The 115,343-nt window shown below is 46.2% G+C and carries 100 protein-coding genes and 1 pseudogene (1 of these 101 running past the window's edge); 55 read left to right on the plus strand and 46 right to left on the minus strand.

Annotation, left to right across the window (positions count from 1 at the left end; genetic code table 11):
* Positions 1–76: 76 nt before the first annotated feature.
* Complete coding sequence (locus VCHENC03_RS11295) at positions 77–730, plus strand: LuxR C-terminal-related transcriptional regulator (protein ID WP_009706345.1); 654 nt, start codon at positions 77–79, stop codon at positions 728–730.
* A gap of 76 nt (positions 731–806) precedes the next feature.
* Here VCHENC03_RS11295 and VCHENC03_RS11290 read toward each other — a convergent pair whose 3' ends face one another.
* Positions 807–3,215, minus strand: coding sequence for a beta-mannosidase (locus VCHENC03_RS11290; protein ID WP_009706346.1), 2,409 nt, complete (start codon positions 3,213–3,215; stop codon positions 807–809).
* A 292-nt stretch (positions 3,216–3,507) separates the two neighbouring features.
* Between VCHENC03_RS11290 and VCHENC03_RS11285 the strand changes: the two genes are divergently transcribed.
* The gene (locus VCHENC03_RS11285; protein ID WP_009706347.1) at positions 3,508–5,091 is read left to right on the plus strand and encodes a BCCT family transporter; all 1,584 of its coding nucleotides are present in this window, start codon (positions 3,508–3,510) and stop codon (positions 5,089–5,091) included.
* Between the two features lie 111 nt (positions 5,092–5,202).
* On the opposite strand, the gene tnaA is transcribed toward VCHENC03_RS11285, so the two are convergent.
* Both tnaA and VCHENC03_RS11275 read right to left on the minus strand, forming a co-directional pair.
* A complete protein-coding gene (gene tnaA, locus VCHENC03_RS11280) occupies positions 5,203–6,624 on the minus strand; it encodes a tryptophanase (protein WP_009706348.1) in 1,422 nt (473 codons plus the stop codon).
* Positions 6,625–7,278: 654 nt separating this feature from the next.
* Positions 7,279–8,880 carry a long-chain fatty acid--CoA ligase gene (locus VCHENC03_RS11275; RefSeq protein WP_009706349.1) on the minus strand — a complete coding sequence of 534 codons (1,602 nt, stop codon included), beginning with the start codon at positions 8,878–8,880 and terminating at the stop codon, positions 7,279–7,281.
* A 344-nt stretch (positions 8,881–9,224) separates the two neighbouring features.
* On the opposite strand from VCHENC03_RS11275, the gene VCHENC03_RS11270 reads away from it, so the two are divergent.
* The 4 genes from VCHENC03_RS11270 (at position 9,225) to VCHENC03_RS11255 (ending at position 15,132) form a co-directional block, all read left to right on the plus strand.
* The gene (locus tag VCHENC03_RS11270) at positions 9,225–9,884 is read left to right on the plus strand and encodes an HAD family hydrolase (protein ID WP_009706350.1); all 660 of its coding nucleotides are present in this window, start codon (positions 9,225–9,227) and stop codon (positions 9,882–9,884) included.
* A gap of 178 nt (positions 9,885–10,062) precedes the next feature.
* Entirely contained in the window at positions 10,063–10,719 is a 657-nt protein-coding gene (locus tag VCHENC03_RS11265; protein ID WP_032802793.1) for a TetR/AcrR family transcriptional regulator, read from the plus strand.
* Positions 10,706–12,034: an efflux RND transporter periplasmic adaptor subunit gene (locus VCHENC03_RS11260; protein ID WP_009706352.1), complete on the plus strand. Its 1,329-nt coding sequence runs from the start codon at positions 10,706–10,708 to the stop codon at positions 12,032–12,034. The genes VCHENC03_RS11265 and VCHENC03_RS11260 overlap by 14 nt, the downstream gene beginning before the upstream one ends.
* Positions 12,031–15,132 carry an efflux RND transporter permease subunit gene (locus VCHENC03_RS11255; protein WP_009706353.1) on the plus strand — a complete coding sequence of 1,034 codons (3,102 nt, stop codon included), beginning with the start codon at positions 12,031–12,033 and terminating at the stop codon, positions 15,130–15,132. Before VCHENC03_RS11260 ends, VCHENC03_RS11255 begins: the two co-directional genes overlap by 4 nt.
* Positions 15,133–15,820: 688 nt before the next feature.
* Here the strand turns inward: VCHENC03_RS11255 and VCHENC03_RS11250 are convergent.
* The 3 genes from VCHENC03_RS11250 to VCHENC03_RS11240 all read right to left on the minus strand — a co-directional run bounded on the left by VCHENC03_RS11250 (position 15,821) and on the right by VCHENC03_RS11240 (position 20,697).
* Positions 15,821–16,087, minus strand: a complete 267-nt coding sequence (locus tag VCHENC03_RS11250; RefSeq protein ID WP_005429553.1) for a hypothetical protein — start codon at positions 16,085–16,087, stop codon at positions 15,821–15,823.
* A 280-nt stretch (positions 16,088–16,367) separates the two neighbouring features.
* A complete protein-coding gene (locus VCHENC03_RS11245; protein WP_009706354.1) occupies positions 16,368–19,526 on the minus strand; it encodes an efflux RND transporter permease subunit in 3,159 nt (1,052 codons plus the stop codon).
* Between the two features lie 13 nt (positions 19,527–19,539).
* Complete coding sequence (locus VCHENC03_RS11240; protein ID WP_009706355.1) at positions 19,540–20,697, minus strand: efflux RND transporter periplasmic adaptor subunit; 1,158 nt, start codon at positions 20,695–20,697, stop codon at positions 19,540–19,542.
* 589 nt (positions 20,698–21,286) lie between these two features.
* Between VCHENC03_RS11240 and VCHENC03_RS11235 the strand changes: the two genes are divergently transcribed.
* The 3 genes from VCHENC03_RS11235 (at position 21,287) to VCHENC03_RS11225 (ending at position 24,080) form a co-directional block, all read left to right on the plus strand.
* A complete protein-coding gene (locus VCHENC03_RS11235) occupies positions 21,287–22,804 on the plus strand; it encodes a phospholipase D family protein (RefSeq protein WP_009706356.1) in 1,518 nt (505 codons plus the stop codon).
* Positions 22,805–22,893: 89 nt separating this feature from the next.
* A complete protein-coding gene (locus VCHENC03_RS11230; RefSeq protein WP_009706357.1) occupies positions 22,894–23,481 on the plus strand; it encodes a class I SAM-dependent methyltransferase in 588 nt (195 codons plus the stop codon).
* 35 nt (positions 23,482–23,516) lie between these two features.
* Positions 23,517–24,080 carry a GNAT family N-acetyltransferase gene (locus VCHENC03_RS11225; protein WP_009706358.1) on the plus strand — a complete coding sequence of 188 codons (564 nt, stop codon included), beginning with the start codon at positions 23,517–23,519 and terminating at the stop codon, positions 24,078–24,080.
* A gap of 53 nt (positions 24,081–24,133) precedes the next feature.
* Here VCHENC03_RS11225 and VCHENC03_RS11220 read toward each other — a convergent pair whose 3' ends face one another.
* Entirely contained in the window at positions 24,134–24,607 is a 474-nt protein-coding gene (locus VCHENC03_RS11220; RefSeq protein ID WP_009706359.1) for an ASCH domain-containing protein, read from the minus strand.
* Between the two features lie 195 nt (positions 24,608–24,802).
* On the opposite strand from VCHENC03_RS11220, the gene VCHENC03_RS11215 reads away from it, so the two are divergent.
* Complete coding sequence (locus VCHENC03_RS11215) at positions 24,803–25,660, plus strand: tetratricopeptide repeat protein (protein WP_009706360.1); 858 nt, start codon at positions 24,803–24,805, stop codon at positions 25,658–25,660.
* Positions 25,657–26,052 (plus strand): DUF2391 family protein, encoded by a 396-nt coding sequence (locus VCHENC03_RS11210; RefSeq protein WP_005441475.1) that lies wholly within the window; start codon positions 25,657–25,659, stop codon positions 26,050–26,052. Before VCHENC03_RS11215 ends, VCHENC03_RS11210 begins: the two co-directional genes overlap by 4 nt.
* 15 nt (positions 26,053–26,067) lie before the next feature.
* Here the strand turns inward: VCHENC03_RS11210 and soxR are convergent, their stop codons facing one another.
* Positions 26,068–26,508, minus strand: a complete 441-nt coding sequence (gene soxR / locus VCHENC03_RS11205; RefSeq protein ID WP_009706361.1) for a redox-sensitive transcriptional activator SoxR — start codon at positions 26,506–26,508, stop codon at positions 26,068–26,070.
* 91 nt (positions 26,509–26,599) lie between these two features.
* On the opposite strand from soxR, the gene VCHENC03_RS11200 reads away from it, so the two are divergent.
* A complete protein-coding gene (locus VCHENC03_RS11200; protein ID WP_009706362.1) occupies positions 26,600–27,799 on the plus strand; it encodes an MFS transporter in 1,200 nt (399 codons plus the stop codon).
* A 46-nt stretch (positions 27,800–27,845) separates the two neighbouring features.
* On the opposite strand, the gene VCHENC03_RS11195 is transcribed toward VCHENC03_RS11200, so the two are convergent.
* The 4 genes from VCHENC03_RS11195 to VCHENC03_RS11180 all read right to left on the minus strand — a co-directional run bounded on the left by VCHENC03_RS11195 (position 27,846) and on the right by VCHENC03_RS11180 (position 33,181).
* A complete protein-coding gene (locus VCHENC03_RS11195) occupies positions 27,846–28,964 on the minus strand; it encodes a carbohydrate porin (RefSeq protein ID WP_009706363.1) in 1,119 nt (372 codons plus the stop codon).
* 410 nt (positions 28,965–29,374) lie between these two features.
* Positions 29,375–30,802, minus strand: coding sequence for a sucrose-6-phosphate hydrolase (locus tag VCHENC03_RS11190; protein WP_009706364.1), 1,428 nt, complete (start codon positions 30,800–30,802; stop codon positions 29,375–29,377).
* A 52-nt stretch (positions 30,803–30,854) separates the two neighbouring features.
* A complete protein-coding gene (locus VCHENC03_RS11185; protein WP_009706365.1) occupies positions 30,855–32,219 on the minus strand; it encodes a PTS transporter subunit EIIC in 1,365 nt (454 codons plus the stop codon).
* Positions 32,220–32,452: 233 nt separating this feature from the next.
* Entirely contained in the window at positions 32,453–33,181 is a 729-nt protein-coding gene (locus VCHENC03_RS11180; protein WP_009706366.1) for a GntR family transcriptional regulator, read from the minus strand.
* Positions 33,182–33,309: 128 nt separating this feature from the next.
* Here VCHENC03_RS11180 and VCHENC03_RS11175 point away from each other — a divergent pair, with 128 nt between their 5' ends.
* The 4 genes from VCHENC03_RS11175 (at position 33,310) to fusA (ending at position 38,653) form a co-directional block, all read left to right on the plus strand.
* Positions 33,310–34,194 (plus strand): LysR family transcriptional regulator, encoded by an 885-nt coding sequence (locus tag VCHENC03_RS11175; RefSeq protein WP_009706367.1) that lies wholly within the window; start codon positions 33,310–33,312, stop codon positions 34,192–34,194.
* Positions 34,195–34,313: 119 nt separating this feature from the next.
* Positions 34,314–35,318 (plus strand): N-acetyltransferase DgcN, encoded by a 1,005-nt coding sequence (gene dgcN, locus VCHENC03_RS11170; RefSeq protein ID WP_009706368.1) that lies wholly within the window; start codon positions 34,314–34,316, stop codon positions 35,316–35,318.
* A gap of 14 nt (positions 35,319–35,332) precedes the next feature.
* The gene (gene dgcA, locus VCHENC03_RS11165; RefSeq protein WP_009706369.1) at positions 35,333–36,319 is read left to right on the plus strand and encodes an N-acetyl-D-Glu racemase DgcA; all 987 of its coding nucleotides are present in this window, start codon (positions 35,333–35,335) and stop codon (positions 36,317–36,319) included.
* Positions 36,320–36,628: 309 nt separating this feature from the next.
* Entirely contained in the window at positions 36,629–38,653 is a 2,025-nt protein-coding gene (fusA, locus tag VCHENC03_RS11160; RefSeq protein WP_009706370.1) for an elongation factor G, read from the plus strand.
* A 74-nt stretch (positions 38,654–38,727) separates the two neighbouring features.
* Here fusA and VCHENC03_RS11155 read toward each other — a convergent pair whose 3' ends face one another.
* Complete coding sequence (locus VCHENC03_RS11155; protein WP_009697894.1) at positions 38,728–38,922, minus strand: hypothetical protein; 195 nt, start codon at positions 38,920–38,922, stop codon at positions 38,728–38,730.
* A gap of 336 nt (positions 38,923–39,258) precedes the next feature.
* Here VCHENC03_RS11155 and VCHENC03_RS11150 point away from each other — a divergent pair, with 336 nt between their 5' ends.
* The gene (locus VCHENC03_RS11150; protein ID WP_083481844.1) at positions 39,259–42,273 is read left to right on the plus strand and encodes an EAL domain-containing protein; all 3,015 of its coding nucleotides are present in this window, start codon (positions 39,259–39,261) and stop codon (positions 42,271–42,273) included.
* Between the two features lie 84 nt (positions 42,274–42,357).
* Here VCHENC03_RS11150 and VCHENC03_RS11145 read toward each other — a convergent pair whose 3' ends face one another.
* Positions 42,358–42,972, minus strand: a complete 615-nt coding sequence (locus VCHENC03_RS11145) for a sugar O-acetyltransferase (protein WP_009706372.1) — start codon at positions 42,970–42,972, stop codon at positions 42,358–42,360.
* 175 nt (positions 42,973–43,147) lie between these two features.
* On the opposite strand from VCHENC03_RS11145, the gene VCHENC03_RS11140 reads away from it, so the two are divergent.
* A complete protein-coding gene (locus tag VCHENC03_RS11140; RefSeq protein ID WP_009706373.1) occupies positions 43,148–43,954 on the plus strand; it encodes a phosphotransferase in 807 nt (268 codons plus the stop codon).
* Here VCHENC03_RS11140 and nqrM read toward each other — a convergent pair.
* From nqrM to VCHENC03_RS0125960, 3 genes are read right to left on the minus strand one after another with little or no spacing between them, the layout of a single operon-like run.
* Complete coding sequence (gene nqrM, locus VCHENC03_RS11135) at positions 43,951–44,154, minus strand: (Na+)-NQR maturation NqrM (protein WP_009706374.1); 204 nt, start codon at positions 44,152–44,154, stop codon at positions 43,951–43,953. The two genes, VCHENC03_RS11140 and nqrM, sit on opposite strands and share 4 nt — an antisense overlap.
* Complete coding sequence (locus tag VCHENC03_RS11130) at positions 44,154–44,651, minus strand: NifB/NifX family molybdenum-iron cluster-binding protein (protein ID WP_009706375.1); 498 nt, start codon at positions 44,649–44,651, stop codon at positions 44,154–44,156. The genes nqrM and VCHENC03_RS11130 overlap by 1 nt, the downstream gene beginning before the upstream one ends.
* Entirely contained in the window at positions 44,648–44,938 is a 291-nt protein-coding gene (locus VCHENC03_RS0125960; protein WP_005452940.1) for a DUF134 domain-containing protein, read from the minus strand. The genes VCHENC03_RS11130 and VCHENC03_RS0125960 overlap by 4 nt, the downstream gene beginning before the upstream one ends.
* A gap of 341 nt (positions 44,939–45,279) precedes the next feature.
* Between VCHENC03_RS0125960 and VCHENC03_RS11125 the strand changes: the two genes are divergently transcribed.
* The 3 genes from VCHENC03_RS11125 to VCHENC03_RS11115 all read left to right on the plus strand — a co-directional run bounded on the left by VCHENC03_RS11125 (position 45,280) and on the right by VCHENC03_RS11115 (position 48,494).
* Complete coding sequence (locus tag VCHENC03_RS11125) at positions 45,280–46,272, plus strand: ABC transporter substrate-binding protein (RefSeq protein ID WP_005452943.1); 993 nt, start codon at positions 45,280–45,282, stop codon at positions 46,270–46,272.
* Positions 46,273–46,360: 88 nt separating this feature from the next.
* Positions 46,361–47,260 carry an ABC transporter permease gene (locus tag VCHENC03_RS11120; RefSeq protein ID WP_009706377.1) on the plus strand — a complete coding sequence of 300 codons (900 nt, stop codon included), beginning with the start codon at positions 46,361–46,363 and terminating at the stop codon, positions 47,258–47,260.
* Positions 47,253–48,494, plus strand: a complete 1,242-nt coding sequence (locus VCHENC03_RS11115; RefSeq protein ID WP_009706378.1) for a quaternary amine ABC transporter ATP-binding protein — start codon at positions 47,253–47,255, stop codon at positions 48,492–48,494. Before VCHENC03_RS11120 ends, VCHENC03_RS11115 begins: the two co-directional genes overlap by 8 nt.
* A 76-nt stretch (positions 48,495–48,570) precedes the next feature.
* Here the strand turns inward: VCHENC03_RS11115 and VCHENC03_RS0125965 are convergent, their stop codons facing one another.
* The gene (locus VCHENC03_RS0125965; RefSeq protein ID WP_032802794.1) at positions 48,571–48,801 is read right to left on the minus strand and encodes a hypothetical protein; all 231 of its coding nucleotides are present in this window, start codon (positions 48,799–48,801) and stop codon (positions 48,571–48,573) included.
* A 198-nt stretch (positions 48,802–48,999) separates the two neighbouring features.
* On the opposite strand from VCHENC03_RS0125965, the gene VCHENC03_RS11110 reads away from it, so the two are divergent.
* Together VCHENC03_RS11110 and VCHENC03_RS11105 are read left to right on the plus strand one after the other, a co-directional pair.
* Positions 49,000–49,509 (plus strand): copper resistance protein NlpE, encoded by a 510-nt coding sequence (locus VCHENC03_RS11110; RefSeq protein WP_009706379.1) that lies wholly within the window; start codon positions 49,000–49,002, stop codon positions 49,507–49,509.
* 193 nt (positions 49,510–49,702) lie between these two features.
* Positions 49,703–50,515 (plus strand): 5'-methylthioadenosine/S-adenosylhomocysteine nucleosidase, encoded by an 813-nt coding sequence (locus VCHENC03_RS11105; RefSeq protein WP_009706380.1) that lies wholly within the window; start codon positions 49,703–49,705, stop codon positions 50,513–50,515.
* A gap of 47 nt (positions 50,516–50,562) precedes the next feature.
* Here VCHENC03_RS11105 and VCHENC03_RS11100 read toward each other — a convergent pair whose 3' ends face one another.
* Positions 50,563–51,447, minus strand: a complete 885-nt coding sequence (locus VCHENC03_RS11100; RefSeq protein ID WP_009706381.1) for a LysR substrate-binding domain-containing protein — start codon at positions 51,445–51,447, stop codon at positions 50,563–50,565.
* A gap of 94 nt (positions 51,448–51,541) precedes the next feature.
* On the opposite strand from VCHENC03_RS11100, the gene VCHENC03_RS11095 reads away from it, so the two are divergent.
* The gene (locus VCHENC03_RS11095; protein ID WP_009706382.1) at positions 51,542–52,450 is read left to right on the plus strand and encodes a DMT family transporter; all 909 of its coding nucleotides are present in this window, start codon (positions 51,542–51,544) and stop codon (positions 52,448–52,450) included.
* Positions 52,451–52,537: 87 nt separating this feature from the next.
* On the opposite strand, the gene VCHENC03_RS11090 is transcribed toward VCHENC03_RS11095, so the two are convergent.
* Complete coding sequence (locus VCHENC03_RS11090; RefSeq protein WP_009706383.1) at positions 52,538–54,217, minus strand: hypothetical protein; 1,680 nt, start codon at positions 54,215–54,217, stop codon at positions 52,538–52,540.
* A gap of 329 nt (positions 54,218–54,546) precedes the next feature.
* Here VCHENC03_RS11090 and VCHENC03_RS11085 point away from each other — a divergent pair, with 329 nt between their 5' ends.
* Complete coding sequence (locus tag VCHENC03_RS11085; protein WP_009706384.1) at positions 54,547–55,638, plus strand: transporter substrate-binding domain-containing protein; 1,092 nt, start codon at positions 54,547–54,549, stop codon at positions 55,636–55,638.
* A gap of 81 nt (positions 55,639–55,719) precedes the next feature.
* Here the strand turns inward: VCHENC03_RS11085 and VCHENC03_RS11080 are convergent, their stop codons facing one another.
* The 3 genes from VCHENC03_RS11080 to VCHENC03_RS11070 form a co-directional block, all read right to left on the minus strand.
* Positions 55,720–56,238 (minus strand): glycine zipper 2TM domain-containing protein, encoded by a 519-nt coding sequence (locus tag VCHENC03_RS11080; protein WP_009706385.1) that lies wholly within the window; start codon positions 56,236–56,238, stop codon positions 55,720–55,722.
* Between the two features lie 220 nt (positions 56,239–56,458).
* On the minus strand, positions 56,459–56,806 hold the full coding sequence (locus VCHENC03_RS11075) for a GlpM family protein (protein WP_009706386.1): 348 nt from the start codon (positions 56,804–56,806) through the stop codon (positions 56,459–56,461).
* An 18-nt stretch (positions 56,807–56,824) separates the two neighbouring features.
* Positions 56,825–57,184 (minus strand): hypothetical protein, encoded by a 360-nt coding sequence (locus VCHENC03_RS11070; protein WP_005436373.1) that lies wholly within the window; start codon positions 57,182–57,184, stop codon positions 56,825–56,827.
* 227 nt (positions 57,185–57,411) lie between these two features.
* Here VCHENC03_RS11070 and VCHENC03_RS0125970 point away from each other — a divergent pair, with 227 nt between their 5' ends.
* Positions 57,412–57,594 carry a hypothetical protein gene (locus tag VCHENC03_RS0125970; RefSeq protein WP_032802795.1) on the plus strand — a complete coding sequence of 61 codons (183 nt, stop codon included), beginning with the start codon at positions 57,412–57,414 and terminating at the stop codon, positions 57,592–57,594.
* Positions 57,595–57,636: 42 nt separating this feature from the next.
* Here VCHENC03_RS0125970 and pncB read toward each other — a convergent pair whose 3' ends face one another.
* Positions 57,637–58,947: a nicotinate phosphoribosyltransferase gene (gene pncB / locus VCHENC03_RS11065; protein ID WP_009706387.1), complete on the minus strand. Its 1,311-nt coding sequence runs from the start codon at positions 58,945–58,947 to the stop codon at positions 57,637–57,639.
* A gap of 390 nt (positions 58,948–59,337) precedes the next feature.
* Here pncB and VCHENC03_RS11060 point away from each other — a divergent pair, with 390 nt between their 5' ends.
* Both VCHENC03_RS11060 and VCHENC03_RS11055 read left to right on the plus strand, forming a co-directional pair.
* On the plus strand, positions 59,338–60,063 hold the full coding sequence (locus VCHENC03_RS11060; RefSeq protein WP_005436370.1) for an NUDIX domain-containing protein: 726 nt from the start codon (positions 59,338–59,340) through the stop codon (positions 60,061–60,063).
* Positions 60,064–60,095: 32 nt separating this feature from the next.
* Positions 60,096–60,749 carry a nicotinamidase gene (locus VCHENC03_RS11055; RefSeq protein WP_009706388.1) on the plus strand — a complete coding sequence of 218 codons (654 nt, stop codon included), beginning with the start codon at positions 60,096–60,098 and terminating at the stop codon, positions 60,747–60,749.
* Positions 60,750–60,847: 98 nt separating this feature from the next.
* On the opposite strand, the gene sodC is transcribed toward VCHENC03_RS11055, so the two are convergent.
* The 3 genes from sodC to VCHENC03_RS11040 form a co-directional block, all read right to left on the minus strand.
* A complete protein-coding gene (gene sodC / locus VCHENC03_RS11050; RefSeq protein ID WP_009706389.1) occupies positions 60,848–61,360 on the minus strand; it encodes a superoxide dismutase family protein in 513 nt (170 codons plus the stop codon).
* A 24-nt stretch (positions 61,361–61,384) separates the two neighbouring features.
* Complete coding sequence (locus tag VCHENC03_RS11045; protein ID WP_009706390.1) at positions 61,385–61,852, minus strand: ankyrin repeat domain-containing protein; 468 nt, start codon at positions 61,850–61,852, stop codon at positions 61,385–61,387.
* A gap of 100 nt (positions 61,853–61,952) precedes the next feature.
* The gene (locus tag VCHENC03_RS11040) at positions 61,953–63,467 is read right to left on the minus strand and encodes a catalase (RefSeq protein WP_009706391.1); all 1,515 of its coding nucleotides are present in this window, start codon (positions 63,465–63,467) and stop codon (positions 61,953–61,955) included.
* Positions 63,468–63,726: 259 nt separating this feature from the next.
* On the opposite strand from VCHENC03_RS11040, the pseudogene VCHENC03_RS0125975 reads away from it, so the two are divergent.
* From VCHENC03_RS0125975 to VCHENC03_RS11030, 3 genes and pseudogenes are all read left to right on the plus strand, one after another.
* Positions 63,727–64,083: pseudogene (locus VCHENC03_RS0125975) on the plus strand (VOC family protein).
* 187 nt (positions 64,084–64,270) lie between these two features.
* Positions 64,271–65,080 carry an alpha/beta hydrolase gene (locus tag VCHENC03_RS11035; protein WP_009706393.1) on the plus strand — a complete coding sequence of 270 codons (810 nt, stop codon included), beginning with the start codon at positions 64,271–64,273 and terminating at the stop codon, positions 65,078–65,080.
* 134 nt (positions 65,081–65,214) lie between these two features.
* A complete protein-coding gene (locus VCHENC03_RS11030) occupies positions 65,215–66,108 on the plus strand; it encodes a DMT family transporter (protein WP_009706394.1) in 894 nt (297 codons plus the stop codon).
* Positions 66,109–66,179: 71 nt separating this feature from the next.
* On the opposite strand, the gene manA is transcribed toward VCHENC03_RS11030, so the two are convergent.
* The 3 genes from manA to malX all read right to left on the minus strand — a co-directional run bounded on the left by manA (position 66,180) and on the right by malX (position 70,231).
* Complete coding sequence (gene manA, locus VCHENC03_RS11025) at positions 66,180–67,367, minus strand: mannose-6-phosphate isomerase, class I (protein WP_009706395.1); 1,188 nt, start codon at positions 67,365–67,367, stop codon at positions 66,180–66,182.
* Between the two features lie 21 nt (positions 67,368–67,388).
* On the minus strand, positions 67,389–68,567 hold the full coding sequence (locus tag VCHENC03_RS11020) for a MalY/PatB family protein (protein WP_009706396.1): 1,179 nt from the start codon (positions 68,565–68,567) through the stop codon (positions 67,389–67,391).
* 92 nt (positions 68,568–68,659) lie between these two features.
* Entirely contained in the window at positions 68,660–70,231 is a 1,572-nt protein-coding gene (gene malX, locus VCHENC03_RS11015) for a maltose/glucose-specific PTS transporter subunit IIBC (protein WP_009706397.1), read from the minus strand.
* Positions 70,232–70,467: 236 nt separating this feature from the next.
* Here malX and malI point away from each other — a divergent pair, with 236 nt between their 5' ends.
* Positions 70,468–71,490 carry a Mal regulon transcriptional regulator MalI gene (gene malI, locus VCHENC03_RS11010; protein ID WP_005453001.1) on the plus strand — a complete coding sequence of 341 codons (1,023 nt, stop codon included), beginning with the start codon at positions 70,468–70,470 and terminating at the stop codon, positions 71,488–71,490.
* On the opposite strand, the gene VCHENC03_RS11005 is transcribed toward malI, so the two are convergent.
* Together VCHENC03_RS11005 and VCHENC03_RS11000 are read right to left on the minus strand one after the other, a co-directional pair.
* Positions 71,487–72,227 carry a DeoR/GlpR family DNA-binding transcription regulator gene (locus VCHENC03_RS11005; protein WP_005436345.1) on the minus strand — a complete coding sequence of 247 codons (741 nt, stop codon included), beginning with the start codon at positions 72,225–72,227 and terminating at the stop codon, positions 71,487–71,489. The genes malI and VCHENC03_RS11005 overlap by 4 nt on opposite strands.
* Positions 72,228–72,318: 91 nt before the next feature.
* A complete protein-coding gene (locus tag VCHENC03_RS11000; RefSeq protein ID WP_009706398.1) occupies positions 72,319–72,708 on the minus strand; it encodes a VOC family protein in 390 nt (129 codons plus the stop codon).
* 159 nt (positions 72,709–72,867) lie between these two features.
* Between VCHENC03_RS11000 and VCHENC03_RS10995 the strand changes: the two genes are divergently transcribed.
* The 12 genes from VCHENC03_RS10995 to VCHENC03_RS0125980 all read left to right on the plus strand — a co-directional run bounded on the left by VCHENC03_RS10995 (position 72,868) and on the right by VCHENC03_RS0125980 (position 93,175).
* On the plus strand, positions 72,868–73,347 hold the full coding sequence (locus tag VCHENC03_RS10995) for a peptide-methionine (S)-S-oxide reductase (RefSeq protein ID WP_009706399.1): 480 nt from the start codon (positions 72,868–72,870) through the stop codon (positions 73,345–73,347).
* A gap of 454 nt (positions 73,348–73,801) precedes the next feature.
* Positions 73,802–74,242: a PTS sugar transporter subunit IIA gene (locus tag VCHENC03_RS10990; RefSeq protein WP_009706400.1), complete on the plus strand. Its 441-nt coding sequence runs from the start codon at positions 73,802–73,804 to the stop codon at positions 74,240–74,242.
* Between the two features lie 11 nt (positions 74,243–74,253).
* Positions 74,254–75,654, plus strand: coding sequence for a fructose-specific PTS transporter subunit EIIC (locus VCHENC03_RS10985; RefSeq protein WP_005453038.1), 1,401 nt, complete (start codon positions 74,254–74,256; stop codon positions 75,652–75,654).
* 121 nt (positions 75,655–75,775) lie between these two features.
* Entirely contained in the window at positions 75,776–78,607 is a 2,832-nt protein-coding gene (locus VCHENC03_RS10980) for a GH92 family glycosyl hydrolase (protein ID WP_009706401.1), read from the plus strand.
* A 133-nt stretch (positions 78,608–78,740) separates the two neighbouring features.
* Positions 78,741–81,161 carry a GH92 family glycosyl hydrolase gene (locus VCHENC03_RS10975; protein ID WP_009706402.1) on the plus strand — a complete coding sequence of 807 codons (2,421 nt, stop codon included), beginning with the start codon at positions 78,741–78,743 and terminating at the stop codon, positions 81,159–81,161.
* Positions 81,162–81,208: 47 nt separating this feature from the next.
* Entirely contained in the window at positions 81,209–83,914 is a 2,706-nt protein-coding gene (locus VCHENC03_RS10970; protein ID WP_009706403.1) for a GH92 family glycosyl hydrolase, read from the plus strand.
* Positions 83,915–83,986: 72 nt separating this feature from the next.
* The gene (locus tag VCHENC03_RS10965) at positions 83,987–86,443 is read left to right on the plus strand and encodes a GH92 family glycosyl hydrolase (protein WP_009706404.1); all 2,457 of its coding nucleotides are present in this window, start codon (positions 83,987–83,989) and stop codon (positions 86,441–86,443) included.
* Positions 86,444–86,532: 89 nt separating this feature from the next.
* Positions 86,533–89,013 carry a GH92 family glycosyl hydrolase gene (locus tag VCHENC03_RS10960; protein ID WP_009706405.1) on the plus strand — a complete coding sequence of 827 codons (2,481 nt, stop codon included), beginning with the start codon at positions 86,533–86,535 and terminating at the stop codon, positions 89,011–89,013.
* A 216-nt stretch (positions 89,014–89,229) separates the two neighbouring features.
* A complete protein-coding gene (locus VCHENC03_RS10955; protein WP_009706406.1) occupies positions 89,230–90,792 on the plus strand; it encodes a bifunctional metallophosphatase/5'-nucleotidase in 1,563 nt (520 codons plus the stop codon).
* Between the two features lie 34 nt (positions 90,793–90,826).
* Complete coding sequence (locus VCHENC03_RS10950; RefSeq protein WP_009706407.1) at positions 90,827–92,248, plus strand: hypothetical protein; 1,422 nt, start codon at positions 90,827–90,829, stop codon at positions 92,246–92,248.
* A gap of 135 nt (positions 92,249–92,383) precedes the next feature.
* Positions 92,384–92,563 carry a hypothetical protein gene (locus VCHENC03_RS10945; protein ID WP_009706408.1) on the plus strand — a complete coding sequence of 60 codons (180 nt, stop codon included), beginning with the start codon at positions 92,384–92,386 and terminating at the stop codon, positions 92,561–92,563.
* Positions 92,564–92,671: 108 nt separating this feature from the next.
* On the plus strand, positions 92,672–93,175 hold the full coding sequence (locus tag VCHENC03_RS0125980; RefSeq protein ID WP_009706409.1) for an ankyrin repeat domain-containing protein: 504 nt from the start codon (positions 92,672–92,674) through the stop codon (positions 93,173–93,175).
* Between the two features lie 56 nt (positions 93,176–93,231).
* Here VCHENC03_RS0125980 and VCHENC03_RS10940 read toward each other — a convergent pair whose 3' ends face one another.
* Together VCHENC03_RS10940 and VCHENC03_RS10935 are read right to left on the minus strand one after the other, a co-directional pair.
* Positions 93,232–93,597, minus strand: coding sequence for a VOC family protein (locus VCHENC03_RS10940; RefSeq protein WP_009706410.1), 366 nt, complete (start codon positions 93,595–93,597; stop codon positions 93,232–93,234).
* 81 nt (positions 93,598–93,678) lie between these two features.
* Positions 93,679–94,545, minus strand: coding sequence for a LysR family transcriptional regulator (locus VCHENC03_RS10935; RefSeq protein ID WP_009706411.1), 867 nt, complete (start codon positions 94,543–94,545; stop codon positions 93,679–93,681).
* Positions 94,546–94,648: 103 nt separating this feature from the next.
* Between VCHENC03_RS10935 and VCHENC03_RS10930 the strand changes: the two genes are divergently transcribed.
* Both VCHENC03_RS10930 and VCHENC03_RS10925 read left to right on the plus strand, forming a co-directional pair.
* Positions 94,649–95,260 carry a LysE family translocator gene (locus tag VCHENC03_RS10930; RefSeq protein ID WP_009706412.1) on the plus strand — a complete coding sequence of 204 codons (612 nt, stop codon included), beginning with the start codon at positions 94,649–94,651 and terminating at the stop codon, positions 95,258–95,260.
* 108 nt (positions 95,261–95,368) lie between these two features.
* Complete coding sequence (locus VCHENC03_RS10925) at positions 95,369–95,719, plus strand: rhodanese-like domain-containing protein (protein WP_009706413.1); 351 nt, start codon at positions 95,369–95,371, stop codon at positions 95,717–95,719.
* Between the two features lie 72 nt (positions 95,720–95,791).
* On the opposite strand, the gene VCHENC03_RS10920 is transcribed toward VCHENC03_RS10925, so the two are convergent.
* Both VCHENC03_RS10920 and VCHENC03_RS10915 read right to left on the minus strand, forming a co-directional pair.
* Complete coding sequence (locus VCHENC03_RS10920) at positions 95,792–96,661, minus strand: SDR family oxidoreductase (protein WP_009706414.1); 870 nt, start codon at positions 96,659–96,661, stop codon at positions 95,792–95,794.
* 11 nt (positions 96,662–96,672) lie between these two features.
* Positions 96,673–97,266 carry a hypothetical protein gene (locus VCHENC03_RS10915; RefSeq protein ID WP_009706415.1) on the minus strand — a complete coding sequence of 198 codons (594 nt, stop codon included), beginning with the start codon at positions 97,264–97,266 and terminating at the stop codon, positions 96,673–96,675.
* A gap of 146 nt (positions 97,267–97,412) precedes the next feature.
* Between VCHENC03_RS10915 and VCHENC03_RS10910 the strand changes: the two genes are divergently transcribed.
* From VCHENC03_RS10910 to VCHENC03_RS10900, 3 genes are all read left to right on the plus strand, one after another.
* On the plus strand, positions 97,413–97,958 hold the full coding sequence (locus VCHENC03_RS10910) for a TetR/AcrR family transcriptional regulator (RefSeq protein ID WP_009706416.1): 546 nt from the start codon (positions 97,413–97,415) through the stop codon (positions 97,956–97,958).
* 92 nt (positions 97,959–98,050) lie between these two features.
* Positions 98,051–98,953: a LysR family transcriptional regulator gene (locus VCHENC03_RS10905; RefSeq protein ID WP_009706417.1), complete on the plus strand. Its 903-nt coding sequence runs from the start codon at positions 98,051–98,053 to the stop codon at positions 98,951–98,953.
* Positions 98,954–99,031: 78 nt separating this feature from the next.
* Entirely contained in the window at positions 99,032–100,027 is a 996-nt protein-coding gene (locus VCHENC03_RS10900; protein WP_009706418.1) for a linear amide C-N hydrolase, read from the plus strand.
* An 85-nt stretch (positions 100,028–100,112) separates the two neighbouring features.
* Here VCHENC03_RS10900 and VCHENC03_RS10895 read toward each other — a convergent pair whose 3' ends face one another.
* The gene (locus tag VCHENC03_RS10895; RefSeq protein ID WP_009706419.1) at positions 100,113–101,063 is read right to left on the minus strand and encodes a LysR family transcriptional regulator; all 951 of its coding nucleotides are present in this window, start codon (positions 101,061–101,063) and stop codon (positions 100,113–100,115) included.
* Between the two features lie 187 nt (positions 101,064–101,250).
* On the opposite strand from VCHENC03_RS10895, the gene VCHENC03_RS10890 reads away from it, so the two are divergent.
* The 3 genes from VCHENC03_RS10890 (at position 101,251) to VCHENC03_RS10880 (ending at position 104,787) form a co-directional block, all read left to right on the plus strand.
* Entirely contained in the window at positions 101,251–102,066 is an 816-nt protein-coding gene (locus tag VCHENC03_RS10890) for an enoyl-CoA hydratase/isomerase family protein (protein ID WP_009706420.1), read from the plus strand.
* 215 nt (positions 102,067–102,281) lie between these two features.
* Positions 102,282–102,713 carry a DUF2000 domain-containing protein gene (locus VCHENC03_RS10885; protein WP_009706421.1) on the plus strand — a complete coding sequence of 144 codons (432 nt, stop codon included), beginning with the start codon at positions 102,282–102,284 and terminating at the stop codon, positions 102,711–102,713.
* Positions 102,714–103,053: 340 nt separating this feature from the next.
* Positions 103,054–104,787 (plus strand): ABC-F family ATP-binding cassette domain-containing protein, encoded by a 1,734-nt coding sequence (locus tag VCHENC03_RS10880; protein ID WP_009706422.1) that lies wholly within the window; start codon positions 103,054–103,056, stop codon positions 104,785–104,787.
* Positions 104,788–104,846: 59 nt separating this feature from the next.
* On the opposite strand, the gene VCHENC03_RS27825 is transcribed toward VCHENC03_RS10880, so the two are convergent.
* Entirely contained in the window at positions 104,847–105,017 is a 171-nt protein-coding gene (locus VCHENC03_RS27825; RefSeq protein WP_009706423.1) for a hypothetical protein, read from the minus strand.
* A 98-nt stretch (positions 105,018–105,115) separates the two neighbouring features.
* Between VCHENC03_RS27825 and VCHENC03_RS10875 the strand changes: the two genes are divergently transcribed.
* The gene (locus VCHENC03_RS10875) at positions 105,116–106,000 is read left to right on the plus strand and encodes a LysR family transcriptional regulator (protein WP_009706424.1); all 885 of its coding nucleotides are present in this window, start codon (positions 105,116–105,118) and stop codon (positions 105,998–106,000) included.
* A 73-nt stretch (positions 106,001–106,073) separates the two neighbouring features.
* Here VCHENC03_RS10875 and VCHENC03_RS10870 read toward each other — a convergent pair whose 3' ends face one another.
* On the minus strand, positions 106,074–106,859 hold the full coding sequence (locus VCHENC03_RS10870; RefSeq protein WP_009706425.1) for a hypothetical protein: 786 nt from the start codon (positions 106,857–106,859) through the stop codon (positions 106,074–106,076).
* A 180-nt stretch (positions 106,860–107,039) separates the two neighbouring features.
* Entirely contained in the window at positions 107,040–107,582 is a 543-nt protein-coding gene (locus VCHENC03_RS10865) for an NADPH-dependent FMN reductase (RefSeq protein WP_009706426.1), read from the minus strand.
* Between the two features lie 148 nt (positions 107,583–107,730).
* Between VCHENC03_RS10865 and VCHENC03_RS10860 the strand changes: the two genes are divergently transcribed.
* Positions 107,731–108,681 carry a LysR family transcriptional regulator gene (locus tag VCHENC03_RS10860; protein ID WP_009706427.1) on the plus strand — a complete coding sequence of 317 codons (951 nt, stop codon included), beginning with the start codon at positions 107,731–107,733 and terminating at the stop codon, positions 108,679–108,681.
* A gap of 116 nt (positions 108,682–108,797) precedes the next feature.
* Here VCHENC03_RS10860 and VCHENC03_RS10855 read toward each other — a convergent pair whose 3' ends face one another.
* The 6 genes from VCHENC03_RS10855 to VCHENC03_RS10830 form a co-directional block, all read right to left on the minus strand.
* Entirely contained in the window at positions 108,798–109,229 is a 432-nt protein-coding gene (locus VCHENC03_RS10855) for a VF530 family DNA-binding protein (RefSeq protein ID WP_005436283.1), read from the minus strand.
* A gap of 164 nt (positions 109,230–109,393) precedes the next feature.
* Positions 109,394–110,998 (minus strand): ABC-F family ATPase, encoded by a 1,605-nt coding sequence (locus VCHENC03_RS10850; protein WP_078609968.1) that lies wholly within the window; start codon positions 110,996–110,998, stop codon positions 109,394–109,396.
* Positions 110,999–111,204: 206 nt separating this feature from the next.
* Positions 111,205–111,663, minus strand: coding sequence for a hypothetical protein (locus VCHENC03_RS10845; protein ID WP_009702257.1), 459 nt, complete (start codon positions 111,661–111,663; stop codon positions 111,205–111,207).
* A gap of 13 nt (positions 111,664–111,676) precedes the next feature.
* Complete coding sequence (locus tag VCHENC03_RS10840) at positions 111,677–113,350, minus strand: LruC domain-containing protein (RefSeq protein ID WP_009706428.1); 1,674 nt, start codon at positions 113,348–113,350, stop codon at positions 111,677–111,679.
* Between the two features lie 236 nt (positions 113,351–113,586).
* Positions 113,587–114,006, minus strand: a complete 420-nt coding sequence (locus tag VCHENC03_RS10835) for a VOC family protein (protein ID WP_009706429.1) — start codon at positions 114,004–114,006, stop codon at positions 113,587–113,589.
* Between the two features lie 4 nt (positions 114,007–114,010).
* Complete coding sequence (locus tag VCHENC03_RS10830) at positions 114,011–114,811, minus strand: PhzF family phenazine biosynthesis protein (protein ID WP_009706430.1); 801 nt, start codon at positions 114,809–114,811, stop codon at positions 114,011–114,013.
* A 346-nt stretch (positions 114,812–115,157) separates the two neighbouring features.
* Here VCHENC03_RS10830 and VCHENC03_RS10825 point away from each other — a divergent pair, with 346 nt between their 5' ends.
* Positions 115,158–115,343, plus strand: partial view of an MBL fold metallo-hydrolase gene (locus VCHENC03_RS10825; protein ID WP_005429413.1) — the beginning only. Its footprint extends 771 nt past the window's final position; the window shows 186 of its 957 coding nt (coding positions 1–186); it begins with the start codon at positions 115,158–115,160; its stop codon lies beyond the right edge, outside the window.

Genomic DNA, 115,343 nt, shown 5'->3' on the forward strand with positions numbered 1-115,343 from the left:
GACTCTTAGATCTGGTGCTCTATCGCTTCCATCAAGTAGGAAATGAATTTATGCAGTCTCGACAGGAGGCCCACTAATGATAAATAACAACGCAACCAACAGTACCATCTTATTGTTTACCTTCAATAATATACAAGGTCGAGGCTTACAAACGGCCATTGAGCAGCAACTCGGACAGCCAGTGCTATTAGCAAAAGGGGCTGAAGTAGAATTACCCCACTATCGAGATGAGCACTACATGGCGATCGTCGACAGCTCCCTGCCCGATCTCTCGGAGGTCAAAATGACGCTCAGTGAATTAGAACATGTCGATGCAACGGTATTGGTGAACGCTGAACCCAACTTGGGCGTGGAGAGCCTGCTCACTTGGTCAAACCTCAAAGGCTTGTTCTATTTTGAAGATGATTTCGACAAGGTAATCAGAGGTTTGAAAGGTATTCTGAGTGGGGAGAACTGGCTGTCTCGAGACATTCTCAATCGACTGCTTGGTTATCTGGTAAATTTAAACCACACGGTTACTGAGCTGGATACGAAACTCGAAATTGAACTCACTCGTCGAGAAATGCAAGTACTGACCGCCTTGTGCCAAGGCGGCTCCAACCTTGATATTGCAGACTCGTTGTTTGTCAGTGAACACACAGTGAAATCGCACCTATATAGCATTTTCCGCAAACTGGAAGTGAAGAATCGAATGCAAGCGGTCGCTTGGGCAAAACGTAACTTGTTCTAGTCCCCCGCCCAAAAACAAAGGGAGCACGGAGGCCCCCTTTAATGCATTTGCCGTGCGTCGGCTCGCTTAAGCTTTCTTATTGCATCAAATGATAGACGCGCAGCGATTCTGCCATCGTTGCTAAATCTTCACCTAAGAATTCAACCGTGACAGGTTTGTTCGCCAGTAGCGTGATGCTTGAGTCGTCAAAGCGTCCTGCAGTATCGCATTCCAAATGAACAAAAAACGCTGGTTTATCTGCAACGAGTATGACTTTGTTAGCTTCAATCGTTACGTCAATCTTGGCGCTTTCCATTGGCAATGTTTTTAGCTCGTGAGTACTAAACCAAGTGTTGGTGATCCTCTCTTGACCTACTTGCCCTTCTACGTAGAAGAAACCTGATTTCAATTCAGACGAATCAAATGCCTCATCCAACTGCCAAACGACGGTATTGCTGTCGCTAGAAACCGTGTGCTCTAGAGACCAAGTTTGCTTCACTTCACCTTGCCAGTTCACCCAATGTAATTGCGCACTCACATCAACTGATTCTTTGGCATCGTTGAGCAAATGTAGGCTCAGCTTGCCCGTGTGTTCTGAGAACACCAAATACTGCGGCGCAAAGAAGCGTTTCGCGTGGTAATGCAATTGCTTCCAACGGCCACTGTACTCCAGACTAGACCAAGAACTCACTGGCCAGTTGTCATTGAGCTGCCAATACAACATGCCACGACATATCGGAGAGATAGCACGCCAATGGTCACAAGCGGTTTTGATTGCCATCGCCTGCTGCACTTGGCTGAGGTACAACATTTGCTCGAAGCCGGAAGGGAAACGGAAATAGCGAGTAAACATCTCCGTGATGATGCTGTTACCGCGAGGGTTCTTTTGGTGCTGCTCAAACGTTGGTGAGGTGACGTTCCAGTCTTGCTCTGGAACGAACTGTTTTGCTTCGGCAAACGAAGGCCAAGATTGGAAACCAAACTCGGAACAAAAACGCGGGTTGATGTTTAGATAAGCATTAAACGATTTGCCTGAGTGCCAAACGTCCCAGAAATGCATGTCGCCTTTGCTGTCATCATGCCATGCATCGCCAAAATCCAACTCACCGTTACAAGGAGAGCTTGGCCAAAAACGGCGTGAATCATCTTGCTGGCCAATCACCTGCTCTATCATTCGATTCAGACGATCATAATTCACCGTGTATTTGACTTTGTTGTGCTTGGATTCGTCGTACCAACCAATCGCCCCAATCACTTCGTTATCACCACACCACAGTGCAATCGACGGGTGCTCTTTCAAACGTGGGATTTGGAATCGCAACTCTTGTTCCACATCTTTCAAGAAATCATCATCAGACGGATACAGTGAGCAAGCGAACATCATGTCTTGCCAAACCAACAGACCTAATTCATCACACAGGTTGTAGAAAGTTTCGCTTTCATATTGGCCGCCACCCCAGACACGAATCATGTTCATATTGGCATCGACCGCGCTTTGCAAAAGTGCACGATAGCGGCTTTCACACTCACGCCCCGGCATGGCATCCACAGGAATCCAGTTTGCACCCTTCGCATTGATTGGCACGCCATTGACGACAAACTCCATCGCCGAGCCATGTTCATCAGCTTGGTTGTTTAGACTCAGCTCTCGCAAACCAATCGTGCGTGACAGTGATTGCTCACCACAAATGACTGTTATCGGATATAGATGTGCTTCGCCATAACCCGCAGGCCACCAGCGTTTTGGCTCGGAAATATGGAACTGGCAGTGATAGTGACCACTTCCTTCGGTTTGCATCGATTGGCGCTGACCATCAAATTCAATCATGATTTCATGAGGTTGAGTATCAGTTTCTACTTCAACTAATGCATCAACCAGCACACTACCATCAGCTTGCCATTGTTGCTCTGTAGAGAATCCTTTGAGCCACACATCGTTTATGACATCAATTTGAATCGGGTCATAGATGCCAGACACCATCAAACAAATACCCCAGTCCCACCCCGAGTGACACTGTGTTTTGCGAATCAAGTTCATGTGGGGGATCTGATTGTTCCCCATTGCCGAAGGGATTGGAAATGGCAATTTCTCTGCGCGCTCTAGCCCTTCTAAATCCACACGGGCAAATTCAACTCGAATCGTGTTAGTGCCTTGTTTTAAGTAAGGTTTGATATCAATACGTTGCTGGGCAAACATGTTGCTGCTAGTTAGTGCTTGCTCACCATTGATATAAAAGGTCGCTAAGGTGTCTACACGGGTGAGCGTCATCCACACTTGTTCGGCAGAGAGCACAGAGCCATCGACATCAAACTCGCGTGAAATGTGCCAATCGCAAGTTTCAATCCAACGAACTTTCGCTTCATTATCAGCAAAATAGGGATTCGGGATGAGCTCTGCTTGTAACAATGCGGAGACATTGTCACCGGGCAAAGTCATAGGAATATCGATATCCGGACGCTGTGGCGAAGTAAGTTGCCACGTTCCGTTAAGTTCAAAATGAGCCATAGGGTAAGACCTTTAATTTTTATTAGAACAGGTTGGCTCAATGTAATCTTGCGGTGTCCCTACAAGAATAAGGGGAATGTCATTTCCGTATGAAATGCGGCGCACTTCACGTAAAAATACTCTAACCAGAAATCAGTAATTTGGCTAGGAAAACGACATTTAATCCGGTTTCACGGTTATATTGAGCATCTCAACGTGCTAGTATCAGCGGCTTTTTGATCATCCTCACACTTTTCGAGCCATTTGTGTGAGGGAAATGCACGGCTTCCGAGCCCTAAAAAGCGAAGTAATTATGTCAAATATGACGAACGCCGCCTCTCATGCTCCTATTCAGGAGGCAGACTATTCTGCGATTCATCCTCCTTCCCTTCTTAAGCGTCTTGAACTCACCAACCCAGTATTCTGGCTAAGTGGTAGCTTCCTCACCGTGTTTGTATTGCTTGCTCTGACGAATACAGACTCTCTGACCGCAATGGTTAACGCAGGCTTCGGGTTTGCGACTCAATACTTCGGTGCCTTCTGGCAAGTATTACTCCTACTGAATTTCCTTATTGGTTTGGCTATCGCGCTAGGTCGTACGGGTTACGTGCGCTTGGGTGGTTTAGCGAGACCAGATATCGATACCTTTAAATGGTTGTCGATCGTACTTTGTACCCTACTCGCGGGTGGCGGTGTTTTCTGGGCCGCAGCTGAGCCTATCGCGCACTTTGTCTCTGCGCCGCCTCTGTACGGTGAAGCATCACCAAAAGCATCTGCAATCAATGCACTTTCTCAGTCTTTCATGCACTGGGGCTTCCTTGCTTGGGCAATCTTAGGTTGTCTTTCTTCTGTGGTGTTGATGCACCTTCATTACGACAAAGGCTTACCACTAAAACCGCGTACTCTGCTTTACCCTGTCTTTGGCGACAAAGCGATCAACGGTTGGATTGGTGACGTGGCTGACGCCTGCAGCATTATCGCCGTAGCCGCTGGTACTATTGGTCCAATTGGCTTCTTAGGTCTGCAGATCAGTTACGCGTTGAACTCGCTATTCGGCTTGCCAGACACTTTCATCACTCAAAGCATGGTGATTGTGGCTGCAATTCTAATGTACACCTTGTCAGCGCTAAGCGGCGTGAGCAAAGGCATCCAGCTTGTGAGCCGTTACAACATCATTTTGTCTGTGGCTCTAATTGGTTACATCCTGTTCTTCGGCCCAACCAGCTTTATTGTCGATGGTTACGTGCAAGGCATTGGACGTATGGTGGATAACTTCTTCCCGATGGCGCTTTACCGTGGCGACACAGAGTGGCTAAGTTGGTGGACAGTATTCTTCTGGGGCTGGTTTATTGGTTACGGCCCAATGATGGCAATCTTCATCGCGCGTATCTCACGCGGCCGTACTATTCGTCAGTTGATCCTTTCTATCAGCATCGCTGCACCTCTGATTACCTGCTTCTGGTTCAGCATTGTTGGCGGCAGTGGTCTGGCATTCGAGCTAGAAAACCCAGGTTTGATTTCATCTGCATTTGAAGGCTTTAACCTACCAGCGGTTCTGCTTGCGATTACCTCTGAACTGCCATTCCCAATGGTGATTTCGGTATTGTTCTTGATCCTGACCACGACGTTTATCGTGACCACAGGTGACTCAATGACTTACACCATCAGTGTGGTAATGACAGGTTCAGCAGAGCCAAATGCTGTGATCCGCTCGTTCTGGGGCTTAATGATGGGTGTGGTGGCTATCGCGCTTATCTCAATGGGCTCTGGTGGCATCTCTGCTCTGCAATCTTTCATCGTGATTACTGCCGTGCCCGTGTCTTTCATTTTGCTACCAAGCATCTGGAAAGCACCAAGCATCGCCAGCCACATGGCAAAAGAGCAAGGTTTGGTTTAATCACTTGGTTTAATCAAATAAGCTTTACGACAAACATAAAACAAGCGCCGATTTAAGGCGCTTGTTTCTTATTGAGCTATTGTAATAACAGCTTCATTACCCAATGATAAGTTACGACCCGATCTCTTTGAGTCGAGCAGTAAAATGACGCAGGACCGGCGGTTCATAAGTGAACTCCAAACCTTTGACATTATGTACATTCTCTTTCACTTTTTGGAATGCTTCGATGACGTAATCCATGTGCGTTTGAGTGTAAGTCGCCCTTGGCAAAGTCAGGCGTAGAAACTCCGCAGGACAAGGCAGTTGCTTGCCTGTTTCAGGGTCTCGTCCGAGCAATAGTGAGCCAATCTCCGGCGCTCGAATACCGGCAACTTTATACAACTCACACGCCAGAGCATGAGCAGGAAATTGATCACCCGGAATATGCGGTAGAAGTTTCCCTGCATCAACAAACGCCGCATGGCCACCCGCTTGCTGGCAGACAATGCCTATCGCCTCTAGCCCTGAGACTAAGTATTGAATCTGAGCGATACGGTACTCCAACCATTCCTGTCGCATTCCGTCATAAAGACCTACCGCAAGGCGCTCCATCGCCCCTCCCTCTAAACCGCCGTAAGTAGGAAAGCCTTCTTGGACAACACACAGAGTTCGGCATTCGTTGTAAACATCGATAAAGCTGTCATCCCTGAAACACAACAATCCCCCCATCTGAACCATTGCATCTTTCTTTGCGGACATGGCTAATGCATCGGCATATTTGTAGCTCTCGAATGTGATCTCTTCAATCGACCAATCTTGGTAGCCCGGCTCACGTTGCTGAATAAAGTAAGCATTTTCAGCATATCGAGCTGAGTCCATGATGACAGGAATATCGTATTTCTGACCAATGGCATACACCGCTTTTAAGTTCGCGATAGAAACAGGTTGGCCACCGGCAGAGTTACACGTAATGGTACTGACGATATAAGGAACGTTTTTCGGGTCGGCATCAAGAATCGCTTGCTCAAGCTTATCGATATCAAAATTGCCTTTGAAATCAGCATTGACTGAAGTATCAAACGCTTCTTCCGTATAGACATTTTTAGCCACACAACAATTGATTTGCGTATGCCCCTGAGTGGTATCAAAAAAGTGATTCGACAATGCGACCATTTTGGTGCGGTCGAGCCCTTTCTCTTTTTCACGTTTGGCGATCAAGACCGGAATGTAAATCTGTTCTGCACCACGGCCTTGGTGAGTAGGAATCGTCAGCTCGTAGCCAAAAATGTCTTTCACTGCATTCGCCAGCGCATGATAACTACGGCTGCCACTGTATGCCTCATCGCCTCTAAACATGGCGGCCTGCATATCTTGAGTGATCGACCCAGTGCCACTGTCTGTGAGCAAATCAATAAACACATCGTCGCTTTCAAGCAGAAATGGATTCATTCCTGACTCTAAAATAGCTTGTTCACGATACGCTCTCGTTGTTCTTTTTACGGGTTCAACGACTCGAATACGAAACGGTTCTGGCAAATGTTTAAAGTTTTCCATCAAAAATACCTTACTTCCAGATAGCCGCACACGCCTCTTCCATAAACGAAAAGTACAAATGTGCGCACTAATTTAATAGCAATTAATTGTTCTAAAGAGAGATAACTTTTGAACAGCAAACTCAGCGAAGGGTTCGCTTAGTCAGCGCTACAACGACCGTATTACACAGTTCAACGATCAGTTAAAACGGGCTCTGCTGTTAAAGTCGGATTGCATTAAGAAAGGTAAATTTTAGAAAGATAGGCACGTTGCGGATCACGCGTGTACCAAGCAATAGAGCTTGAGCACTGCTTGTGTCGCATCATTAAAGGCATACGCATCTTACATCCTTTTCAAGCAGTCAATAAATGAAAACACATGAGTTGTGTTTCCCCCAAAACCAAGCTTAATCATGAATTAGCATTGGTTGATTTCTAGTCTATTTCGTCGTTATTACTAACACTAAACTTTAACCGCCACAATCGCTGCACGCTAGTGCCATCAAGGATATGAGAATAGAATCACAAAAAAACAGCCTAGTTATGCAATGGCTCGCAGTCACATTTACGCAGAAAAAATAGCGTAATTTAAATCGCTTGCTTACAAAAAACGGCCCCGACACATAACCTGTATTGGGGCCGAATATTATGGGTTGGATTCGAAAAGCTTCACTGTTTACAGATGAAGTTTACGCAGCTCTTTCTTATCCACTTTACCGACGCTGGTCTTGGCGATCTCGTCCACCAGCTTCACTTTGAGTAGTAGCGCTTCTCTGGCAAGAATGCCTTTGCTGATAAAATCTTTCGCAAAACCTAACAGCTCTTTCTCAGTCATCTCTGCATCGTCTTTTAACGTCACCAACGCTAGCGGCACCTCGCCCCATTTATTGTGTGGCATGCCAATTACAGCGACTTCAGACACGGCCTGATGCTGGTGCAGAATGTCTTCCAACTCTAAAGAGCTTACCCACTCACCAGAAATCTTAATCATGTCTTTTACGCGGTCAGTGATCTTGATAAAGCCTTCATTGTCGATATGCGCAACATCGCCAGTGTGTAGGTAACCACCACGCCACAAGGCTTTAGAGTTCTTGTTGTCTTTGTAGTAGCTTGGCGTTAACCAAGGCGCACGAACAACAATCTCACCTGCACTCTCTCCATCGTGTGGAAGCCTGTTCATCTCATCATCGACAATATGAGCTTCCACCAGCGCGACTTTCTTACCAGTCTTAGAGCGGTATTCCGCTTGCTGATCTAGGTCGAGTTCAAGCTGCTCTGGAGTCAGTTGAACAATAGACAAAATAGGTCCTGTCTCGCTCATGCCGTAACCCGCAAACACATCAATATCGCGCTCAAGAGCTGATTTACACAATGCTTTCGGTAGCGCTGCACCACCAATCACAACTTTCCAACCAGAGAAGTCAATTGACTTGGATTTTGGTGAGCTCAATAGCAGATGCAGGATGGTTGGCACACAGTGTGAGAAGGTTACCTTCTCTTGTTCAATCAAGTTAAGCAGAACATCTGGGACATATTTGCCCGGGTAGACTTGTTTCACGCCAAGCATGGTCGCCATGTACGGAAGCCCCCATGCGTGGACGTGGAACATTGGCGTAATCGGCATGTAGATATCACCTTGATGCAATCGGCCTTGCGACGCATTGGTGCCGATGGTGCTCAATATGCCCATGGTGTGCAGAACCAGTTGGCGGTGAGTAAAGAACACCCCTTTAGGGAAGCCCGTCGTACCCGTGGTGTAGAAGGTGGTCGCGATGGTGTTTTCATCGAAATCAGGGAAGTTGTATTCGGTGCTTTCTTGCTCCAGAAGGCGCTCGTATTCACATTCGTCGTTATCACGTAAAACCACGTAACGCGTCACCGTATCAATACGACCTTTGATCTGATCCAGAATTGGCAAAAACTCTTCGTTGATCAGGATAATGTCATCTTCCGCATGGTCGATGGTGTAAAGGATCTGTTCTGGTGACAAGCGCACGTTGATCATGTGCAGCTTTGCGCCAATCATCGGGATGGCAAAGTAGCATTCAAGATAACGGTGTGAGTCATAATCCATTACCGCTACCGTATCACCTTTCTTTACGCCCATTCTGGTTAGTGCGTTTGCAAACTGTCTCACGCGGTCATGAAACGTTTTGTAGCTGTGACGACGGTGGTTCGCGTAGACGATTTCTTGCTCGGGGTTGAAAGCAACTGGGGAAAACAGCAAGTTTTTAATTAACAACTGATAATTGGATGGATCATTTACATACTGGTTCATATCGGGGATTCTTTTTGTATTTTTCTTAACGTTCGCTTTGCGCGAGTGGCGCTATTATCACTCAAAGACAAGACTGTATTCAGTACACAATATTGAGATCAGGTTCGAAAGACGCCATATATCTATAGTACGCGGTTTCTATAAGTACCCCTGTATTGTAGCCTTCTATCACCAACTCAGAAATGCTTCATCCCACGACTTAGTCATTAAGTTTTGTCATGGTCAGAAAAAGTGCAACGAAACCGTCACAGTTTGTCGTTAGCATACGTCCTACGCTCGTAAACCTCGCTCTATACTGAACAACACGTTACATCAACCTCAATCCAAACTGTGAGAAGCCAACTATGTCCAAGCCTTTGTATGTTTTTGATCTGGATGAAACCTTAATCAACGCAGACTGCGCAATGATTTGGAACGAATTTATGGTTGAGAAAGGCATCGCCACTGCGCCTAACTTTATTGAGGAAGATAAGCGTCTAATGGGCTTGTATGCAGAAGGCAAAATGGACATGGAAGATTACCTCACGTTCTCCATGAAGCCGCTAGAAAACATGCCTATTGAACAGGTAGACGCCTTAGTAAAAGAGTGCGTTGAAAACCATATTCTGGCTAAGCAATTCCCTCAAGCCAAAACACTGATTAAACAACTGTCTCGTGATGAGATTGATATGGTCATCATCTCTGCCAGCGTCACTTTTTTGGTTGAAGCGGTTGGTCGACGCATCGGCATCCCTAACGCGCTCGGAATTGATTTAGTCGAGCAAGGCAACTGCTACACCGCAGAAATAGAAGGCATCCCGAGTTATCGCGAAGGCAAGGTTACACGCTTGAAACAGTGGTTAGAGGCTCAACCTGAGACCTATTCAGACATCCATTTCTATACGGATTCGATCAACGACTTACCACTGTGTGAATACGCGGATTACGCCTATCTGGTCAATCCATGCCCTCGCCTAAAAGAGCTCACCGATAGACCGAATTGGACTGTGTTGAGTTGGGGGTAAATCAACTCAACAGCACTTACCCCTTCACTAGATATAAAAGAGCAGACCTTACTGCTCTTTTTTGTGCCTCTCCTTCACAAATTAATCACTTGATTAAATACTGATTAATTTTTCGCATGTCGTATAAGAAATCAGCGTCTTATAATTAATCAAATGTTTAATATCTTGAGAGACGATTGTGACGGAAGCTCATCGAAGGGCGGGAAGACCCACAGACAAAATCGACGCACGGGAGAAGCTGATTTTCCATGCGCGCGAACTCTTCACCATTATGGCTTACGACAAGGTGTCAACTCGCCTTGTCGCGCAGAAAGCAGGCGTGAACGTGGCGATGATTCGCTACTACTTTGGCAACAAAGAGGGCTTGTTTGAGACCATGTTGCGCGAAACGCTGTCACCGATGCAAAAGCAGATGCAGGCATTGATGTCAGACAGTAACGAGAAAAACTTCCTCGACTTAATGCGTACCTACTACCGCGAGATGATCAAAGCGCCACAGTTCCCTCGTTTGATTGCTCAAGTCATGCATATGCCTCCTTCAGAGACCCAACGCAAGCTGCTCGAAAAAGTTATCGCGGATATCAGCAAGCCAATGCAAGACGTGATCTTTGATAAGTTGATCGACAGCGGCGTTTTAAGAAAAGACGCCGACCCTCAACTTTGTCGCGTCTCTTACATCAGCTTAATGGTGTTTCCTTTTATGGCACCACCTTCGTTGCTCGCCCTTCATGGTATCGAGCTATCAGAAGCCTTCTTGAACCGATTATTCGAACACAACATACAACTGATGAAACATGGATTTTTAGACTCGGGCGACCAATATGAAAATGAATAAAAAGCTGCTGTTCTTTCCTGCCCTTGCTGTTGGGGTCGTCATTCTATTTTTGGCGATTAGCCTCAAGCCAGATTTGCCCGTAAAGCCTGCGGGTGATCGTGCAAGATTGGTCGAGACGATTCCTCTTGAGCTGAAAGCTATCGCGCCTGTTGCTATTGGCTTTGGCAAAATCGCTCCGAAAGTTGAGTGGAAAGCGATAGCCGAAGTGACCGGTAAGGTGGTTTACCGTCATCCGCAACTGGAAAAAGGACAAGTGCTGCAAGCAGGAACGGAAATCTTGCGCATCGACCCACTCGATTACGAGTTGAAACTGGTTCAAGCCCAAGCCGATCTCAAATCTGCTCAAACCTCTCTGGCTAAGCTGAATCAAGAAGAAGCGAATCTTAAAAGCACACTCAAGATAGAAGCCAACCGTCTGGTTATCGCCAACAAAGAGTTAGACCGTAAACAAAACCTGCGTAAGAAAGGTCTAACGTCTCAATCTGACGTAGATCAGCAAGAGCAAAGCGCGCTCTCTCAACGTAAGTTGGTGCTGGATATCGAAAACCAAATCGGTTTGATGCCGGATGAAAAGCGTGTCGCAGAAGCCCTAGTTAAGGTCAATGCATCAAAGGTGGATGAAGCGAAACGTTCACTTGATAAAACCATCATCACCCTTCCTTACGATTTGCGCATTGCAGAAGTCGAGATTGAGCAAAACCAAGTGGTTAATCTACAACAAACCATGATGACAGGACATGGTATTGATGTCATGGAAGTGGAAGCCCAGCTTTCCATTCACGACATGCAAACTTTGGCGGCGAGCATCGGTGAGTTTGTTCGTGATGAATCTGGTATTCCACAACCTGATATGAATGCAATTCATGCCAACATTGAACTCAGCAGCGGTAACCTCTCTGCAAGCTGGCCTGCGAAAGTTGCACGCATCAGTGAAACGGTTGATCCAAGCCAAGCAACTGCCGGTGTGATTCTGGAAATTGAACAAGACTACCGTGCATTAAACCCAACCTCTGCTCCGCCACTGGTGAACGGCATGTTTGTGCGTGCCTTGATTGAGGGACAAGATAACCCGAGTTGGGTCATCCCAGAGCGTGCGCTTCATGGCGATAAGATTTACCTGATGGGCGATGACAATCGTCTGCAAGTCGTGACGGTTGAAGTGCTATATCGCCGCAATAACCAAGTGGTGATCGATGGCGAATTGGAGCAAGGTCAGAAACTGATCATCAACGATTTGCTGCCTGCGATTAACGGCATGCTATTGAAAGAGTCACCTGAACAGTCAGAAACGGCTATTGAGGAGTCTGATTCATGATCCGATTCTTCGCCAAGCACCCAACAGCAGCCAACTTGCTGATGCTAACGCTGCTGATATTGGGAATTTCTTCACTTTCCACGATTAAGCGGGAAACCTTTCCTGAGTTTGATCCGCCCTACATCCTAGCTGGTGTGGTTTACCCTGGCGCTTCCCCGCAAGAAGTCGAAGAGAGTATCTGTGTCCGAATGGAAGATGCTGTTGATGGTCTTGCTAACATTGAAGAAACGCAATGTGAAGCGATTGAAGGCTCTGCGCGTCTTATCTTAAAACTGAATGAAGAAGCCGACATCGGGCGCATGCTGGTCGACGTTCAAACTCAGATCAACTCGATTAATGACTTCCCACAAGAAATTGAATCTCCCGTTGTACAAGAGCTAGATTGGAATGAGCCAGTTGTGGATGTCGCGATCACCGCAGACACCACATGGCCTGAGTTAAAAGCTTACGCAGAACAACTTAAGCGCACGTTAAAGCTCGATTACGATGTGTCTTTGGTTGAAGTTGCAGGCTTCTCTGACCACCAATACCGAGTAGAGTTAGATACTCAAGCCATTCGACAACTTGGCTTGAGTGTTGTTGATATTGCTGAGCAGATTGGTCGTCAAAACGTCAAGTTGCCAAGTGGTAATGTCGAAACGCCAGATAAGAACTTTCTGATCCGCTTTGACGAACGACGCGTGACGCCAGAAGAGCTTGAGACTATTGTCGTGGGCTCTGGTCCAAATGGATCAATTATCCGTCTAAGAGATATTGCGACGATTACCGACCGATTTGAATTGGACGAACAGAAAGTCCTATTTGATGGTCACCCTTCTGCCCTACTAAAAGTCAGCAAAAACAAAGAAGACGATGCACTGCGCATTAAAGAACGTGTTGCTCAATTTGTCGAAGAACAACAAGCCATTGCGCCAGACGGTGTGATGCTACAAATGACCAATGACCTTTCATCCGTGCTTTGGGATCGCCTGACCATGATGGTCAAAAACGGTTGGCAAGGTATCATTCTGGTCTTCGCCACCATGTGGTTGTTCTTTAGTTTTCGCTATTCCTTTTGGGTCGCGGCTGGTTTACCCGTTGCCTTCTTAGGTGGGTTATTTTTGATGGCGCAACTTGGCCTGTCCATCAACATCATGTCTTTGGTTGGGTTACTCATGGCCATCGGTATCATGATGGATGACGCCATCGTTATTGCTGAATCGATTGCCGCTCACCTCGACCGAGGAGAAGAGATCGATGATGCCGTAATTAAAGGCGTGAAAAAGGTACTGCCGGGGGTTATCTCTTCCTTTTTAACTACGGTGTGTATTTTCGGTAGCTTGTTATTCCTGCAAGGTGAAATGGGTGCTGTACTTAAAGCAGTTCCTCAAGTTCTGATCCTCGTACTGAGTTTAAGTTTGGTGGAAGCCTTCTTGATCCTACCTAACCACCTTTCTCATTCACTGCATAAACAAAAACAAGAGCGAAAGACACCGAAGTTCAAACAAAAGCTGCTGGCTTCTTTTGAAAACTTCCGCAACACCACCTTGGTCAACGCAGTGGATAAAGTGGTCGAGTATCGCTATGCCTTTATGGGTGGCGTGGTCGCCTTGCTTCTTATCTCCGCAGCCACGTTAGTAGGTGGTTTACTCAAGTTCCAACCCTTCCCTGAACTGGATGGCGACATTGCAGAAGCGCGCATTATTCTTCCTCCGGGTTCTTCTCTGTCTCAAACGGAAGCCGTCGTCGATAAGATCGTCGCTTCCGCTCAAAAGCTAGATAAAGAATGGACAGAAAAAGTGGAAGACGGCAATCCATTGGTTCTGCACATCACCAGTCAATTCAACGCCAATGCCGACGCGAATGAGTCTGGCCCTCACATAGCCACGGTGCGTCTGGATTTGCTGGGCGCAGAGAGTCGTAACACACTCATCGATGAATTTATCGATGCATGGCGCGAAGACATTGGTGAACTTGCCGATCCTATCTCGCTGGTATTTAAACAACCGACCATGGGGCCGGGTGGACGAGCGATTGAAATTCGAGCGAAACATGATGATCTGGATGCGCTCAAAGCGGCCTCTATCGACATTCAGCAATACTTGAATGAGTTTGACGGTGTCCATGGCGTGTTGGATGACATGCGTATGGGTAAAGAAGAAGTCTTGGTTAAACTGCGTCCGGGGGCAGAAGCTTATGGGATTAACGGCCAACTCATCGCCAATCAATTGCGCGCGGCTTTCTTTGGCCAAACCGCAGACGAAATCCAAGTTGGGGTTGAAAACATTTCCATCGAAGTTCGCCTTGATAAAGCGCAAGCTGGTGACTTACAGCAATTGGCAAACTTCCCAATTATCTTGTCCGATGGCAGTCAAATTCCACTCGCGACCATTGCGACTTTGGATTTCCAACGTAATTACGTAAGAATCCAGCGCATCGATGGCTTGCGCACTGTGAGCGTATTTGGCGATATCGATAATACGAAAGCCAACTCAACCGCCATTATTCGTCAGTTCCAACAAGATGAAGCGCCAAAGCTTATGCAAAAGTATCCTGGTCTTCGCTTTGATTTTGAAGGCGAAGCCAAAGATACCGCTGAAACTGGGGCATCAATGGGTAAAGGCTTCTTGCTTGGTTTGTTTGGCGTGTTTGCGATTCTGAGTTACCAATTCCGCAGTTATTTGGAACCATTCGTGGTCATGCTTGCGATTCCCCTCGCCTTTATTGGCGTGGTATGGGGACACATCCTACTCGGTCACTCATTAAGTATGCCAAGTATGATGGGCTTCGTCTCATTAGCAGGGATTGTGGTGAATGACTCGATTCTGTTAGTTCAGTACATACGCCATCATGTCGATGAAGGGGATAATGTGCACGACTCGGTAGTCAAAGCCAGTCGGGAACGCTTTAGAGCAGTATTCCTGACATCAATGACCACTGCAGCAGGTTTGCTTCCGTTACTGACTGAAACCAGCCTGCAAGCACAGGTTATCCAACCGCTGGTGATCTCCATCGTGTTTGGTATTTTTGCATCCACTCTGCTGGTGCTGTTTATGATCCCTGCCGCGTATGCCATTTTAGCTGACTTCGGCCTAGTCCATAAACACGAAGAAATCTAAAACGGACTGATAAGTAAACTTATCAAAATGAACAAGAGCGACTTAGGTCGCTCTTTTTGTTTTCAGTGAAAAGCGTTAAAAACAACACAAACACTTAACAAATGCAGGGTTATTATGTGGCGTTAAGTGCAAATATGAACAATTGAGAATGCGGTATGTCGAGTTTTATATAACCAACTCAAATGATCACCGTAGGATTTATGATAAGTTTTATTATCAAAAACGACATTTAGCACAGTATAAACACACACAGACAACACATTCACAATTTGAACTAACGATAATGAAATCATTGATTGAAGAATTAACATTTTAACAATGATTACAACAATGTTAACTTTAGCCTCGTTGGTCGCACTGGTGGTAAGCCTCTCACCAAGCCTATTGTCAGTATGATATGGACGTTCGACCATCTCCAAAATGAATAGACACCCAATTTGGTGCCCTTTTTTCGCCCGTGAAGGTATTCTTCGCGGGCTTTTTTCTATCTGCCGTATTTCTCCTACTCAATTCCCAGTTTTGGCGCACCCTCCTTAATCAACAGGCATAAAAAAGCCAACCCATTAATAGGTTGGCAAATAGAGCAACAAGGTTGACGCTGACTGCTCACTAACGTCGTGCTTGTATCGGATGCACTCTGGTTAATCACTCGTCCTAGTGACTAACACGGAATCTTTGTCGTCAGAGGTTATGACTTGGTTGCCTCTGTCTTCTGGCATTTGATCTTTACCAGTTGAGCTTGTTGTTCTTTGATGTGTTTAACAATGCGTTCATCGCGTTCATCAATAGCGTCCATGTTCATTTGTTGGATGTCCGCAACCGCCTCATGCTTCATTGTTGTAAATTCTTGACGTAAATCCGCACTCCACTCTTCTTTGTCTAGAGTGTTAGCAGCAGCGATTGGTGATGACATTACAGCAATAAGACCTAGAGTAGATAGAAATACGCTTTGCATAATAAGCTCCTTAGGGATTAGCAGTTCATTGGGTTGCATTCTATACATTGCACATAGGATGCCAACTTTTTAAACCTTTAATATCAACAACTTAAACAAAAGTTTATTTTTCTACCATCTGCTCAATGGCGAATTTCACACACACAGTGTTAAATTAACCAACGACATTTATGAATACTTAACCATTCACTCAATTTATATTATAGATAGTCCATTTTAGTTCGCTTAAGGCACAAAAAAGCAGCCCGAAGGCTGCTTTAGATTTTCGCTTTAGGTGAAACTAGCTTTGCGTGCTTTCGTTACCGACAGTGTTTGATGACTGTGATTTGAACTTACCTATCAAACGACCAAAGAATCGTTTAACAATGCGGAAGATGTTTTTAATATCCTCTAGCATCAGGTACAAACAAGGCACCAGAATCAAGGTAAGGACAGTTGCAAACAGAACGGCAAAACCAAGCGCGACCGCCATCGGGATAACAAAACGCGCCTGCAAGCTGGTTTCAAACATGATAGGAAGTACACCAGCGAAGGTGGTAATAGACGTCAGCGTGATCGCTCGAAAACGTGCACAGCCAGCTTCAACAACCGCTTGCTTAATGCTCATGCCTTTTTCTCGCACTTGGTTAACGTAATCTGTCATCACCAAGGAATCGTTGATAACCACACCCGCTGCCGCAATTAAACCAAATGTCGACATCATGCTGATGTCCATATCCAGCCAGAAGTGTCCCCAAATCGCTCCCGTTAAGCTAAACGGAATCACCGACATGACGATCAGCGGTTGGGTGTAGCTCTTAAGCGGCACGGCCAGCAAGATGTATACGATGATCATGCCTGCAATGAAGAACATGATTTGCTCGTTACGCTGCGCTGCTTGCTCTTCGATGTCACCACCCAATTCCGTTTTCACACTTGGGAAGGCTTGCTTCATGTCCGGTAAGATGTTGTCGTCGATAACTTTCACGACTTCTTGAGGTTCAACCAACTCTTCATCTATAGAGCCATAGACATAAACGGTTTGATAACCGCCTTCACGTCGAATGGTACTCACACCCGGTTGCTCGTTGATTTTCACCACATCACCAAGCATTACCTTCTTGCCTGCTGGTGTGGTAATCACAGCGTAACGTAGTGATGAGAAGGCTTCACGCGTCAATTGCGGGTAACGCACCATAACCTTAATTTCTTCGCCATCACGAATAATGCGCTGCGCTTCGCCGCCGTAGAAGCTGCCACCCACTTGCTCTGCGATCATGGTGAGATCCAAGCCCAAATCATAAGCAACAGGAGCTAGTGATAGCAGTACCTCTTTACTACCAGAATCGATAGAGGAAGAGATATCGTACAGACCTTCCTCTTGCTGAAGTCGACCAATCAGGTAGCGACCTGCTTCGTTTAGCTCGTTAATGTCCGAACCAAACAGCAAGTAACCAAATTCATCACGGTCACCGCCACCTGCACTTTGCTCACGGATCTTAAAGCTCTTCATGCCCGGAATAACTGGCATTGCCTCACGCCAGCGACGTGCAAGTTCAAAGGTATTGAATGGGCGCAGTTCTTCATCCACAAGCGGTACAAGAATACGACCTTCAGTACGGCTTCGGTTATAAGAAAGCACATCACGAATCATCCCCTGACCATGCTCATCAATGATCTGGTTTTCGATTTTCTGCATCACGCCTTCAATGGTTTTTAACGCATTGATGGTTTGCTCGCTCGATACCGTGTCATTCATCTCAATCGTAATCGCCGGATAATCCGTTGGTACTTTCGGGTTTGGAATCACACGCACGTAGTTTGAGCTAACCAAAGCAGCGCTGATCAACAACAGACCACAGAAGAAGGCAAACACGGTCCAACGCCAATGGGTACAAGCTTTAACAAAGCTACGGTAAGGGCCATTAACAAAGCCGAAGAAACGCTTGTTGAAATTATCACGCCAACCGCCTGCTTTGATTGGCGTAAAGTTAGTGTGGGCTAAGTGAGCCGGCAAGATCAGCTTAGATTCAATCAAGCTAAAGATAAGACACAGGATCACCACACCCGCAATGCCATAGAAAAAGGCACTATCAATCCCACTTGAGAGTAGGAATGGAGCAAACACCGCTATCGTGGTTAACACACCAAAGGTAGCAGGAGTCGCGACACGCTTAACACCCGTCACAACGTTCTCAACACCACCGCCTTTCTCTTCGATCTCACTGTAGGCACTTTCCCCGGTTACGATGGCGTCATCCACCACGATACCGAGCACCATGATAAAGGCGAACAAAGACACAATGTTCACGGTGATACCCAGCATTGGCATCATCATTACAGCGCCTAAGAAACACACTGGTAGCCCCAACATTACCCACATTGCTAAGCGGAAACGAAGGAATACCGAGAGCATGATGGCCACCAAAGCAGCACCTTGAAGAAGGTTTTTCAGCATCATGTCGAGACGACCATTTAGGTAGTAGGTCATATCAACGAGAACTTTCAGTTGAATGTCATCAGGTAAGGTTTTGTTCTTTGCTTCGATGTAGTTACGAACGGATTCAGCAACTGGGATGATGTTTTGATCACGCGTGGCTTGAACCGCCATGTAGATCGCGTTTTGACCCGAGTATTCGAAGTAACGATCTTCTTCGGTGAAGCCGTCTTTAATCGTTGCGATGTCTTGTAACAGAACTTTTGCACCGTTTGCGCCAAGCTTAACAGGGATATTGCGGAACTCATCACCACGGTAGTATTGGTTCTCAATACGTACTGCGATCATGCCTGCGTTGGTTTTTACTTCACCTGCAGAAAAGTTCGCTGAATAACGACGAATCGCGTTGCTCACATCACTTAGCGTTAAGTCATATTTACGAAGAATCAGCGGATCGACTTCGATAGCAATCTCTTCTTCTGGTGCATTGAGATCCACCAGCATGACATTTTTCAGTTGGAGTAATTCGTCTTCGACTTGTTTCGCAATAGGTTTGAGCTCTTCCAGTGGTCTATCGCCCACCAAGCCCATTTCTATCACCTCCTGTCGCCATTCAACCTGATAAACGTTGATGGGTTCCATGCCTGCCGGCAAATTGGATAAGGTGTCTACCCGTTGCTTTACATCGTCCAATACACGTTTGATGTCGGCATTCACATCTACTTCTATCGATACATAAGCGCTGCCTCGAGAAGCTCGTGCCACGGTCTTTTTGATGCCAGTGACGTCTTTGATCGATTCTTCAACTTTAACCAAGATACTCTCTTCAATCTCTTGCGGAGAGGCACCAGGGTAAGCCGCTCGAATGTTGATGTAGTTAACTTCAACGTTCGGGAACATTTGTCGTTGAATGAACATGAAGCTCACGATACCCATCACGATGATGAACACCATCATTAGGTTCGCGGCGACAGAGTTATTCGCAAAATAGGCAATGATGCCCTTTTGTTGATTCTCTTCCATGATTGACTCCTACTTACTGTACGACGGTTTCGGAGTCGTCATTCTTTTTTGCGACTTGGACAGCCATGCCTTTTTGCGGGTACTCAGGTAACGTCAGAACCAGCTTATCTGATTGCTCAAGACCTTCCCCAACAAGTAGGAACTCACCTTCTGCACGAAGTACGTTGACCGTTCTAGGTTGCAGTTCGTTTTCGCCATTCACGACCCAAACGGTGCGGTTCTTAACTAGCTCCTGAGGGAGACGATAAATGTGCTTGAGTTCTTTGCCGGTAAAGCTCACTTCAACGTATGAACCAAACTTAATCGGTGGCTGATTGTTGTCTAGACCATATGGGTCACGAACTTGAATCACCATATTGATCATGCGCGTCGCGCTGTCGATCATGCCGAGATCGCGAACGACTTTGCCTTCACGAGTCGTCGATAGAATGCCTTGCTGCGTCACAGTTGCACGTAGCTCTTTCAAAGATTCAGGAAGGAATGCGCTGTCAAAACCAGCGATAGGAACGTGGATCTCCGCCACTTCGATATTGTTCAAGGTTGCAACTCGAGAGCCGGAAGAGACAAACTGCCCCACACCGATATCACGCTCAACAACAAGTGCATCGTATGGCGCAATCACTTTACAGTTTTCTAGGTCACGGTTAGCTCGCTTCAACGCAGCTTGTGCAGACTTAACTTGCGCCTGAGCACTCAAGACATGGGGCTTACGTAGGTAAAGGTCTGTGACTTGTTTGTCGCTTAACTTTTTCGCTTGGCGTTTTGCGACTTCCGCTTTGGCTTGTTCCTCGATCAACGCAGCACGTGCACTTGCCAAGCCCGCTTCTGCTTGTAGAACGGCCGCTTCGTAGTTATCACTTTCAATCGTGAATAACACTTCACCACGCTTTACGATTCCACCCGTCACAAAATTTGGGTGCCAACTGATCACTTCGCCGCTAACTTGCGCTGCTAGGTGCGTTTTTTCGAATGGACGCATTTCACCGTGACTGGTGATAACAACTTTGTGATCGGTAGGAAAAAGTGAAGAAGTTTGTACTGTGGGTTCAGTAATGGTGTCTTTGATTGACTCTTTTTCGGGCGCAGTAGCGGCAATCGCGGCATAACCCGCATAAGAACCACCAACTACGACGAAGGGTAAAAGCCAACGTAATACTGGTTTTGCTAACATCAAAAATCCTTTTTTATTTTTGTATTCTCCTGTTCATCCCCGTCAGGCCTTCGCCTTAGAGCTGAATTAACAAACGGAACGTTCGATAACCCAATCTCCTACTCCCCGTGGACAAACAGTGAGTGTTTGCATCTGAAATAGACAACTTTATAAGAGCGCCGTGCTTCTGCTGTGTTTCGCGATTATCAATCACAAAAGAACTATCCATGGCAAGTTAATAAAATTAACAAAAACTTAACCATCTCCGCAAGTTACGACCTCTCACGCTCACTGTTTATACGCAATCGTCATGCCAAACGCTTACTCCTTAAATATCAACAAGTTAGGTTAAATTGGCAATTTCTCTCAGTGCAGTGTTGGTAATTACCACCAGATATTAGTGATATTGACCATTTCTGAGCGAAACATAAGTAAAAAACATGATATTGTCCGCCCGAATAATATGCTTTCCAAAAACCATATCGAGTCATTCCGATTCGGTTGCTTTATTGAGAAATCTGCGACTTGGCTACGATCACTCTCGTTACCCAGATTCAAAGCTTGATATATAATCAAAGAGTTACGTTGTGTATTAACAAGGAAGTGTGCATTGCTACGTTCTCTCTCCAAAGCCTTACTCGGTTCAATGCTTGTACTTGTCTCGGCTTGTTCCTCAATTCAGCCAAGAGATCCAAGTGAGAAATCCACCAGTTTTCAGTTCGGGTATCAAAGCGACTCATCGTTGGCAGAGTTCTTTGAAAGTTACGATAAAGCCCCTAACTCAGACACTGGTTTTTACCCTCTTAATCAGGGAAACGACGCGCTATTAGCTCGAATCGCACTGATTGAATCTGCCGAAAAAAGCCTAGATTTGCAGTACTACATCTATCGCAGTGACGAGACCAGTCAACTGATGACGTGGCGTTTGTATGAAGCAGCACAACGTGGCGTACGCGTTCGCCTGCTTCTAGATGACATGCAAAAGCGAAATGATGCAGGAATGGCAGAGTTGAACGCTCACCCAAACATCGAAATCCGACTGTTTAACCCGCACCAATATAGAGATGCACGTGTATTTGCACTGGCAAGTGATTTTGACCGCCTTAATCGTCGCATGCACAACAAGGCTCTGATTTCCGATAGTGTGTCTGCCATTGTCGGCGGCAGAAACATTGGCAATGAATACTTCTCTTTCGAGTCCAATGTCGAGTTTGGTGATTTCGATTTGATGCTATATGGCGAGGCCGTGACGCAAACTGCTGACCAATTCGATTTGTATTGGAATAGTCTCTATGCCATCCCAATGGAATGGATTGTGCCTGAGTCTGAAAAAGTGGCAGACGATGCGATTCAAGCGCAAGTGAAAAAGCTAAAATTGGAAGAGAAGTTTTCTACCGGTCCCTATAACTTCAAAGAGTTAGACCTGTACGAGGAGCTCCAACAAGGCAAACTGAAACTGTATTGGGGACAAGGCCAAGTGTGGTTCGATTTACCCGACAAAATTGCCACTCAAGAAAGCCAACTGGTTGCGAACTTAGGTGAACTCCTTGAGAGCGTTGAAGATTCTTTTGTTCTAATTTCCCCTTACTTTGTGCCGACAGAATCCGGAACAAAAGCTCTGACTGATGCGGCAAAACGAGGGATAGATATCACCATCGTGACCAATAGCTTGGCATCAAACGATGTATTTGCTGTCCACGGTTGGTACGCCAAGTACCGAGAAGATTTGGTTAAAGCGGGCATTAAACTATGGGAAGTAAAAGCCAGCGCGAAAATCAAAAGCAAATGGAGCTTAACCGGTAGCAGCCGAGCGAGCCTGCACGCCAAAGCCATGATGATCGATGGGAAAACCTTGTTTGTAGGTTCGATGAACTGGGATCCACGTTCGGCTGAGCTTAATACAGAGATGGGCGTAGTTATAGAGCAACCAGAGTACGTGCAAAAACAACAAACCGTTTTGCCAGAGCAGTTGAAAGAAAATGCCTATCAACTCATCATCAAAGATGGTGATATCGCATGGATTGATCAAGCAACAGGCGAAGAATTTGATTCAGAGCCAGAAGCCAGCGTGTGGAGAAAAATGGGGGCTTGGCTCTCAGGCATTCTGCCAATCGAGGATCAACTCTAGCTTCCCTGCGAGGATAAAGTCAACAAAACTAAATCCAAACGCTATTCAGGCACTGAGTAGCGTTTTTTACACATAAGAAAGGAATCGCAATGTCAGTAACATGGAACGATTACTATCAAAAGGTTGCGAGCCAACCTCACCGACCAAACGTAGAACGTGCCGCCAACCTGCTTACGCTCGACAACAAAATAGCCATTGATGCAGGATGCGGTACCGGTCGAGATTCCAACTACCTCCTCAATCAAGGCTTTACGGTTTACGCGTTTGACACTCATCAAGATGCGGTGGAAACTTGCTTGACGCGTTTCGAAGGCAATCCTAACTTTTCCATATCGCAGTCTTGCTTTAGTGACTTTGATTACCCGCCATGCAGCTTGTTCATTGCCAGTGCGAGTTTGTTCTTTTGCCCTAGTGAACACTTCGAAAGTGTGTGGCAAAGAATCGACTCAGCCTTAGTCTCCGGTGGTGTTTTTTGTGGGGATTTACTGGGCGTGAAAGACTCTTGGGTCAAAGCCAAAACGCATCCAGACATCAGTGCGTTCACCAGAGAGCAAGTCGAAGCATTGTTTGAAGGATATGACATTCTCCACTTCCATGAGCGGGATGAAGATGGCAGCACTGCTCTCGGCAATGCAAAACATTGGCACATGTTCAGCGTCACTGCGGTCAAACGTTAATTCGTTACTCTTAATTCGTTATTAAAAGGAGTGTTATGTACCATTTCCAAGGCGTCACATTAAGACGAGCCGTTCCGGAAGAAGCGAAAACGCTCTATAAGCTCATCACCGAGGATGAACGCTGGGCGCAATTCAATGGTCCTTACTTCCCTTATCAAACACCGACATTAGAAGGCTTTCGTAACCACACCTTTCAACGCCTACTAAAAGGCAAAGACATGTTATTGATTGAGTTCGAAGGTAAGCCCGTTGGCTCAGTGAGTTGGTATTGGGAATGTGAGAGCACTCGCTGGCTTGAAGCTGGCATCGTCATTTACGATTCGAACTATTGGGATAAAGGGTTGGGCTTTTGTGCGCTAGTTCCATGGATTAGTCATATATTCGAAACCCAAGACATAGCACGAGTGGGTTTAACAACCTGGTCTGGTAACCCAAGAATGATGCGATGTGCAGAAAAGCTTGGCATGCAACAGGAAGCGCGGATTCGTAAAGTGCGTTACTACCAAGGCGAGTACTACGACTCCATCAAATACGGCGTATTAAGAGAAGAATGGCAAACGCTGATCCAACGACTCTATAGCCAAGAACAATTGGCGTAAATCATCGTAGTTAATGAAAAGGCTTGGCAACGCGCCAAGCTTTTTTAGTTGGGTTACTTGGATATAGGGTAAACCACTCTAAAACGTTCAAGCACCAATAAACGTTGCTCATGCCAGTCGATGCCAAGCTCTTCACATTCCGCTTTAAAGAATTTAGTGTGCGCTTCTCGCCACCAAGCTATTGTGCGGTCGCCTTCCCCTTCAGCTTGGGCAAACTCTTCACTCACGTCCGAATATCGGCAGGTACTGACGTCTGTGATTTGAATAATACAAACAGGTTCGCCGTCCCAATTGGTCACAACTTGTAAGTGCCCCACTTGGGGCATCACCTCTCCGTGTTCGCTGTACCAGAGCTCCATACTGCAAGAGGCCGTTTTCTGGCCGATTCTCACCAGCTCAGCACAAGTATTAGCGTTGTACTCGTCAGCACAATAATAATCAGCGCTAACGGAGGGAATCGCTGCTTGCTCTTGTTGAGAGAGCGTCTCCATATATTGGTTGAGATAAGCTTGTGCTTTGGCGTCCATACTTCTGTTCCTTGGTTCTGCTTTTCCTTCGCTTTACTAACCGGAAAGAGTATCCATTCATCATCAAAAGAACAAGATATAAGCCCATCAGAACGCTTTATAAAACAAGCATTTTTCATCTGATTTTTGCTAAACCTTGTCTGTATTTGCTATGGTTTCAGAGATTCATCCATTCTCGACGCAAAAGGACGTTCTATGCGCTTAATCATCGGCATCTTCTTCGCTGCTCTGCTCTCCTTTCCAACTCTTGCATCCGAAGAAAAGTATTCAGAATCCGACCTTTTAGACAGACCATTAATGGAGCGTTATATCCTTGATGAGTTGAAATCGCTGCGTCAGGAACAACAGGATTTAGAACGAAGAATGATTGTTGAAATCACCGACCGTGAGTTAACGGTGGCTGATAAATCTTTGAACTACGCTAACGTGACGGTTACCTACTTCTTCTACATCATTGCGGGTGTCGCTTCACTTATTGCTTTTGTTGGTTGGCAATCTCTGCGCGAGTTTAAGCACAACACCAAAGAGATGGCAGACAAGCGATTAGAAAAGATCGCTCAGGAATATGAGAAAAAGTTCGTGGCGTTGGAGCGTGACTTGAAACGTAAAACCCGCATCATCAGCGAGAACAACAAAGAGATTGAGAAGATCAACGAAATCCATAACTTATGGCTTCGTGCACAAAGCTCACAAACTCCGGAACAACGCATCGATATCTACGATGAAATTTTGCTTGTTCGCCCTGGTGATTTAGAAGCGCTGACTTACAAAGCCGACGCCGCTATGGAGATCAAAGAGTACCACTGGGCACTTAGCTTATGTAACAGAGTTCTGGAAGTGGACGATTCGAACGGCCCAGCCCTTTACCAACGCGCTTGTGCCTACTCTCGTTTAGGGATTGAAGAGCAAGCGATTGAAGACTTAGAGCGTGCGATTGATACCAGCCCTTCTATTCGCGATCTGTTAGCGGAAGAACAAGATCTCGAACTTCTTCACGGCAATGAGCGCTTTGATCAGCTCTTAGCAAGCAGCACGCCTGAGTCTCAAGCATGAGCAGCCACTTTAACCTCGAAGATGCCAGCCAAGTTTTGGTTGGCGCTTTTGCTCTCGCCGTCCCAATTTCTTTCTCGGAAGAAGCGTGGCGCTTGGGTGAAAGCTTGCCGATGTTGAATTTGCTGATGCTATTCAGCTTGTCGGTACTCTTCTTAGGTTTTTTCGCTTATCAAAGCGTATTTCAAAGCAACATAAAAACGCGCGTTGCCGTTTTCATCTTTCGTGTGGTAATTGCCTACTTCATCGCCGCTGTGGTGGTGGCTTTAGTGCTATTCTGCATCAACAAACTTCCTTTATTCACCGACCCACTAATTGCCCTCAAACGGGTGATTGTGATTACTATGCCCGCTTCAATGGGCGCGATTGTGGTGGATAGTTTCGATAAGGAATAACCAGCTCAGCCGTTGTTAGGGCTCTTGTTCGTCGAGAGTCAGATTCGAACCAGCATGATCTTTACCGAGCACATCTTCTGGGTTTCTTAATGCACAAGTTTCTAGTGAGAGACACCCGCAACCAATACAACCACCCAAATCGTTTTGTAGCGCTTTGAGCTTTTGAATCTTTTGTTCTAACTGCTCATGCCAATGGCTGGCCATGGTTTCCCATTGCTGCTTGTTTGGCGCTTGATGCTTGGGCAGTTCTTCTAATGCCACTTTGATCTCTTCTAACGACAATCCAACTTGCTGCGCTGCTTTGATCACAGCCACACGGCGAAGCACGCTGCGATGGTAGCGACGTTGATTACCTTGATTTCTCCAGCTTGAAATCAATCCCTTCTGCTCATAAAAGTGCAGCGCCGATACCTTCACTCCAGAGCGCTTTGCCACCTCGCCTACGCTGATTTCCATTTCTGACCTCTTCTTTAAAAAAACGCTTTACCTCAAGTTTACTTGAGGTTCTAAAGTTACACCACGTTAACAAATTAAGCAGATAAAAACGATGAAAAATAAAACGCTGCCCTACTTGGCTGGGCGATTCTTCGATAGCATTTCTTCCGGATTATTCATGATGGCACTTCCATGGGTAATGTTGGCTGAACCGGGAATGGGAACCTTTGTTGCTTTGGTCTCACTCTCTTGTACTGCGGTTTCTTTCTTGGCTACGCCTTTCTTCTCCACTCTTATCGACCGCCATTCAAGAAAGCAGTTACTCTTGCTCAATCAGTGGTTACAAGCTGGTATGGCGTTCATCATTTTTGTCGCGTACTGGTTTGAGCTTGGCTCACATTGGTTGTTAGCGTTTGCACAATTGGTCTATTGGGTATCCAGTAACTTCGCATGGACAACCAATAATGCTTTCACCCAAGAGAACTACCAACGCCATGAATACGCCAAAATTTCCGGACAACAAGAAATCGTGATGCAATCGACCACGCTGGGCGCAGGCGCGCTAGGTATCGTGTTGTTAGAGATGTGGGGAATGAGGGAATTTGCTTTGTTTGCTGCCTCCGCTTCTTCTATCGCCGCCCTTTTCTATATGGCCACGCCGTACGTGCAACAAATCAGAGACGCTCACGCTGTTGCCTTTATGTCGCAGTTAAAAGAGAGCAATCAAATCTTTGCTAAAGAACCGACCTTTTACGCTTTCATTTTGCTGTCTTGTTTGTCCTATCCCATTCTGACTTACCTTGGAAAATTGGTGCCTATTTGGTTCTCGGAACAAGGTATCTCGGGTGATTGGTACGCAGGGTTTAATATTAGCTTTGGCTTGGGTTCATTACTGACCGGACTTATCGTTACCAAGGTACTGAATCAGTTTGGTCACACCAGCATTATTGTCGTGTCGATGAGCGTGCTAGTGATTGCTTTAATTGGCATGAGCTTATCCGCACATCCACTGACCATTCTGATGTTTACTGCACTCTTTGGCACATTTAACGCGTTGAATCGAATCGCAAGAATCAATTGGATGCACCACACCGTCTCTGTCCACCAACGAGGACGAGTCGATGGCGGAATCAGCATGTTCGCCACTACCGTGCAATCTTTAAGTTATGTTGTTATTGCGATATTGAGCCACTATGGCTTGACCGAGTATGGCTTCATTCTGGCGGCTGGCACCATGGCGATGGCAGTCTGTGTGATGTGGTATTTGAATCATAAAATGAATGGCGATGGTCAACTTGCCACAAGCCAATAACAAAAAGCCCAGCAATCGCTGGGCTTTTGGCTTCCAAAGGGAGGAATTAGAATTCGTAGTATAGGCGAACACGCGCACCGAAATCGTCTTCTTCAGCAAAGGCAGTTGCATCCGATTGCTGCGTCAGCTTGTTGTCGACCATAGTGTAGTAAGTACCTAGTAGGATTGAGAAATCCTGAACTTCTAGCACATCACGGAATGCGTAAGAAGCGTACCAAGTTGATACATTTACGTCGCCTTCCGCCCAATCTTTGCTTTGGTATTCGTTTGAAGAATAGATGTAACCAAGACCTAGATTGTTCCACAATGCATTGGCACCAACGGACATGTTATTTTCGTCAACCGCATCTAGGTATGCAACACTTGTATTCACAGACCAATCACCGCTTGTCCAGTTACCTGTTAAGCCGTAACCAGTACGATCAGAAACGTCGATATCACCAGCTACAATCGCGTCAGAAACTAGGTTAGTCTCCATCGATGCTGCGACTGTGAAATCACCCATTTGATACGCGACAACTGGACGCACCAAAAATGAGTCTTTAACTTCCGTGATTTCCTTTCCGTGGTAACGACGACCTTGGTTGTCTCCAAGATCTTTAAATAGGTCAGAACGGTCACCCAACATCGCACCAACTTCTACGTAAAGGTTGCCGAATGTTTGGTTGTACATGATCTGACCATCAGAACCACGACCGCGCGCTTCTTTCATTTGGTAAGAGTATGCCGCACCGTCTGCATATAGGTCATTCGCAGTGTCACCTGAATACTCAAGGAATACGTCTAGGCCCACAGGGAACATATCATAAGCTTCGAAGCGACCCGCTTTAATCGCCCAACCGTCTTTCTTACCAAATTCAAAGTACGCGTCATCCAGTGCGATGTTGCCTGTACTTTCAAAAAGAGGCTGTGCTTTTACACCCACATAGTGACCGTTGCTGGTGTACTTCTCACCCGCAAACTCGATAAGTACGCGACCGTCTTGGTTGAACTCGCTGTCGTCATTGGCGTTTGATTCACGATCTTCAAAGTTGAAGTTTAGCTCTACGTTACCGCCAACCGAGAAGTTACCTTCTTCGTTGTCAACGATGCTGATACCTGCAGTTGCAGTCATTGCTGTTGATACCAAAACAGCCGCTAGCGAAAGCTTAAAAGTGTTGTTCATGTGAACCCCTATATTTGTATTTTTTAATAGTTTGCCCGCCTTAAAGGAGGGTTTATGTGTAGCTATGGACAAAAAAGAACTGCTAATTAACTGGCCGATCATTAGCAGTGGACGGGGCTAATTTTTGATCAACAAAATCAGCAAAACAATATTGCTAAACCGTTTTTGCTAGACGAGATCACGATTTTAGATCTTTGGTTATTTGCCTTTAATTACAGCAACTTAAATATAAAAAATTATAATTATCGGATTTTAAAGCAATTTTTTGATTGAAATTGACAGAAATCAAACTCATTCATATGAGCATTGTGACATGACAGATATCACAAAATTTATGAATCAATTTCATTACTAAATAGCAGGCACAAAAAAGGCCACCAAGTTGGTGGCCAAAAACCAATCCGAAACTGCTAGCAGTAAGAGATCGGGGACAAGTAATGCAGTGTTGCTTGAGCCTGTTTGAGCTCGATGTTGCACAGACCATCAATAAAGATCCGCGAGGTGAAAACCGTCTTACCGCTGTCGGCAAAAATCTCGATGGCAGAGTTATCCACGAAGATACTAATACGCTGTGCTTGTTCAAGTCGCTTGGCATAACGAACGGTACCAAACGCCTCAGCATGCAAATGAGAAACATGAGTTCGATCTAGGGTGAACTCATGTTGATCGCCGCTAAATACCATTCGCTCACCTTTCTGATTGGACAGAACCAAAGAAAAAGCGCCATCAACATGAAGATCGACCTCAAATGCTTGAGAATCCAACGAATGTGAACCGTCGACTTCAACAGAGTCTTTACGTAACGCTTCCAATTCTTGTAATGGGCTTTGAATGAGGTAATCCCCTTCAATAGTCAAGACACGAGGTAGCGTCAGCATATGCGCCCAGCGGTTCTTATCGGTTGGGTATTCACTCTTCGAGTTGCCCAACCAACCAATCAGAATACGTCGCTGCTGATCATCGAGATAGGTCTGAGGAGCGTAGAAATCAAAGCCTTTATCCAACTCTCGATAACCCTGATTAGGAAAGACTTTGTTTTCAAAATCAATGCGCTCGCCCACCATGTAAACCACAGAGAAAACGTTCTTCAGGTCATATTTACTCTCCGAGCTTACGCCTTGAGGGGAGAAGATAAATACGCCGTTTTCATCTTGTTCGTAATAGTTAGGGCATTCCCACATATAACCGAAGTCACCCAGACCCACATCAATATTGCCTTGATAGTGGTAATCATCGATATCGGAACCGTGATAATAAGCAAGCTTGCCTTTTTCATCATGCCCTTGAGCACCTATCAGCATGTGGTAACCGTCGTCGCGAGTGACTAATACTGGATCACGGAATTCTTGCGTGTACGCATCGGAATTGAACTCAACCACAACGCCTTTTTTCTCGATCTTGCCTTGCTTATCCATCACCGCGAGCGCTTGTGTTGGCAACCCTTTCCCTTCTTCATTCAGAAGGTTGGCGGTGTAGAACAAGTACAATTCGTCATTGTGAGGAACCCCCACACCTGTATAACAACCGTGATGGTCGTAATCTTGGTCTGGATACATCGCAATGCCACGATCGTTAAAGTTAACGAAGTCTTTGGTCGATACGTGATACCAATGCTTCAAACCGTGCACGGGGCCTAGTGGAAACCACTGATAGAAAATATGATGCTCGCCATTAAAGTAGCTCAGACCATTTGGGTCATTCACTAAACCATGATGCGGGGCAATGTGGTAGCTCGGATAAAACGGGTCTGTTTTCGTTTTATGCTTAATGTCTGCCAAATATTCCGCGCTCACCTCATCGATTCTCACAAATCGATTTTGGCGATTAGAAAAATCCATAACGACTCCAAAAAGAGAAAGCACTCCCGCTAAACAACGGGAGTGAAAAGAATTACTTTGGTTCTTTGTAGAACAGTTTTGTTAGAGCGAACGCCGACACTGCGCCCACCAGCATGACAAGCATGTACATGCCTAGACCACCGCCGAGGTACAACAACATACCTGGTAGCATGGTCGCGCCTGTACCCGCAGAGCCGATGCCTGCAATCGCACCAAGACAGCCACCAATCGCACCACCGACACAGCCGTATAGGAAAGGCTTAACGCGAGGAAGCGTAATCGCAAACATGGCAGGCTCTGTGATACCAAATAGCGCAGGAAGTGCGGCGCCAAACATGCCAGAGCGTTTTACTTTGTCTGTTTGCATAGTCATGACCGCCATCGCAGCGCCAAACTGACCAGCAATCGCCGCTGTACCAAGTGGGTTGATGTAGTCGAAGCCAGTGTCTGTCACCATCGCAATCGTGATTGGAACGATGGTGTGGTGCATGCCAGTCACGGCCATAAATTGAATAGCACCACCGTAAATCAAACCGCCAATACCGTAAGGAATTTGCAGGAAGTAAAGCACCGCCTCAGTAATCAGTTTCTCAATACCAAGCAGCAATGGGCCTACGAACACCAAGCCAGCAATCAGAGACACCAACAAGGTAATGAAAGGTGTGAGGATTAAGTCCAACACTTCTGGAATGTGTTTACGCGAAGTGCGCTCTACCATCGCCGCGAACCAACCCATAAATACCGCAGGAAGAATCGAGCTTTGCAGACCGGTAACTGCGATATCAAAGCCCATAAACGGAATGATCATGGCTTCCGCGTTGCCAAAGGCTACATCCCACTTACTCGCCAATTGCGGTGCAACTAGCATCAGGCCGAGCACAATGCCGAGAACTGGGTTACCACCAAACACGCGCATCGCTGACCAAGTCACCAAAACTGGGATAAAGATAAATGCCGTGTCGGTCAGAACTTGCGAAAGCGTGTTTAACTGTGGCGATAGCTCCATGCCAAAACCGTTGACGAGCAAACCACGTAAGCCCATCAAAAGACCAGTAGCAACCAGTGCTGGGATAATGGCAACAAAGATATCAGAGAAGGTACGCGTTACCGCTTGAAAGGTGCTGACTTTGTCTTTCTTCTCTTCGGTTTGTGGCGCTTCTTCAATCGCTTCATTGCCTTGCATAATGGCAAATACTTTACCCACAAAACCGGTACCTAAGATCACTTGGTGCTGTCCGTTTTGGAAGAAGTAACCGTGTACCCCTTCTGTCGCGCTGAGTCCTTCCGCGTCTACTAGTCCATCGTCCTTGGCCACAACACGCAGTCGTGTTGCACAGTGATTAAGTTGTGCGATGTTGCCCTCACCACCTAGCAAGGACATCACTTTACTCGCTACAACTTTCGCATCTCGCGCCATAATTTTTGTCTCCAAAGAGTGCAAAGAAATAACAACCTGTATTCAACTTGTATTTATCGTAATACAGGTTAGATACAGGTTGTATTTTTCATTCTCGTTTTTTGTCACACGTCACACTTGTTATTGATTCAAAATGCATGGAGTTGCTTAGTTATTAAACCTATAAATAAAAAAATAGCCCACATCGGTGGGCTATTTTTCAATTCGTTCAATATTCGTTTAATTCAAGGTCTTTAAACTCGTGCGGTGATTTCAAAATCGTACAAACTCGACTTGTAGTAAACGATGGAATACTCGTATATCCCTTGTTCTTCATAGAAGTTCTGAGATTGGTTGATCAAGATAGGATCCAGCTTATCAACCACCAACAGTTTCTGTGCCGCATCATCCGGTAAGGCAGGGATCAATTTCTGCTGCGTTTTCACCATCTCAATGCCATGACGACTTAAGTATTCGAACTTTGAGCCTTCAAGATCTTGCTGCGTTAAGTTAGGCAAAAGAACACGAGGAATATAGAACTCCTCATAAGAGACAACCTGATCATTAATCAGACGTAAACGACGAGCAAAATTCACTGGCTCACCTTGAACTATATTGAGTTTTTCAGCGACTAACTCGTCTGCAGGAACCACTTCAAACGCATCAACAATGTTCTTAGCTTCTAACCCTGAGCCTGCCGCTTCTTGAGCAAAGCCAGACATGGACAAGAAATCATGACGCAATTTGTTGGATTTAACGAACGTCCCTTTGCCTTTTTCTGAGAAGGTGTAGCCCAAATCATTAAGCTGTTGAAGCGCTTTACGAACCGTCACTCGACTGACTTTGAGTAACTCCACCAGTTGATTTTCCGATGGAAGCTTACTGCCTGCAGAGTAAGTACCTTTGTCAATTTCGCGCTTTAATTCATCCGCGACTTGAATGTACAGCGGCTGCAAACTTTTTTGATCAAATAGCTCAGTCATAATTCCGTGAAAACTAAGGGGTTACCAACTCATCTTACTCAAGCTGAGGGTAATTACCAACTATTGTTAAAAGGCGTAAGAATTGGATAAGCTAGCTTCTAGCTCAAACGAAACAACAGGAAACCGCAGTGAATTTAAGACAATTGGAAGTCTTTTACGCCATCATGCAGACCGGAACTGTTTCTGGTGCCGCGCGCCTATTGCATGTATCGCAACCTAATGTCACTCGGGTACTTGCCCATACGGAACAACAACTTAGCTTTGCCCTGTTTGAGCGTGTCAAAGGCCGCTTAGTACCGACCCAAGAAGCCAAAGCCCTACTGCCAGAAGCAGAGAAAGTCTACCAACAGCTTGGGCAATTTCGCTCCCTCACCAATAAGGTGAAGCAAGGTACTCAGCACTTGAGAGTCGGAGCGCCGCCTGTCTTAGCTTCCCAACTGCTTGCTCCAACGGTTGCGACACTATCGAACCAACAAGGCATCTCATTTGAACTATTAACGGCAAACCGTGATGAGCTGTGTTCAGGCTTACTTAAGCACGAATTGGATGTAGCGATTGCCTTTGGTGAAGAAGCGCCACCCGCGATTTTGAGTGAGGTTTTACTCAAGCAGCAACTTGTTCTGATTGCACCAAAAGAAGCGCTCAATTCGACTGACGACGCGATATCGTTTGATGATTTGATTCAGCACGAATTGCCAATCATCGGCTTGGACAGTCGCGACCCACTCGGTTTATTGCTACATCAAACACTCTCTGCGCGTGATGAACATTATAACCATGCGATCACAGTGCGCAGTTGCGCCGCTGCCGCCGAGCTAGTCAAGCATCATGCGGGGTTTGCGATTGTCGACCCATGGACAGCAAAACAGTATCAAGATGACGAATCAGTAAGCGTGCGCTCACTTTCTCCGGCGCTGTCATTTTCTATTTCTATCTTGTTTGCGGAGCACACACCGCAATCCATATCGACCAAGCTTTTTATTGAGTCGTTAAAGCAGCATGTTAATCAGTAAGTTAGCACTAACTCCCGCCTATAACCTCAAGTTATAGGCGCACAACAAATAGGCATTCGGCTTCCCTCTTCAAACTGGCTACATTGTCTGAAAACGTACGAATGACAGAGGGAACCATCATGCAAATTGCTCAACCTTACCTACTTTTTCTTGGCGACGTCACCGATCCATTAGCCGCAAAAACTGCACGCGGTATCCATCAATGGCGACCGGAGATTTGCTTAGGTCAGCTTCGTCTTACGTCAGAAACCGTTTCATTAGGTTTAACCGACATGACGCTGCAACAAGCTCAGCAGCAAGGAGCAAAAACGCTCGTCATCGGTACAGCAAACCCTGGTGGTGTTATTCCTGAATCATGGCAGGCGACGTTACTGGAAGCGGCGGAAATGGGTTTTGAAATTGCCTCAGGTATGCACCAACGTCTTTCTGAATTTGCGCCTTTGAATGACTTACAGCAACGTGGCTTAACCAAGTTACACGATGTACGCCATTATGATGAACCGCTGAAAGTGGGCAATGGTAAAGCGCGCTCGGGTAAACGCTTACTAACGGTTGGTACCGACTGCTCGGTTGGAAAAATGTTCTCAGCCCTCGCGATTGAGAAAGCCTTACAGCAATCGGGTTGTAAAGCTGAGTTCAAGGCCACAGGTCAAACGGGCATCTTAGTCGCGGGCTGTGGTATTTCGATTGATGCGGTTGTCGCGGACTTTATCTCTGGTGCGGTGGAAGCCATTAGCCCAGAGTTTACTGACCACGAATGGGACATCATTGAAGGACAAGGTTCACTGTTCAATCCCTCTTTTGCTGGCGTGAGTTTAGGCTTGCTTCACGGCGCACAAGCAGACGCTTTGGTATTGTGTCACGAGATCGGTCGCCCGCACATTCGCAACCTTCCTCATGCTAAGTTGCCAACGATTGAACAAACCATCGAAGCGAATTTACAAGCTGCACGTTTAACAAACTCTGACACACGTCTTGTCGGAATCTGCTTGAATACTTCTGCAATCAGTGAAGATGATGCCGCACAGCTTTGCCAAGACTGGACTGAGAAATACCAAGTACCTGTCACCGATCCTGTGCGTTTTGGCGTAGAGCAAATTGCTCAACACATTATTGCGATTTAAGGATTGTAGACGCGATGAAAATTCATGTAGAGCCCGTCACCATTGCGATGGCGACGCCTTTCCGTATATCACGTGGCAGCAGAACCGAATGCCACGTGGTACGAGTAACCATAGAGCAGAACGGCATCAGTGCCCAAGGTGAATGTACGCCTTATCCCCGTTACGGCGAGTCGGTAGAATCGGTGATCAAAGCCATTTCTCAAGCCGCCCATGAACTGCAAGGTTTGTTTGCCAAAGGCGATGCGAACATAGTCTCCCTTAGAGAAAAGCTGCAAACCCTTCTCCCTGGTGGTGCGGCACGTAATGCACTCGACTGCGCGATGTGGAACTTACAAGCTAAGCTAGCGGGCAAGCAACACACTCAAGATTTATTTGAACTGCCAGCATCGATTGTCACTGCGATGACCGTGTCGATTAACACGCCAGAGGCAATGGCAAACCAGACCCGTAGTTACATCGAACAAGGCGCAAAACTACTTAAAGTGAAGCTCGATGGCGAACAAGTGATTGAACGTGTTCGCGCAGTTCGTGAAGCGGCAGGCGATGCGATGATCGTGCTGGATGCGAACGAAGCATGGCAAGAGCTGGATTTAGACGCCACCTTTGCCGCGCTAGCGCCACTGAATATTGCGATGATTGAGCAGCCTTTACCCTCGAATGACGATGAAAAGCTAAAAGACATTTCGCACCCTATTCCACTTTGTGCCGATGAAAGTTGCCATACGCGCCAACAATTGCATGAATTGGTAGGCAAATACGAAATGGTCAACATCAAGCTCGACAAGACAGGTGGTCTAACCGAAGCCTTATTGCTTGCAGAAGAAGCGAAACGCCTTGGCTTTACCTTGATGTCTGGTTGCATGTTAGGCACTTCACTAGCGATGCGAGCAGCTCTACCCATCGCTGTTCAATCGAAAGTGGTCGACTTAGATGGTCCGGTTTTACTGGGTCAGGATGTTGAGCCTGCTTTGGTATATCGAGAAGGTGAAATCGTCCTGTAAAGGGTCAGGGATCACCCCATCACCCATTTCATGACCTAGATTAAAAAACAATCACCGTCAGCATGAAATAAGTCACATAAATTACGGGGTTATTACGGCATGCTAATAACGTAGTAACCTCTAATGCGCTTTTTCAGCAAGGTGGTGGTTGTATGTATAGAGTCATCCGAAAAATGACATGGAAGACGAAAAGGCGGTAAACCCGCCCTACTCCAATGCAGTTCGTGCCTGATATCAGGTTTGCTTTGGAACCGTTGATTGGCCGCTAAAGGCTCACTCGGTTTCGCACGTCATTTGCAAGGAGGCTCTATGCCTATCAATAAGATCCGCAACGTCGCCTTTGTCGGTCAAACGGGTACCGGCAAAACCACACTGATAGAAAAACTGCTCTACACCTGCCAAGCTACCAACCATTTAGGTTGTGTGGAAAAAGGCGATACGGTGACCGATTTCGACCAACAATCCATCCAATATCAACACAGTATCGAAGCCACCCCAGTCGCCCTAAGTTGGAACAAACACCGCCTCAATATCATCGACACTCCCGGACAGAGTGAATTACTCGGACGCACACTCAGCGTGTTCCCTGCCGTTGAAACTTCCGCGTTGATCATCGACCCACAAATGCCCATCAACCAAACGTCTGACCGCTTGTTCGCCTTTGCTAAAGAGCAGCAAAAGTGCCAGATGATCATCATCAACAAGCTCGACAATCACGGTAATCAACTTGAAGCCGTGATGGAAAACATCATCGAACACTTCGGTGACAACTGCTTACCAATCAACTTACCTTCAGCCGATGCTCAATCGGTCGTAGATTGCTATTTCGAACCAGAGATCGAACGCGACACCTTGCTCGCCAAAGTCGAAGAAGCGCATGAAACCTTAATAGACCAAGTGATTGAGGTCGATGAAGAGCTGATGGAACTGTATCTTGAACAAGGCTCAGAACTGACAGCAGAACAGCTGCATGATCCGTTTGAAGAAGCATTGAGAACCGGACACGTAATTCCAATCTGCTTTGTGTCGTCCGAAACTGGCGCAGGGGTAGAACTACTGCTGAGAACTCTTGCGGAAATCATGCCGATGCCAAATGAAGGCAACCCACCGCTGTTGGAGAAAAACGGCAAAAAGGTCAAAGTAAACTGTGAAGCACTTGAGCACAGCGTAGCGCATGTGTACAAGATCAGCGTCGATCCTTACATGGGCAAACTCGCTTACTTGCGTGTTTACCAAGGTGAAATCAACGCAGGCAGCCAACTCTACATTGGCGAAAGCAACAAAGCGTTCAAAGTCGGTCATCTCTACCAATTGCAAGGCAAAGACAGAACGGAGATCCCAAGGGCGCTTGCCGGCGATTTCTGTGTGCTCGCCAAAGTGGATGAGTTGGAATTTGATTCCATTGTTCATGACTCTCATGAAGAAGATGGCGTGCAACTCAAAACCCTCAACTTCCCTGATTCAATGTACTCGCTGTGCCTAAAACCCGTTAAGCGTGGCGACGAGCAAAAACTTGGGGATGTGCTGAATAAAATCGCCAGTGAAGACCCTTCTCTTCGAATCGAACATCGCGCACGTACTAATGAAACCATCATCAGTGGTCAGGGTGAATTCCACCTCAAAGTAGCGCTGGAGAAAATGTCTTCTGTTTACAAACTGGAAGTGGAAACCAGCCAACCAAGCGTCGAATACTTTGAGACCATAACCAAGCCAGCAGAAGGTCATTATCGTCATAAGAAACAGAGCGGCGGTGCTGGTCAATTTGGTGAGGTGCAACTAAAAGTACGCCCACTCGAACGCGGTGCAGGCTTCAAGTTCATCAATAAAGTGGTAGGCGGCGCGATTCCTACTGCGCTCATCCCAGCGGTGGAAAAAGGCATTGTTCAAGCACTAGAAGAAGGAGCGATTTCTGGTAACCCAATCAAAGATGTCGAAGTGACTGTTTACGATGGTAAATACCACTCGGTTGACTCAAAAGAAATCGCGTTTGTCATCGCAGGTAAGAAAGCCTTCTTAGATGCGATCAACAACGCAGACCCGATTGTGCTCGAACCGATTGTTCAAATGGAGCTTCATATTCCAACCGCGAATGTGGGTGATGTATCCGGCGATTTATCTGGTAATCGCGGTCTTATTGAAGGTACCGAGCCTATCGACGCGAACTTCACTATGTTAAGGGCGAAGTCTCCGGTCAACGAGTTGCAAGATTATGCTCGTCGTCTGCGCTCAATTACTGGCGGTGAAGGCAGTTTTAACATGACGCTCAGCCATTACGAACCAGCGCCACCAGCAGTACAAAAACAGGTCTGCAACGAAGCGACGCAGCAAAGCTAAGGCTTAACACATTTAACCTCACCAAACAAAAAACGCCCTCGAAACTTGAGGGCGTTGTTGTATTCATTTGAGGTCTATTTGTCTAACGACATACCAATATGTTCAAGCTTGGATTGGAACTGTTCAACACTGTCGGCTTTATAGGTAGGAGAACCGTTAAAATAGCGCGGCTTTTCTGGCAACATCGCGTTCTTGAGTTCTTGTTCCTGATCGACATTGTCATGGTACACCGTTACACGGTTTGGGATATCCTGTTTCATAAATGCCATTTTGGTTCTCCTTTGTTAAGACGAACCTTAAAGTTAAATGCGGTCAAAAAATAAGCAAAACAAGTTGTGTAAAAATTAGACATTCTCGACAGTTTTTATTGTTAAATCTGAAGAATTTTATAAAGCGAGCGTGAACTGAATTTTGACACTACGTCATCGAACTGGCAGCGAACTCATCCCATCCCCTACCAAACGTGCGCCTATTAGCATTTCCACAAATTATGTCTTTTTTTTGAGATTTTAGTCAGTAATGTGTGGATGCAAATAGCCTCATATTCAACTTACTCATAGAGGCGACCTTTTTCTTTTTGAGTTTTACTCGACTTGCTGATTCAGATGAATAGACGTGTTTTTGATAAACGCCCAACCATTGGCATCATCTTGCCTATGTTGAGCGGTTTTTATATGGGAGAGCTTAACGCCACGTTGCGCCAAATGGCTAAGCAACATGGGGTTAATTTGGTATTTATTCGTAGTGGGCATCGCCGAGACTTCGACCTGTCTGTTGCTTTGCATCATCTCGATGCATTGATGGTGGTTTTGCATTCTGCATCCGACCATCTGGTGCAAACGGCGCTGAGCAAAGGCATTCCTGTTTTGTCTTTGGGTGCAAGCTACGCACCGCTTGATGTTGAGCAGTTCATCAGCATACAAAGTGACGGCGTAAAAGCCTTGTATCGCTGGCTGTTGGAGCAAGGACATCAACGCATTGGTTTTTGTGGTGACTTGTCGGTCAACGATGTACGTTCACGCTTTAAAGCCTACCAACATGCTGCTACACAGCATCAAGGGGCTTTCAATCCCGAAGATTTCTTTAGCGTTAGCAACTGCTCATTAGCGGGTGGACGAGAAGCTGCCGTTGAGTTCGTGCAGCGCAACTCGCAATGTACGGCGGTTATTTGTGCTACCGACCACAACGCCATTGGCATGATGGAGCAGCTTAAGCACTTGCAAGTTGCCGTACCAAATGAAGTCGCCGTGGTTGGTATTGATAACGTCTTCTTCGGCAAACAAACTCAGCCACCGTTAACCACTGCCGATCAGCAATTGGAAGTTCTGGCACGCCGAGCATTTAGCCGAGCTATCGAGCGCATTCAAGGGGCTGCGTTTTCAAACCAGATTAACCAAGTGCCACAGAAACTGGTTATCCGTCAGTCCTGTGGTAATCACAATCCAACCTATGAATCAACAGAATGTCCGAACTCAATTCGTCATGCCCTGCTGAATGTGGAAGGCCGCTCTCCGGCAGAGATTTTTGAGAACTTCTATTCTCAAGCTCAGAACGGTTTTAACTCCATTCTTGACGCTCAAAGCTTGTATGGCAACAACCTCGATTGGGCATGTTTAGCGCAGTGCGATCAGGAGCAATATCATATCGAGAGTTGGGTCGAACAAGGCATGACCCAACCAACCACGCTGCCAAAACAGAGCACCGCAAGTGATGACATTCGTGATTTTCCTTTCCTTGAAGGTTGCGAACACTTTGTTGCGACAGTAATGCCAATTGCTACGGGGCAAAAAAACCAGTGGCAGTTAGTCGCCGTGGTTGATTCGCTTGAAGATCAACAAAACATCGGTACCCAATCTGTGTTCAACAACTATCTCGATATGTTGTCTCTGTTCATCGAACGTGATGCGCTACTCAACACCAGCACCTTACGCCAAAAGAACTCACAGCAACTGCTACAGCAACTCAAGGTGGTATCAAACAGCTCAAATGATGGTATTTGGGACTGGGATTTGACCAGCAATAAACTGCGTTGGAACAGTCGCTTGGTCAACATGCTCGGCAATGAAAACATCTCCCACAAACGCTACATCGATTGCGATCAGCTGTTCCAATTTATTCATCCAGAAGACATCGATCAATTAGAAGAACACATCCAAGCTCACTTGGTCGATAAAGTGGCGTTCAAAACCGAATTTCGTATTCGCAAACACGACAACAGCTATATCTGGGTGCAAGCCAATGGTTCTGCAGTACGCAACGCACAAGGTCATGCGGTGCGCTTTATTGGCTCAATGACGGATGTGACCGAGCAACGAGAAAGCGCGGCGAAGATCCATCATATGGCGTATTTCGATGCGCTAACGGGGGTCGCCAACCGCCGCAAAATCATGGAAGAGATTGTTGAACACATCAGCGTCAACCCAGATAAGCCTAGCGCCATCATGTTGATGGATCTCAACCGCTTTAAAATGATCAACGACTCTTTCGGACACCATGTCGGCGACGCTCTGCTTTGCCACATAACAAAAGAGTTAGAAAGTGTTTTGGTTGAGCCTCATACCATTGCGCGACTCGGCGGAGATGAATTCCTGTTCTTCTGTCATGTCAGCAATGCCGCCCAAGCCAACCAGATTGCTAGCATGATTTTGCGTACCATCGAAAAGCCAATGATTCATGAAGAGATGGAATTGGTCAGCCAAGGCAGTTTAGGTATTTCCTTCTACCCATCGGATGGCCATAGCCCTGAAGAGCTGGTCAAAAAAGCCGATATCGCCATGTATCAAGCGAAGCAACTCGGTGGGCGCAAAGTGGTGCATTACAACGACACCATGGAAGCGACGACACAAAGCTTAATTAAGTTCGAACACCACCTAAATCGCGCTTTAGAACAAAGCGAAATTGATGTGTTCTACCAACCTCAGTTGTGCCACAAAACGCAGCGTGTGATCGCAGTAGAAGCCTTGGCTCGTTGGCAATCTGAAGCGCTTGGCTTTGTCCCTCCAAGTCAGTTTATTCAGGTCGCTGAAAACGCAGGTATGATCTCGCGATTGGGAGAATACATTCTTAATCGAGTCTGTCGTGACGTGCAGCAATCTGTTTGGTTGCAATCGATGAGCCATATTTCGGTCAACATCAGTGCACGTCAGTTGGTACAGCCTTATTTTGCTGACGAGGTGATTCAAACCATCCTTAACTACCGATTGCCCTTGTCTCTGTTCTGCATCGAAATCACCGAAACAGCAGCCATTAGTGATTATGACTTGTGTGTGAAATCGCTTGAGAAGCTCAGAAAAGCGGGCATTACCATCTCTTTGGATGATTTCGGGACAGGCTTCTCTTCGTTGTCGTTATTGAAGAAGTTGCCATTGAGTGAAGTCAAAATCGACCGTTCTTTCATCGCCGACATCATCAAAGATCAATCCAACCTCGATTTCGTTTCCACTATGATTTTGATGGGCAGAAGTTTGGGCTATCGCGTGGTCGCAGAAGGGGTAGAAACCGCAGAGCATGTCTCGAGCTTAAGCGAACTCGGCGTCGATTTACTTCAAGGTTATTACTTCAGCAAACCCCAACCTATTTCTCAGCTAGAGCAACAATACACACCACTTGGTGCCGTTTAAACACAACAAGGCGAGCTCATGTGCTCGCCTTGTTCTGTTCTTCACCGTTGGTTTTAAATACTTCGCTCCAGAAAACCTTCTTGCCTAATCTAACTTCATTTCCATCAACGGTCGCCACATCTCGATGATCTCTTCTTCGGAAGGCATTTCGCTTTGCTCGATGGTTTTCACTACGCGACATGGATTCCCCACTGCAACGCAATCTGCTGGGATGTCTTTGGTCACCACGCTGCCTGCCCCAATAATCGCTCGGTCACCAATTGTCACGCCATCCAAAATGATGGCACCCGCACCAATCCACACACTATCACCGATCGTAATTGGGTTGCCCGTTGCTATGGGACGAACACGTTCGGCGAGCTCAAATGGATGCCCCGCCGTACTGATCACCACATTAGGACCAATTTGCACGTACTCACCAATATGAACAGGCGCAAGATCGAGAATGGTAACGCCAGCATTCAAAAAGCCACCTTGGGTAAAGTAAATGTTCTTGCCCATGTCACAATAGAACGGAGGCACGATGTTCACGCCGTTCGCACTGCCAAGAAGTGATTCGATGATCTCGGCTTTCTTTAAATGCTCAGAAGGTCGTGCGTGGTTAAAGTCATACAGCTTCTCCTTCACTTCGGTTTGAAACTCAAACAACTCAGGCGTAATAGGAATATGTACAGAAAAATCAGCCAGTTTACTACTCATCGACAACCTCTAAAGAACCAAGAACACATCGATAAATAATCGTAAATTCAGCCAGTTAACTACCAATTTTTCGCATCATTTCGCTAGGTATTTGCGAGCAACAACGCATTTTGATGTTGGCAATTGGACGCCCGATGTTTATCTTGAAATTCCATTCAGCATGGAAAGCAGATTGATGCCACGAAAAGAGCTAAGCCAGATGGGCAGCGCCCAAGTCTTCCTAACAGAAAAAGAAGGCCTTAAAGTCATTGAGAAACGCAACCCTACGCAGGTTGAAGTAGCGTTTTACCAAAAGCAATCTGCTAGATTTAATCAGCAAGGTATCCTTGTCCCAGAATTCATTGGGTTCGACGCTGAGCAAAATACGTTATGGATTGAGTACATTCCTCACCCAGTAGATCAAGCATTCCTTCAACAAGATCCAAGAGTTTTGAGGCGCCTTGCCCAAATTCATCAAACTCCACAGCCCACCAATAACGCCATATTTAAATCCCATACGTGGACAGATGAAGCAACAACATCAGCATTTGAAGCCCTCCACCTCGATGCTCAAACCGAGGCTCAGCTCCGACGTCTTCAAACCCAAGCAAAATGCCTCTTCAAGCCCCAAACTCTGCTTTCCGGAGACAGTAATGCAGGCAACTGGGGGCTAAGGGATAATGGCGAGTTGGTACTGTTCGATTGGGAACGTTTTTCTACTGGTCATCCTGCGATTGACCTATCGCCCTTAGTGTCAGGAATGGGCACCATGGAAGACTACAAACAAGTCGCAAAACAATACATAGCAATAGGTGGAAAGGGGATAGAATCAGAAATCACCACTGCAGTCCTACTAGCAAAAGCTTGGATCGTAATTGAAGTGACAAATTTGCTGGTTTCCAGAAACAATCCGCAAGCCAGCAAATATATAGAATGGTTTAGACAGACATTACCAAAGTGGTGCAAATCGGTGTCGTTAGAGGCAGGTTTAGCTGAGCGTTAGCTTATCGAACTCGGCTCTTGGATCTGATAGAGACGGCGCTCGTTGTCTGCGCAAGTGGTCTCGCAGTTACACACTTTATCAACGCCTACGTTATTCAAACCACCGCAACTACCTTGAATGCGTTTGTTGTGAAAGATTACGCCCAGTGACATCAACAAAATGATGGCTAAGAACCCAAGAAATGTGAACAACCAAACCATTACTTCACCTCTTTCACATAAGAAGAAACCAGTGCTTTTAGTTTCGTCGGACGAAGCGTCATACGTGTTTTTTTGGATTGAGATTGAGGATTAAGCAATAGCGACGGCGCTTCTTTGCTGCCACAGCCTCCGCAACCACCTTTCTTAGCGTGATTGATAGAAGGTCGGCCTTGCGTGGCAAGCGTTAATGGCGAACGCGGCACACCCATCACATCATCCAGTGAACTGCGAGTCGATAGCTTAAAGACTTGTTTACCACTGCTCAAAAGCTTACCCAGCGCACGTTCACCAATGTTGCGAACCAACACCGCATCTACTTTGTATTCTTGCAAAGATTGGATAAGTTGTGATTTTGCTTTGCAGCCAGCTTGTGGCATAGAAGCAATGTTAGCTAGATTCTTTAACAGTCCGTCTGAATCGGAATAAATCGCAATGTATGGGGCTTTAACAAAGTGATTGGCGACGCGTTCGCCGTCATTCGGAATAGCGTAAATCATGAGTTTGACTCCTGGTCAGGAAAAACAAGTGCATGACCCTCAACTAGGCTTTTCGCGACTTTAAAACGCGCGCTTTTAACCGTATTACCAAAGGTCTGGCGAGAGACTCCCATTTGGTCGGCGGCTTGTTGCTGGCTCAATCCTTCCAGATCGGCCAATCTCAATGCCTCTAGTTCTTCTGGCAATATGTTGACTTTCTCCAGCTCATAAAACGGTACGCCATTGGGCTTAAAACAATGGTGTGCTGCACGTCCACATATGCGTCTTTCTATTTTTGGTCTCGCCATCACATCCTCTCTACAAAACGCCTTAACCTTACGCTCGTTTATGGCATATGCCAATTATAGTTTTTAGCATATGCCAATATCTTAGTTTGCAAAAATCGTATTCATAGCGAAATATTCGTTAGACATCTAATAATAATGCAACAGCGCATACAAACCACCATACGATTCATTGACATGAGTCGATAAAAAACCTTTCATTTCTGTGGCTATTTTCATCAAAAATTCACCAACACTTTCACGCTCATTAACAAACAAAGCTATAATTCACCTAACACATTAGTTTGAACACTAATGATTAATTAGTTACCCTAAGTGAGCAATTTAGAGAAAGGAAACTCAATATGACGTACAAAACTCCCTTACTACTAGCGATTGGTGCGCTAGCAGCGACCAACGCAAACGCAAGTGAGTGTGGAACGGTTACCATTGCAGATATGAACTGGAACTCTGCAACACTGATTGCCAACGTGGACCGTTTTATTCTTGAGCACGGCTACGGCTGTGATGCCGAACTCATCCCTGGCGACACCATGCCAACTGGCACCTCAATGATCGAAAAAGGACAGCCCGATGTGGCACCAGAGCTTTGGAGTAACAGCCTTAAAGATGCACTAGATAAAGGTGTTGAAGAAAAGCGCCTACGCTATGCTGGTAAAGCACTCGTCGATGGCGGTGAAGAAGGTTTCTGGATCCCTGCCTACCTTGTTAAACAATACCCTGAAATGAAAACCATCGAAGGTGTGAAAAAACACGCGAAGCTGTTCTCTCATCCAGAAGACAAAGCAAAATCGGCATTTTACAGCTGCCCAGCTGGTTGGAACTGTCAAATCAGCGCCGGTAACCTTTTCAAAGCGATGGACCTTGCCGGATCAGGCTTTGATATTATCGACCCAGGGTCAAGTGCAGGTCTGTCTGGCTCAATAGCAAAAGCCTACGAACGTGAAGAAGCCTGGTTTGGTTACTACTGGGCACCAACTGCGGTTCTCGGTAAGTACGATATGGTGAAAGTGGATTTCGGTAGCGGCGTTGATGAGAAAGAATTTGTCAGCTGTACGACACAAGCTGATTGCGAAAATCCAAAACCAACCATGTACCCACCTTCACCGGTTCACACCATTACGACTGAAGAGTTTGCTTCACGCTCTCCGGCTGCATACAACTACTTCACTAAACGTGGTTTCACCAATGCAGACATGAACCAATTGCTGGCTTGGATGGAAGACAACCAAGCGGACGGTGAAGAAACCATGTTCCATTTCCTAGAAAACTACCCACAGATCTGGACCGCATGGGTTCCTCAAGACGTAGCTAAAAAAGTGCAAGGTGCACTGTAAGACTTAGACGTTTCGTAAATGGTATAGGAATACCAAAATTGTTGTATGCCGAGGCTCACTTGGGTCTCGGCAAGAAAAGGAAGTAAACATGTCTGACTCGAATTGGCTTAGCGAATTCCCAGAAATGGATCGCTCAGATCTCAGAGCTATCCGCAAAACCTTAGATGGTGCCTACCGCGATTTCTCTCGCGAATACGGCGACCTTATTGAATCATTCTTCGATCCTCTTCTCTCATTTCTCGTTTGGTTCGAAAAACTCCTCATTTCTACACCATGGATGATCATCCTTGGTGTATGTACCGCGTTGGTTTATGCCGCAAGCCGATCGTGGAAACTGGCTGTCGCGTGTTTCGTGTCATTAATCCTGATTGGGTACTTTGGCATGTGGGAAGACACGATGCGGACGCTCAGCATCATCACGGTGTGTACCATGCTCGCCATTGCGCTCGGCATTCCTATCGGTATTGCCATGGCACGCTCCAATCGCGTGCAATCCGTCGTGACACCACTGCTCGACGTGATGCAAACCATGCCCGCGTTCGTCTATCTGATTCCGGTCGTTATGCTCCTTGGTATCGGTAAGATCCCAGGTTTGATTGCTGTTGTGATCTACGCGATTCCACCAGTCATTCGTTTAACCAACTTAGGTATTCGACTGGTAGATAAAGAAGTGCTTGAAGCCGCTACTGCATTTGGTGCCAGTAAGAAGCAGCGCTTAGTCGGCGTGCAATTACCTTTGGCAATGCCAACCATCATGGCTGGTATCAACCAAACCATCATGATGGCGCTTTCTATGGTCGTTATTGCTTCGATGATTGGCGTAAAAGGCTTAGGTCAGCCAGTATTAAAGTCAATCACGAACCAGTATTTCACGCTTGGTCTGCTTAACGGCTTGGCAATCGTGGCGCTGGCGATTCTGTTTGACCGTGCATCGCAAGCTTACGCAAAACGAACGCAAGCACACCTAGGAGATCTGAAACATGACTAAGCCACTTATTGAAATCAGCGGCCTGTATAAGATCTTCGGCCGAAAACCAAATTCTGTTATCGACCGTGTTAAGCAAGGACAAAGCAAAGACCAAATTCTTGCTGATACCGGCCATACCGTTGGTTTAAAAGACATCAACCTGCAAATCAACAAGGGCGAAATCTTCGTTATCATGGGCCTATCTGGCTCTGGCAAGTCGACTATGATTCGTCACTTCAACCGTTTGATTGACCCGACTATGGGACAAATCTTAGTTGAAGGCGTCGACGTAATGCAGTTGTCCTCAAAAGAGTTGGAAGAGTTTCGTCGCCATAAGATGTCGATGGTATTCCAGCGCTTTGGTCTGTTGCCTCACCGAACTGTGGTCGACAACGTAGCTTACGGCTTAGAAATCCAAGGCATCAAGAAAGAAGCACGTCTTGCCAAAGCCAACGAATGGTTGGAAACAGTAGGCCTCAAAGGTTACGAGAACCAATACCCTGCACAACTTTCTGGTGGCCAGCAACAACGTGTTGGTTTGGCTCGCGCATTGGCGACCGACGCTGAGATCCTATTGATGGATGAAGCCTTCTCGGCGCTCGACCCACTGATCCGCAGTGAGATGCAAGATCAGCTAATTGAGCTGCAAGAGAAGCTACACAAGACCATTATCTTTATTACTCACGACTTGGACGAAGCGCTTCGCTTAGGCGACCGTATTGCTATCTTGAAAGACGGCGAATTGGTACAGCAAGGTTCTCCAGACGAAATTCTGCTTCATCCTGCTGATGAGTATGTAGAAGCCTTCGTTAAGGACGTTAACCGAGCACGCGCTCTGACCGTAGAAACCGTGATGCAGCCGCCAGCGTATCGCATTGCAGCGACGACCATTGAAGAAGCCTTGATAGAAATGAAACGCGTGAAGCAAGACTATGCCTACCACGTAACCGACGATGGCTATCAAGGTGTGGTGACCAAAGAGAGCTTGCTTGACGCTGCGAAAACCGATGCAGCACAAGAACTCGATGAAGAAATCTACGAAGAAGTGCCTGTTGTCTCTCCTGATTCTGTGATTGAAGAAGTGCTACCGGACACCATGTCTTGTGACTACTCACTGCCAGTTGTTGATGACGAAGGTAATCTGCAAGGCGAACTAGAACGAAGCGCCGTGGCCGAAATCTTCACGGATAATACCGAAGAGGAATCTCCGTCAAAGGAGGTCAAAACGCCACCAGCAATGGATAAGGCATCCTAATACGCAAAAGGCTCATCATCTGATGAGCCTTTTTGTTTGCTTTACTGTCTCTTCAATATTGGTGTTATTACTATCCCTACAGCCATATAAGCAGTGCAAAGATTAACAGAATCAACACGATACCAAGCAGAGCAATCCGTCCCCGCATTTCTGTCGAGACGGGACGATGCGGTCTTTTACCTAGCGTCAGAATATACAATCCCGCGTAACCGATACTGTAAGCAACCCTGTCTAAAAAAAGTTCGATCAACAACCAACGGATAAGTGCTCCCAATACCCTAAGCGCACCTATAACTAATTCTTCCATTTTCTTTCCTTTTCCTTCTTCTTTGCAAATCACTGACGTTAAAGAGTTTTTCTAACAGAGGCTGTTCAATGGTTTGCTTTGTTCTGACGCAGGTCTAGGAAACAAGTCTATTATTATCACGGTATACCTAAGTGACCTTAGCATACATGCAACGAGATTACTTTGGTATGTCAACTTGTTGATTTAGAGAGGAATAAAATGAAAAAGACATTATTAGCACTCACAGGTGCGGTCATTATTCTAGCAGGCTGTCAGGATGAGAAACCAGCGGAGACAACTGCGGTTGACGTTCCTCAAGCCACTGAAGTTGAAAGCACGGTTGATGCGACACCAATTGAAGAAGAGCAAGTGATCACTCCAGACACGTTCGTAGATTCTGGCCACAATGCGCAAAATGCATTGGATTGGAACGGCATTTACAAAGGTAAGCTTCCTTGTGCAGATTGTGCCGGTATCGATACCACGCTAACGCTGAACGAAGACGGAACTTACTCATTGGTAGAGCTTTATGAAGGCAAAGAAGGCGACCCAATCAAGTCAGAAGGTAAGTTCACTTGGAACGAATCAGGCAACACCATTACACTGGTTGATGAGTCTGGTCCAAACCAGTACTTCGTTGGCGAAAACATGCTAATGAAGCTGGACATGAACGGTGACAAAGCAACAGGCGAGTTGGCTTCATTCTACAACCTGAGCAAGATGCCTTAATGCTGAATAGCAATTCAATTTAATCCTGATAAAGACCAAATCCGAGCCTCCCCCGCTCGGATTTTTTCATTCTCGTTAATTAGAACGACAATCAAGAATTTTCATTTATTAAGAAAAATAACAATCCAACCAATTGACGCAAACGATTGCTATTGATAGATTGCGCCATCTTTTTTATTTGTAAGTATGTCGTATGCAAATCTTTAAACGTTTCGCTGCACTTGTTCCTGCAGTACTTTCCTTCTCTGTTTTCGCTCAAACTCAACCTATTCTTGTTCAGGGTGCAATGGATATTGAAACCAGTACATTGGTTGAAGCATTGGATGATGCGAAAGAAACCACCGTTGGCTCTTGGACTTTCTGGCAAGGTGAAATCGATGGTTACCCAGTTGTCGTATCTCGCACCGAGGTTGGCTTAGCGAACGCTGCCGCTTCTACCACGATTGCGATTGAACACTTCAATCCTAAGTACATCATCAACCAAGGTACATCGGGCGGCCACGATCCTGAGCTATACCGTGGTGACATTGTCGTGGGTGAAGCCAGCTTCAACATGGGCTCTTACAAGTCTGAGTTTACTGAAAAAGGCAAAGGCATCGACCCAACGAAATGGCAGAACTTCGACGTAACCATGCGTCTACGTGAAAACGGCGAGTTTGTTGAACACAAACAATTCAAAGCGGATCCGGCACTGGTTGAAACCGCTCTTTCTTTGTCTGAAGAATACAAGAAAGGCAAAGTCGTGAAAGGCTTGATTGGCTCAGCGGACGAATGGAACCGCGAAGTGGATCGTATCAACTGGTTCCATGAAACGTACGGTACGTCTGTTGAAGAAATGGAAACGTCATCAGCGGCATTGGTTGCTCAAGCTTATCAAGTGCCTTTCGTTGGCATCCGTATCCTTTCGAACACAGATCAACACAAGCAAGACTTCGAACCACAAACTGCGGTCGATTGTCAGCTATACACGATTGATGTGATTAAAGCGCTGATCAAAAAACAATAGTCGCTTTTTTGAATCGCAAAGGGAGGCCGAGTGCCTCCCTTTCTTGTTTATAAACACTGCTGCTTAAGCCAGTTGGTCAACTTAATGATTTCTGGCTGGCGAGCTCGATTCTTCTTATGCACGAAGTAAAAGCTGTCCCCCGTTTCTAAGCCGTGAGAGGGGATATAAACCAAGTCCTGAGCCTTATCCCGCTCATTCAACATGAAGTCATTGGCAAACGTAATGCCCTGATCGTAACGAGCAGCTTCGATAGCCAGCAGCATGTGACTGAAATGCTGCATATCAATGTCCTTTGGCAGCTCAAATCCACCAGCTTTACACCACTCCGCCCAATCTTTACCGCGCTCGCGATAGATAGAGTCAGTAGAAAGAATCGGATAGTGCCAAAGCGCATCTGGCATCGGTTGATCTTGAATTTCCTTCCAAATGTTGAGGCTGCATACCGGATACAAGGTCTCGTCATATAAGCGAACTGCCATGTAGTTGCGCTTTGGCTTCTGTACCGTGATAAAGCAATCACCAACACTGTCGGTTTGCTCTGGGTCTCCCGCAACCATGTTGAGCGTGAGATCGATTTCTGGATGCTGACGCTTGAAGTCCGCCAATCGTGGGATCAACCATTTCACCGCCAGAGAACTGTAAATCGCCAAACGTAGACTGCCCTTTTCACCTTCCCGCACTTTTTGGCTCGCCATCGCAATGGCACTGATCGCAGGGCTGATGTCTTCAAGATAACGAAACCCCGTATCCGAGAGAGACAGCTTACGACCTTGTCGAATAAACAGAGCTTCACCAAGGTAGTCTTCTAATATACGAATCTGATGACTCACGGCGCTTTGGGTTACGTTGAGCTCTTCTGCTGCAAGGGAAAAGCTCAAATTACGTGCAACAGATTCGAAACAGTGAACCGCTCTCAGAGGTGGCAATTTCATTATCTAAAAATCTCATACTTAAACTAATAAATATCATTTCACTTCATCCTATGACATCACCTACTCTTTGGCAAAGAATGAGGAGAGGAATAACGTGAAAGTCACATCTGTCGGCGCAGCCATGCTGCTATTAATTGTTGGTAACCTAATTGCGGTGCTCTCAGACGCTTTGATCAAAAGTGTCGGTAACGAGGTGCCGGTTTTTCAGTTCGTGTTTTACCGACAGCTGTCAGCAGTGATGATTTTGTTACCTGTATTCTTGCTCACCAAACAAGCGCCATTGATGGAAGGCTTTAAATGGCATGCTGTGCGTGCGCACGTTTGGCTAACAGGCGCAATTTTCATGGTGTTTGCTATCTCGTCTATGCCGCTCGCCACCGCAAATGCGATCTTTTATGCCGCTCCTTTGATCATGTTGCCACTGGCAGCGATCTTCTTTGGAGAGAAGCTTTCTGCACAATCTATTGCAGCGGCAGTGATGGGCTTTGCAGGTGTGCTTGTGATTATTCGTCCTGATCAAGTTGATTGGGCGGCACTATCTGCTCTGGTTGTCGCGGTTACGTTAGCAATCAACAACCTGTTGATTCGCAAGTTGCCAAAGAACCAATCAGTGCCACACACGCTATTGATGACTAACCTAGCCGGCATTCCTCTGTCTCTACTGTTGGTGTTTATTGAGGGTGAAGCGTGGGATTGGAGCTCATTCCCTGTTGCGGCAGGCTCAAGCCTATTCATCATGATTTACGCGGCAACTTGTGTATTGGCTTATCGCTCTATCGATAGCAACAAAATCGCCAGCGCGGAATACAGCGGCTTAATTGGTGCCGTAATCGTTGGTTTGATTTGGTTTGGTGAAGTGCCAGATATCTTTATGGCAATTGGCACGGTGATGATTGTGGTGCCTCTGGTTTGGCTATCCAAGCGCGAACGCCGCAAACAAAAACAAGCCCAAGCCGCCAAACTCGCGGAAGAGCAAAAACATCATCAAGCGCCAGCAGCGTAAACTACGAAAAAAGCCGAGCATTCATCGCTCGGCTTTTTGTTTTAGGGCAACACAGATGAGCCTTGTCTTTCGTGGATTATCGACTCATTAGTTTTTGATGGCATTAATGGTTAGCGCTTTTTGCTGTAACGCTTTAAAGTCAGTAGTCTGTTTGATTTGGTTCAAGGTGCCAGTAATATCAAAGGTCCCCACCACCTGCTTTGCGGCCTTAAAGGGTGTCACTCCTTTTTCCAATTGAAGGATGTCATAGCCTGCCGCCTTCAACGCATAAATTGCGGCTGCACCACTTGAATAGAAGTACCCCCAACCAAACTGAGACTCCACACTTTCACGATTTTGATACTGAGTCGTAAACGCGTAGCTATCAACGAACTTGAGCTCGGAAAAATTCGGTAGCGCATTTCTCAATGCCATCACTTCAACATACCAAGCGCTGCCTTCAAACAACTCTTGGCCTAGCCCCATATTCTTCGCATAACGTTTACTGCTGGTATCAATATTGATTTGCTCCTGAGTCAAAGCGATGTATTGCTTAAGCATGGTTTTCGCTTCGTCTTGGGTCATTGTTTTAGGCAAAGATTTAAACAGATCCAGTACCGCTAGCTTGTAAGTTATCTGCTCTACATTCACAGGGTAACCGTTGAGCTCGTTAAAGTAATTAGCAGGGTCGCTAAAGTGCTCCAGTTGATAATCATGAAACATCTCATGCACAGCTAATGCAATGGTGTTGCGTTGATGCTCACCTTTTACGAAGGTCTCTGACGGCTTATACACTTGGAGATAGTACTTCGCTCCATTAAACGCATATTGCCTCTCATACGCCCCATTGCCTTTGTTTATTGCGTCATGAAAGACGTGCATATTGGTTTCGTATTGATAGATATTCAACGCGCCACTTTCATTGACACCTAACTTTTGTGCTTCTTCTGGGACTTTGGAAGGATTGAGCAAATAGGCAGTGACTGGCGTGCTGCTCTTTTCATCCAAACGTAGAAAGTAAGCTGGCGTACCTGATAAGTAGTCCCCATAACTGCCCCAAACGGCTTGAAATTTCAGTGCATTCACAGAGGCATTAAGTTGCTCGAAAAGCTTACTATCAACCTCACTGGTCAAAGCCGTTTCGCCTTCTGAAGAGACCAGTTTACCGAGGCCATACTTGGTTATCTCCTGCTCAGACATGTTGTGTATGTCTTGCGCCGGCGCTGCATTAATCGTGAAGTAGTAGAAACCTTCTGGGTCTGGCAAACCCATCTTTTTGTAGTAATCGATGTAAGGTTGATGATATTTGTGACCAACAGGAAAATCCGTTGCAACTTGATCTTCCGTTGCCCATGAATGAACACCAATCGTTGCGCCGCTCTCAATCGTTCGGTTTACACCTGCCAAAAACAAATCAGTGCCGCCAGAAGCAATTTGCCCACTGCTCGCAATATAGGAATCCAGCTGTTTAGCGCGAACTTGATAAGCCAGTTCGAGGTTTGATTCATCATCAACGGAACCATCAATACTGATAAACTTGAGCTGCTTCACGTTGGCGTGTTTTGTCATCATTTGCTCAAACGCCTTTGGTGAACCCTGACAAATAACACCTTGCAGTTCTGCGACGTCTCCTTTCACAACAAACGACAAACCCGGCTCTTGAGCTGACAGTTGGTCTCCACACTCAGAAGTAAATGTGTTGGTTGTGGATGTGCTTTGGTCTTTCCCTTCTGAACCACAACCAGACAATGCCACAGCAATGCTCAACGCCAATACTTGATTTTTCATTCCTTCTCCCAATAAAACACCGTTCGATAGAAGGGATAATAAACAAAAAAATCCTGTTTTCTGGCGATTCTTACGTTGGCTTACAGACGCTTAATAATCCATCGATAACACCGGTTTTGTAAGCAACTCGCATACAATTTAGGTTGCCTAAACGTTCGAAGGAGCCTCAGATAGGCATCAGCTGCTATAGTTAAAACAGTAAATAATAAAACTAGGGCAGTATTGAAATCGTCATCACCTCTCCTACTTTCTCAGCACTCTGGCATTTTTAGAGCGAGCATTCGCTTTTTGATTCGATTCATCGCTGCCTCTTTTTTGAGGGTCTGCGCATGCAAATTGGTTTCAAATCGACGCTTCAATCTTTTGTCCTTTCAACGCTCTTTCTTTTCTCTGTTTTCAGCCCTTATGCTTCTGCATCTTCACTAAAAGTAGGGACTTACCCCTGCCCACCTTTTGTCATCGGCTCTGTTGATTCGGAGCTAAACGGCCTCAGTATTGAGTTGTGGGAGCAAATAGCCAAAGAGATGAATGTCGAGTTCACTTTCGAAAACCACCCATTGGATGATCTTCTTAACTCGATAGAAACGGAACAAATCGACATTGGCGTGTCATGCATTTCTATTACTCCCGAACGTGAGTTATTCGCAGACTTCTCCCACTCTTTCTATGAGACCCACCTTGCGATTGCAGTTAAAAATCAAGGGTACCTACATACCTTACAATCGATCTTCATGAACCCTGCATTGTGGTTAATCGTTGGCGCAATCATTCTGGTTGCAGGTTTGGTTGGGGCATTTTTCTACGCGATAGAAGAAGGGAAAAATGAAAAGCTGTACTCGATGAAAAGCCGAGTAGGACGTTGGGTTGAGAGCTTTATCCTTGGACTTCTTTTCATTACACGAGGCCCCTTTAACTACTTCGAGTTTAAGAGTTTAACAGGACGAATCGTCACGGTGTTTATTGGTGTGTTTAGCATGCTCTTTATCGCCAGTATCACCGCCGTGCTGGCCAGCAAATTGACCCTAAGCCAAGGCTATTCTCAAATCAAAAGCATTAACGATCTCGCCAATGTCAAAGTGGGAACCAAAACCGCAACCACCTCATCTTTGTTACTGACAAGCTTCGGTATTCGTCATCAAGATTATCAAGACATGACCGCGCTTTTAAATGCGTTGGATACTGGAGAAGTCGAAGCAATCGTTGCCGATGACGTCGTGCTCAAATACATGATTGGTAACGGCAGAATATCGGGGCAATATGAAGATTTAGAGGTGCTGCCTTACCAGTTAGAAAAACAGAACTATGGCTTCATCATTACGGAAAACAACCCGTATGAAGAAGAGATCAATCGCGCTCTACTGCAAATTCGTGAATCACGGAAATGGCGTAAGATTCTGGTCGATTATTTTGCAGACAAGTAGTGTTCACCACTGTCTTCTAAAACGAAAAAAGCCCTTAAGTTCAATGAACAAAAGGGCTTTTGCATTCAATCTCGTTGGCGATTATTGCGGTAGAACCACTTTACCATCTTGAATTGGGAAAGTTTTACCTGCAGGTTTGCTTTGCATACGAACGGTTGTTGGCGCGCCAGCAACTTCGTAAGTGACATCGTAACCCACTACTTTCTCAGACGTGGTGTATTCAGTGTGACATTGCTTCTCAGTTGATGTCACAACATCACCCTTTTGTACATTGTCTTGGATCTTACGACCTGTCATCGCACCTGCAACAGTACCTGCAGCCGTCGCAATCACTTTACCTGAACCACCACCGATTTGGTTACCCAATGCAGCACCTGCCGCTGCACCACCCACAGTACCAAGGATTTTGTTGTTGTCCGTTGGTTCTACTTGATGTGTCACTACCACGTCTTTACACACTTGGTGTGGGTTTTTCACAGTTTCTGTTACCGCTTCAACAAGCGTGATATTTGCTTCTGTTGGTGCTGGTGGCGTTTTGTCTTTACAACCCGCTAGTACTGCAACAACCGCTGTTGCGATTGCGATAGATTTCATATTCATGATTTACTTTCCGATACGGTTATCTTTGTTTGGCGATATAGTAAATCTAGAAGAAAAATTCACATCAGGTGAAAACAAACGTCCGGTCATTAGCAGGTTAAAATACAGCGTTTTATAAACGCCGTGTTAGAGAAAGCTCAGAGAAAGGTCAATTGGAGCGGGATCACATCAGTTTGAGCAATGAATATTGGGCTAACTACAATGCCAAGTTGAGCAAACTTTAGGCAGGCACCACCCAACGAGTCCAAAATGCAAGCAACATCGAGGCAAACATGACCCATACCAGCGTCGCAGCCGTCAATGTCCCCACCAAGCTCAAGCGGTAGCTAAAGTAGAAAACAGAAATTAGGTACGCCGCATAAGGAATCAAAGAATAGATGCCAAACAACGCTGTTTGGCGCAGAGCTTCCATGTCTCGCTCGCTACCGACAATAAAGTGCGCGATCAGAGCAAAGGTCGGAAACAAAGGCACGAGCCCTGCGATATAAAAGCTTTTCGACTTCGATAGCATGGCAATAATCAATACTGCCACGGCACCAAGCAAAGATTTAAGAAACAAACTGGTCATCAGTGTATGCCGAACACCCTAAGCTAGGCTTAAAAACAGCTCATCATCGGTTAGATACTTATGACGATGACTCAGACTGCGTAGGTGCATAAACATAAAATCAGGAAAACCAGGTGCGATAACGTTGTTTGGTTCCCAGAAGATGCCACCAACAAATACATAACGGCCTTGCTTCTCATCATCATGTAAAGGGTTGTTGATTGGTGTTGTCAATTCAGCACGACAACCTTCGACAACACAAACGATCTGACCTTTGAAGATCCCGATCACTCGTTTCACAAGATTAGCTTTAATCCCACACTTCCAAGCTTGGCGCGTTGCCCACTCATAGCCGTGTTTGTTGATCGCTTTTTTTTGTAGATGCACAACCAAATTCATCGTTCATTCCTGACTTGACCTTTGCTTGTACTATAACCAAATCGCCTGTTAGGTTTGCCGATATTAATTTATCGAAACCATAGAAGGTAAAAATCAAGAAACGAGAGCGTTACAACAAATCGCCATTTACTTAACGGTTTTTAGGATTTTTCTGACATTAGAAACAGAGTTGTGTTGCATAGAATAGCGTCACATTTATAAAAATAATTATGACAACAAGGTGACGTATGGCTTTTGATGACTACTGGAAGAAGGTTCGCGAAAAGCACCTGAAAAGTGCCAATCTAGAAGGGCTTATTGTAAAGAGGGTTCGCGCTAACACGGGAAGTAAACGTCTTCCCTATCGCACAAAATGCGGCGCGCTGTGCGAAATCAAATACAACGAAGTGTGTGAATCACAAAAAGAGTGATGACATTGCACCACCCTTTTTCATCATGACTCATGTCGATATTTAAGCGTCGATAAGGTAGTTATCGCCCTCGTTTTCTAGACGATCAAGCAATACGCGACACTCATCGAGATCGAGCGGCTGCTCAAAACGACGCTTCAAATTCATCAAAAAGAAAATGTCTTCACACATCGCTTTCTCTGGCTCATCACTGATTTTCGCCACTGGAGAGCCATTACACGAAACCATCTTGATTACGATTGAAAGTGGCTTATACGCGACACCTTGCTTGTTAGTGTACTCGCCCATATCGTTTGCCAAAAACGTACCAATACCAAAGCTGATTTGTACTCGACCTTGGAAGTGCTCACAAATGTCCAATGCTTGGTCAAAGTTTAAGCCGTCTGTAAACACCAAGGTTTTGGTCATAGGGTCGATACCAAGCGATTGGTAATGCTCAATCATCTTCTCGCCCCATGTGTAAGGGCAACCACTGTCATGACGAACACCAGCGTAAGCATTACTTAGCTCTTCATCGAAGTCTTTTAAGAACGCATCAATACCAATGGTGTCTGTTAAAGCAATGCCTAGCGCGCCGTTAAACATCTTTTGCCAACGTTGCAATGCTACCTTTTGTGAATCACGAACATTCACGAGCGCTTGGTGCCCCATAAACCATTCGTGTGCCACCGTACCGATTGGCGTAAGATCGAGCTCTTTCGCCAAATGGTAGTTACTGGTTCCGGTAAGGCTGTCAGGCAACTCTTCGCTCAGATACTGCAGCATTGAACGCTGTGCTTGGAACGAGAAACGACGACGAGTCGACATATCAGCAAACTTAAAGTTAGTGATATTGCGGCGTGTTAGTTCGGATTTTAGATGACTAACTTTCTTTTTAAGAACAGATTGGAATTGCTCAACTGGAATGTCTGCCCAACGTGCACGGCTGCGCACTTCGGACACAATACTCATGATAATGGTTTCGTAGAGAATGGTTTCTTTCCACAGACCATTGATGGTGATGCGTAATTGGCTAGTGCCATCAACCATGGTTTTAGTATTGAAAGAAACGTCACGTTGAGGGTTAAAACGAAATGCATGCAGAGCGTCAACAAACTCAGAGCTAAGATAAGGCGCGACGCCTTTCATGTACTCGATTTCTTCTGCTGAGAAAGTGATGTCTTGCAGTTTAAGAACTTCCGCTTTCACATCTGGTAGTAGTTCAGATAGGTCTTCTTCACTGCGAACAATGAATTTGTAGGACACCATCGCATCTGGATAAAGCGCTGCAACAGCACTCATCATATTCACTTTGTATACGTCAAAATCTAACGCACTTTGAATGATGCGAGACGAAAATAAATTGGTGGTCATTCGGAGCCCTTCTACACGCCCTTTTTCGTTTATACCCAAATTCCCTCAGCACGGTGCAAACCGCATCTTATTGTTTTCCCAACGAAGTTGGTGGGAAGTTCTCAACAAGGCAAACTTGGGTATATAACTTGTTGTTACTAACTAAATTGCGTAAACAATAAACACCCACTATTAGTTTGTCAACTTTTGTTACTAACCACTCTTTTTTATAAGGTTTTTACGCGCAATAATCCAACAGCTATTGTGGATAACCTGAACAGATACGCACTTTCATGCTTAAACACCACCACTAAGAAAATACATGTACGTTTCTAACAATCGGTTACTTACCCATTGATTGACTACTTGTTATGCGCTAGATTACTTACAAATCAATCTCAGGACCCAATCATGATCGTAACTGTCGACATCATTCCATTCAGACTATCTGGCTGTGCCGATAAAGGGTTGGAAGTGTTGCTGATCAAACGCTCAAATCCAGAACGCCCCTACCATGGCGTGTGGGCTTTGCCTGGTGGATTTGTGTTTGATAAAGACATGACGCACGAAGGTGGACGAGCAGCAGACGAAAACTTCGAAGCAGCACGACGTAGAATCTGCCGTGAAAAAATTCACACCTACCCTCGCCACTTTAGTGAAGCTTTTGTCGATGGCGACCCAAAGCGTGACCCTGAAGATTGGAGCCTGAACATCACCCACTACGCCTTAGTAGACCGCAATAACAAAGAACAAATCGACAACGCTGGTGTACCAGAATGTCATTTGAAGTGGTTCCCGCTGCAAGCAATCCTTGATGGTGAAGAAACCCTCGCTTTTGATCACCAAAAGATGATTGAAAAAGCGTGGCAGAAGCTGCGTGCCTCTATTGAATACACCTCAGTACTGTTGTTCGCACTCGATAAAGAATTTTTGGTCGCAGACATCATTGCCGCTTACCAAGAGTTCGGTATCGATATCAGTCGTATGACGATCAAACGCCGCTTGATTGATTCTGGTGTTCTAAAGCCAACCAACAAAGTCGCTTCCACCAACAAAGGTAAAGGCGGTAAGCCAGCCATGGTGTATACCCTAGCAAGCGACGAAGTGACCTTTTTCCAAAACTGTTTGCGTGGTTAACGCAAGCACAAAAGACAGACAAGGAGTCTGCCATGACCGTTCGAGTTAACTACCAAACCACCGCAGTGATCGACGTGGATCCTGAAAAAGGCTTCACTGAACTTTGCCCTGACGAATTACCCGTCACTGGCGCATTAGAAATCGTTCCAGAGCTATTAAAGAACCACACTAAAGGTCGCTTAAAGCTTGTTAGCCGTGATTTGCACCCACCAAAAGCGGCTTGGGACGCAGAAACGCCAGCGAATATGCTTGAACCTGTCGGCCTACCTAATGTGGACATTAAGTGGAACCGCCATTGCGTGCTTGGTACTACGGGCGTTGAACTACTGGACGGTCTACCTCCTGTTCTGGAGTACGATTTCCAAGTCAACAAAGGCATGGACCCAGACGCACACCCTTATGGCATCTTTTTCCACGACGTAGCTGATACAAAAACCACAGGTGCGCATGAGTTCCTCAAGTTCAACAACATCGATACGGTTGTTGTTGGTGGCTTAGCGCTTGATTTTTGTGTGAAGAAGTCCGTGACTCAAGCTCTCGATTTAGGTTTCAAAGTGATTGTGAACCTAGCCTCTAGCCGCGCGGTATTGCCAGGTACTATCGATGCAGTGATTGCGGAGATGGAAGAGAAAGGCGCAGTCTTTGTTAGAAATGCAGATGACATCATCGTCGAGAACTTTGCGTAATTTAAGTCGGTTTAAACTAAGCCCATCAGCTTTTGCTCAAAAAGAAAACGGTCCAGCTTATCTGGACCGTTTTTTGTTTGTGGCATCTAAGAAGGGGGTTACTTAATCACACCACACACGATGCGGGCACCACCACCGCCAAGTTTCGCCGGATGGTCAGAATGGTTATCGCCCCCCGCATGAACCATCAAAGCACGACCTTTTACGTCATCAAGTTTTACTCGTGGTGCTAATACTGGCTGGTCCGCCACACCATGAGCATTCACGTAAAGCGCGGGTAAATCGCCAAGGTGATTGTCGTCCGTCCAAGGGAAGCCATGCTTGCCTGTTTTTTCTGGGTCATAATGCCCTCCGGCAGCACCGCCAAGTATCGTTTTACCTTCTTTGGTAACGCTGTCGCATGAGCCGTTAGTGTGTAAGTGGAAGCCATGTGTACCAGCAGGTAAACCCTGTAGTTTCGGCGTAAAAACGGTGCCGTAATCACTGTCGCTGATCATCACGGTCCCGGTTGATTGCCCAGAGCCAAGGTCAATCATTTCTACGCTTACTGTCTCGGCAAAAGTTGGGGAAGAGAGAAGCGTTAGTGCAGCGAGCCATGTTGTTTTATTCATACTGTGGGTCCTATTTATTGTTATTTACCAGTGTTGAAGCGATTTCAACACATTGGATTGACCATAGATCTCGGCAAACTCTTTCAAATTTAACCCTGCTTTATTGCGCAGCTCTGGTGAACAGTCCGCTTGATAGAGGTCTTTCGCTATGCCGATTTCACGCTTGATGAGTGCGCCCATTAATGCAGTGTTACCACGTTTATCTTGCAGGCAGGCGTTAGCGCCGGAGTCGAGCAGCAAGCGAACGGTTTCTCTATGTCCTTGATACGCTGCCACCATCAATGCGGTATAGCTTTGAGTGTTACGTTGGTCGATTGGGAAGCCTTGAGAAACAAATGTATCGACCACTTCGTTATTGCCAATTCGCGCTGCGTCAAAGAACAGTTCAACCAAAGATTGGTATTCCTCTTCCAGTTTGTCTTCGGCAGCCAATAAGCTCAGCGAGAAGCTCAAAGAGAACAGAACGGCACTGAGCAAAAACACGGTTTTCATTTACTCACCCTCACTAACAGAATTTGAGAATGACCCACGGGAGCCCTGATTTTCGGGCAGAAAAGAGCAGATAAACCTCCCGCAGGTCAAAACTTATTGCTTACATCATCGCTTTATTTTTCACTTGCTTGAGATTGGTATCTGTCGCCTCTGCCAGACGCGTGCCGTACTCTTTATCTGCGCGATAGAAATAGCTCACCATGGTTTCCTTAACGTCTTTATCCATCACCTTGTTCAGGTCGCCCGCTAAGTTAGCAATCAAATCACTCTGGTCTTGCTCGTTCATGCTGCGGTACAACACACCCGCTTGGTAGAAGTTGCGAGGATTGCTGATCGCTTTTTGTTGAACAGTGCCAGCCAGCTTGGTTTCAACCGCTTTAAATTGCGTGTCTTCTGCCAGCGCCAGTTTACGACTTGGCTCGTAGTTCACATCACCATTGCCTTGCTTCGCGTTGTTGCTCAATCCATCTTGGTTATGGTTGTTCACTGATGCTAAAGGACGGTTTACTGGCAGCTGGAATAAGTTCACACCCACGCGGTACAGCTGTGTATCTGCATAAGCAAACAAACGGCCTTGTAGCAAACGGTCTTCCGATGGTTCGATACCAGGAATCAAGTTCGAAGGCGCAAATGCCGACTGTTCAGTGTCTAAAAAGAAATTTTCTGGTAGGCGGTTCAACGTCATAGTGCCGACTTTTTGATCCGGTACATTCAGCCATACTTTGGTCGCATCCAACCCGTTGTAATCCAGTTTGCTCAGGGCTTCTGGTGACAGCACCTTCACGTAGAGATCCCACTTAGGGTAGTTACCACGCCCAATTTCTTTGTACAGATCATTGGTTAAATGGTTGAAATCTTTACCCTGCATTGCGGTTACTTCATCAGGACGCAGGCTTTCGATACCTTGTTGGCTCTTCCATTGGAACTTCACATAGTTCACATCGCCTTGCTTATTGATCCACTTGTAAGCGTGCACACCAAAGCCGTCCATTGTGCGATAGCTTGCTGGCGTACCTAGGTTGCTATAAACCCAAGTCAGCATGTTGGTCGCACTCGGCTCATGACTGAAGAAATCAAAGAATCGGTTTGGGTCCTGAACGTTGGTAACAGGAGACGGTTTTAGAGAGTGCACCATATCCGGAAACTTAATTGAATCGCGGATGAAGAACACAGGCAGGTTGTTCCCTACCAGATCCCAGTTACCCTGTTCAGTATAAAATTTAGTGGCGAAACCACGAGGATCGCGAAGTGTCTCAGGTGATCCTTTTGAGTGAATAACGGTCGAAAAACGTACGAAAACAGGAGTTGCCTTTCCTTTGTTAGTAAAAGGAGCGGAAACCGTTAAGTCACTAAAATCACCCGATGCAACAAACTCACCATGAGCACCTGTACCACGAGCATGCACCACACGCTCAGGAATTCGCTCTCTGGCAAAACGCTGCAATTTTTGGATCAGGTGAACGTCTTGCAGCAATACGCTGCCGTTTTCACCTGCTGTGATTGAATTCTGGTTATCACCGACTGGTGCACCGTTGTCTCTTGTCAGGGTTTGCGCCTGTAGAGATGTGCTGGCTAAGCCAACTGTAATTAATAAAAAGCTTTTTGACATCTGCATGGTTGCTCTCCAATGCGTGCTAACCATTTAACCAGTCGAGTGGTCAATGGATACTCAAAAGCTCTTTTCTGCCCACGAAGAATATATCTTCAATGATTACATTTGTTTAATGGGAGATAACGATAGATTTAATAGGGATAACCAATGAAATTTTTGAGGTTTTATCAGTTTGATTAATAAAACCTAGACTCGAGCTGAGAAACTCGACGGAAGAGTTAATACACTGACAGAAAAGCACAGCGATGAAAAGGACACCAGAATGCACCAACATGAAAAGTAAAATTACGTTGAGTTTGGCACGCGAGACATCAATGCGACTAAACAGTTTTTCGAGCAAGCCTTTGGATGGCGCTTCGTTGATTATGGTCCTGAGTACAGCGCCTTTTCAGGTCAAGGCTTGGACGGTGGATTTTATGCAGCAGAGCAAGTCAGCCAAACAACAAATGGGGCAGCACTATTGGTGTTCTATAGCGCGGATATTCACGCCACGTTAGCCAAAGTCGAACAGTTCGGGGGGCAAATCATACGCCCTATCTTCGAATTTCCGGGAGGTTGTCGTTTCCATTTTACCGAACCAAGTGGCAATGAGTTCGCGGCCTGGTCTGAAAACCAATAATTAGTGACAAGTAAAACAATAATTAATGACAGGTAAAACAATAACGTACTACCGCATTCGATAATTGACTCGAAGAGTTACAAACCCGCTCGCCCCGCCTTTTCATTTATTGATAGCGCGGGGCTTTTTGATTGCTCAAATCTTATACAGTTGCTTTTGTTCTTTAAATCAAAAGTAAAGGTAAAACATGGAAGTTTTGAAGCGTTGGTTCATCGCCCTTTCTTTAGGGCTAGTGTTATCGGCATGCGGAGGTGGTGATGGCTCCGGTATGGATTCCTCAACATCGGACAACAATCTCAATCAAATACAGGCAAGCATCTTTTCCAACATCACGGGCGTCACCTACCCATATGATGTTTATTTGCCTGAGAACTACGAAGACCGACTCACTTCTTTGCCCGTCATCTTTGTCTCGGATGGTGGAGGAACAGGATTGAGCTTCGCAGAGCTTATCGATGAATACGGTGCTGAAGTCATTCTCGTTGCCGTTCACGAAGGCCCACCGGGACGCAGAGACATTGATTACTTGCCTCCGGGCGTAGATGATTACTATCTCTTTCTTACGCAGGAACTTATTCCAATTGTTGAAGCAGAGTACGATATCGATCCGACTCAGCGCACATTAGCTGGACATTCGTTTGGCGGTGCGAAATCCGCTTATGTGATGCTAACGGAAGATGTTGGTGCCGAGTTTTTCTCAAACTTTATCATCTCTGATGGTTCTTTTTGGCGTATTGAAGACACCATCTACCCTATAGAGGAAGAGCGCTACCTTATTTCTCCTTGGCTCGAAGTGACGGCGATTTTTAGCGCCACATCTGGCAGAACTGGGAATTTTTATTGGGTAGATATCTTCTACAGCCATATTAAATCGAAAGAGTACCAAGGGTTCACTCTGCCTCCTTTAATTCACTACAACGGATTAAACCACGGCGTGATGTGGTACCACACTTATAGAGACAGTCTGCCAATCTTGTTTCCAAAAGAAGAAATTTAAGATCATCAAAACAAGTCAGCGGTAGCCAGATTCGGAACTGGCGTTGCATTTCTGGTTGATCTCATCCTTGGTTTAATCCACTGTTAGCGCAACAATTAATCAATGAGGCGCTAGACCTCGACCAAGGATGTAACATGACCGCAGCCAGTTTTTTTCGCTTACTTTGTCTCGCTGCTATTTGGGGTGGCTCGTTTCTATTTATGCGAGTCGCCGCCAATACGTTCGGACCGGCTTACTTAATCGAATTTCGAGTGGGGTTTGCAGCAATTGCCTTATTGCTCATCTCCATTTATCTCAAAAAGAAACTCTCCTTCACCGCACATACCAAACATTTCTTCATTATTGGATTGTTTAACACTGCGGCACCGTTTCTGTTTTTCGCCTATGCTGCGCAGACGCTCAATGCCTCAACTTTATCGATACTCAACTCAACGGCTCCTATTTGGGGCGCACTGATTGGCTTTATCTGGTATCGCAGCCCGCTGACCAAGAAAGCGATTCTTGGCATGGCGATTGGTATCACTGGCGTCGCAGTATTAGTCGGTTGGAGCGCGGTGAAGATTGGAGAGGAGGCGATTCTGCCGATCATTGCTAGCTTGTTGGCCGCATGTAGCTATGGGATCGCAACCAACTACACTAAGAATGCTCCTCAGATTCCGGCTTTCAACAATGCACACGGCAGTATGTGGGCAGCGGTGATTTGGGTACTTCCGCTACTGCCATTTTTACCAATGCGTGCAGAGCCAACCAGTATAGAGTGGAGCTCTGTGGTTGCTCTCGGTGTGGTTTGTACCGGTTTGGCGTATTTGCTTTACTTCCGTTTGGTATCAGAAGTAGGCCCAGCATCGGCACTTTCGGTTACCTTCCTCATTCCAGTCTTCGGAATCTTATGGGGCTATCTGATTCTAGATGAGCCAATCGGCTTCAATACCATCATAGGGACCATTCTGGTGCTAAGCGGGACAATGTTGGTGACCGGCTTCTCTCCCGCCGCGATGCTGGCGAAACGAAAAGAGAAAGTCACTTAACCGTTTTTAGGCGTCATAAAACCAAATAAGGCCGCTGTTCAAGCGGCCTTTTAATATCAACAACGAAATGACTAGTTATACGCCCTCGCCAACGTACCATTCCCTTGATATTGGTAGAACTTACAATCGTTAGTGATAAACGCGGATTCTCCGGCTTTAAGAGTCAGACTTGTTTCTGATGTCATGACCTCAACACTGCCTTCAACGCAAAAAACAATCTCAGCACCACGCACAAACTGTTGCTTGCATTCTTCATCGGAAGAGAGAATATCAAACCCAAAATCGTCCACCGGAATTGGATAGCTCAACTTGCCCTCTTTGTGGATTGGCGACAGTTTAATCTGTTCCGGTTGCGTGGTGTGAAATGCTGTATTGGCGATAAGCTCATTCACATCAATGTATTTGGGCGTTAACCCAGCTCTAAGCACGTTGTCAGAATTCGCCATGATTTCCAACGCAGTACCTTGAACATACGCATGAGGCGTTTCGGCATGGAGGAACATCGCTTCACCTGGCGCGAGTTCTATCGTGTTCAACATCAACGGAGACAGCAATCCAATGTCTTGCGGGTAGTGCTTTTGAAACTCCGCCACATAACTGAGCACTTCTCTTTCCAATGCCGTCTTTGGACCACGCTCTAACGCTGCGTCCAGTTCTGCCAAGGCTTGAATTTTATGAGCTTCGCTCAAGGTCATGATCGCCGTGAAGAAGCCTTTCAACCCGTCTTGATTGGAGTGCTCGGCTAATGCTGCCACCTCACCATCTAAACTGCGAATACCAAATTGGCGGAACAGCGTCAGTATTTGTTCTATCGGACGAAAGCCATTCATGGCCTTGTAAAAAGTCAGCGCATAAACCAACTCAGGCTTGTGATTGGCGTCTTTGTAGTTGCGATTAGGAGCATCAAGTGGAATACCTTGTTCATTCTCTCGTACAAAACCAAGCTCAGCTTTGCGCTTGCTAGGATGAACTTGAATCGAGAGCGGAGAATCTGCCGCGAGCACTTTGAATAGATACGGAAGTTCGCCAAAACGCATCATGGTGTAATCACCAAACATGCTTGCTCTGTCTCTCGCAATCACATCAGATAATAACTCACCGGTTGTCGCAAGGCGGGAGCAACCATTAGGGTGCGCCCCCATCCAAATTTCAGCTTGAGGTTGATGGTTCACATTGTCGATGCCAAACAGTTTAGAAATCGACTCTTTGCTTCCCCAAGCGTAGTTTTGAATCACGTTATCTAGCTTGAACAGTGACATCTCACACTCTCCCGCGATGGTTTAACGCTGCAATTTGATCGCTTGAATCAAGGCTGAAACGCCCTGCTCGACTTTGCTTCTCGGACAGCCCAGATTGAGTCTGAGATAGCCTTTACCGGAATCGCCATAAACATCTCCAGACATGATGGCGACATTGAATTGTTCAATTAACGCCTGATTAAGCAGTATCATATCTAGATTCAAAACAGATAGATCAATCCAAGCTAAATAGGTTGCGTCTGGGACAAGGTAGCTCACTTCAGGAAAGGCACTTTCAAGTGCTTCTTTCACGTATTGATGGTTAGCCAATACATACTCGTTGAGTGCGTTTAGCCAAGGCTCTCCATGACGATAAGCCGCCATCGTACCAAGCACGCCCATGATAGAAGGCGATGAAAGACCATCCACCTCTTTGAGTTTATGCAGATAACGTTCGCGAGTTGGTGAATCCGCGATCAACGCATACGCACCATTCAAGGCTGGAATATTGAACGATTTAGACGCCGATGTAACGACAGCCCAATCTTGTGAACGGCCAAACCCCACGTAAGGGATGTGACGCTTAAAGCTCACGTCCATGTGGATCTCGTCAGAAATCACTTTGACTTGGTGTTGGTTACAAAGCTCCGCCATCTTATCCAATTCGTTTTGGTTCCACACTCGCCCTGTCGGGTTGTGAGGGCTGCATAACAACAGCACAGTGTTGTTCTGGTCAGCGAGTTTGGTTTCCAGATCTTGCCAGTCAATTTCAAATCGACCTTGCTGTTTGATGAGCGGACTGCGAACGCACGCACGACCTTGCCCTTCAATCATTTTGTCGAACGCATCATAAGCTGGTGTATGGAACACCACGCCCTGTCCCGGCTGACTCCATTGCTCAATCAACTTGGACACAATGTAGATAACCGATGGTCCGTACACCACTTGCTGAGTGTCGATTTCGCAGTCAAAACGAGTTTGATACCAGTAGCGAATCGCGGACTTAAAATCCTCATGATTCCAGCGGCTATAGCCTAATACCGGATGCTCTAAACGTTGTTTAAGCACATTCATCACAGGCTCTGGCGTAGCAAAATCCATATCTGAAATGGTAAATGGCAGCAGACCCACTTTACCAAATCTATCCTGAACATAGTCCCACTGCGTGCAGTAAGTGCCAGTGCGATCAATCGGTGTATCAAAGTCGAAATTGTGAGTCATACGAATATTCCAATATTAAGGTCCCTCGTCACAATCTCATTGGGGGGGGGGATGGAGATTGTGCCGAGGGGGAGCATCTATCAAGGCAGTGATTAGCTTGCAGACATGATGGCTTGCATTTCGTTCTTCACTAGGTGAACTTGTGTACCAATAACGACTTGCAGGTTGTGCTCATCAAGCTTCACTACGCCCAGCGCGCCGTTGGCTTTCAACTTAGCGTCGTCGACCAAACTCATGTCGTTAACAGACAAGCGAAGACGAGTGATGCAGTTATCTAGAGCCGTGATGTTCTCTTTGCCACCAAGAGCTGCCAGTACTGCGGCACCTTTGCCAGATTCGTTGATGAATGCGGCTTCAAGCTCTTTGTCCACTTCCGCCGTGTCGACTTCACGACCTGGTGTTTTTAGGTTGAACTTAGTGATCGCAAACTTAAATACTGAGTAATAAACCACGAACCAAACACCCGCCACCAGCGGTACTAAGTACCATTTCGTTGCCGTGCCTTGCAGGATACCGAACACCAAGAAATCAATAAGGTTGCCGTCTGTGTTACCGATGGTGACATCAAGCAAGCCCATGACCATAAAGCCCAGACCAGTCAGAATCGCATGGACAAAGTAAAGCACTGGCGCAACGAATAGGAACAAGAATTCAAGCGGCTCAGTGATACCACCTACCACACAAGCTACGACGCCAGAGATAAGCAGTGCTTTAATTTTTGAGCGGTTCTCAGGGCGAGCACAGTGGTACATCGCCAGAGCTGCACCCGGTAAACCGCCTAGGAAGGTTGGCATTTTACCTTGAGACAAGAATGCCGTGACTTCCGGAGTAAACGCCGTTGTGTCAGGACAAGACAATTCAGAGTAGAAGATGTTTAGTGCGCCAGACACGGTTTGACCACACACGTCCATAGTACCGCCCGCTTCTGTGAATCGAATCAGCGCAACCAAGATATGGTGAAGGCCGATTGGCAGCAATAAACGCTCGCCTGTACCAAATAGCATTGGACCGAAATCACCCGCGCCTTCAATCACATGACCGATACCATTGATGCCTGCAGCAAAGTAAGGCCATACGAATGGGATAAACACACCGACAACGCCCAGCACCAAGGCAGAAATGATTGGAACAAAACGAGCGCCACCAAAGAACGCTAGCGCATCTGGCATTTTGAAGGTGTAAAAGCGCTGGTGAAGTTTCGCAACTATCACACCAACGATCACCGCGCCAAGGATACCAGTATCAATCGATTCAATCCCGATGATGCTTTTCACACCGTAAGCGGCACGCTCTGCTTCACTGTCTAGTACACCAGCGACGGTTAGGAAGAAGTTGATCGCAAGGTTAAACGCAGCATAACCAACGAAACCCGCGAAACCTGCCACGCCTTTCTCTTCACGCGCTAATCCAAGTGGGATGGCTACTGCGAACATCACAGGCAAGTAAATGAATGCGACAAGACCGATTTTGGTCATCCACATAAACAGGTATTGCAGAAGGGTGTTGTCTAAAAATGGGATGGCTTCTTTGATAGCGGCACTAGAAAACGAGCTGCCGACACCAAGAAGAATACCTGAGAATGCCAGCAGCGCGACTGGCAACATGAAGGTCTTGCCGAGGCTTTGCAAGAACTCCCACATGGTCGATTTATTGCTTTTAGACATAGTTTGTCTCCGGAAATTGAGAACTTGTAGGGCTCATACACATCACATTATGTGCGCATGAAGTGTTGTTTTTATGCACTCAATATACGCTGCTAAAAAAATTGATAAAACGTTTTACCAAAAATTCTGTGATCGAGTTAGATATCTTTTCCACAAACTGTGTAGGGCTTTTAAAATCAACCTAATAGGGTTACAGTTTGATGATAAAACGTTTTTCTAATCCATAAAGTGAATCTATGTCGTCAAAAAAAGTGACCATTACAGAAGTCGCTAAACATGCTGGCGTGTCAGTTACCACCGTCTCTATGGTGTTGGGGAATAAAGGGCGGATCTCTCCAGACACGATAGAAAAGGTCAACGCTGCGGTAGAAGAGCTCGGCTATATCCGTAACCGTGCCGCTGCCAACCTACGATCCAATTCCAGCGAAATCATTGGATTGATCCTCAAAGACATCAGTGATCCCTATTACGCAGAAGTCGCAGCAGGATTGAGTGAAGAAATCGAGCAGCAAGGTTACATGCTGTTTCTGGCTCAAAGTGGGGATAGCCAAGAAAAGTTTGAGAAGTGTGTATTAACCATGGCACGCCAAGGTGTCGGTGGTATCGCATTTTGCCCGATTGGTGAAAGCCAGCAGTTCAATGTCGAAAACCTCAAGCAGCACAATCTGCCAATGGTATGCATTTCCCGCGCTTCGGTGGATAAGCAAATCGACTACGTGGGACCAGACAACATGTACGCCGCCAAGTTAGCGACGGAGCATCTGGTTAAGCAAGGGCATCGCAGAATCGCTTATGTCGGCGGCGCGAGCAGTTCTTTGTGTCGTGCTGAGCGTATTGGTGGGTATTGTTCAACTCTGATGCAGTTTGGTTTGCCTTTCAAACCAGAATGGGTGGTCGAGTGTGAGAAAAGCCAAGCGTCTGCCGCTCAAACTGTGCAGCAATTGTTGTTGGAACATCCACAGATTACTGCGGTTCTTTGTCACCATTCCTCGACAGCACTAGGCGCGGTTTATGGGATACATCGAGCAGGACGTTCCATCGGTAAAGATCAGTTTATCGGCGAGCAAGTATCGGTAATTGGTTTTGATGATGTTGAAGAAGCCGAGTTAATTGAGCCACCGCTCACCTTCGTTAATTCCAATGCACGAGAGATGGGAAGACAAGCGGCAAAACGATTGATCAATCAACTCAAGCAAGAAGACAGCGAGCCTTACAGCTTGATCCTGCCTCCCAAGCTTATTGTTCGTGAGTCGGCTTAGCCCAACACCACTTCCACGCCTTGCTTTCTCAATTGTTCGAGGTCGCTTTTCGGAGCGGCTTCATCGGTTAACAGCACTGAGATTTCACTCGTTTTACCAATCGAAGATGGGTAGATTTGCCCAAACTTGCTTGAGTCCGTCAGCACGATATTACGACGCTTTTTCGCAATGATGGTTTCAGCGATTTCTGCTCGCATCATGTCTCGGCTAGTAAAGCCAGTATCTTGATGGAAGCCGTCAATACCCAAGAAAGCTGTGCTGAAGTGAATATTCTCAATACACAACTTGGTTAACGGACCAACCAAACTCTCGCCTTGATGCTGATACACACCACCGAGCAAAATGATGTTAGCTGAGGTGTTACGGATGAGGTGAGCGATGTACGCTGATGGGGTAATGATGGTGACGTCACCACGTTCAGCCAATGTGCGAGCCAAGAGCGCATTAGCACTGCCGCCTTCGATTAACACGGTTTCATTTGGTGATACCAAATCTGCCGCTTTGTTGGCTAACGCTTGTTTGATGTCGAAGCGCACTTCGAGTCGCGTATCAATATCGTCACTTTGTAGCGCCGTCGCAGCGCCATGAACACGCTTCAAGTAGCCTTGTTGCTCAAGGAAGTTCAAATCCTGCCTGATGGTCACGCCCGACACGCCAATGATGTCAGAAAGCTCCGTCACTTGAACGCGTTTGCGGTCATTAACCAATTGCAGGATTTCGTTTTGTCTTGAGTTCACAGGCTCGCTCCTTTTTGATGAGCTTGCAGTATACGCCCGAACACTTTCATATGAAAGCAGCCTGTGAACGATAGAAATAAGCTAAGTCGCGTTACACCGTAAGCTCAAGACGGTTGCCATCTGGATCTAAGATGCAGCTTTCGTAGTAACCATCACCTGTTTGTCTCGGACCGTCGATCCATTGGTAGCCATCATCCACTAAGGTTTTGGTCAATTGATCCACTGCCTGTTCTGATCCTAAAGCAAAGGCAAAGTGTGCTAATCCGGTTACCTGCATCGCATGAGATTTTTCACAAGCGGTCACATCTTCCATCGACATCAACTCCAATCGTGCACCACTTTCAAACGAAAGAAAGTAAGATGAAAACTGTTTAGTTGGGTTGTGGTATTTGTCGTTAGACACCGCGTTAAAGTATTTCTCATAGAAGGCTTTAAGCTCTTCCAAACGTTCAGTCCAAATCGCTATATGTTCAATTTTCATTAGGATTCCCCCTAGCTCTTAACTGCGTTCAATCTAACGAGGAAACGCAGCACAAAAAAGAGAGCAAATCACGTCTGAGTTGTTCCTGTTTTATGGTTGGAGTTGTGTTTGAATGAAAGTGATGCCCATAATGGCGCAAAGATTTTTCAGGACAGAATGATGGAAGAAATTTACTTCGCAGGCGGCTGCCTTTGGGGTGTTCAAGAATTTATGCGCCACCTTCCGGGCGTAATCAGCACCGAAGCAGGACGAGCAAATGGCACGACGGATAACACTCAATCCGAATACGATGGCTACGCAGAATGCGTGAAAACCCAGTTCGACCCTAAGCAGGTTTCGGTTGAAACTTTAATGGGGTATCTGTTTGAGATCATCGACCCGCACAGTGTTAACAAGCAAGGTGAAGACGTAGGTGAGAAGTACCGTACCGGTGTTTATAGTCAAAACGAACAACACCTAGCGATTGCCAAAGCATTTATCGCAGCAAGACCAGATGCCGATAAAATCGCCGTAGAAGTACTGCCACTCACAAACTACGTGCCAAGTGATGATGAGCACCAGGACCGGCTCACGCGCTTTCCAAACGACTACTGCCACATCCCGTTAGATTTGCTGCACAAGTACAAAAATCCGTCTTAGTGGATTAGCTAAATCCAACTTCTCCCCCCCCCCTCCTAACCTCCCTTTGGATTCTAGTTCAGAGCTTACATTGACCAATGCGTATCAAGGGGAGGAACTAGCTGAGCTCACTATCAGCTCTCCTAAGCGCTTTATTTCTTTTCTCAAAGAGACAGAAAATTACGTTAATAAAAGGGGCATTGCAGGAGCTTTAGCACAAAGCCTCTTTTTTATAGCAAAATTGAACCATATTTGATTCCCTTCTCGTTTATTTTCAAGCTTCATTATTAATTTCAAAATAAATGGAATATAAGTCACAATACTAATTCCCTTCTAGCTCATTGATATTAATGACTTCTATCACACTTAGCTCTCAGTGATACAAAAATATAGTTATTGGATTTTTTTTACTATTTCAGAAAACCGTAACATTAATTAAATTTGCCTCATTACTTCAGTACCAATGAGTCAAAAAATGATTACAGAACTAACAAACGTCAATTTAATTAAAGGCAACCTTCAAGCAAATAATAAAAAAGAAGTCTTTGAAGAGCTAGCGCAAATGCTATTCGAAAATAATCGAATTAGCAGCAAAGAGGCTTTTTTAACCGACCTCGAAGCGCGTGAAGCATTAAGCGTAACTTCAATGGACGGTATCGCTTACCCACACGCAAAAAGCAAAGCGGTTACAGAGCCTGCAATCGCTGTTGGCGTAAAGCGCGAAGGCATCGAGTATGGCGACGAAGAGGGAGTCAAACCGACCGTATTCTTCATGATTGCCTCACCAGATAACGGTGCCGACCACCATATTTATGTTCTTCAAGAATTATTCGGTAAATTTAGCGAAGAGTTTATTGAAGATATTCATAACGCAAAAGACGAAAACCAAATACTAAATATTTTAATTAATTCATAAGGCGTGAAATTATGAGTACAATCACAGCTCAAGCTAGTAATAATAGCGATTTCAAAAAAATCCTAAGTACCATGAAAGGTCACCTTTTATTCGGTACTTCTCACATGCTTCCATTTATCGTTGCGGGTGGTGTACTACTGGCGCTAGCGGTAATGGCATCAGGTAAAGGTGCGGTTCCTGCGGACGGTTTATTGGCTGATATTTCTAATATCGGTATTAAAGGTCTGGTGCTGTTCCCAATTATTCTTGGTGGCTTCATCGGTTACTCAATTGCAGACAAACCAGCTCTAGCACCAGCGATGATCTCTTCTGGCATCATGGCTGATATGGGCGGCGGCTTCCTTGGTTGTATCGTAGCGGGTTTCATCGCAGGTGGTGTGGTATTCCAACTTAAGAAGATCCCTCTTTCTGCTAACATGACTGCGTTGGGCGCTTACTTCATCTACCCTCTACTAGGTACGCTTATCTCTGCAGGTATCGTTCTATGGGGTATCGGTGAGCCAATCAAGATCTTCATGGCGTCTATGAACGAATTCCTAGCTTCTATGGCTGGCGCTTCTAAAGTGGTTCTAGGTACGATTCTTGGTGGTATGACTGCATTCGATATGGGCGGTCCAATCAACAAAGTAGCAACGCTATTCGCTCAAACTCAAGTTGATACTCAACCATGGCTAATGGGTGGTGTTGGTATCGCAATCTGTACGCCTCCTCTAGGTATGGCACTAGCAACATTCCTATTCAAGAAGAAATTCACTAAGCAAGAACAAGAAGCAGGTAAAGCAGCAGCAATCATGGGTTCTATCGGTATCTCTGAAGGTGCTATCCCATTCGCAGCAAACGACCCTGTACGCGTTCTTCCTTCAATCGTTGCTGGTGGTATCGTTGGCTGTGTGTTCGGCTTCCTAACAGACGTACTGCTACACGCACCATGGGGCGGTCTAATCACAGCTCCTGTATCAAGCAACATTCCTATGTACGTTGTGGGTATCGCACTAGGCTCACTAACAACAGCAGTTATCGTTGGCTTCTGGAAACCAGTTGCTGAAGAAGAAGCAGAAGACGAAATCGTAGAAGCAGCACCTGCACAAGCTCAAGCGGCTCCAGCAGCAGGCGAAGGCGAGTACGACATCGTAGCAGTAACATGTTGCCCATCTGGCGTAGCACACACATTCATGGCAGCGAAAGCACTAGAAAAAGCAGGTGCAGCAGCGGGTCTGAAAATCAAAGTAGAAACTCAAGGTCAAAACGGTATCCAGAACCGCATCACTGACCTAGATGTAGCAAACGCGAAGCTGGTTATTCTAGCTCACGATATCCAAGTAAAAGACGCTCACCGCTTTGCAAAAGCAAACGTTGTTGAGTGTTCAACAAAAGAAGCGATGCGTAACGCAGCGACTCTTGTGAAAGCTTAAACCTTAAGCTCCTCCCCCTAAGAGCCCTTTCCCCCAAAGGGCTCTATTTCAAGTTTTTAAGTTTTAGTAATACCCCTGATTTTTTTAATTATATAACCCTACAATTTACAAGGCTTTAAAAATGAAATTCAAACCTTCCCTACTCGCTTGCGCAGTTCTCAGTGGTCTAGTCGGTCTGACTGGCTGTAACGACGACACAACCAACATTTATGGAGGCGGTGACACCAACCCTGCACTGCCGGATATTCCTGACGGCGGCAAGCCAGTATGTCCTCCAGTTGGCGATGGCGACTGTGATGACAAGCCAAACCCAGAAACACCTGAAATCGACATGGGCGTTCATATCCCGGTAGATTTCGCCGATATGGACGTAACACGCTACGTCAACCCATTCATCGGCACAGGTAACCTAGGCAACACCTACCCTGGTGCAACCACACCACACGGCATGGTGCAGCTTTCTCCAAACAACGGTTCTAACGGTTGGGAATACATTTCAGGCTACTACTACCACGACGCACGTACTTCCGGTTTCTCTCATACCCACCTTTCCGGAGCAGGTGCTGGCGACTTAAACGACATTCTCGTCATGCCAATCAACTCGCGTTCGGATTACATGATTGATGAAGGTTCGGCAACGCTAAACCTAGAAGCGTCTCGCTTCCAACATCGTGACGAGCAAGCGACAGCGGGCTACTACAAAGTCGATCTATTGGATTATGACATCAAAGCTGAGTTGACGGCGTCTGATCGCGTTGGTGTCCACCGCTACACCTTCCCTCGTGATGAGAAGTCAGAAATCATCGTTAACACTGGCTTCAAAATTAACTGGGACTACACCTCTGATTCTTACTTGAAATGGGACAAAGACAATAACCGTCTAGAAGGTCACCGTTTCTCTGATGGCTGGGCACCAAGCCAAAAAGAATTCTTCGTAATGGAATTCGACCAACCAATCAAAAACGTTCGCTTTGCATACTACGATAAAGAGCAAGGTCGTTACATGGACGTGCCAGAAGGCATTACGGAAATCGGCAACGAAACACGCGGCAAATACCAATACGCGCGCGCTTACGTTGAGTTCGACACATCCAAAGACGGCTTAACGGTTGAAGCGAAATTGGCGCTATCAAACGTTGAGATCGGCGAGAATGGCAAGTCTGGTGCTTCTCTTAACATGACAGAAGTTGCTGGCATGAATTTCGACCAAGTACGCGAAGCCGCAACGAAGAAATGGGAAGACGAACTCGGCAAGATCCAAGTCTCTGGCGACGAGGATTACAAACAGACGTTCTACACCGCGATGTACCACTCGTACCTAGGTCAAACCATTCACTCTGACTTAGATGGTCGTTACCGCCAAGTGCACCAAGGTCGTAACGCTTACCCAGATGGCAACACACCTTGGGGCGATAAGATTGATACGCTGAAAGAGTCGATCCGCACTGCCGATGCCAACAAAGATGGCAAAGCAGACTTCACGCGCTACGACACTTTCTCGTTATGGGATACCTACCGCGCAGTTCAACCGCTGTCTTCGATTCTTGAGCCAGACCGCTTAGCAGACGTTGTGCTGTCTATGCTGTCTTACGCCGAAGAAGAATGGGTGGATGACAAAGGCAACGTGCGCAAAGGTCGCCTGCCTGAGTGGACATTCAAAGGCAACGAAACAGGCATGATGATGGGCATGCACTCAACGCCTGTGATTCATGATGTGTTGTCGAAAGGCTCACTAGAAAAACGCATGATCGATCTTGGCTTCACAGAAGCAGAGCGCAAAGACGTAAAAGAACGTTTAGTTGAAGCAATGATCACTGACGCGCGCGCCGCAACGAGCCAAGGCGTAGCATGGATCAAAGAGTACGAAGAACAAGGTTACGTGCCAGCGCAATTGCACGACACTCCACCAGATTCTTACGGCGGTCACTCACCATTTAAAGACTCTTGGACAGCATCTTACTCGCTTGAATACTCAATGAACGACTGGGCAATCGCGCAATCGATCAAAGAAGTATTTGGTGAAGAAGACCCACGCTACACCGAGTTCGCTAACCGTTCTAAAAACTGGCAAGCGCAATTCGACTTCGGTGGTAAGCAATACCAAGGTTGGTTCAAAGCCCGTGACTACGATGGCGAGTTTATCGATGCTGGTTGGGTAGACCCAATCACTGGTCGTGCGGTGGGTAAAGACTGGCGTCCAGACATGTTCAACTGGGCATTCTCTGAGTCGAACGGCTGGCAATATTCGTTCAGCGTTCAACACGACATTCATGGCTTGATTGACCTGATGACACGCTTCGACAAGACACAAAACCCTGAAGCAGAACGCGGTGACTTGTTCGCAGCGCGCTTGGATGAGTACTGGTCAACCTACCCAGACCGCAACGCAGGCGACAACCAATTCCCAGTGTTCAACACAGGTAACGTTGGTCAGCACGTGCAAGGTAACGAACCAGATATCCACGTTCCGTACTTGTACAACTACGTAGGTCAACCTTGGAAAGGTCAGGCAGCCATCGCCGCAGCAACCAACATTTGCTACAAGAACACCGCTGACGGCATTTGTGGTAACGACGACTTCGGTACGCTCTCTGCGTGGTTCGTGTTCCGTGCACTTGGCTTCTACCCAGTAAACGCTTCTTCTGGCATCTACGAAATCGGTACTCCGCTGTTTGAAAGCGCGTCTATCGATGTCGGCAACAACCAGAAGTTCACGGTGACCGCGAAGAACGTTAGCCGCGAAAACATCTTCATTCAATCGGCTCGCTACAACGGCAAAGACTTCAACCGCACTTACCTGACTCATGACGAAATCATGTACGGCGGTGAGCTGGAGTTCGTGATGGGCGACAAACCAAATCAACGTTGGGGCTCTCTAGAGCAAGATCTTCCACCAGCACAAGGCATCGGTGAGTTCTTGCATGAAGACGAGATGCCAGCAGGTTCTCGTTAATCCCAATAGTGACAACTCAGCCGGGGGAGCGCATCTCCCGGCTATCCCTACAAGCAAATTTTATAAGCAGTTCTTTAGAAACAGTCTCTTATAAACACTTTTTATATACGAATAACGACAAAACGGTATGCACATGTTTAAACGTAATCTTATCTCTTTGGCTATCCTGGTTGGTCTGACGGGTGGCTTGGCTGGCTGTAACAGCGACAACGATTCTTCCTCTTCACTACCGGGCGATCCAATTGTTGATCTTGCGGTGTTGAAATACGTCGATCCAATGATCGGCACAGCGGCTTCTGGTCATACATTCCCGGGCGCGACGGTACCGGCAGGTATGGTTCAACTGTCTCCAGACACTTTCATCGGCTCTAACACAGACCACGAATCTGGTCTTAACCCTTGGCACTCGGCATCTGGCTACTGGGATTCATCCAACTACGAAACTGGCGAAGTGGTTAACACTGACGTTCCGCTGTACGGCTTCTCCCATACTCACCTTTCAGGTACAGGCGCAACGGACTTAGGCGACATCTTGGTTCTGCCTTACGCAGACATGGCGAACACACAACTGAACTCTTTCGACAAAGCCAATGAAGAAGCAAGCGCAGGCTACTACAAAACCAAGCTAAACCAAGGTCAAATCGAAGTAGAACTGAGCGCAACCAAACGCGTTGGTTTGCACAAATACACTTTTGCTGAAGGCGCGGACCGTAACGTGAAGTTCGATTTGGGTCATACCCTAATGAACAACAACGGCAAGTCTTTGAAGAACAAAGTAGAAGTGGTGGATGAATACACCATTCGCGGTCGTAAAACCTCAACAGGCTGGTTCCAAGGGCAAGATCACCAAGGTCAAGACATCTTCTTCTACGCGAAATTCAACCAACCAATCGCCAAAGCACTGTTGGGCGAACAAGATCTAGAACCAACGCGCGAAATGCGTAGTGGTGCGGTTTACTCAGGCGATGATCTGACGGCTTACCTAAACTTCGGCACTGGCGAAGAGCCAATTGAAATCCGCGTCGGTATCTCCCCAGTTAACTGGCAAGGCGCACAGAAAAACTTAGAAGCGGAAGCACCAAGTTTCGACCTAGCACAAGTGAAAGAAGACGCGGAATACGCGTGGGCTGAGAAGCTAGCAAAAATCAAAGTAGAAGGCGGCACAGACGCAGAGAAAACCAACTTCTACACTGGCATGTACCACATGATGATCGCCCCAATCGAGTTCTACGATGTGGATGGTCAATACGTGGATATGCTTGGCACAGTGCGCACACTGAAAGATGGCGACACACCAAACTATTCGATTTACTCAACGTGGGATACGTTCCGCGCGGTTCACCCAATGTGGACCATCATCGACCCAGATCAAGCAACGCTATACGTGAAAGACTTGATTCGTAAATCCAACGACGAGTTTGGTTTACTGCCGAAATGGGAAGGTCACGGCTCAGAAACCGGCACCATGATCGGCTACCCATCGGCAGCGATTCTGGGCGATGCGGTAACCAAAGGCTTGATTGATGCAGAGCAAGCTTACACCGCATCAGTGAAATCAGCACGTTACACTCCGCATGAATACCCACAGATTCATGACGACATCCTAAGCTCACTCATGGCAGGTCAGTTGAACTACCACGAGAAAGAACAGTGTGTTCGCTACCCGAACTGGAACTCAGTGTCGTACTCATTGGAATTCTCATTCTACGATTGGACGATCGCAGAAATGGCAAAAGCCGCTGGCGATATGGACGCGTATGAAGAGTTCAAAACCCGTTCTTACAACTCTTTGAAACACTGGGATGCGAAAGCTGGTAACGCAGACGGCACGGGCTTCTTTGTACCGACAGAACTGAAAGAAGGCGACCCATGTGCGCTGAAATACGCTTCAACTGACTTCGACCCTTACAAGTCTGACGCGTTCTACTACACAGAAGGTAACGCGTGGCAATGGCAATGGGCGTTCATGCAAGACTTGGACAAGCTGACTGAAATCATGGGCGGCACGCAAGGTCTGAACGACAAGCTGAACAACCTATTTACCGCCGATCCAAATGGCGGCGAAGCGCACCAAGACATGACAGGCTACATCGGTCAGTACATTCACGGTAACGAGCCTTCGCACCACGTCATCTACTTGTACAACCGTACTGAAGAGTCTTACAAGGCGCAGGAATACCTAGACCAAGTTTACGACCAGTTCTACAAACCGACGCCAGACGGCATCATCGGTAACGAAGACGTAGGTCAAATGTCGGCGTGGTACTTGATGTCAGCACTGGGCTTCTACCAAATCTCGCCAACCGATCCAACCTACAGCATCGGTCGTCCAATCTTCGACAAAGCGACGGTAGACATTGGTTCTGGCACGTTCACGGTAACGGCTGAGAACAACGGTCCAGACAACATGTACATCAAAGAAGTGACCATCAATGGTAAGCCTCTGGATGTGTACAACACCTTCCAGCACAGCGAATTCAAAGCAGGCGGCGAACTGCACTTCGTGATGACAGCTGACAAGTCTGAAGCAATGCAAGCCAACCTAGGCGAATAATGATTTTGAGGGGACCTCGTGTCCCCTTTTCTCGTGGAATAAAAACAATGAAACTAAAAAGAACCCTACTCTCTACCGCAGTGTTAACCGCCATGCTTGGTCTTGCTGGTTGTGGCAGCGACTCTGATCCAGAAACTCCAGTTATCTCTACCCCTACTTTGGAATTCGTTGATACCTTGATCGGCACTAAAGGTCTTGGCAACGTTAACCCATCTCCAGTTATGCCAGAAGGTATGATTCAACCTTCACCAGATAACTTCGATCCAAACGGTTGGAATGGCAAAGGCTCGCCTGTTGAATACGATCCTGTGCACAGCTTGCTTTCTGGCTTCTCAATGACTCACATTTCTGGCGCAGGTAAAGGCGACCTAAATGACTTCGCCTTCTTGCCATACACAGGCTTCAATACCGATGCCGTGACCATGGATAAAAGCTCGGAAGTGGCAGAAGTTGGTTACTACTCGGTTGACCTTGTAGAAACTGGCGTAAAAGCTGAACTGTCGGCAGCCGACCGCGTGGCGTTCCAGCGTTACACCTTCAAACCGGGTGAAGATCGCAAAGTACGTATCGACCTGCAACACGAACTGTTGGAACAATACGGCAACCACTCTCGCAGCATCTACTACAAACGCGTTAACGACACCACAGTCGTAGGCGCGCGTACCTCAAACGAATGGGGTCAATGGCAAACTGTGTTCTTCGCGGCAGAATTCTCTGATCCAATCATTGAAGAGAATCTGTACACCAAGCTGGCTTCTGAGAGCAAACTGACTCCAACTGACGCTACTGAAGTCGGCTTGGAAGATTACCGTGGTTACGCAGAACACAAACCAATGCCGGGCGAACCAGAACCTGATCCAGAACGTCTGGCAAAACGCGCAAACGATGTCCTGACGCATTTGAACTTTGGTAAGAGCGATGAGCCATTGGTGGTCAAAGTAGCGATTTCTGGCACTGGCGTTGACGGCGCACTGAAAAACCTAGAAGCAGACACCAACGGCTGGGATTTCGACACCGTCGTACAACAAAACCGCATGGCTTGGGAAAACATCCTTGGCGAGTTTGAACTGGAAGGCGGCAACAAAGCCGACAAAACCATGTTCTACACCTCGCTCTACCGTACGTTTGTTGCTCCATTCCTATACCAAGATGTGGATGGCAAATACCGTGGCATGGATGGCAAAGTGCACCAAGCAGAAGATGGCTTAGTGAACTACTCAGTGTACTCAATGTGGGATACCTTCCGCGCCGCACACCCACTGAAAACCATCATCGATAAAGACCGCGCGATTGAACACGCACGCGATCTATTGAACAAATACCAAACGGGTGGCGTGCTGCCAAAATGGGAACTGCACTCGGATTACACCGGTGAAATGGTCGGTCATCCTGCGGTCTCGGTTATTGCCGATATCATGGTCAAACACCCAGAAGCCTTTACCGCTGCTGAGTTTGATTTGGCACTGAAAGCCGCTGACGAAACAGTCAACTTCAACCTTGATAAAACTGAAAGTTGGGTGCCTTACCAAGATGCTTGGAACGGTGACAAACGCTTCACAGTAATGACACGTCATAACGACTACCAAGAAGACGTCGGCTTTATTCCAGCTAACACCAAATGGGCGCCGGACTCTGGCGACAAACCGGGTTACGTGGAAGGCTTAAAAGTCGATAAATACGACGAGCTCGTGAACGAATCGGTATCTTACGGTCTTGAGAATGCTTACTACGACTGGTGTATCGCTCAGATCGCTAAACTTGCGGGCAACGACCAACAATACGACCGCTACATGGCGCGCTCTGAATCGTTCAAGAACTACTTCGATTACAACCCAGAGCAATACGGCAAACTACAAGACACCAAAGGCAACGCATTGGGTGCGACGGGCTTTATGCGTCCGGCTTATATGAACAGCGGCAGCAAAGTTTGGGCAAACAACCTGAAAGCCGAATGTTTGGACGAGAACATGGCGCTGTCTATCCCAGACGGTATGGACTACAACGCGTGTAAAGACCGCAAAGCACTCAACGAAAGTGACGTGTTCTGGCCTTACCGCGCCGAGCACCGTGGTGAAGACTTTACCGAAGGCAATACATGGCAATGGACATGGTTTGCACCGCACAACTTGAACGGTCTGGCTAACGTAATGGGTGGCGAGCACATCGACCGTACTGACTTCTCTCTTCCTGAAGACATAACCGAACAAGGCAAAGCGGCATTCCTCGCTAACTTGAATGCGCTGTTTAATGCGGACTCCAACGCCGATACGAGCCAATCACACGACATGTCTGGCTACATCGGTCAGTTCGTGATGGGTAACGAGCCAGATCATCACGTGCCTTACCTATACAACTGGACGGCAGAACCTTGGAAGACACAAGAAATCGTCGACCAAGCGATGAACGAGTTCTACCACCCAACGCATGAAGGTCTGATTGGTAACGAAGACGTCGGTCAGATGTCGGCGTGGTATGTGATGTCTGCATTGGGCTTCTACCAAGTCACACCGGGCGAAGCAAGTTACACCATCGGTCGTCCTCTGTTCGACAAAGCCGTGATTCCAGTCGCGGACGGTAAATTCACCATCACCTCAGAAAACAACAGCCAAGAGAGCATCTACGTGAAGTCGGTGACCATCAACGGCAAACAATTGAGTGACAACTTCAGCTTCGCGCACAGCGATTTGAAAGACGGTGGTGAGCTGCATTTCGTCATGACTTCAGACAAATCTGAAGCGATGAAAGCGCAGTAACCGATACCCATCCAAATAACGAAAGGGGGCACCTAGCCCCCTAAAAAACTTCACTTCAGTGGAACCATAAAAATGAAACTAAAAAGAACCCTTATCTCTACCGCTATACTCGCTGCCATGTTTGGTCTTGCTGGTTGTAACAGTGATGACGACAACAGCAAATCTGGTACTCCATCCCTCGACACCACGCTAACCCAATACGTCAACCCATTGATTGGTACAGGCGCAGATGGTCACACCTTCCCTGGGGCGGTTGTGCCTTACGGTTTGGTACAACTTTCTCCTGATACCGAAATGGAAGGCTGGGGCTCTGCTGCAGGCTACTTCGACCACGGCAAGCTGACTGAAATCCCAGTGTATGGTTTTTCCCACACTCACCTTTCTGGCACAGGCATTACCGACCTTGGTGATATCTTAGTTCTGCCTTTCACCAAGAAAGAAAACGCCGTTTTCAACACCTTCGATAAAGACAACGAAACCGCAGAAGCGGGCTACTACGCAGTTGAACTGAACAAAGGCGAGATCAAAGCTGAGCTAACTACCACGCAACGTGTTGGCTTCCACCGCTACACCTTCAAAGAAGGCACGACACCACACATCAAGTTCGATTTAGACCACACTCTCAATAAAGGTCACTTCAACAACCGCACCATGAAGGGTGATTTGGAGTTCATCGACGCTTACACCATTCGCGGTTTACGTAGCTCAAACGGATGGGCGAACAACCAGCACGTGTACTTCTACGCCACCTTCAACCAACCTATCGTCAAAGCCATTGCTTTAGTTGACGGCGCAGAAACGGAAATCGATGTGAACAACGACAACATCGACGCAGTGAAAACCATCGCTTACCTAGAATTCGCACCATCATCAACACCACTAGAAATCCAAGTAGGCTTGTCACCAACAGGAACAGAAGGTGCGGAGAAGAACCTAGAAGCAGAAGCGAAAGAGGTGTCATTTGATACTGCGCGCGCTCAAGCCAACGACGCATGGCACCAAGAGCTTAGCCGCATGATGGTATCTGGCGGCACGGAAGATCAAAAAGAGATCTTCTACACTGCGCTTTACCACGCTTCTATCGCGCCAATGATTTTCCAAGATGTCGACGGTCAATACCCTGCGATGCGTACTCGCATTCAAAAAGACGCGGGCGACACACCAAACTACTCTGTGTACTCCATGTGGGATACTTTCCGTGCAGCGCACCCACTGAAAACCATCATCGACCCAGAACGTGCCGAAGAGTTTGCCAACGACCTGATTCGTAAATACGAAGACGGTGGCATCTTGCCGAAATGGGAACTGCAGAGCCATTACACTGGCACTATGATCGGCTTCCCTGCGGTTTCTATCATTGCTGACGCGATGGCTAAAGGTTTAGACATCGACCCACAACTGGCCAAAGAAGCGGCTGAGTTTACGGTGCGTTACCACGAGGCGTCTGAATTCCCAGATTGGACGGAAGACAACAACATCGGCGCAGCAAACGTTGTGCAAGTGAAGGTGTACGAAGAAAACGGCTTTGTTCATCACGGTTACTGGAACAGTGCGTCTTACACGCTTGAGTTTGCTTACGGCGACTGGGCAATGGCAGAAATCGCGCGCATGGCTGGCGATGTAAAACTGCAAGAAGAGTTTATGACTCGTGCCGAAAACTGGCTTAACCATTGGGATGCCGAGACGGGCTTCTTACGTCCGAAAAACCATCCGCTGAGTTCATCACCAAACAAACCGCCTTTGGAGTTCAACCAACCGATTGATGAAGAGCGTTTGGATGAGTGTGAAATGGTTGAGTGGCCAGAAGGCTCTGGCGTGATGAAAGAGAAATGCCCGCTGCTACCATTCGACCCTTACTACGTGGACGAGTTTGCCTACACCGAAGGGAACGCGTGGCAATGGAAGTTCCAACCAATGCACGATTTCAACCGCCTGAAACAAGAAATCTACCAAGCAGACTTGGCGCAAGGCAAAGACACCACGCCAGAGAAAGCCTTCCGTGAAGACTTGGACGAGCTATTTAATGCGCGTTCTTCAAACACAGGTGAAGAACTGCCAGACCTAACGGGTTACATCGGTCAGTACATGCACGGTAACGAGCCATCGCACCACATTCCTTACCTATATGCGCTAACGGATGAGCCATGGAAAGCGCAAGAGTACCTAGACCGCATCATGTCAGAGATGTACACCAGCGAACCAACTGGTTTGATTGGTAACGAAGACGTGGGTCAGATGAGCTCTTGGTACTTGATGTCGGCAATGGGCTTCTACCAAGTGACGCCTGCAGATCCGGTGTACACCATCGGTCGCCCTATGTTTGATGAAATCACCATTCCAGTGGAAGGCGGCGAATTCACAGTCATCGCAGACAATAACAGCCCACACAACAAGTACGTGAAGTCCGTAACCATCAACGGCAAACCGCTGGATGCCAACTTCACCTTCAAGCACAGCGAAATCAAAGCGGGCGGCGAGCTTCACTTCGTCATGACGGGTGACAAGCAAGAAGCGCTTCAAGCTCAGTAACGTTTTATGTAATTCGTGTTTAAAGAATAAGCAGATAGATTAACTCAGTGGCAGGAAGTGATGCGCTTCCTGCCTAAGGAATCAAGATTATGAACTTTACGAAAACCGCTATCGCCACCGCAGTAATTGCAAGTGTTATTGGTTTGGCTGGCTGCAACGATGACGACGATAACACCTCACCAAGCGTCGATACTTCCAACCTAAAATACGTCGACCCATTCATTGGTACCGGCTTTAACGGACACACCTTCCCAGGTCCTGTTGTGCCAGAAGGTATGGTGCAACTTTCTCCAGATACCGAGCTGATCGGCTGGCACTCTTCATCAGGTTATCACTTCGATAAAAAGACCTTATTTGGCTTCTCCCACACTCACCTATCTGGCACGGGTATGGGCGGCTTAGGTGACATCCTGTTCCTGCCGTTTACGGAAGATAGAGCTAAGTACATCGAAGACAGCGACGACTACCGCGAAGCGATTTCGGTCAAGATGGACAAAACCTCTGAAGTGGCAGAAGCAGGTTACTACTCTGTGAAGATTGCAGAAAACGGCATCAAAGCTGAGCTTACTGCTTCTGAACGTGTCGGCTTCCATCGTTACACCTACCCACAAGGTCAACCACAACGTTTGAAGATTGACCTCAACTCCATCCTAAACAGTGACTGGGGTTCGACCTCTCTGCGTAACAAACTGACGGTGAGCGAAGACGGTCATACCATCATGGGCGAGCGCGATGCAGCGCACTTCTCTGGCTGGGCGAAAAACCAAAAAATCTTCTTCTATGCGACTTTTGATAAGAAGATCAAAGACGTCTACATCCTTGCCAATGGTGAGCCTGTTGACGGCCTAACGGCAGAGCACGTTTCTGAATTGATTTACGATGACGAAGGCAATGCCATCAAGCGTGTCAAAGCGGACGTCACTGCCTACATCGAATTTGAAGATGAAGGCTCACAAGAGTTGAATGCGCAAGTGGCGTTATCTGCGGTTGACCCACAAGGCGCAGAAAACAACTACGATGCCGAAGCGAATGTCTCTTTCGATACTGCGCGCAACAACGCACGTGAGAAATGGGCAAAAGCACTCAACTTCTCAATTGAAGGGGGCACGGAAGATCAGAAAGAGATCTTCTACACCGCGCTTTACCACACCAAAATTGCACCTATGGTGCATCAAGACGTGGATGGTCGATTCCGTGGTATGGGCAAAGGCTCGATTCGTGAAGGCGAAGGGGAATACTCCATCGCTTACGGTCAGGCAACGGAAGAGCAGCCAAACTTCTCGGTTTACTCTCTATGGGATACCCAACGTGCGTTGCACCCACTAAAAACCATCACAGAGCCAACCCGCGCGGTGCAGTACGCGAAGAACCTAGTTCAGAAGTACACTGAAAGCGGCTTGCTGCCGAAATGGGAGCACTTAGGTGACGAGACAGGCACCATGGTCGGCTACCCAGCGGTAGCAGTGATTGCAGATGCAATGACCAAATTCCCAGAAGAGTTTACTCAACAAGAGAAAGAGCTGGCGCTGAAAGCCGCGATCGACTCTTCAACTTACGAGAACTACCCGGCACTGCAAGCCGATTGGGATCAGGGCGTATTGGATCGCACTTTAACCAAGCACATCGATTACATTGAGAAAAATGGCTTCACGCCTGCCATCCAACGTGTCGATGGTGAACCAGTATTTGAAGACTACACGGTTGAGTCTGTTTCTTACGGTCTGGAAAATGCGTTCTATGATTGGGCTATCGCACAAATCGCCAAAGCGGCCGGTGATACTCAAGCAGAAGAGCAATACCTTGAACGCTCAAAAGGCTACAAGAAGTACTTCGATTACAACCCAACGGAATACGCAGAGCATGGCGTGACGGGCTTTATGCGCCCAGTGATGATTGATGAAACCTTCATGACGCCATTCGACCCATACGGTACGGAACACGAGACAGGCAACTACACCGAAGGTAACGCGTGGCAGTGGACTTGGTTTGTACCGCATGACATCGCGGGCTTGAAGACCATCATGGGTGGCGATGCTGAGTTCCAGAAGAACCTAGAAGCTACCTTCACCGCAGAAAGCCAAGGCACAGAAACACCGGATATGTCTGGTTTGATTGGCCAAGTTGCGTTTGGTAACGAGCCTTCGCACCACATTCCTTACCTATTCAACTGGACTGCAGAACCATGGAAGACACAACAAGTCGTCGACCACATTCTGGATGACATGTATTTCGCTGCGCCAGAAGGCGTCATTGGTAACGAAGACGTAGGCGCAATGTCCGCTTGGTATGTGATGTCTGCATTAGGCTTCTACCAAGTGAACGCAGCAGAACCTATTTACACTGTGGGTCGTCCGCTATTCGACAAAGCCGTGATTCCGGTGAAAGGCGGCACGTTCACTATCACCACAGAGAACAACGCCGATGACAACATGTACATCAAGTCTGTCACCATCAATGGCAAAGCTTTGGATAACGGTTTCTTCTTCGACCATTCCGAGTTCAAACCGGGTGGTGAGTTGCACTTCGTGATGACGGGCGAGCAATCTGAAGCGATGAAAGCGCCTCAATAAGTCTCTACCACTCTTCCCTCTTCAAAGGTCAGTTCGCGAGAGCTGGCCTTTTGTTTTTAGCCTTTAATCCTCACCAACACAAATGATCACTCTGCGACAACTAATCATAAGCTCAGTAAATTTATGTGATCCAATTCAAGCGAACTAAACGTTTGCTTTTTTAAAGTTGCCCCGTTTCGCGAAACCCAACATTCATTCGACTTAATCGGATCAGCTATGAACACATTTTCTAAAAAGCCGTTACTTTGCGCCTTGGCTGCAATTTCTATCGGTGCTTCATTTTCTTCATTTGCGGAAATTCGCAATGTCACGCTGCTGCACACCAACGACATCGAGAGCGTTTACGAACCTGTTGATGCCTTTTGGAATCCAGACATCTCACACATCGGTGGTATTCCATATCTAGCCACCTTGATCAAACAAACCCGAGCGCAGGAAGAGACCAGTTTCTTGCTTGATGCGGGTGACATTTTCACTGGGTCACTTGCTAAGAAGACTCAAGGCAAACTCTCTTTCGATTTGTATAGTGCAATGGGTTACGACGCGATTACGCTCGGCAACCATGAGTTTGAATACGGTTGGCAAACACTGAAAGAGAACATGCCGAGAGCGGCTTACCCAGTGCTGAATGCCAACATCAAATTCGAGCAAAACAATGCCCCATTTGCTTCGCCCTACACCATTATTGAGCGCGATGGCGTTCGTGTGGGCGTGATAGGTGTTATGGGCGTGGATGCGTTCTACAACACCATGTGGAAAGGCAACCGCAAGGGTTTAACCATTGATGACCCTATCGAAGTCACTCAGTACTGGGTGGATAAGATTCGTGATGAAGTGGACATGATTGTCGTACTGACTCACCAGAACAAAACGGCGCCAATGCAAACCGACAAAGAAGCAGACCCTGAAGTGCAACGCGGTTTTGATGAAGACTACGACATGGCTGGCAAGCTAAAAGGTGTGGATGTTATCTTTGGTGGTCACTCAGATCATGGCTTGTGGAAGCCAGTTGTGCACCCGAAAACTGGCACCGTCATCGGTCTTACCTTCGGTCAGGGCAAATACTTGGGTTACACCAAGTTCGCGGTGGATACAGAAAAGCACGACGTAAAACTGCTTGATGGCAAACTCATCCCTGTGGAATCCGACAAGCTGGAACGAGACAAAAAAACCAGCGACCTTATCGCTAATGCACGCAGCCAGTTCCCTGAGCTAAGCGAGCAACTGGCGACCATCAACGACACTGCTTACCGCCGTTACTACCGTGAATCAAACGTCGGTAACTTAGTGGCCGATATGATGCGTGAAGCTGCCAATGCCGATGTGGGTATGATCAGTTCTGGCAGTATTCGGGTCGACTTAAACAAAGGCCCAGTGACGATGGAAAACGTGATGGATCTTTTCCCATTCACGGATAAACTCTCGGTCGTGACATTAAGCGGTGAACAGCTAAAAGAACTGTTGGAATACAGCTACACCTTGCCTTACGGCCTAGCGCAATTCTCTGGTATCGAAGCGCGTTATGACAACGAAAAACCAGAGGGTCAACGCTTGGAGAGCCTAAATGTAAACGGCAAACCAGTGGACAATGCTGACTCATACAAAGTCGCGACTTACTCTTACGCAGCAAGTGGTGGTGACGGCTATCATGTGTTTGAGAAAGGCACGTTTGAATCAGAAGGCGATTCAGTAACGCAAGTGTTGATTGACCAGTTCAAAGCGAAGAAGCAAGTGACCGTACCAGAACTCGGTCGTCAAGTAGACGTAAGCCAAAACTAAATCCATAACGGACTTAGCTCGGAGAATAAGCACCATGACATTTCGTCAAGAATACAATGGCTGTAAGTCGTTTGGTTGCGCTAATTGCGGCGTACCCGACTTGAGCTTGTATTTGCGCTCAAACCGACTCGGTTACGATGCGTGGCATTGTTCTGAGTGTGGTGCTTATCCTCCTGTTTTGGTGAACGAGCCCATTCTCGCGTTAGCCAATCAACTGGAACAGTACACTTTTAAACTCGATTTATTGCCTCAATGCCATTGTTCAAAAGCGTCTTGGCAACGTTTCGGACGCACAACCTCTGGCACCGAACGTGTGCAATGTCGGCAATGCAAAAAGACCGCAACGCTGATCAACTCAAGTAAAGCATCATCAAACCTGCAACCAATGCTGGATGCTTTGATTTCTGGCGTTCCTCCGCAAGCGATACAACAAGCTTTAGGGCTCAATCACCGTGCGTTTTCTCTGCGGATGAAACAGTTGGCTGAGCTACTCAATACCTTCAGCCGTTTGTTTGAAGCGCAGCTTGATTTCTCAATCCTACAAATCCGTTCGTTTCTTCAAATCGCGCGATCTGGATTTAGACACGATAGCCGCTCTCAAAGTAGCGCGCATATTTGGACATTATCGACGGCCGATGCCAAGACGGGATATGTACTCTTGATCAGTGATAACGCACTGATGGAGAAAGATTCGTTACCTGAAGAGGTGCGAGAGCAGAGCCGTTATCGACTCACCAAGAAAGAGCTCGCTCCCACAGAAGAAGACGCACTGCTTCAAGCGCAGAAGACGTACGACAAGATCTTAAATCGCAGCCAATTTGATCAACTCGGTTACTGCGATGCCCAACATGCCCAATCCAAGGAAGTGTTTCTAACGCGCCCTGTATTTGCTGCTCACGCTCACATGCAGAAATTGGCAAAGTATCTAAAATCTCAGCTGCCAAAAGCCTTATTGCTCGAGCATGAAAGCTTTATTCGCGGCGCTGCGATTACCGCATTTACACCAACTGTAATCAGTGGCAGCACACATCTGTACTACTGCCATGTCGCCTCGCGCAACGCGTTCGACATTAACAACATCGGTAAACAAAACATGAGTTGGTGGGATGAAACGTGGCGACGAGTGAATATTGAAAATGCACTGGGCAAGTGGCAAATCGGCTTGGGTTTATTGACCAAAAAAGGCGAGCTCGATGATTCCGCTATTCACTCCCTTTTCCCCACACATCCAGATTGGAATTCGCGCTTCTGGCAACACTATACCGAATGGCTACAACCTAGCTACGCGTCTCACCTCAGCTTGGCTCGAATACAGCAGTGGCAAAGCATTTATCGCTTTTTGCACAATTTCACACTGTGCCAGCATGAAATCAAAATTGGATCTCGATTCATCAAACCAAGCCAAGTTACTGACTTAGTTGACTTCATAAACCATCATTCACTAACAAGTGAATAACCATAAACATCTGATTAAAAATGCTTTTTTATTGATAATAGCATTTTCATTTTTGGCTCTTTGTACAATGCCGTATTGCAGGTTAGAGAACTCTGTAATGTATAGTTTTCCGAATGATAAAAAGGACGAACTATCATGAAAGACTATGACGATGGCGGGCTTCAATTGGTTGACGAAGTCGTTGGCAAAGGCAAGCTGGCATTTATCAATAACATCCCATTTGACCAAAACCCCTACCCAATCGTAACCCTTGAGTTCATGAGTTGGTGGTACGGCTGGTTGCTAGAAGAAGAACGCCAAACCATGGCTGCGTAAACCGCGTAATGACACCTTATTTCCACAATTAAACCGTTTCCAAGTTTACCTAATGCCAACAAGCGTCAGGTGCGCTTGCGGCTTTTTATTTTTTAAATACAGGTAGATATGGACATCAATACAACAATTAGAACCACAATCTTTACTCTATCGTTTATCACAACTTCATTCGCACTGTTTTTGAAGCATTCACTCACCGAAGAACGAATGATGTTGTGCGCATTAGGAAATGATATTCCAGTGTTTGATAGCGAAGATTGCTTATTCTATTTTGAGGCGTTTGGCGTTTCGCAAGATTTACTGAGCTTAGTCGAGTATCAATATGGTATTTCATCGATTTTAAGTGGCGACAGTCATAGCCGCTTTCGTATGGCAAACACCTTAATCGCACATGGGTTCGACGTAAATTGGCTGAACGAAAGTAACAGTCCACCTCTGCACTCCGCCATCATTCATGATGATTTCGAGGCGTTTAAATGGCTAATGCAGCAAGGGGCAAACAAAGATCTTTATTGCCCTAAGGTAGGAAAGAACGCCACTGAGTTTTTGGATTGGATTTACACCGAGAACCCGACCGCCAATCGCGGCGCTATGTACGCGCTATTGCACTAGAGCTTTAAAAACAAAGGGAGCCGATCGCTCCCTTTGTCGTTTTTATCGTTTTGAAATTAATCGATATTCTGGCTAATGCGCCACAGCACGCCACTAGGATCGTACAAACAGAATTCTCGCATCTTCCAAGGTTGATCAACCAGTTCTGTCACCTTGGCTCCGAATGACGCCAGCTCGACATTCGAAACATGTTCATGCCAGCTGGCAACATCTTCCACCAACAAATGCATCATGAAATTATTGCAGTGTTTTGGCTCATAAAAATCTTGCAACAAGAATGAGCAACTGCCCTTGAAGAAGTACGCCACACCACCAAAATCCGAAGGCATCTCAAAACCCAACGCCTGATAAAAACGCTTTGATAACTCGTAATCTTTCGCCGGAACAAAAGATTTAATTTCAACAATATTGAGGTTTTCCATTTCCTAAATTTCCATTGTGTAGCACGTATTCAACTACTCTAGGTAACTCAACGCGCTCTGACTAGGATCTCTCTGTATTTCTTAGGGGCAAGGCACACACTCCGCCATTTGGGTTTGTAGCCAAAGCACAAATTTTTGTTCCAATTCAGAGCGTGCTTTGTCTTGAGTCAATAAGACATAGTCATGCCCTGACGGCACAAAACCAAATGGTGCAACGAGATTGCCGCGTTTGAGATCGTCCATCACCAGAGGATAAGAGCCCATCGCCGCGCCTAAGCCGTCGACTGCAGCTTGAATGCAGAAATAGAAGTGTGCAAAAGACTGTTCTGCTTTGCTATTTATCGACGCTTCACCAGAGCGCTGAATCCATTCTTGCCAAGCTTCAGGTCTGGTTTGGCTGTGTAATAGCTTCACGGAGTTCAAATCACTTTTTACTTGCTGCCAGTAGTCGGGTGAGAACACGGGACCTACCCACTCTTCCACTAACTTGGTTTTTGGGTAGTGATACAAAGGCTCAAAGTCATCTCGACGAATCGCCATAGCAAGCCCCGTCGAGCCAAGCGTTACAGGTCCTCCCGCAGTCGAAAGACGAACATCTGCGTCACAACCATCATTAAACGCGGAAAGCCTTGGCATCAACCAACGCATGGTTAACGTTGGCTCACAAGAGACTTCAAGGTATTGATGCTTCTCCTGCACCAGCTTGTTCACGCCAGTTTCCAGCGCTTGGAATGCTTGCTCGGTGTAGCTTTTCAGCATCTCACCCTCTTTGGTGAGCAACATATTGCGCCCCTGTTTGTAGAACAGAGGTTGAGCCAGATAGGTTTCCAACACTTTGATCTGCTTACTCACTGCGCCATGCGTAATATTGAGCTTGTTTGCTGCTTCACTAAAACTCGCAGACGATGCCGCGATATGGAAAACATGGAAGGATTTAAGATGCCTCATCTGTGACTTTTTCTCACACTTAGCGGAATTTGTTTCGATTATAGTCTCCGAACTCTCGACCTACAATTGCCCCATTCATAACAACGAAGAAACAGGAAACACTATGGAGCTTTTCAGCCTTGCCTTATTAGGCATACTCATCGTTATCAGTCCCGGAGCTGATTTTGTATTGGTTCTTAGAAACAGCCTCAACAATGGCAGACAAGCTGGGATTTGGAGTGCCGTGGGCATTAGTCTTGCGATTTCGGTGCACATTACCTATTCATTGCTTGGTATCAGTTACTTAATCTCACAGAACGAATGGTTGTTCAGTTTGATTCGCTACCTCGGTGCGGCTTATCTGATCTATCTAGGATTAAAAGGGATTTTTGGGACTGACTCTCAGCAGAAGATAGAGGGGGAAACACAACAAAGCATCTCCATTTGGCAGTTCTTTTTCCAAGGCTTTTTGTGCAATGTGCTTAACCCAAAAACCATGTTGTTCTTCTTGAGTATCTTTAGCCAAGTCATCGATCCGAATGCAGCATCACAACACCTAGCTTTAGGTTACGGTGTCTACATGATTGCGCTACACGGGATGTGGTTTTCTATGGTTGCCATCTTGTTTACCTCACCGCGATTACAGAGCTTATTACTGCGCGTGAAACATAGGTTGAATCAAGCTTGTGGCGCTGGGTTATTGGTGTTTGGCGCAATGTTAGGATTAAAGTCATAACACGCTAGGTTACGACATTTCGACCGATGCCACATCGAAGTTTAATAATCACACGTATAATCTTCATCAGAACGATTAAGGGCTATTGACCTTGAGGAAAGGAACTCAATGAAAAAACTACTTCCGATTGTATTCACTTGTTTGAGCTTAGCTTTCACCGCACCACTGGTATTGGCTTCTGAACGTGCAGAGCAGGGTTGGCAATGGATTGAGCAAGGCGCAATGATTGTCGATGTACGCACACCACAAGAGTTTGCCGATGGTCACTTAGACAATGCGGTTAACTTTCCGCTTTCAGAGTTGGATAAACACTTTGCTAATGTCGATGAAGACACGCAGATTGTGCTTTACTGCCGCAGCGGCAATCGCTCAGGACAAGCGTATCAGTACCTACAATCACAAGGGTTTACCAACCTTCATAACGCGGGTGGCTTGGTTGAGATGCAACAAGCGAAGTAGCACGACTTAGCACCTACCTAGCCAATGAAATGGAAAAGCACACCTCTCGTGTGCTTTTTGTTTTTTCACAATCTATTCGTTATCGGTTGAAGCCAGCTCGCCAAAGTAGTCTTCTAGTCGATGACGACCATAAGTCGGCGCAATATTGTCACCGCCTAACATGGTCAAGAAGAACTCCGCAGGACCGCCCCATTTCTCTGGCAAGTGAAGTACTATCGATAACCCAGCTCTGCACAGGAAGTCCGGTAGGTGCGTATTTTTCTCCACTTTGTTTTGAGATTTGAACGCGAGCCGAGCAATATCATTGACTGACAAAACATCTGGACCACCGACATCGAGTTCAGTGTCATTTCGTTCAATCGCTTCAACACAAAACCTTGCCAAATCTTTTCCGTGAATGGGGTTAAGCAGGTTTTCACCATCACCAAAAGTAAATACTCGACCTGATTTCGCCATGTTATACACCTCGGTAATATCAGAGAAAAAGCCGTTCGGGCGAATCACACAAGGGGTTAATTTTTTTGATTGCAGAAGTCGATTCGCAAAGCGCTCTTTCGCCTCTAAAAGACGAACTTGAGGATATTTCTGAGCATTAAACGCAGAGATGTAGATGAATTTACTGACACCTGTTCGCTCTGCTTCTTCAAGCAAGTTCAAATTTGCTTGGTAGTCGACATCCGAATAGCTTAATCCATCTTGTTGGCGAGTAATGCCCAAGCATGAGACAACAACATCGACACCCTCGTAAACACCTTTAAGCTCATCGGGATGAGTCACCTGCGCCTCTATCACTTGTGACTCTTTCACACCCATTGCGAGTAACTTGGTTTTGTTTCTCGCAATGGCTTTAAAATCAATGTGCTCAGAGAGGAGTAACTCAACAATATTCAAGCCTAGGTACCCCGTTGAGCCCGCAATTAAAATTCGAGGGTGCGTTTTCATAACATGACTTCCTATTCTTGTTCTGGCCGGTATGGCTCTTCACGCAATACGTGGCTCACCAATAACTTTAGGTAGAACAGTGGTAAAAACCATTCCAAACCCTGTGGTGCTTGTGCCCAGTAAATCGAAATAATCACACTCAGAGAATACAGAGTTAGCGCTACAGGACGTTGTAAATACAACGGTGTTTTCATGACTAGGCTACATGCCAGAACCATGTAACCACCGATCACAACAATCCACATAATATCGAAATTCAAGAACGCCCAACTGTAGAGAGAAAGCTGCACGAAATGAGTCAGAATAAAACTCATGTGCTGCTTAAAGCCTTGTCCTTCACGATGAAACCAGCGCTTTGCCGTAGACGTCGCATTGGTAATAATGCCGCCGATAATATCCACTGTGAGCAAACCCGCGATAACATATTGAGTAGCAGTCCAACCCAGTTGTGCAAAGTACGCATAAATCACCACGACAAAACCAGCAGCAAAAGGGACATACAGCTGTAAATTCTTTTCTGCTTTCGTTGCGCCCGGACCAATCAGCTTATCAATTCCACCCCAGAAACCCGCTCTTGCTTGAGGAACACTCCAATCAATTTTCATACTAAAACCTTATTTCGACCACTTGGTCTTTTTAAATTAGTACGCTTTGAGAGCTAGGTAAAGATCTTTTTTGTCCACTCGGTCTAAATAAAAGATCTTGTGTTATACTGCGGGGCATTGCGGTAACAAAAGCTGAGAAGAAAACCATGCCGAAGATCGTCGATCATGAAAGCAGACGTAGAGAAATTGCCTTAAAAGCAACCGAAGTGTTCCTTGAGTTCGGTTACAAAAACATTGGTATGAGACAACTGTGCGAACAGTTAGGAATGAGCAAAAGTGCGGTTTATCACTATTACAAAAGTAAGGATGAACTGTTCAAAGCCGCAACAGAGGCCATCGTCAACTTTGATGCAGAAGTGCTAGCAGATAGACCAAACTCAAGTGAAGCGAATACAGGGCAACAAATCGAAAACTTCGTATTGATCTTTCAGCAAATGGCTCCGCGTTTCTTCCAAGAAATGAAGCTTGTCTCTGATTACATTGATGTGATTGGGCAAGAAAACATAGCTACCGATCCATGCATGTTACTTGCTAATCAAAAGTACATGACGATGCTAGAAAGCTACGTTTCAGCGCAACACAAAGAATCGCTTTATACCCTTATGTTAGGACTACTGAACCATCAATTGATGTTGGGTAAAGCGCTAGAAGATTCGTATGTTATTGAGCAAGTTGAGCGAGTATTGAGATAAGTAAACTCATCACAACTTGTTCTTCTCTGTCTGGACTCTGTTGGGGTCTTACATTAGGTTTGAATAAGACACTTTTGTAGGACCAAACCATCATGCACATCAGTTATGAGCAAGTCACCGCCTTTGTCGCTGTTGCGGAATGTGGCTCCTTTAGCGCTGCAGCAAAACAATTAAATAAGCATCGCACGACGCTTGGTCAGGTGATCACCAATCTCGAAATTGAAATCAACATGACCTTGTTTGACCGTTCGACACGCTATCCTCAATTGACGGAAGAAGGCTTAGCACTGTATCAACATGCTAAAAACCTCGCGGAAACGACCAAGTCTTTTGAGCGTCTTTGTCAGAGCACCGAACAAGGGAACGAGAGCCAAATTACTATCTGCCATAGTGAATTGGTACCGGGAAAACTGATTCAAGATGTGATGATTGGGGTTCGCAAAAAATTCCCGTTGGTCAAAGTGAACTGGCTTCACAAAAACAATCACGAAACGAAAGCGCTGTTCGAACAAGACGCCGCAGACCTTGCTGTCATGCTCGTTCCAACGGGCAATGCCACGACAGCATTCAGCTACACCTATCTGCTCAATCTTCCTTTTGTTGTTTGTGCCACCAGCGAATTTATTAAACAACATCAGATTGTTGACCTCACCTCTCTAAAGCGAGCAAGGCAGTTGTTGATGGCGGATTTTCACCATACTGGCATCGCACAAACATTGACGATATCGAATCTTGCCCAACAAATCGAAAGTGTGAATGTGCTCAAAAACCTATTAGTCGCAGGTGATGGCTGGGCAATTGTCCCTACCCATTGCGTGGAGGACCTTTTATCAACTCAGCAATTACAGACCATTGAGATAGACGAACTCCATGCCGTGCTTCAGTTTCCTATCAACCTTTGGCAACACAACCGCTTAGCCGGTCCTGTTACGCGAGAAATGATTCGACTGTTTAAAGAACACAGCCACGTTCATACCATTCCAAGTGAGGGTTGAATACTCATAACGTGATTTAGGTGTTTTTGTTTTCCACCGTACACTCCAAATCGTTCCTAAACATGAATCGGAGTTACTATGAAATTGAAAGCAATCACCCTAGCCCTTCTTGCTGGCACTCTTACTACTGGTGTAGCGCACGCTTGTACCTCAGTCGCATGGAATACCGACTTGGGCACTTTCACTTCTAGAACGATGGATTGGATGGAATCAACCTCACCTGTGCTAGGTACAATTAACAAAGGCGACATTCGTTCGCTTCAAGGTAATGGCCTAGGCAATACCTACACGGTGAAATACAACATGGTTGCGGTACTGGCTTATGGTGAGTTGGTGGCCGATGGCGTAAACAGCGAGGGCATGCAAGTCAACGCTCTGTTCTATCCAGATATGACCATGAAAAAGGCAGAAACAGGGTCAGAAGTCACGCAATTTACCATCGCGGAATACCTGCTAGCTAACTACGCAACGGTTGATGATGTGGTTAAAGCGCTACCAACATTGGAATACGCATCTATCCCTATGGAGGGGATGCCCGTTGAAATTAAACTGCACTGGTCTGTCACAGACAAAAGCGGTGACCGTCTAGTGATTGAAATGGATAAAGACGGCTTGCACACCTACCGCGGCGAAGAAGCGATGGTAATGACTAACGACCCTTCGATGAAAGAACACATCGAAATGCGCAAGAAGGTTCAACCAACGTGGGAAAACGCGAGTCGTGATACCGACTATGGCTCCATTGGCAACGGTAACTCACACAGTCGCTTTATTCACGCGAGCTACTTTATGAGCAAACTCACGGAACCTACCAGCATCACCAACGGCATGATGAAGCTGTCTACAGTTCCTTATCGCGTACCTGCGGATGCGCCATACAAAGACTTTGGCAACGGCAATGGTATGTCTGGCTACGCAACAGAATGGACCATGACACAAAGCTTGGATACGGGTGACAGCGTATTCGAATACAACTTTGAAGAAAACTGGAACACGGTGAAATTCAACGTTTATGAAATGATGGGCAAAGATTTCCGCCTACCACTGACGAAATCATTTATGGCGAAGTTCTAGTCGCTAACAAAATACTGAGTGCCATTTCGCACTCAAACAAAAGCACCGCAATGTCGGTGCTTTTTTCGTCCGAGCACCAAACCCACTACTTCCCTCGCCCATACATCTTGTCGAAGTTTGGAATGTTCTTTTCCCAAATGGGCGTCTCTTCTCCCACAATGGATTTGAGTGTGTCGATAAATAACTTGGTTTTAATCGGTGCATCTCGGTGCGGGTACACGGCATAGAAGGTGCCGAAATCATCAATGTTCAAGTCCGTCATGATCGGCACTAGCTTGCCTTGTTTGATTTCGTCTTGAACCATTTGTGCGGTTACCACAGCAAGTGTATTTCCTCCTGCTGCGCTCCTTGCCAACATTTCCACATCATTCACTTTATAAGCGACATTAAGCTGAAAGTACTGTTGTTTACCTTGCTCATCTTGATAGCCGAATTTATCGAATAACAGACCTGGGGCGGCGTAAATAGTGGCGGGTAAAGATTCCAATTTCTCAAGACTGTTCACCTCACCATGTTTTTCTAAAAACGCTGGGGCAGCAACAATCAACAGACGACTTCGCGCAATCTTACGGGTAATCAAGCTCGAGTTTTTAGGTCGTCCGATGCGGAAGCCAATATCAAAGCCCTCTTGCACCATATCCACCATGCGATCTTCTAAGCGCAGTTCAAACTCCACATCTGGGTATTGTTGTTGGAACACCGAAATAGCATCTTGAACGTATTGACGCCCGAACATGGTCGAGCTGGTAATGCGCAAGACACCGCGAGGCTCTTCGTGATAATTCTGCGCCAAACGGTGAGTATCACTGAGAAGTGACCGAAGGGATTTGGCTTGGTTGACCATTTCACTCCCTGCTGCCGTCAATGATAAGGAGCGCGTAGTTCGGTTGAGCAATCGAACACCCAACTCCTCTTCCAAACGGCTGATCTGCTTTGAGATCACCGAACGATCCACATTCTTCTGTTCTGATACCTTGGTGAACGAGCCAAGCTCGATCACTTCAAGTAGCAGCAATAAACGACTAGAGAAATCCATAACGCCCTACCAAAAAAAATTGTTGCCATTAAAGCACCAATTATGTGCCATTTAGCTTATTTTTCTCATCTTATAACAAATCTATAGTAGCTGCACACAACGGGAGAGAGACAAACCTCCTCAATACCAAACCAATAAATTCGCGTTACCGAGGTCTACTGATCTTACTAACGCTGAGGAAACAGCTATGAAAACTCTATCAATCACACAACAAAACGGCATCGCTACTGTTGAAATCAACAACCCACCAGTGAATGTACTGACTATCAATTTGATTAATGAAATCAACGAATTTGTACTATCGCTTAAAGATGACCGCGATACGAAAGTGGTGGTATTCAAATCACTTCATGAGTCTTTCTTCTTGGCACATTTAGATTTGAACGTTATCAACGGCACACAAGGTGGTCAGGCAGCATCCATTGAATTCAACCACATGATTGCCAATATCAAAGCGATGAAACAAATATCGGTTGCTGTGGTTGATGGTGTGGCTCGTGGCGGCGGTAATGAGTTTGTGATGGCATGTGACTTGGCTTACGGCACTGAAAACGCAGCATTTGCTCAGCCAGAGATTCACGTAAACATCCCAACGGGTGGTCAAGGTGCGGTGCAGTTCGCTCGTCGCATGGGCAAAAATAAAGCGCTTCAAGCACTACTACTTGGTAACGACTTTACGGCACAACAAGCAGAGCAGTTAAACATCATTACTCAGTATGTTCCTAAAGCAGAGTTGGATGGATTCTTGGCGGCAACATTGGGCGTGATTAGCCAATTAGAAGTGCGTGACATCGTAATGTACAAAGAGATCATCGCAACCTCTATCAAGGATGAAGACGCAGGTGCAGAGCTAGAATTGCGTTACTTCTTAGAGCGCGCAAAAGAGCAAAAAACCGCAGCGATCATCGACGCGTTCCTAAAACACGGTGGTCAAACAGAGCGTGAAGCGAAAGACATCCAAGGCATCTTTGTTGATACCGCGGCTGAGCTAAACAAACAATAGAACTTGGTTCACTCGACCTAAGGCACCGACAGTCCGTTGGTGCCTTGTCTATTTGCAAACTCTGGGGAATCTTATTGCATGAAAAACGATTAAATCATTCGTTTATTGCAAACTTGGCTTTCCGACAACAATGTTAGAAACAAAATTGCGCGTGCGAGGAAATACAATGGAGACAGTTAAACAATAGCCAGATTATTAGAGAAACGAGGTCCTCCATGAATCAACTTCCCGACGAAAACCAAAAACGATTTGTTGCCGTAATCAGTAAAAAAGTCGAGGTGGGACGCGCCGTTAACGTATTAGGACACTTGAGTGTAAGCCTTGCCAATCAACTTTCTGATGGAGACGCAGTCTACACCGACTATCGCGACCTCGACGGCAATGTTCATCCAAACATCTCCCACTATCCGTTTATCGTCTTGAGAGCGGACAACTCCAACAAAATCAGAAAGCTTCGCCAAGAAGCACTCGATAGAGGCATCCCCTTCTCCGATTTTACTCACACCATGGTAGAAGGAGGCTCTGAAGTACAACAGCAAACCACCAAAAACACATCAGAAGCAGAGCTAGAATATTTAGGCATTTGTTTGTTCGGCGAGACTGAAACGCTTCGAGAATTGACCAAGAAATTCAGCTTATATCGCTAAAAGCACGTGATGCCTTGGTGATCCTCTCATCATTTTTTCATCAAGCTATCTGTACATTGCCACTTTTAGGGTTAGAATCTAGCGCATCTATCAACCAAAAGTGGCAACACTTACAACGAAATTAAGGAGGAATTTATGTCTTTGTGGTGTTCAATCAACCCACGTTTTTATGGCATGAAGGACCGCTCAAGAGTTTCAGATTTCGCGCTGCGATAATCTCGACTTGAGCGAATAATTACCTTTCGACGAAAACACGTCACCCGAGTACTTTCCCTCAAGCTCGAAGAATTATTGTCAGCTATGACAACGGCGTCTTACGCCCAAAATTCTTGAGAACACTATGAGTACTTTTTTAACTGCACAATCACTAACCCTTTCTCACACAGCAACACCAATCTTCAAAGATCTAACGTTTACGATTCATCGTGGCGACAAAATTGGTCTTATCGGTCATAACGGCTGTGGTAAAAGCTCCCTACTCAAACTGCTTAGCGGTCAATTTGAGCCAAGCCAAGGCACGGTTGCCAAAGCCAGCTCATGTTTGATGCGTTATGTTGAGCAGCATTTACCTGAGTCTTTAAGTACACATTCCGTATTGGACGCGTTAGCGGAATCCTTATCCGATGATGAGATTTGGCGCGCCGAACTCTTATTGGATGAACTCGGATTTTCAAACACAGAACGACACATGCCGGTTGAGAATTGCAGCGGTGGTCAGCAAATGCGACTCCTGCTTGCTCGTGCGATTATCCATCAACCTGACTTACTGCTTCTGGATGAACCAAGCAACCACTTGGACTTGCCATCGCTCCTTTGGTTAGAGCAATTCCTATCAAACTGGAAAGGCTCATTCGTATTGGTATCTCACGATCAAACCTTACTCGATCGAGTTACCAACACTACTTGGGTCATGCGAGATCGGTCTCTGCATCATTTCTCTCAGCCTTGTTCTCAAGCAAGACAAGCATTGAGAGAGAAAGATGAAACCGATCAACTTCGCCATGCCAGCGAGCAGAAAGAGATCGACCGAATCGAGAAAAGCGCCAAGCGTATAGCCACTTGGGGCAAAGTCTATGACAACGAAGATCTTGCTCGAAAAGCCAAGACGATGTTTGCACGCAAAGAACGTTTAGAAGAAGAACAAACCGAACTGACAGAAGGCACACCGTGGACGCTACAACTTCAAGGTGAGTCAATGCCAGCAAATCGACTGTTAGAGGTTCTACCTTTCTCAGTAACGCCGCCAAACAGTGATTATCACTTGTTTGATATGGCAGAAATGCGCGTGAAAAGTGGCGACCGAATTGCCGTTCTAGGCAGTAATGGTTGCGGTAAATCGACTTTGTTGAACCTGCTTTATCGTCAGTATGAAGTCATCCAAACCGACCTAGGCAACCAACATGAGAGTGTGACTTTCCACGATCGTTGTCGCTTGGGTTACTACGATCAATCTCTAAGGCAACTCGACGATCATCAATCCATCACGGATGCGTTGCAGTCGTTTGCCAGCATCAGTAATGAACAGGCAAAACGTTCGCTAATTGGTGCAGGATTTGAGTACGCAAGACACGAGCAGAAAGTCATCAGTCTAAGTGGTGGAGAACGAGCAAGGCTGCTCTTTGTGGGCTTAACCCTCGCTCGTTATCACATGTTGTTTTTAGATGAACCGACCAACCATTTGGATATGGAAGGCAAAGAGGAGTTGATTGAAACTTTGCAAAACTTCGAGGGTGCCGCCTTATTGGTGAGTCACGACCGAAGCCTGATAGAGCAGAGCTGTAATCGATTCTGGTTTATTGAAAATGGCTTACTGAAGGAGTATTTAAGCGCAGAAGAGGTATATCAACGCGTAACTGATACTGCACCGAAATCAGCCATATCGCATCATTGCAATGAAGTAATGTCGATGGATACAAATGCATCTGATGAGCAATCCGAAGAGCAAATGCTGGAAAGACTGTTGGAACTGGAAGGCTTGCTGGAAGCCGATTTGGGGCGAAAACCCAAACATCAAAAACCAGCGATGCAAAAGCAGTGGCAACAAGAGATAGAGGAAATTACAGCGCAGCTATAAAAACAAAAGGCACCATCAATTGGTGCCTTTCTGCTTTCTACTTTCTAGGAAAGAGCTTATTAGTCTTTTTCGAACGTCGCCACGGTCTTAATCACGCCAGACATCATTTCGTTAACGTCTGATTTCTGAGCCGAACTTTGCATGGTCTGAGTGTTTTGACGCAAGCGTTCACGCAATGCTTCAAGTTCCTTTTGTGTATCCGATAATTCCGCAGATTGATTGTTACTCATCTTATTCTCTACTTGTACTTAACGATTAATGGAGCGATTGTCATCTAAACTTTTTATAAGATATAGTTGGATACCATCTAAAAATTAGATACATCGTTATGTTCAATCTTCAACAACTTGAAACGTTAGTCATGTGCGTGGAGTGTGGTTCGTTTTCTGCGGCGGCAAGAAAGCTTGGTAAAGCACAGTCTGCGGTCAGTACTACGATTTCAAACTTGGAAATCGACACAGGACTGACCATCTTTGATCGTACTTCTCGATTGCCTACCTTGACGGCACAAGGCGAGCGACTGCATGCTCAAGCCCTCTCCTTGTTAGAGCATGCGCAACACGTACAAAATATGCTGCAAACGTTCAATGTGGGAGTAGAAGACAGGATCTCGATAGGGATCAATGCGCTTTTACTAACACCGCAGTTTTTTGGCGTGATTGAGGAATTTTATCAGCAATTCCCGCACACCGAGCTCAATCTCAATGTCTTGAAAAACAATGACATTGCTGATGCCGTCGCAAGTAATGAAGTGGATATCGGTTTTATGTTGTGGGGCAGCACACAGCCTAAGAACGTGATTTTAGGTTCGATTGGTTACGTGCCGTTTTCTATCGCCGTGCATCAATCACATCCACTACTGACTGAAGACTCAGTTTCTTTTGAAGCACTTAAGGCGTATCGGCAAATCGTATTAAAAGACTACCCTGCTCACTACAACGCAAACTTGTCTAATTCACTAACCAAAGTGAATGACTTAGAAACCCTAGTAGAGTTGATAAAACTGAATAATAACTGGAGCTTGATACCTGATCACCTGTTTCAAAAACACTCAGATATCGTTCCCCTTAAGCTACAAGGGGAAGAGAAAGATTGGCTTTTACAAATTGACCGTGTGACGAGCAAAGCAAAAGAAGCAGGTCCTGTTATGCAGTGGCTTACTGAACGTTGCTTGGATTTCTATCCTAGCGTACAACCCAAGCAACAACATTAATGATAAAAAGAGAATATCCATATATATTTACTTCAATAGTCAACTTTAAACTATTATCAATAAAAACTAGTAGTTAAAATTGATAGTTGTATTCGATGCGATGATCACCATCATTAAAGTCAACGTTTTCACTCCAGTTTGCATAGTAACGAATATTCGATCTTTTATTTAATTGGTAAGAAAGCGTAAACTCATGGGTTAGAATATCTTTCTCTTCAGCATAATAATTATCTTTGTAATCACTCGAGCCAGATAATGTGTGCATGTACATTGGGTTGTAGTTAATCCAGATTTTATCTGTGATGTCGATTTTAGAGTACATACCAACCACCATAAACGTGCCCGGAATTTCATAACCATTGTCTTCACCACTGTAATCGTTTGCGACCGTCACACCGACACCACCAAGAGGGTAGAGTTGTACAATACCAAATTTAGGAAGCGATTGGACATAGCTATAAGAGGCATCAAGTCTGTCGTTATCAACATCATAATTGATATCGATTTGACGGCCTCGACCTGTAGTTAAGTCGGATTGAAAGTTACGAAGTCGAAGTGAGTCAATACTATCATCTACTCCCTTGTATAGTGGATCATCGTTGTCTCTGATACCCAATAAGTCACCACCAATACCCTTCACTTCAATAACATTCATAGCAAGCGTATTTGGCTTATTTGAGTCATAGGCTTGGCCGACTTTAATGTTAATGCCTTTATCACTGATACCAAAACCAGCTTGTGTATATACCGCAAGTGGATCAGACATATCTTGCAGTTTTTCATCTTTATTTTCTTGAGAGACAGCAGGAATAGAGGCTAAAACACTTAGCGCTAATATAGGATATTTAATAATATTCATAGTATACACCTTTATATTATTTTTATATTTACGAACAAAAAACACCACTCACTATAAATTTTTATAGCAAGATATAACTTCAAATTTAAAATGTAGAATTTAAGGAACAACCTGTTGCTATTACTAATTTAATAGCAACTAAGTTAGTAATTAAATAGTTTGTATAGAAATATAATAAAACTAATTAATAGCATGTTCGAAAGAGGCCATTAACTCGCTCAGTTCTGCCGAGGTCGCAGCGTCAAATTCACCGTCTTGGAACTTGTCGTAGAAGCCACCCAAGCTGTAAGTGCCTTTTACATCGCCGCCCCACCAAGGCATCAACTCAGCCATGGTTTTGATATTAGTTGCGCCACCGTTTGCACCTGGAGATGTGCTCACTAGCAGAACTGGTTTCTTAGTGTCACCAAAGAAAGATGTACCTTGAGGTGCAACACGTGACAGCCAATCGATCGCATTTTTCAGGAATGCTGGCATTGAGCCGTTGTGTTCTGGTGATGCAATGATGATCGCATCGTAGTCGTTTAACGTTGCACGCAGTTTGTGTGCGTTTTCTGGGATACCCTGACCTTCAACGTCCACACCGTACATTGGCAATTCAAAGTCGTTTAGGTCAATGGTGTTTACTTCTGTTTGTGTAGCTTGGTTTGCCAGCGCTTGAACCAATAGGCTGTGGATTGATTGGCTGTTGTTGCTACCGGTAAATGCGACGATCTTTTTCATAGTGGAATCCTAGTTACGCTGCCCCTACTCAGCGGGGCACTCATTGAATGAGGTGATATTAATTAACTCCAATCAGTGAATAAACTCTATAATAGTGTCTATATAGTTCACCAATCGTGAACAATAATAAGTTCAAGGTATCAATTACATGGATAAGATCAGAGCACTAACCGTATTTCGTCGAGTAGTGGAGCTAGGTAGCTTCGTCGCGGCTGCAGAAGATTTAAATCTTTCAAAAGCCGCAATAAGTAAGAACATCAATGAATTAGAGAGCTATTTGAAAAGCCCTTTGATTAACCGTACTACACGCAATTTGCACATTACTGATAATGGTCAGCTCTATTATCAGCAAGTGTGTCAGGTTCTCGACGCACTCAACAATGCCGATCGTTCAGTGATCGAGTCTTCGCACACATTAAAGGGCACGCTAAAAGTCAGCATGCCGATGTCATTGGGGTTGATTGAGCTAAACCCTATCATTTGCGAGTTTATGAAGCTGCATCCAGAACTTTCCATAGAGGTAATCATGAGTGACGAGCACCTCGATTTGATTGAACAAGGGGTTGATATCGCCATTCGTGGGGGAGAAGAGCTTGGAAATTCAACTTTACGTTCGCGAAAGCTGCTAGACATTCGACGTGTGCTTTGTGCCTCTCCGAGTTACTTGGAGGCATCAGCACCCTTCCTCACTCCTAGCGATGTGGTTAATCATCGGCTACTGAGTTACAGCCTGTCTTCAGCCTCACGTCGTTGGACTTTCAATAACGGCAATCAGATTTTAGATGTTGCGATTCCGCCTTGTGTTTATATGGTAAACAGTGGTCTTGCGCTTACCCAAGCGGCATGTGCTGGACTCGGTGTTGCCCTACTACCGGATTTCTTTGTTGAACCCCAATTAACTTCAGGTGAATTGGTTGAAATTACTCCTGAATGGCAGATGGAAAAGCACGCGCTGTATATCGTCTACCCTTACCACAAAGAGCAATCGCAAAAGTTACGAGCCTTTATTGATTATGTGGTGGAGAGCTTCCAAGCGCGATTCAGCCGTCAGTCAGATCCGCAGCAGATGTACTCTTCGATTATCAAGCTAGGGTCTTGATAACGAGGTTTAGCCAAAGAAAAGACAATAAAAAAGCCAAACTGGATAGTTAGGCTTTTCATCAAAATCATCCTTGCTCTTAGATATCAAGCCTACAGAACAAGAGAATTGAAAGTTTATCGACGGCGGTTATTAAAGCGAGCACGATCTGAGCGTTGCTTTGCTGAACGCTCTTTGTGCGCAGACGCTGCCTTAGCTTGTGAAGCCAGAATCGATTCTACCGTCAGCTCCATTGGTTCACGCGGCTCCAATCCATGACGGAAAGTACGTGCGCGTGGTGGCAGGTTGTATTCGTATTCAGATGCCTTTGGCATGCGCTTGTAGCGGTATAGGTAGAAATTCTCTACACGCTCGCGAGCCCATTCTGTTTTCTTCAGGTACTTAACACTGCTCGCAATACTTGGCTTGGTGTTGAAACAGTTCATACGCATTGCTGTGTCGAGGATTTCCCAACCGTAATGGTCAACAAGCTGCTGCAACATGTCTTCTAATTTAAGACCGTGCAGAGGGTTGTTCTTCTGCAGTTCAATACGTTCTTCGTCGGTCATAAATTCATGGCTCATGAACGGCTCCTTAATTGTGGGTGGCGAGCGTTGTACTCACCACCTACCTCTATTAGGTTTAGATTAAATCACTATTGCGAATAATATGTTGTATTCTTCGTCTCAAAGACGATCTTTACGTCCAATTATTCACGATGATCGGCGCTTGGTTACGCAGCGCTAAGCACCTTTTGTTGGTGCGCCATGTACTCTTCAAACGTACCTTGGAAACTCACCAACTGTTTGTCTTTTACATCAATGATTGAAGTCGCCAATGACGATACAAACTCACGGTCATGACTAACAAAGATCAAAGTGCCAGTGTAGTCTTTTAACGCGCTGTTTAACGCTTCAATCGCTTCCATATCCATGTGGTTGGTTGGCTCATCCATCACCAAAACGTTGATGTCTTGCATCATTAGCTTACCAAACAGCAGGCGGTTCTTCTCACCACCCGAGCAGTTTTTCGCTTTTTTGTTGGCATCGTCAGCGGTAAACAACAAGCGACCTAGAATGCCACGCACCATTAAGTCATTGTGCTTCACGGTACGCCACTGAGAGATCCACTCAAAGATGGTCAGATCATTATCGAAGTCTGCACTGCTGTCCTGTGGGCAATAACCAATTGAAGCGTTTTCAGACCACTTTACTACGCCCTGAGTTTGCTCTAGCTCGTTCACTAGACAACGTAGCAAGGTCGTTTTACCCACACCGTTTTCACCGATGATCGCAAGGCGAGTGCCTGCTTCGAGTAACAAGTTGCCTTTTTCAAACAACAGCTCATCACCAAACGAGTGACCAAGGTCTTGCAGTTCCAATGCTAAACGATGCAGTTTTTTACCCTCACCGAAATCAATCGATGGGCTAACACGGCTACTTGCTTTCACTTCGTCGAGTTGGATTTTTTCCATCTTCTTCGCGCGAGAACTGGCTTGTTTTGCTTTCGATGCATTCGCACCAAAACGGTTTACGAATTCTTGAAGTTCATTGATTTCAGCGGTTTTCTTCGCGTTGGAAGCCAGTAACTGCTCACGACGAAGGCCAGATGCCTCAAGGAAGTATTCATAGTTACCAGGGTAAATGCGCAGTTCGCCGTAATCGATATCTGCCATGTGAGTACACACAGAGTTTAGGAAGTGACGGTCGTGCGAGATGATGATCATTGTACACTTACGTTGGTTCAACTCTTCCGCTAGCCAGTTGATGGTGTGAATATCCAAGTTGTTGGTTGGTTCGTCAAGCAGCAAAATATCTGGGTTAGCAAACAGAGCTTGCGCCAAAAGCACACGCAGTTTCCAGCCCGGAGCAACTTGCTGCATCAAACCAAAATGCAGCTCTTCTTCAATACCCGCTTGAAGCAAAATATCGCCAGCACGGCTTTCTGCTGTGTAGCCGTCCATTTCTGCGAATTCGCTTTCCAGCTCAGCGACTTTCATGCCGTCTTCTTCACTCATTTCTGGTAATGAATAGATGCGGTCACGTTCCTGCTTCACTTCCCAAAGCTTGCGGTCGCCCATGATCACAGCATCAATCACACTGTATTGCTCGAACGCAAACTGATCTTGGCTCAATACGCCCAGTTTCAGCCCCGGAGTAATGGAAACGTTGCCCGAGCTTGGCGCGAGTGCTCCGCTCAGGATTTTCATAAATGTCGACTTACCACAGCCGTTTGCGCCAATCAGACCATAACGGTTGCCGTTGCCAAACTTAGCAGAGATATTTTCGAACAGTGGCTCGGCACCAAATTGCATGGTGATATTGTTTGTACTAATGATAGCGGCGTCCTCGAAGGAAATTTCTTTTAAATAACAAGTTGTTAATTCACTTTCGAGATACGGTTAGAAAAGGGCATATTGAAAGTGGCCGCCATTCTATCTGATTCGTTCAATAGGTGATATAGATCACGCGAATGTTGCGAAGGATTTTTATCAAAAATAAAGCGTGGCTTTAACCACGCTTTGCTTATTAACGACATCTTGGATTAAAAATCGAGATGGTAATTGTTGTTGGATTGATTCAACGAAATCACCCAGTTCTTCTCAGATTCACCAGCATTCATTGGGACCCATTGCGCGTACAACTTGGTCCAATTGCCATTCACCTCTAACTCAACCTGATTGGTTCGGGTCGGATAAATAGTAGTGATGCGTGACATTGGGTCTGCAATCACATCGCCGTTTTCCGCCGTAAATGCCTCTTTGGTGTAGAGATGCAATGCACCATCAGAAGCCCCTTGGTAGTTCATGGACAAGGTAATGGTCTCGCCAACATCAAAGGAAAAGTCACGTTGTGCCACAATGTCTTGCGTGTCATCAGTCTCATCCACCACTGGCGCAGGAGCTGGGGTTGAAGAGCCACCACCTCCGCCACCACCGCCTCCACAAGCAGCGACTAAGGTTGAAGCAAACATGATGGTCAGAAGTTTTGTCGAAGTATTCATGTGATGCTCCTTGCTATTCCGTTGCTGAGATAACTTTGCCACTCGCTGGCGCGTTGTACCAACTGGTGTCCGTTTCGCCACTGCTGGTTACCCAAGTTGGGAACCCGGTGTAGGCATGGCTGATATCTGTGTTCTCGGTTGGGTGATCCCATTCATCGCGAATGTTGATTGCCCAAGGCATGTTGTTGCTGGTTAGGAAGTATTCCGAGCCGCCTGTGTCATCATCATGCAGATTGAACAATGCGTTATTCATATCCCCAGTGCCTGAGAATGTCTTAAAGTGGGTTTGCCATGTCATGCCCGGGAAGGTCGCAACAAAGTCTCCGTGGTACGTACCTTCTGCCGCAAAGATGAATGAGTCATATGGCGGGTAACCAATTTGATCTCGTGCGACTGGCGTGGTCAGTTCGACCACCATCTGGTAGCTGAGGATGTCGGTCGCCTGCTGATTCAAACAATTGCTCTGAGTACGATAGTAAGTACAACCTGATGTCAAAACCCCAAGCGCATCCAGTTCAGCTCTTAAATCCTCCGATACCACCAACACAGTTTCGCTGCCAGATTGAAGCACCGTATGTTCCACTGCTTGACCATTTTTGGTCACCGTTACCGATGCCACGTTGGACGAATCCACATTAGGCAGCTTCACCGCAAAACCATTGGAATAACCCGCCCCCATTGCTTGTAGGGTGTAATCAACGGTAATGGTCTTCAATTCACGTTGACCATTCAAAAGTTCGGTCACACGATAGCGCCACACCACATCGTTGAAGTCGTAGTCACCCATTAACGGCCATCGGTCTTCGAATGCCATCGTCGCATAAGTATCGGAGCTTGGGTAAACCGACGTCACTGTGACCTCTGGGTTGTTCTCTTGGACCAACACTTCGTATTTCGAGTCAGTAGTGCCATCGGTGTTCACACCATCCACCGCCGAGAAAGGTGAAATGTCAACGGTAAAAATCAAATCGTTGAAGTCGTTATCACCACTCGGACGGCGAATGTCTTCAAAACCAAGCACCAAAAATTCATTCTCGGTATCCAAGAATGCAACGTTATGGCGGCGGTAATTGGCGGTCGTCTCTGGATTCAAACTGGATAAGCTGTAAAAAGGTGTGTTCCAAGGACCAAGGTAAGGAATGTTGTTATAGGTACTCACATACCAACCATTCGGGATGACGAAAAACGCAAGCGTCTGACCCGCGGTTAACTGCACATCGAGATCGATAGTGTCACCTTCCTGCATGTCACCATCTGGCGCTTTCGAAGCATTTGGGAAAATAACCATGTGCGTTTCGATATCGTCTTTACTGGTTGGCGGATTATTGGTGTCGTAGACAAAATAGCCTAGTGAATTTCGATAGCCAGCCCCCTCATTAAGAAACGTCACTGAGGCCGTCGCGTACTCAGCGCCATCGAGCTCGTCATCGATATCAATGTTTGAATAGCGTTCCGGTGCAATAAACGCACTGTTAACGTAAGTCCCTTCAGGAAGCATCGAGTACACATTCGTCAGCGTATCCTGAGGTAAGGTTTCAGCAATAGAAGTGGTCTCTAATGGTTTTCCTTTGATGGTGTAGTTTGCATTGTCACTGCCTGATTCGAACGATAAATCACTGGTAGTGAGCGCGTATCCGGACATCGATACGCAGCAACTGGTTAGCGCAATAAGTTTCCCTGCTTTCATGTTATTCCCCTCATCAACTGAATCGTTGGTCGTAGAGGGTTAACGCAAATATGATGCCGAAATTACCTCATTTAAAAACATATGGTTATATTGATTTAAATATCATTCTCATTTTGAGAATTAAGCTGATAGGCAAAGTGAAGCGAAATGGGAAGAGAAGAAACAAATGCGAGAAGCAGACACCTGAAACAAAACGAGCGCCCAGAAAGACGCTCTTAATATCGATGAATTTGAGTCTATGAACGCGACGCCATTGGGTGGCTTGGGCTCATCTCTAGCAAGTCCCACAGGTTGCCATAGAGATCTTCAAATACGGCGACTGTGCCGTAGTCTTGCTCCGCTGGCGGGCGAACAAACTTAATTCCCTGCTCTACCATTCGGTTGTAGTCGCGCCAGAAGTCATCGGTGTTTAAAAATAGGAACACACGTCCACCAGTTTGGTTACCGATGAAGTCATGCTGCTCTGGCTTTGACGCTTTGGCTAGCAATAATGTCACACCATTGGAACCCGGTGGAGAAACCACAACCCAGCGCTTATCTTGCTCTGGTTGGTACGTATCTTCCACCAGCTCAAACTTCAGCTTATTCACATAAAAATCAATCGCTTCATCGTAATCTTTTACTACCAAAGCAATATGGATAATGGATTGTTTCATCGCGTTATACCTTTAGTTTTCCGCTGATTACCGTCTTTGCGGAGCCAATCAGTTTAATGCGTCCGTTTTCAAGCAGTTCGGTTTGTAAGTGGCCGCCACGTGCCGACGCTTGATAAGCGCGGAACTGATTTTGACCAAGCTTCTGCGCCCAAAACTGAGTCAGTGCGCAGTGGGCTGAGCCCGTAACAGGATCTTCGTTCACGCCCACCCAAGGGGCGAAGTAGCGCGAGATAAAGTCAAGCTCCGGGGAATTCGATTGAGCAGTGATCACCACGCCGCGCCCTTGAATGTTCTTTAGTGCATCAAAGTTAGGCTCGAGTTCCAACACGGTTTGTTCACTGTCGACTTCAATAAAGCCTTTGCTGTCAAACTGAGCGTAAGAAACCACTTGCTCCGCTTTCAATCCAAGTGCCGCTAGCAACGTAGCGTCTTGCTCAACATCCATTTCTAGATGAGTCGAAGGAAAATCGAGCTCAATTGTCGACTCGTTTACTTTTGCATGAAGCTCACCAGAGAGAGTTTGAAAGGCAATAGTATCGCCAACCTTCGCTAATCCTTGTTCTTTTAAGATTTGCGCTGTGGCTAATGTGCCATGACCACATAACGCCACTTCGACTTTAGGTGTGAACCAACGCAGTCGCATGTCTTTCAAACAGAGAAAAGCGGTTTCTGATACCGCCATTTCTTCAGCGATAGAGAACATCAATGCCTCTGGTAACGGTCCTTGTGAGAGACAGACTCCAGCAGGGTTTCCTTTAAAAGGTTCGGTGGTGAAAGAGTCCACTTGGTAGATATCGAGATCCATGATGCGCTTCCTAATACTGCTATTTTGGCAAGGTGCCAAACAGCTTATCGGTTTCATGGTAAAGCGACAATGCATGCCCTGATTGTTCTTGCAAAACACAAACAAAAGGCACCCTTTGCGGTGCCTTTTTACATTCTGATGCTTGTTCAGCTCAAACCAATAACGTTCAATTTACCTGAACGAAACTTTAAAATTACTAGATATAATTAACCATTCATATTGGATATCTTATTCCCGTGCTTTGACGGACATCAAAAACAAATCGTTTTTCCTGCCTCTTCAACACTTCTTTGGATGCTCACCCAAAGAAAATAAATAAGAAAAATCAAACTCATAGGTATTCAATATGAAACAGCCTTTAAAAGCGTTAGTGCTGGCTCTAGGGTTATCCTTAGGTGCAGCCAACTGTTACGCATTAACTGTCGAACCGCTCGAAAAAGATTTTACTTTGCAGCTACTCGGATCCGGTGGACCAATCTCTGATGACCTTCGTGCATCGTCTGGTGAACTGATTTGGTGGAAAGGAAAATCA

Origin of the sequence: Vibrio sp. HENC-03 (assembly GCF_000305755.2) — a bacterium.
GTDB lineage: Bacteria > Pseudomonadota > Gammaproteobacteria > Enterobacterales > Vibrionaceae > Vibrio > Vibrio owensii.

What these genes read in the sequence shown, in the direction of transcription:
- VCHENC03_RS10960 (WP_009706405.1), top strand. Translation starts at nt 86,533, where the DNA reads ATGAACTTTACGAAAACCGCTATCGCCACCGCAGTAATTGCAAGTGTT.
- VCHENC03_RS11115 (WP_009706378.1), top strand. Translation starts at nt 47,253, where the DNA reads ATGACTAAGCCACTTATTGAAATCAGCGGCCTGTATAAGATCTTCGGC.
- VCHENC03_RS11125 (WP_005452943.1), top strand. Translation starts at nt 45,280, where the DNA reads ATGACGTACAAAACTCCCTTACTACTAGCGATTGGTGCGCTAGCAGCG.
- dgcA (WP_009706369.1), top strand. Translation starts at nt 35,333, where the DNA reads ATGAAAATTCATGTAGAGCCCGTCACCATTGCGATGGCGACGCCTTTC.
- VCHENC03_RS11275 (WP_009706349.1), bottom strand. Translation starts at nt 8,880, where the DNA reads ATGAACCAGTATGTAAATGATCCATCCAATTATCAGTTGTTAATTAAA.
- VCHENC03_RS10980 (WP_009706401.1), top strand. Translation starts at nt 75,776, where the DNA reads ATGAAATTCAAACCTTCCCTACTCGCTTGCGCAGTTCTCAGTGGTCTA.
- VCHENC03_RS11290 (WP_009706346.1), bottom strand. Translation starts at nt 3,215, where the DNA reads ATGGCTCATTTTGAACTTAACGGAACGTGGCAACTTACTTCGCCACAG.
- VCHENC03_RS10940 (WP_009706410.1), bottom strand. Translation starts at nt 93,597, where the DNA reads ATGGAAAACCTCAATATTGTTGAAATTAAATCTTTTGTTCCGGCGAAA.
- VCHENC03_RS0125980 (WP_009706409.1), top strand. Translation starts at nt 92,672, where the DNA reads ATGGACATCAATACAACAATTAGAACCACAATCTTTACTCTATCGTTT.
- VCHENC03_RS11200 (WP_009706362.1), top strand. Translation starts at nt 26,600, where the DNA reads ATGAAAAATAAAACGCTGCCCTACTTGGCTGGGCGATTCTTCGATAGC.
- VCHENC03_RS11210 (WP_005441475.1), top strand. Translation starts at nt 25,657, where the DNA reads ATGAGCAGCCACTTTAACCTCGAAGATGCCAGCCAAGTTTTGGTTGGC.
- VCHENC03_RS10920 (WP_009706414.1), bottom strand. Translation starts at nt 96,661, where the DNA reads ATGAAAACGCACCCTCGAATTTTAATTGCGGGCTCAACGGGGTACCTA.
- VCHENC03_RS10880 (WP_009706422.1), top strand. Translation starts at nt 103,054, where the DNA reads ATGAGTACTTTTTTAACTGCACAATCACTAACCCTTTCTCACACAGCA.
- VCHENC03_RS11255 (WP_009706353.1), top strand. Translation starts at nt 12,031, where the DNA reads ATGATCCGATTCTTCGCCAAGCACCCAACAGCAGCCAACTTGCTGATG.
- malI (WP_005453001.1), top strand. Translation starts at nt 70,468, where the DNA reads ATGTCGTCAAAAAAAGTGACCATTACAGAAGTCGCTAAACATGCTGGC.
- VCHENC03_RS10835 (WP_009706429.1), bottom strand. Translation starts at nt 114,006, where the DNA reads ATGAAACAATCCATTATCCATATTGCTTTGGTAGTAAAAGATTACGAT.
- VCHENC03_RS10870 (WP_009706425.1), bottom strand. Translation starts at nt 106,859, where the DNA reads ATGAATATTATTAAATATCCTATATTAGCGCTAAGTGTTTTAGCCTCT.
- VCHENC03_RS11040 (WP_009706391.1), bottom strand. Translation starts at nt 63,467, where the DNA reads ATGCAGATGTCAAAAAGCTTTTTATTAATTACAGTTGGCTTAGCCAGC.
- malX (WP_009706397.1), bottom strand. Translation starts at nt 70,231, where the DNA reads ATGTCTAAAAGCAATAAATCGACCATGTGGGAGTTCTTGCAAAGCCTC.
- VCHENC03_RS11030 (WP_009706394.1), top strand. Translation starts at nt 65,215, where the DNA reads ATGACCGCAGCCAGTTTTTTTCGCTTACTTTGTCTCGCTGCTATTTGG.
- VCHENC03_RS11240 (WP_009706355.1), bottom strand. Translation starts at nt 20,697, where the DNA reads ATGTTAGCAAAACCAGTATTACGTTGGCTTTTACCCTTCGTCGTAGTT.
- VCHENC03_RS11055 (WP_009706388.1), top strand. Translation starts at nt 60,096, where the DNA reads ATGACCGTTCGAGTTAACTACCAAACCACCGCAGTGATCGACGTGGAT.
- VCHENC03_RS10890 (WP_009706420.1), top strand. Translation starts at nt 101,251, where the DNA reads ATGAAAACTCTATCAATCACACAACAAAACGGCATCGCTACTGTTGAA.
- VCHENC03_RS10995 (WP_009706399.1), top strand. Translation starts at nt 72,868, where the DNA reads ATGGAAGAAATTTACTTCGCAGGCGGCTGCCTTTGGGGTGTTCAAGAA.
- VCHENC03_RS11185 (WP_009706365.1), bottom strand. Translation starts at nt 32,219, where the DNA reads ATGGCGCGAGATGCGAAAGTTGTAGCGAGTAAAGTGATGTCCTTGCTA.
- soxR (WP_009706361.1), bottom strand. Translation starts at nt 26,508, where the DNA reads ATGGAAATCAGCGTAGGCGAGGTGGCAAAGCGCTCTGGAGTGAAGGTA.
- VCHENC03_RS10965 (WP_009706404.1), top strand. Translation starts at nt 83,987, where the DNA reads ATGAAACTAAAAAGAACCCTTATCTCTACCGCTATACTCGCTGCCATG.
- VCHENC03_RS10930 (WP_009706412.1), top strand. Translation starts at nt 94,649, where the DNA reads ATGGAGCTTTTCAGCCTTGCCTTATTAGGCATACTCATCGTTATCAGT.
- VCHENC03_RS11150 (WP_083481844.1), top strand. Translation starts at nt 39,259, where the DNA reads ATGAATAGACGTGTTTTTGATAAACGCCCAACCATTGGCATCATCTTG.
- VCHENC03_RS11250 (WP_005429553.1), bottom strand. Translation starts at nt 16,087, where the DNA reads ATGCAAAGCGTATTTCTATCTACTCTAGGTCTTATTGCTGTAATGTCA.
- sodC (WP_009706389.1), bottom strand. Translation starts at nt 61,360, where the DNA reads ATGAATAAAACAACATGGCTCGCTGCACTAACGCTTCTCTCTTCCCCA.
- VCHENC03_RS11225 (WP_009706358.1), top strand. Translation starts at nt 23,517, where the DNA reads ATGTACCATTTCCAAGGCGTCACATTAAGACGAGCCGTTCCGGAAGAA.
- VCHENC03_RS11140 (WP_009706373.1), top strand. Translation starts at nt 43,148, where the DNA reads ATGCCACGAAAAGAGCTAAGCCAGATGGGCAGCGCCCAAGTCTTCCTA.
- VCHENC03_RS11285 (WP_009706347.1), top strand. Translation starts at nt 3,508, where the DNA reads ATGTCAAATATGACGAACGCCGCCTCTCATGCTCCTATTCAGGAGGCA.
- VCHENC03_RS10925 (WP_009706413.1), top strand. Translation starts at nt 95,369, where the DNA reads ATGAAAAAACTACTTCCGATTGTATTCACTTGTTTGAGCTTAGCTTTC.
- VCHENC03_RS10895 (WP_009706419.1), bottom strand. Translation starts at nt 101,063, where the DNA reads ATGGATTTCTCTAGTCGTTTATTGCTGCTACTTGAAGTGATCGAGCTT.
- VCHENC03_RS11110 (WP_009706379.1), top strand. Translation starts at nt 49,000, where the DNA reads ATGAAAAAGACATTATTAGCACTCACAGGTGCGGTCATTATTCTAGCA.
- VCHENC03_RS27825 (WP_009706423.1), bottom strand. Translation starts at nt 105,017, where the DNA reads ATGAGTAACAATCAATCTGCGGAATTATCGGATACACAAAAGGAACTT.
- VCHENC03_RS10950 (WP_009706407.1), top strand. Translation starts at nt 90,827, where the DNA reads ATGACATTTCGTCAAGAATACAATGGCTGTAAGTCGTTTGGTTGCGCT.
- VCHENC03_RS10845 (WP_009702257.1), bottom strand. Translation starts at nt 111,663, where the DNA reads ATGAATACTTCGACAAAACTTCTGACCATCATGTTTGCTTCAACCTTA.
- VCHENC03_RS11060 (WP_005436370.1), top strand. Translation starts at nt 59,338, where the DNA reads ATGATCGTAACTGTCGACATCATTCCATTCAGACTATCTGGCTGTGCC.
- VCHENC03_RS11020 (WP_009706396.1), bottom strand. Translation starts at nt 68,567, where the DNA reads ATGACTCACAATTTCGACTTTGATACACCGATTGATCGCACTGGCACT.
- VCHENC03_RS11070 (WP_005436373.1), bottom strand. Translation starts at nt 57,184, where the DNA reads ATGAATTTGGTTGTGCATCTACAAAAAAAAGCGATCAACAAACACGGC.
- VCHENC03_RS11220 (WP_009706359.1), bottom strand. Translation starts at nt 24,607, where the DNA reads ATGGACGCCAAAGCACAAGCTTATCTCAACCAATATATGGAGACGCTC.
- VCHENC03_RS10910 (WP_009706416.1), top strand. Translation starts at nt 97,413, where the DNA reads ATGCCGAAGATCGTCGATCATGAAAGCAGACGTAGAGAAATTGCCTTA.
- VCHENC03_RS10935 (WP_009706411.1), bottom strand. Translation starts at nt 94,545, where the DNA reads ATGAGGCATCTTAAATCCTTCCATGTTTTCCATATCGCGGCATCGTCT.
- VCHENC03_RS11245 (WP_009706354.1), bottom strand. Translation starts at nt 19,526, where the DNA reads ATGGAAGAGAATCAACAAAAGGGCATCATTGCCTATTTTGCGAATAAC.
- VCHENC03_RS10955 (WP_009706406.1), top strand. Translation starts at nt 89,230, where the DNA reads ATGAACACATTTTCTAAAAAGCCGTTACTTTGCGCCTTGGCTGCAATT.
- VCHENC03_RS10855 (WP_005436283.1), bottom strand. Translation starts at nt 109,229, where the DNA reads ATGACCGACGAAGAACGTATTGAACTGCAGAAGAACAACCCTCTGCAC.
- VCHENC03_RS0125965 (WP_032802794.1), bottom strand. Translation starts at nt 48,801, where the DNA reads ATGGAAGAATTAGTTATAGGTGCGCTTAGGGTATTGGGAGCACTTATC.
- VCHENC03_RS0125970 (WP_032802795.1), top strand. Translation starts at nt 57,412, where the DNA reads ATGGCTTTTGATGACTACTGGAAGAAGGTTCGCGAAAAGCACCTGAAA.
- VCHENC03_RS10875 (WP_009706424.1), top strand. Translation starts at nt 105,116, where the DNA reads ATGTTCAATCTTCAACAACTTGAAACGTTAGTCATGTGCGTGGAGTGT.
- VCHENC03_RS11180 (WP_009706366.1), bottom strand. Translation starts at nt 33,181, where the DNA reads ATGACTGAGCTATTTGATCAAAAAAGTTTGCAGCCGCTGTACATTCAA.
- tnaA (WP_009706348.1), bottom strand. Translation starts at nt 6,624, where the DNA reads ATGGAAAACTTTAAACATTTGCCAGAACCGTTTCGTATTCGAGTCGTT.
- pncB (WP_009706387.1), bottom strand. Translation starts at nt 58,947, where the DNA reads ATGACCACCAATTTATTTTCGTCTCGCATCATTCAAAGTGCGTTAGAT.
- VCHENC03_RS11145 (WP_009706372.1), bottom strand. Translation starts at nt 42,972, where the DNA reads ATGAGTAGTAAACTGGCTGATTTTTCTGTACATATTCCTATTACGCCT.
- VCHENC03_RS0125960 (WP_005452940.1), bottom strand. Translation starts at nt 44,938, where the DNA reads ATGGCGAGACCAAAAATAGAAAGACGCATATGTGGACGTGCAGCACAC.
- VCHENC03_RS11085 (WP_009706384.1), top strand. Translation starts at nt 54,547, where the DNA reads ATGCAAATTGGTTTCAAATCGACGCTTCAATCTTTTGTCCTTTCAACG.
- nqrM (WP_009706374.1), bottom strand. Translation starts at nt 44,154, where the DNA reads ATGGTTTGGTTGTTCACATTTCTTGGGTTCTTAGCCATCATTTTGTTG.
- VCHENC03_RS10830 (WP_009706430.1), bottom strand. Translation starts at nt 114,811, where the DNA reads ATGGATCTCGATATCTACCAAGTGGACTCTTTCACCACCGAACCTTTT.
- VCHENC03_RS11230 (WP_009706357.1), top strand. Translation starts at nt 22,894, where the DNA reads ATGTCAGTAACATGGAACGATTACTATCAAAAGGTTGCGAGCCAACCT.
- VCHENC03_RS10985 (WP_005453038.1), top strand. Translation starts at nt 74,254, where the DNA reads ATGAGTACAATCACAGCTCAAGCTAGTAATAATAGCGATTTCAAAAAA.
- VCHENC03_RS11260 (WP_009706352.1), top strand. Translation starts at nt 10,706, where the DNA reads ATGAAAATGAATAAAAAGCTGCTGTTCTTTCCTGCCCTTGCTGTTGGG.
- fusA (WP_009706370.1), top strand. Translation starts at nt 36,629, where the DNA reads ATGCCTATCAATAAGATCCGCAACGTCGCCTTTGTCGGTCAAACGGGT.
- dgcN (WP_009706368.1), top strand. Translation starts at nt 34,314, where the DNA reads ATGCAAATTGCTCAACCTTACCTACTTTTTCTTGGCGACGTCACCGAT.
- VCHENC03_RS11155 (WP_009697894.1), bottom strand. Translation starts at nt 38,922, where the DNA reads ATGGCATTTATGAAACAGGATATCCCAAACCGTGTAACGGTGTACCAT.
- VCHENC03_RS11090 (WP_009706383.1), bottom strand. Translation starts at nt 54,217, where the DNA reads ATGAAAAATCAAGTATTGGCGTTGAGCATTGCTGTGGCATTGTCTGGT.
- VCHENC03_RS11105 (WP_009706380.1), top strand. Translation starts at nt 49,703, where the DNA reads ATGCAAATCTTTAAACGTTTCGCTGCACTTGTTCCTGCAGTACTTTCC.
- VCHENC03_RS11100 (WP_009706381.1), bottom strand. Translation starts at nt 51,447, where the DNA reads ATGAAATTGCCACCTCTGAGAGCGGTTCACTGTTTCGAATCTGTTGCA.
- VCHENC03_RS10970 (WP_009706403.1), top strand. Translation starts at nt 81,209, where the DNA reads ATGAAACTAAAAAGAACCCTACTCTCTACCGCAGTGTTAACCGCCATG.
- VCHENC03_RS11035 (WP_009706393.1), top strand. Translation starts at nt 64,271, where the DNA reads ATGGAAGTTTTGAAGCGTTGGTTCATCGCCCTTTCTTTAGGGCTAGTG.
- VCHENC03_RS11075 (WP_009706386.1), bottom strand. Translation starts at nt 56,806, where the DNA reads ATGACCAGTTTGTTTCTTAAATCTTTGCTTGGTGCCGTGGCAGTATTG.
- VCHENC03_RS10990 (WP_009706400.1), top strand. Translation starts at nt 73,802, where the DNA reads ATGATTACAGAACTAACAAACGTCAATTTAATTAAAGGCAACCTTCAA.
- VCHENC03_RS10900 (WP_009706418.1), top strand. Translation starts at nt 99,032, where the DNA reads ATGAAATTGAAAGCAATCACCCTAGCCCTTCTTGCTGGCACTCTTACT.
- VCHENC03_RS10905 (WP_009706417.1), top strand. Translation starts at nt 98,051, where the DNA reads ATGCACATCAGTTATGAGCAAGTCACCGCCTTTGTCGCTGTTGCGGAA.
- VCHENC03_RS10975 (WP_009706402.1), top strand. Translation starts at nt 78,741, where the DNA reads ATGTTTAAACGTAATCTTATCTCTTTGGCTATCCTGGTTGGTCTGACG.
- VCHENC03_RS11080 (WP_009706385.1), bottom strand. Translation starts at nt 56,238, where the DNA reads ATGAATATGAAATCTATCGCAATCGCAACAGCGGTTGTTGCAGTACTA.
- VCHENC03_RS11270 (WP_009706350.1), top strand. Translation starts at nt 9,225, where the DNA reads ATGTCCAAGCCTTTGTATGTTTTTGATCTGGATGAAACCTTAATCAAC.
- VCHENC03_RS11120 (WP_009706377.1), top strand. Translation starts at nt 46,361, where the DNA reads ATGTCTGACTCGAATTGGCTTAGCGAATTCCCAGAAATGGATCGCTCA.
- VCHENC03_RS11045 (WP_009706390.1), bottom strand. Translation starts at nt 61,852, where the DNA reads ATGAAAACCGTGTTTTTGCTCAGTGCCGTTCTGTTCTCTTTGAGCTTC.
- VCHENC03_RS11215 (WP_009706360.1), top strand. Translation starts at nt 24,803, where the DNA reads ATGCGCTTAATCATCGGCATCTTCTTCGCTGCTCTGCTCTCCTTTCCA.
- VCHENC03_RS10840 (WP_009706428.1), bottom strand. Translation starts at nt 113,350, where the DNA reads ATGAAAGCAGGGAAACTTATTGCGCTAACCAGTTGCTGCGTATCGATG.
- VCHENC03_RS11195 (WP_009706363.1), bottom strand. Translation starts at nt 28,964, where the DNA reads ATGAACAACACTTTTAAGCTTTCGCTAGCGGCTGTTTTGGTATCAACA.
- VCHENC03_RS10885 (WP_009706421.1), top strand. Translation starts at nt 102,282, where the DNA reads ATGAATCAACTTCCCGACGAAAACCAAAAACGATTTGTTGCCGTAATC.
- VCHENC03_RS11190 (WP_009706364.1), bottom strand. Translation starts at nt 30,802, where the DNA reads ATGGATTTTTCTAATCGCCAAAATCGATTTGTGAGAATCGATGAGGTG.
- VCHENC03_RS10860 (WP_009706427.1), top strand. Translation starts at nt 107,731, where the DNA reads ATGGATAAGATCAGAGCACTAACCGTATTTCGTCGAGTAGTGGAGCTA.
- VCHENC03_RS11295 (WP_009706345.1), top strand. Translation starts at nt 77, where the DNA reads ATGATAAATAACAACGCAACCAACAGTACCATCTTATTGTTTACCTTC.
- VCHENC03_RS11130 (WP_009706375.1), bottom strand. Translation starts at nt 44,651, where the DNA reads ATGATTTACGCTATTCCGAATGACGGCGAACGCGTCGCCAATCACTTT.
- VCHENC03_RS10945 (WP_009706408.1), top strand. Translation starts at nt 92,384, where the DNA reads ATGAAAGACTATGACGATGGCGGGCTTCAATTGGTTGACGAAGTCGTT.
- manA (WP_009706395.1), bottom strand. Translation starts at nt 67,367, where the DNA reads ATGTCACTGTTCAAGCTAGATAACGTGATTCAAAACTACGCTTGGGGA.
- VCHENC03_RS10915 (WP_009706415.1), bottom strand. Translation starts at nt 97,266, where the DNA reads ATGAAAATTGATTGGAGTGTTCCTCAAGCAAGAGCGGGTTTCTGGGGT.
- VCHENC03_RS11000 (WP_009706398.1), bottom strand. Translation starts at nt 72,708, where the DNA reads ATGAAAATTGAACATATAGCGATTTGGACTGAACGTTTGGAAGAGCTT.
- VCHENC03_RS10865 (WP_009706426.1), bottom strand. Translation starts at nt 107,582, where the DNA reads ATGAAAAAGATCGTCGCATTTACCGGTAGCAACAACAGCCAATCAATC.